Below are 112,396 nucleotides of genomic sequence, written 5' to 3'. Positions count from 1 at the left end.
AGACAACTTGGCCTTCGCGAAACGAGGCATAGTTCCGAGCTTGAGCTGCTGCACCCGAGCGCCCTTTTGGCCAGTCATCTCCAATGTGACGGGCTGGCCACGGATGCCTAACGCCTCCAGCTCCTTCACGAACGCAGTCCTCAGCTCTTCAGTGACGTGGGCGTCGTAGAGCTCGGTCGTCTTGCGCGTCACTGCGGCGGTTCCACAGCTCTTGATGGCCTCACCAAATGCATGTTCACGCCTGTGCCACACGATGGCCTCGGAGACCTTTGGCAGCAGCGGGCCGAGCCGCTCCCTAGCGTCCAAGTCAGCGAGGAGCTTGAGCTTGGCCGCGCGCTCCTCAGGGGTCATCGCCCTCTCGAACGTGTTCGCCTCTGTGGCTCTCGCGTTGACCCACGCCTCTATGGCGGCGAACGGGGCCTCCGGCAGCGCTTCAAGAGGGTCGAGCCTGCGCTCTGGCGTCATCGCCTCTACCCGGGCCTTGCGGGCCTGCAGCGCCTGCGCGAATGCTTTCACCCCAGCCACGAGGTCCGGCTGCGCCTCAGCGAGTTCCTCTAGCAGCGCAGTGTCCGATGGGAAGGTTCCGAAGTTCAGCGCCTTGATGGCCAAGTACAGCCGCCCAGCCGTTTCGCGCTGTTCTTTGAACTTCCGTTGGGCGTCGTTCTCAAGAAACTCGACGAAAGACTTCAACCGCGCAGCAGCCTCGTCACTCAGTGGCTGCTGACAGAGAACGCAGTGCGCTCCGTCTTCCGGCCCGGGGAACGGACTGCCGGGGTACGCTGCTTTGGCCACAAAGTCCATCGCACTGCGCAGCAATACTTCCCAGGGCTCCGAGCCGGTTCCTGCAACTTGTGCTCCGTCAGCCTGCAATTTCTCGGCGGCCAACTTCGAGGCAGCCTCGGCGGCGACCAGCGCAACAAGGGCCTGCCTCAGCTGTTCGATGGCATCGTCCTGCAGAGGGGCCGTGCGTTCGGTGAGCTCGCCTGTCAGAGTGGTCATGCGCGTGAGCAAGCGCCGGATACTGGCCGCCTGCTTGGCAGGGTCCTGGTCACTGAACAGCTTGCGCAGGGCCGCCAACTCTAGGGCTTCTTGCTCCGAGAGCTTCGCCAACGCCTCGAACTCCTGGGGCTTGCTCTGCCGACTGAGCTTGGCAATCTCACGACCCACCACGTGTTCCCCAGCTAAGGTTGCAAGCTGGTTGAGGTCAAAGCGGCCTGCCGCCTGCTCCAGCTCGAGTTGGTCTTGGGTGGTCCTCATCGCCTCGGCCAGGCCATGCATCACCTCAAGGCCGCCTGGGACGAACAGCACCTTGGCTTGGCTATCGACGAACACCCGCGCGCAATGCGCATCGAACACAGAGATTTGAGAAAGTGCCGGCGGCGACGCCTTGTTCGCTGCCCAGCCGTCGGACTTTTCTGTGCCGCCTTCGAGCCAGTCGATAGTTGCGCTCGCCGCGGCGTCCGCTTGGCCCTGCAAATACACGTTGGGAAGAATGTCCTCGACGTTCCGGGCCCGACAGGCTTTCTTAAGCGCTCGCGCGTAGCCGGACTTTCCGACGCCGTTATAGCCATAGACAACGGTGAGCCCATCCGCCACGAAGGTGAGGCTCTGCTGGGAGTCAATGGCGTTGAGGCTCTGCGGGTCCCTTAGCGCACGAAGGCTGACGTCCACACCTTCCTGCGCTGCGGCCGGAATCTGTGCAGGGTCGAGCGGCGCGGGTTGGCGGCCTTTAGGGTCTTTGAAGCCATGGTGCACCTTGACCAGCGCAACCAGGTCTTCCTTGTCGCCTAAGCCCAACGTTCCCTGCTGAAGCAGCCTGCGGGCACAGTCGCTCAGCCACGGGGGCTGTTGTGCGAGCCAACCGCCGATGTCCTGGATGATTTGCATCCTTGAGCTCCCTGATGACGCTCTTCGCGTCTTTCGGAGATATTGCCATATGTAAGCAACGCTCGGCTTGACCAACCGCAGCGATGAATCGCTTCACAACGTGACCGGCGAGAGGTCGTCGTCCTCGGACTTCAGAGCCGCATGCTCGAGGCGCCATTGCATCAGCAGCCTGCCAATTGCGCTAGCGACTGCTTTATGCCAGGCAGCGTGAACTTGACGACTATTCGCCGATGACAGCAATCGCTGCAGAACCGACCTCTGGTACGGCAGTTTTAGGCTGATAGCAGTCCTCAATGTTCAGCCGTTCACTGACTGCATATGTTCATACCGGACACTGGCAACTATCGGGGAACAATTCCATGCCACTGCATCCTCGGCACCTGCGTACAGGCTATCAGGCAGCTAGATATTCCCTCTTCATGGACTGAACCAGGTCGGCAGTAGTCGGTAAGGATGTCACCCCCGACACCGAATGCCCTGCACTCCATAGATCCGACCACCGTTGAATGACTGGTCCTTCAGATCCTCCTCCGAATTTCTTGCGCGCCTCCTGAACGGACACTGTCTCGTCCAACGCTTCCGGGTCGAGCCCCACGCGGACGATGGACGGCTTCAGGAAGTTGGCGGGCAACCCGGTGAAGGCGCGCGTGGCGAGCACATCGTCCATGGAGCTTTCCAGAAGCATCTCTTTGTAGTCCGCAGTCGCCATGCTTTCCTGGGTGGCGATGAATCGCGTGCCCACGCACCCCAGGTCGCAGCCCAGCACCGTGGCTGCGCGCAGCGCCACGCCGTCCGAGAGCCCCCCCGACAGCACGATAGGGCCATCGAACATCTGGCGCACAGCGCGCACGAAGGCGAACGGGTTGGCCCAACCGGTGTGTCCGCCTGCGCCGGACGACAGCAGCACAAGGCCATCGACACCCGCCTCCAGCGCGCGCTCCGCGTGGTGGAGCGAGGCCACATCGGCAAACACGAGGCAGCCGCCGTCACGCAAGGCCGGAATCACCGAAGCGGGCGACCCCACACTGGTGATCACCAGCTCCGCGCCGTGGCGCACGATCAAGTCCACTTCGGCCTTGAGGCGTGCTGGGTCGCGCCGCATGATGAGGTTGGGGCAATAGGGCGCTCGGCCCGGTTGTTCTTCGGCCTCTCGCTGCAGCCGCTGCAGCCAAGCGGAAAAATCGTCCAGAGACGTGCAATTGGCCGTGGGAAACGCACCGATGACACCGGCCGCGCACGCGGCCGAGACCAGCTCGATGCCAGAGACACGCAGCATGGGGGCCGCGATAGCGGGCACCACCAGGCGATCCATGAAAGGCAGTCGGTTCATTCTTGTTCCATTCCGTTCTGTGAATGCGTTGCGTGAAGGGCAGCTATGGCCTGCGCCGCTTCGTCCACCATGCAGTTGACGATGGCCCGCAGCGGCTCGATGCGTTTTGCGAATGCGATGGATGGTCCCAGCGAGACCATGCCATGGCGCCATTCACCCTCGGCGTAGCAGCGGTCGCGCGCAACCGTTCCGCTGATGAGGTCGCCGAACGCAGCGTGTTCCGTGGCACCTGCCTGCTCGATGGCCTGAACTTGGCGCGCGGTGTCGTTCAGCAGCACGCGCCAAGTTGTGCCTAGCGACTGCAGTAGCCGCACCGTGGAGTGCTCGTCGCAGGTCAGCAGATGCTCCTTGTAGCGGGGGTGCGCCTGGATTTCCTCGCACACCAAAAAGCGGCTGCCGATGAGCACGCCGTCCAGCCCCTGGGCAAGCACCGCAGCCAATTGCTTGCCCCGACCGATGCCACCGCCTAGCACCACCGGCACGCTGAACTGACCAAGAGCGAGCGCGCCCATGAGCATCGTAGGCAGCTCGTTCATGCCTGGGTGTCCGCCTTCCTCCATGCCGACCAGGGCAATGGCATCTGCGCCTGCACGCTCTGCAGAAAGCGCGTGGCGGATGCTGGAGGCTTTGTGAATCACGACGGCGTTGGCCTTGTGCAGCGCTTTGATGAGTTCCGCTGGCGCATGTCCTGCTGTCTCGAAGATCTTCACGCCATGCGCCAGGGCGGCATCCATCCAGCGCGGAACCATGGCGTTGGCCTCGGGCCGGTGCGAGAGCGTGAGGTTCACGCCAAACGGTTTGCCGTGGGTCAGCTCCGCACAAAGTGCGAGGGCGACCCGGAAATCCGCTTCGCAGGCATACGACCGGGGCGTGATAAAGCCCATGCAGCCTGCATTTACCAGCGCAGCCACATACCTGGCGTCGGACAGCCACATCAGGCCACCGCCCAGGATGGGGTGATCGATCCCCAGAAGCTGCGTAACGCGCGTGCGCAGAGCGGCGCCCATGGATCAGCCCCCCGCAGAACCCAGGGCGGGCGCTCCAGCCAGGTCGGTGTCGCCCATCCCCTCCATGGCCACGGGGAAGCGTACCCACGGCATGTCATCACCAGTGGCAAACTTGCCTCGCGAGGCGAAGTGCGCTTGGGACGACAGTTCGGCGGGATGCACCACGGGCGCAGCTGGAACGTCATAGCGGCACAGCAATTCGAAGGCTTCCTGCGATTCCAGAAGCTGCATGGCCTGCTCGATACGCAGATTGATCGCATCGGCCACCGCCTTGCGTACCTTGTGCGTTGCGTACTCCGGCCCATCGAAGGGCGCGAGCGGCAGGGCTGTGCACAAGCGCTTCCAGAAATGGTCTTCCAGCGCGGCAATAGACACGTAGCGCCCATCCTTGCACTGGAACGCGCCGTAGGCAGCCTTCACCAGTGTGGCCTCGCGCTGCGCTTGCACTGTGCGTGCACCTGCCGACCGGTAGGCGCCCAGCCGTGGGTTCATCCAGTGCAAGGCGCAATCGGCCAGCGCCACGTCCAGGTACTGCCCGCGGCCAGTGGCTTCGCGCTGGAACAGTGCGGCGAGGGTGGCGGACAGCGCGTACATGGTCCCGCACAGGTCGGCCACTGGTAGCCCAAAGCTCTGCGCGGGAGCACCATTGGGCTGGCCGGAGACGGCCAGCACGCCAGCGGCGGCCAGGTAGTTGATGTCATGCCCCGGCAGATTGGCCCACGGTCCTGTCTGGCCGTAGCCACTGAGGGATACATAGATGAGGCGCGGATAGGCCCGGCAGAGTGCAGCGGCGTCCAGGCCCAGGCGCGCCATCACGCCTGGGCGGTAGGACTCGACCACGATGTCGGCCGAAGCGATCAAATCGCGAACTAGGGCGCGCTGGGTTTCGTCTTTGAGATCCACCAGCAGGCTTTGCTTGCCCCGGTTCACGGCCTCGAAAGCGCCCTGGCCCAGGTGCCGAGCGTTGTCGCCATGCGGCGGGCGTTCGATCTTCATGATGCGGGCGCCCATCTCCGCCAGGTTCTGCGTGAGGAAGGGACCTGGCAGCAGTTCACTGAAATCCACCACCGTGATGCCCTGCAGCGGTGGTCGGGCTGCTGTGCCCATCATGCGGACGCTCCTGCGGAGGTTCTTTCGATGATGACGGCGTCCAGTGGCAGCACACCTTCGCCTTCTGCACCAATCCACACAGGGTTGAGGTCCATTTCCTCAATGCGGCCTGCGTTTTGCGTCACGAAGTCAGAGATGCTCAGCAACAGCGTCTGCAGCGCTGCCAGGTCCGCTGGTGGGCGGCCGCGTGCGCCTTCGAGCAGGGGAAAACACCGCATCTCACGGACCATGGCGGCAGCCTCGCTGGCGCAAAGCGGCAGCATGCGGCGTGTGACGTCGCGCAGGATCTCCACGTAGATGCCTCCCAGGCCGAAAGTCATCACATGGCCGAACACGGGGTCTCGCGTGACGCCGACCATCAACTCCAGGCCACCGCGCGGCGCCATCTTCTCGATCAGCAGACCGTCGATATGTGCGTCGGGCCGGTGGTGCTTCGCCGCCGTCATGATGTCCTCCCAGGCTTGACGCAGTTCGTCGGCGTTTTGCAGCCCTACCACTACGCCGCCGATGTCGGACTTGTGCACGATCTGCTCGCTCGCAATCTTGGCCACCACGGGGTAGCCCATGGCGTTGGCCGCCGCGACGGCCTCCTCCATGGTAGGCGCCAGTGCGTTGGGCAGCAGAGGGATGCCTGCTGCCAGCAACTGGGACTTCGCTTCGGCCTCGGACAGGCTGCGCGTGGCAGTGGCGGGCGCAAGCGCCGCCACAGGGTTCAACGGCGTATGCGTACCGCGAGCGCGTTTCCAGCGGCCGTATTCAATCCAGCGTTGGATCGCCTTGATGGCCTTACCCACCGACCGTGGCGGTGCAAACCCGCCTTTGACCAGCATTCGATAGCCCTCGCCCATCCGGTCACTCATCCAGATGGGAATGATAGGGGTAGCACAACCCTTCTGCGCCGCGATGATGGTGCGCGCCAGCTGGATCGTGGTGTCACCATAGTCCAGCGCGATCGGAACGATCACGCAGCCCAGGTTGGGGTCCACCGCCACTGCGCTCAGCGATTTTTCGATCAGCGCAGCATCGCTCAGCACGGCGGCGGTGGTGTCCACCGGGTTGTCCAGCGCAGCGTAAGCGGGAAGCAGATCTGCAAGGGACTGCCGCGTGTGCGCGGCAAACTGCGCGAGGGTCAGGCCTGCGGTGCCCACGGCATCCGCCGTCAAGGCCGCGGTGCCGCCCGACGAGGTGTAGATGGCCACTCCTTCGCTGGGCGCCGGCTCGCCACGTGCGAACAGCCAGGCTGTATCGACCAGCTCGTCAATGTCATCCACCTCGATCACACCGCACTGCTTGAACACAGCGCTGTTTACCTCGGCCGATCCTGTCAGGGATGCGGTGTGGGACTGCGCCGCCTTCTGCCCGTATTCCGACTTGCCCACCTTGAGTGCGATCACGGGCTTGCCATTGGCAGCCGCACGGTTCACGGCGGCCACGAACTTCGCACCGTCCTTGATGCCCTCTAGCAAGGTCACGATCACCTTGATGTCGGGTGCATCGGCCATGTAGTGGATGAAGTCGGCCACCTGCAAGTCCACCTCGTTGCCTGTGGAGGCCCACAGGCCAATGCCGATGCCCCGGTCCATGGCCTGCATCACGTTGCGCCCCAGGCCGCCACCCTGAGTAGCCAATCCGATGGGACCCTTGACGAGGTCGTGCGGGAAGGAGGGCGAGAACGTCAGGCCCAGGCGGTGGTTGACGTTGGTGAGGCCCGGGCAGTTGGGGCCATACAGGCGCATGCCGCCCGCATCGGCAATCTCCTTGAGCCGCACCTGGGCACGTTCGCCTTCTTCTCCGGCCTCGCCAAAGCCCGACGTCAGCACGATGGCAAACAGCACGCCCCGTGCCGCGCACTCTTCGGCCACGGCCAGTACGCCTGATGCGGGCACCACGATCACCGCCACGTCGGGCGTGGCGGGCAGCGACGCCACACTGGGCCAGCAGCGGTGCCCGCGAATCTCTGCCTTGGTCGGGTTGACGAGATAAATGTCTCCGTCGAACTCGGAATGATCCAGCAGATTGGTCAGCGTGCGCTCGCCAATGCTCTGCGGGCGGTCCGAGGCGCCCACAAGGGCAATTGAGCGCGGGCGGATCAGTCGTGAAAGGTCAGTCAATGTTGTCTCCTGGTCGTTATGGGTGCGGCGATGCCGAGGATCAGACAATCGCCGAGATACCCAGGATTTCGCGCCCGGCAATCAAGGTCTGCACTTCGGTGGTGCCTTCGGGAATCGTCCCGCCGCGCGTGTCGCGGAAGATGCGCTCGATGGGGTAGTCGGTGGCGTAGCCCAGGCCGCCGTGCACCTGCAGTGCCATGCTGGCGACTTCGTGTGCGGCCTCGGTGGCATAGAGCTTGGCAATCGAGCAAGCAGTGCGCGCATCGGCATTGGCGTCCAGTGCGGCGGCGGCGCGCAGGCTCAGTGCCCGGGCGGCCTCCACACGGATCGTCATGTCCACGATGAGCTTTTGCACCAGTTGGAAGCTGCCGATGGGCTTGCCGAACTGGGTGCGGGTTCGGGCGTAGTCAATGGACAGGTCGAGCGCCGCTTGCGCAGCGCCCACGGCACCCATGGCGATGTTGACGCGCGCGCCGTCCAGGCCCATGAGCATCTTCTTGAGCGCATTGCCTTCTTCGCCCAGCAGGTTCTCGCGTGGCACCTTGACATTGTCGAACGCCAGCTCCGCGGTGCCGGTGCTGCGCAACACCATGGTGTCAACATTGCGCACTTCATAAGGAGACACATCACGCTCCACCAGGAAGGTGGACAGCCCCCCCTGGCAATCGGGGCTGAACGTGCGGGCGACCACGATGCCGAAGTCGCCGAAGGCGCCGTTGGTGATCCACAGCTTGCGGCCGTTGAGCACGTAGTGGTCGCCCTGCAGGTCTGCGCGGGTCTGGACCTGGGCAATGTTCGAACCCGTGCCCGGCTCGCTGATGGCGTTGAACACCTTGCGTTCGGATGCCAGCAGGGGCTTCAGGAAGCGTTCGCGCTGTTCCTCGTTGGCCTCTGCGGCCAGCTTGTTGATGGCCGCGTTGGTGATGTTCACCATGGTTCGCAGCGACAGCCAGGTGTAGCCAGCTTCTTCCATGAGCATGGCCCAGGTCATCTGGTCCATGTCCATCCCGCCCAGGGCCTCGGGCAGGCGGCCACCGATGTATCCGAACTGGGACAGCTCTTTGAGGAGTTCGAAGGGGAAGGTCTTGTCGCGGTCGTGCTGGGCCACGCGGGGTGCGACCTCGCTTTTCATGAAGCGGCGCACGCTGTCGCGCAGCATTTCTTGTTCGGAACTCATCGTTGAATACATGGCTATGTCTCCTGGGTTGAATGCATGGGCCCGCCGCTAGGCGGGAGTCGTGTCCTTGGTACCCGCGCCGCGTCGGCCTGATGCCGTGGCGCGCAGCGTGGGAGCGGCGTTCAGGGGGTGGAACACGAGCGCCTGCACTTCTTGCAAGGCCTGCAGGCAGGCATCCTTGGTACGGCGCAGGCGTTCTGTAGGCCCGGCGATCGAAAGCGCGAGGGGTTCATCGCCCAGATACCCTGCCACGGCAATGGCGGCCAGGCCGTCAAAGCCTTCGTTCTCCACCCACATCCAGCCTTGCTCGCGCGCTTGCGCAATCTGCGCCTCCAGCGCTGCGAGGTCGGTGATGGACCCGGGGGCGATCTGCTTGAGCGGCTTGAGTCGCAGCTGCCGTGCAGCCTCTTCGGGGGTGCCGAGCGACAACGTGGCCTTGCCCAAAGCAGACACGTGCAGGGCGATCTTGTTGCCGACGTTCTCTACATAGCGCAGTGGGTGCGTGCCCTCTGCAAACGCCAGGACCTTGACCACGCCGGCCTCCACACGGCCGCACATGCCGGTCTCTCCGGTCTTGTCGCGCAGCAGTTCGCAGGCCTCGGACGCCACGGCATAGAGCGAATCCCCCGCAGCGATGCCTTTGGCAACCGTGAGCAGGCGGGCCGTGGGATAGAAGCGCCGGGTGCGCGCGGTCCGCATTAGGTAACCCAACTCGTGCAGCGTGTGCAAGAGATCAGAACAGCTGCTTTCGGGCAGGTCCATCAGACGCGCGAGGTCGGAGTTGGAGAGCTCACGGCGCTCCCGGGCAAAAACCTCCAGGAGGGCCATGGTTCGAGAGGCAGCGGGGACGATGGTTGGCATAAATTCTCCGGTATTTCGTAGATATCAACGAATCATAGCTTTGCGGGCAAGGCGATTCACTGCGGAAATTGCTCTGAAATTTCGATTTTCTCTATCGGGATGATTTCGAAAACTTCTTGCATGTCTACGAAATATTGAAGTATTCTACGACCAGCCGCAATCATGTGGCAACAAAAAATGGAGACAAGCATGCTTAGAGCCTTCCGAAAACTGGTTGTTTTTGTCATTGCCTCGTTGGCCTTCGGTGTCCTGCACGCTGCAGGAGATGAGTGGCCCAACAAGCCGATCACCTTTGTGGTGCCATTCCCACCCGGAGGCATCACGGACAACACGTCCAGACTGCTGGCCAAACTGCTCAGCGCGCAGTTGGGCCAATCGGTGGTGGTGGACAACCGTCCCGGCGCTGGTGGCTCCATCGGGGTCGAGTCAGCTTCGCGCCAGCCGCCAGATGGCTACACCATCATTTACGGCACACAAGGAACGCATGGCGCCAACCTGGCGCTGTACAAGAACGTACGCTACGACCCAGTCACGGACTTTGTTCCTGTGCATGGCATGTCGGAAACGCCACTCATGCTGGTGATCAACCCAACGCGTCCTTTCAAGACCGTGCCTGAGCTGATCGCCTACGCGAAGGCCAACCCCGGCAAGCTCAATTTCGGCTCTGCCGGGCCCGGCACGGGCACCCATCTGACGGCCGAGCTGTTCCAGACGGCCGCAGGCATCAAGATGACTCACGTGCCTTATCGCGGTAGTGCGCCAGCACTCACCGACCTGATGGCCGGCAGTATTGACCTCATGTTTGACTACCCCGCGGTGGTCCTGCCCCAAGTACAAGCGCAGAAGCTCAAGGCGCTGGCAGTCACCTCCAAGAAGCGGCTGTCCAGTTCCCCCGGCGTGCCGACCGTCGGCGAGCTGGGCGTCCCCGAAGCCGAATCAACGGCCTGGGGCGCGGTTTTCGTGCCTGCCAAGACGCCACCGGACATCGTCAAGCGCCTGGGCGACGAGATCGCCAAGGCCATCGTTCACCCCGAAATGCTGCAGGCCACGGAGAAGTTCGGAAGCGTTCCGTTCGTCGGCCTGCGCGACGCCAAGTTGGGTGCTTTCGTGAAAGCGGAGCTGACCCGGTGGCGTGCGGTAGTTCAGCAGTCGGGCGCCAAGCTCGACTGATGGGTGGCGGGTGCTGCGTGCCCGCCACCCCGCACCTTTCTATTTCACCCCTTCCATCTATGACCGATTCAAAGATTTCCTTGAAGCCGTTGCAGCCGACTCTCTATGAGCTGGCTGAAGACGGCCACTCGCTCAACTTCTTCTTTGCGCAGTGCGGCGCTTGCGGGGGGCTGAGCTTTCCGGCCAACGCGCCGGGGTGCATGCACTGCGGAAGCCCGCTGAGTGAAGCACAACGCGTCACCCGCCCAGGCGGTGGAGAGCTGCTGGAATTCGTGACATTGCACGTGCCACTGCTGCCTGGCATGGCAGCACCCAGCATCGCCGGGGACATTCGCATTGCGCCCGGCATCGTCGAAGAAGGTGTGATGGCTGTGGGAGACGAAACGGCGCTGAGACACGGCATGACGGTTCGCGCCATCGCCGAAATGAAGCCCGAAGAAGGTGTTTACGCCTGCCGCTTTGTGCCCGTGAATGAAGGAGCCGCGCAATGAGCAATGTCCAACAATCCACTTCGAGCAACTGGCTCGATGCTAACGGCGGTGTGTTCATCGCCGGTATCGGTCTGCACCCGTACCAGTTCCCTACCGAAACGCCCTACACCGAACTGGGCCTCACGGCCGTACGCGCTGCGCTGGCCGACTCGGGACTGGCATGGGACCGCGTACAAAGCGCGTACGTGGGCACCACTTCCATTGGGATGGCAACCGGCCGCGTCATGCTGCGCCACCTGGGGTCAACGGGTCTGGCGGTGACGCAGGTGGAAAACGCATCGGCCTCTGGCTCCTTCGCATTCCGCCAGGCGTGCATGGAAGTGGCCACCGGCATGAGTGATGTGGTGCTGGCAGTCGGGGTGGACAAACATGGCGATGGGCGCCGTGCGGCCAACAAGGACGGTCTGGAGAGACTGAGCGAAACCGCCACCATCCCGGCGGCCAAGTTCGCGATGATGGCGCGCACCTATCTGCGCGAGCGCGGTGCATCCGTCGAAGAAATGGCCAACGTGGCCGTAAAGAACCACGGCAATGCAGCGCGCAACCCGTTCGCGCAGTTCCGCAAACCCCGCACGCTGGAGCAGGTGCTCGCATCGCCGCGCGTGGTGGGCGACCTCACCGTGCAGCAATGCTGCCCGCGCGGTGAAGGGGCTGCGGCGGTGATGGTGGTCTCTGGCAACGCCATCCGTAAATTGGGGCTGGATGCCCGGCGCTGCGTGCGCGTCAAGGCGTCGGTCGCAGGTAGTGAGCGGCCCGAAGCGCAGTACGGCGACAGCGCTGTGGAGCTGGTCCGCACCAGCGCGCAGGCCGCGTTTGACCAAGCGGGCATTGCACCCAAGGAGCTCGACCTTCTGGAACTGCACGACGCCTTCTCGGTGGAAGAGTTGCTCTACAGCGAAGCCATCGGAGTGTGCGATTCCGGCGAGGGCGCCCGTTACCTGGCGCGTGGCGATTCGCAGATCGGCGGCCGCTGCGCCATCAACGCATCGGGCGGCCTCATCGGCATGGGGCACCCGCTCGGCCCCACGGGCATCGGCCAGTTGGCCGAAATCACCCGCCAACTGCGGGGCGAGGCGGAAGGCCGCCAGCACCCCAATGCGCGCTGGGGCATGGCCCACATGATCGGGCTCGGCTCGGTCTCCGTCGCCCACGTGCTGTCGGCGTCGGCGTGATGGCCCTGCACATCTCTTACTGAAAGCAATCCAATGACTACACCTGAGATCCAGGACCTGGGCACATTGCTCTATGAGGTGCGCGACCGCGTGGCCGTGGTCACCCTCAACCGGCCCGACCGCATGAACACGCTGGGCAGCACCATGAAGCCGGACCTGGCCCGCGCCTTCTTTGAACTGGCCCGCAACGACGACCAGGTGCGCGCGGTGCTGATCACTGGCAGCGGCGACAAGGCGTTCTGCGCGGGCGCCGACATCAAGGAGCGCGCCACCGATGTGGTGCGTGGCACGGAGTATTTCGTGCGCCAGAAAGCAACCCACGAGCTGTTTCGCAACATCGAAGAATTCGAAAAGCCCGTTATCGCAGCCATCAACGGCGTGGCGCTGGGCGGCGGGCTGGAGATTGCACTGTGCTGCGACCTGCGCATCGCGGCCTCTCATGCGCGCTTCGGTCTACCCGAAATCAAGCTCGGCGTCATCCCGGCAGCCGGTGGCACGCAGCGCCTGCCACGGCTCGTGGGCGAAGCCCGGGCCAAAGAACTAATCCTGACGGCCGATCTGGTGGATGCGGAGACAGCGCTGCGCTATGGCCTAGTTAGCCGCGTGGTACCGCAGGCCGAGCTGATGACGGCTGCGCTGGAATTAAGCCAGCGCATTGCGCAACACCCGCCGCTGGCAGTCAGGTTTGCCAAGCGCGCCATCAACCGGGGCATGCAGACCGACTTGGACTCGGGCCTGGAATACGAGCGCTATGCAGCCGCAATGATCGTGGACAGCGAAGACCGCATCGAGGGCATGCGCGCCTTTGTCGAGAAACGCGAACCCCAATTCAAAGGACGCTAGGGCCTTGCCGCACTGGCGACTTCCTCAGACAACACACACGAAAGGCATCCCAATGGAACTCGGATTGAACGGACAGGTCGCGCTCGTCACAGGCGGCGGGCAAGGCGTAGGCCGGCAGATTTGCATCGAACTCGCAGTCGAGGGCGCACGCGTAGTGGTGAACGATCTGTTTGCCGAGCGCGCCCAGGCGGTGGCGGATGAAATCAACGCCGCAGGCGGGCAGGCCTATGCAGCGCCGGCGGACATCACCCAACTGGAGGCGGTCGATGCCATGGTGGCCAGTGCCGCCGAGCATTTCGGCGCGCCCATTACCGTGCTGGTAAACAACGCCGGCATCATTCCAGAGCGCCGCGAAAAAGGTGGCCGCACACCCGCCTTTGTGGATACCCCCGTGGTGGACTGGGCCAAGATCGTGAACCTCAACGTTTACGGCACCATGCACTGCTGCCGCGCCGTGTTGCCAGGCATGGTCGGGCGCAAGACGGGCCGCATCATCAACATCATCTCGGAAGCGGGCCGCATCGGCGAGGCCAACATGGCGGTGTATTCGGGTGCGAAGGCTGCCATTGCCGGGTTCGCCAAGGCCCTCGCGCGCGAGCACGGCCGCCACGCGGTCACCGTCAATTCCATCGCTCTGGGCGCCGTGTCCCATGAGGGCATCAAGGACGGTCCGTTGAACATCCACGCCACGGTAGAGAACAACGAGCTGCTGGGCAAGATGCTCAATGCGTATCCCATCTCCAAAGGCGTGGGTCGCCTGTCCCGGCCCACCGACGTGTCGGGCATCGTGGCGTTCCTGGCGTCAGACCGCGCGCTGTTCATCACGGGGCAGACCATCGGCGCATCGGGCGGCTTCGCGATGGTTTGATGCAGGAAGGGGCGGCCGGGCAAACCGCCTCTGCGCCGCTCAGTTGCTGACCGTACTGCGTTCTCATGCAGCACGACCGAATACATAAAAAGGAGACAAGACCATGATGAATCGCCGCCATTTCTCGGCATCCATGGGGGCTATGGCACTCTCGCCCTCGGTATTTGCACAGAGCGCTTATCCGCAGCGCCCCATTACGCTCGTCGTGCCCTTCTCGGCGGGCAGCGTGGTGGATGTCCAGGCCCGCTTGATCGCGAAGGCGATGAGCGACAACCTCGGCCAGCCCATCGTCATTGAAAACCGGGTTGGAGTGAGCGGGTCCATCGGCGCCGAGTTTGTGGCGCGTGCTGCGCCCGACGGTTACACCATCCTGCTCGGCACCCAGGGCACACAGGGGACCAATACCGTTCTCTTCAAGAACATTCGCTACGACCCGGTCAAGGACTTCGTGGCCATCCATGGGCTGACAGGTAACGCCAACGTCATGGTCTGCAATCCCAATACGAAGTTCAAAACCGTCGCCGACGTGATCGAGTTCGGCAAGCAACAGCCTGGCAAGCTCAACTTTGGATCAGGTGGAAATGGCACGTCTGCCCACCTGTGTCTGGAGTTGCTGCAAACCCAAACCGGCGCGCGCTTCAATCACATCCCCTACAAGGCCACCACTGCGGCCCTGGTTGATCTGATTGCGGGCAATGTGGATGTGCTGTTCGACTATGTACAGACATCTCGGGCGCACATCCGGGACGGAAAAATCAACGCGCTCGCAGTGACCAGCACCAGCCGCCTTGCCGCGCTGCCCAACGTACCCACCATGACCGAGGCCGGAATCCCCAGCGTGGTGGCGATGAACTGGGGCGGTATCTTTGCACCGGCCAATACGCCTGAGCCCATCGTCAAACGTTTGTCCGATGCAGTGGGGCAGGCACTGAATTCGCCCGAGGTCACGGCGGCGCTGGACGCGGTCTCAAGCGTCAAGATCGGCATGCCACACGAGCAGTTCACGCCTTTCGTGGCCACCGAGGCCGCCAAGTGGGCCGAGGTGATTCGCAAGTCCGGAGCGAGCCTCTGATGTCTGCGCCCAAAGTGGCCGTGGTCACCGGCGCGGGCAGCGGCATCGGCCGTGCACTGGCGTTGGCCTGCGCCAGCGAAGGCATGGTGGTGGTGGCGGCGGATATCGATGCCGAGGCCCTGGCCGCCACGCAGGCGCTGGTGGAGGCGACGGGCGCCGCTTGCCTGGCTCAGCGCTGCGATGTGTCCAACGCCGCAGACGTGGAGCGGCTGGCCGAGGCCAGCTGGAGCCAGTGTGGCGGTGTGGACTGGCTTTTCAACAACGCAGGCGTGGCGGTGCTTGGGGCAGCCTGGGATGCCACTGACGACGACTGGCAGTGGGTGCTGGGAGTGAACCTGATGGGGGTGGTGCATGGCGTGCGCAGTTTTGTGCCGCGCATGCGGGCCCGGGGAATGGCAGCCCACATCGTCAACACCTCATCGGCCGCTGGCCTCGCCACTATCGGCGGTTCATCCGTGTACTGCGCCAGCAAACACGCGGTCGTCGCCTTCTCGGAATGCTTGGCCAAGGACCTGGCGCAGGTGGGCGCTCCCATTGGCGTGTCCGTGCTGTGCCCCTCCTTGGTGGCCACGCGCATCGACCAGTCACAACGCAACCGGCCTGCCGCATTGCCAGCGGCCGGCCCTACGGCTGCCGCCTATGGAGAGCGCGTGCGTGCCGGTATGGCTGCTTCTGACATCAGTGCCGAGGATGTCGCACGCGCTGCGGTCGACGCGATTCATGCGCGCCGCTTCTACATCATTCCCCATGCCCACACTGGCGCGTCCGTGAGAGACCGCAGCCAAAAAATCATGGGCGATTTCCACCATATTCACCAGGAGAGTCTTCAGTGACCGCTGCCCACCCATCCACCGACCTTGCCGCCTTGCATGACCATGTGAGGGCCCTCACAGAACGCGTTGAATGCATGGAGAGCATCGAAGCCATCCGCGCGCTGCGTGCCCGCTATCACGAATTGGTGAATGAGGATGCGGGCAACCGCCTCTACGAACTGTTTGCACACGATGCGCATGTGGCCTACGGTGGGCGCCCCGAAGTGCGGGGCCGCGACAACATCCGTGCGTTCTTCGCATCGTTTCCGGTGCAAACGGCCCGGCAGTTCATCCACAGCCATGTCGTCCAGGTTCAGGGCGACCGAGGCACAGGGTCCAGCTACCTGGACGGCCGGCCCGTGCGGGACGGAAAGAGCTTTTATGTGGTGGGCCGCTTTGACGACGAGTACATCCGCCTGGACGGGCAATGGTTCTTTCAACGCGTCACCTTGAGCGTGCACTACATGATCGAAGCCGCTGAGCGCTGGGACCACCTCATTCCGCTGCAAGGGGCTCACTGATGCCCAGCACAGCCACCATGGCCTCGTTGCCGTCCTTGTTTGATCTGACCGGCCAGCGAGCGCTGGTGACGGGCGCTGCGAGCGGTCTCGGGCTGGCCATTGCAGAAGCCATGCTGGAGGCGGGTGCGGAAGTCGTGCTGTCCGACAGCGATGCCAAGGCACTGGACCACGAGGTACACCGCCTGCGCAAGGCTCACGCGAAGGTACAGCACCGGGTGATTGATGTCAGTGATGGCGCCGACGTGGACCGCAACATCGACGCCATCGCGGCCGAGGGTCCAATCGATTGCGTGTTTGCGAATGCTGGCATGAGCGCCGGACGCGGCTTCCTGGCCGAGCAAGGACGCCTGGAAAACGTGGACCCGGCAGCGTGGGAAAAGGTACTCCAGGTGAACCTGACGGGTGTGCTGGCTACGCTGCGTGCCGCCAGCCGCCACATGAAGCCCCGGCGGCAGGGGCGGATCATCGTGACCTCGTCCATCGCAGGGCTGCGGTCGGAGGCACATTCCGGCTACGCCTACGTGGCCTCCAAGGCTGCGGTGAACAACGTGGTGCGCCAGGCGGCCATCGAACTGGCGCCTTTCAACATCTTGGTGAACGCCATCGCTCCCGGTCCCTTCGCGACCGGCATCAACGGCGGCCGCCTGCGCCTGCCGGAGAGCGCCGAGCGCATGCGCACCTACATCCCGCTCGGCCGCATCGCCCAGCCCCACGAAATCCAGGGGCTGGCGCTGCTGCTGGCCTCACCGGCATCGAGCTACATGACCGGTGCCATCATCCCCATCGACGGCGGCGCCAGCGCGCGTTAGCTTCGGAGACCATCCGTTCAGTTCTTTCCACCCGCAAACACAGAGGAAGTCGCACCATGATCATCGTCACAGGCCATGTGATCGCACGCCAAGATACGGAGGAGGCTGTTGAGCAACTGGCCGTGGAGCATGTCCTGCGCTCCCGGGTAGAGCCAGGGTGCATGTCCCACGAAGTGAGCCGCGATGTGCAGCAGCCGCTACGCTTCGTGTTTGTGGAGCGCTGGGAAAACATGGCCGCACTGCAAGCCCATTTCCGCGTGGAAGCATCGCGCACGTTCGCACAGTCAATGGCAAGCTTGTGTCAGGAGCCACCGCAGATCGATATCTATGAGGCGGCAGCGGTTGCGGCACGCTGACGGCGGTAGTTCAAGCGCGGCAATTGACCCATGTGAGGGGATGACCGGGTCGATTTTTTGCCGAAGAATATTTGTGACCTCAAAGCAGGCCAACGCAACCACTTTTTGTGGAGCGGTGACCGATTCCAGCGCGCTCGGTATGAAAGTCCTTACTTCGGTAACCTCGGTGTCCAAACCGCACAGTGGACCAGTCGTCTTCAGGCTGCAAGCAGCTATGCGTTCCTGTAGTGCTGACGTTCCCCTTTGGCCCAAGAGAATCGCTCATGGGAGATTTCACGGTGCACCAACTGACGCCTCTAGTCCGACGACAGTGAATCGCTCCGGTTTTTGCGACGTATCAACACTCTGAAAGGGCTGGGCAGGACGTATACGAACAAGCTCTTTACGAGGTTCGTGAGCTTGTCGTGAGGATGGTTCAGGAGCGCCGCAGGGGTAGCTGCCACTGTGGGGCGCCATTGAGACCGTCGAACCGGAAAGCGCTGACTTCTCGAACCCGTATTTGAGTGATTGTTGCAGTGCTTTTGGAGGAGTTTACGACTTTAGGTTGACAGCCACTTGGCTGAGCAGGGCGCTAGGCCGCATGGATGCTGGGCAGGGGTTTACGACTTTAATTACCCGGGATAGTCGCGATTCGGAGATGCGGGCAAGAGCAAAGAAGGAAGCCCGTGGGAACCGCCTTCATCCTCGATCCCCGCACCGAATACGCAAAACGCGCAGGGAGAGACAGCTCCTTGCCGAGGCATAGGCGTAGCAACAAAAAGGGCTCCCAGTGGGAGCCCAGTTTGCTTGCCTGACAGTGAGGAAAACACTCCCCATGGCAGCAGCACCCGCGAAGTGCCACCACCATGGGAAGGCCCGCAACTGCGTCAATTACATGGCGCTGAATTCGCCGTGGGGAATCTTGCCGGTGCGCAGGGCTTCGGCTGCCTGGGCACGTACTGCAGCGCGGTCAGCCGTAGAGGTGTATGTCACCACGCGCGAGCCAGCGGGTTCCTGGCTGCGGGTCTGGGCCACCGTGGCGGCTTCCGCTTGCACTTCAGCACGGGTGCGGTTGGTGTCGAATTGGAGCGCAAATTGCGAGCCATCGGCTTCGTCTGCGTGGGCGCCAAAAGAGGCGAAAGCAGCAACAGCGGCGATAGACAGGAAACGGGCGGTCGTGTTCATGGTGCAAATCCTTGGATAAAAAGCGTCTCAAAAAAGCCGGAACAAAGCGCCAAAAGCGGATGCTGAAAACTGCTTCAAACCGGGTTCGGTGAGTCGCCTTGCGGGTTCGGCTCATCGATGGGATGAACTGTACGCCGGTGCTGTTCAGAGAAAAACTATCCAGTCGCAAACTAACTGTTCCAGTATTGGAAACAATTGATCTGCTGCGCCAAGAAGCGCTTCGCAGGGAGGGGGTATGCAGGGATTGGAGGCCCATGGGCGTATTTCTCCCACTAGGTTTCACGGGGAGAAACTCTGGTGCCCGGGCCTGCGAGCCGGGAAAGCGTGGAGCTGTCGAACTGCTCCGCGTCAGTCAGAGCCTGGGCGATGCAGACCACCCGCCGGTGGCGGTGCAGGTGACCTTGCACGGGGCGTCAGCCCTTCGGCAGCCCGTTGTGCGCAGTTGGTGGCCCGGCTTGAGATGTGTGGGGCTAAATTGTCGAAGCGTCTGTTCACGATCTCCGGCTAGATCGTAGACAAGTGCTCAGTGCTGCACGTACGGGAAATGCCTGAAGCGCACGCGCAGCGTTTGCCGCGTCTGGCTACTTTTTCAAGGGGCAGGTGTTGATGCCCAGCAGTGTGTAGGCGGGGCAGAAGCGGAACAGGCCGGTGGCCAAGGGGACGACGCCCAACCAGCCCCACCATCCCACAGTGTTGGTGGCAGCCAAGGCAATCAGCACCAAGCCTGCCACGATGCGCAGCACGCGATCAATGGTTCCAACGTTGACGTTCATGACAATTCCTTTGGGTTACGCATGGGCCCCGGGGGGCGGGACCTTTCTTGCACAGGAGGTGGCGCATGGCTGATGCACCACCGAATCAGTCGAAAGACGGTGGCTCGGGAGACGCCACGGGTTTGCCCGCCGCAGCCCAGGCGTCAAAGCCGCCTGCGATGGACTGCACCAGCAGGTAGCCCATGTCGCGCATGGCGCAGGCTGCCAAGGCGGCCCTCCCGCTGGTCTTGCAGTACACCACCACCTTCAGATCGCGCGAGGTGAGTGCAGGCGTGCTGCTGAGCTTGAACTCCAGAACGCCGCGCGAGGCGTGGATGGCACCGGGTATGTGTCCGGCCTGATACTCATCGGCCTCACGCACGTCGATGAGCACATCTGCCAGTCGGAGGGCTTCATCGGCTTGGTCGATGGGGACTTCATGGACCTGAGCTTTCGCCGCAGCCACGAGATCGTGGGCTGTTTTCATCGGGTGTTTCCTTTAGTAGTGTGACGGTGGATATGCCGTGGTTTCATTTGAGGACGACGTTGTTGGCGTCCAGCACTTTCAGCACGATGGGAATGCCCTGCCCCACGCTCTGGGTTACCGTGCAATAGCTTTCGAACTGGCCCAGCACGCGGTCCAGGTGTTCCAGTTGTGCGGCAGGTACGCCCAGTTGCAAGGTGGCGTCCATGCGCATCACACGCAGGCGTCCCTCTGGGTTGCGGCCCACCTGGGCCACCACGGTGGCGCGCAAGGGTTCCGGTGACTGTTTGAATTTGCGCAGCGCAAACAACAGGGAGTCACTCAGGCAGTTGCCCACCGCTGCGCAAAGCAGCTGCACCGGCGATGGGCCCTTGCCCGAGCCCAACGGGACGGGTTCATCGCCGATCAGGTGGGGGACGGTGCCGCCAAAATGGATGTCAAAGCGGTAGTCCTCTTGCTGGACAAGCTCAACGGTGACTTGTTCGTTGCTCATGGAAATCTCCGGGATCTTCTGAGGGGGCTCGTGGATAGCGTGTCACAGCGCGTTCACGGGAATCTTGAGATAGGTCATGCCGTTGTCTTCTGCCGGGGGCATCGCCCCGGCCCTGATGTTGACCTGCACCGACGGCAGGATGAGAACGGGCATGTCCAGCGTTGAATCGCGCCGGGTGCGCAGTTCGACGAATGCCGCTTCGGTCATGCCGTCGTGCACATGGATGTTGTGGGCGCGCTGATCGGCGACCGTGGTCTGCCAGGCCGGGGCGCGCTCCGCGGGGGGGTAGTCGTGGCACATGAAAAGGCGGGTCTGTGCGGGCAGGCTGAGCAGCTTGCGCACCGACTGGTACAGCGTGTGCGCATTGCCACCCGGGAAGTCGCAGCGCGCGGTGCCGACGTCGGGCATGAACAGGGTGTCGCCCACCAACACGGCGTCTGCGATCTGGTACGCCATGCACGCAGGGGTGTGGCCCGGCACGGCCAGCGCCTTGGCTTCGAGCTGGCCAATAGAAAACACTTCTTCGTCGTGCAGCAGGTGGTCGAACTGACGGCCATCCGCGTGGAACTCTGGCTCCAGGTGGAAGATGGCTTTGAACACCTCTTGCACCTGGGTGATGGCGGCTCCGATGGCGATTTTCCCTCCCAGCTTGCTGCGAAGGTAGTGCGCGGCGGACAGGTGGTCGGCATGGGCATGGGTTTCCAGAATCCATTGCACGGTCAAACCCTTGCTCTGGACGAACGCTACCAGGCGATCCGCAGAATGCGTGCGGGTGCGTCCTGATTTTGCGTCGTAGTCCAGCACCGAATCCACCAGTGCGCAGTGGCCCCCGGGTTCGTCAAACACCACGTAGCTCACGGTCCAGGTCGCGTCGTCAAAGAAGGCTTCTATCTGGGGCTTCACGGGGGTCTCCTGTTGCAGGTTCGATGGACACAATGCTCCGAGTGTGGCGGTGGCAAGCGCGTGATCCCATCAGTCGCGTTCGATGGGACGGCCCAGCTGCAGGGCCACGCTGCTCACACCGCCGCCATTGGACACCTGGCTATAGCCTTGCGTGCGCAACCACTGGACTGCCATGCCCGAGCGAGCGCCCGAAAGGCAGCAAAGCACCATCGGTTGGTCGCGGTGCGGCAGCGCTGCAGCGGCTTGCTGGGCCAGGCTGTCCAGCGGCAGGTTGATGGAGCCAGCCACATGGCCTGCTGCGAATTCGCCGGGCGAACGGACATCGACGACCAGGGGAAGCGTGGGGGCGGGGTGGGGGTTCATGGCGCTGGCGGGGTGAGGGTGTGGGATGAGGGCATGGTTGGAGGCGTTCACGGTGTGGGCGGGGCCAGCATGTGCGCTGTGTCGGTGGCCGCTTGCAACGCGGCCTCGTCGAGCTGGCCCGCCAAAGCCATCAACTGCAGGCGTTCTTGCGCCATGCGGGTCTGGTGCCCCAGCAGGTTGGATTGCGACTGCATCGCGTCATTGTGTGCCTGCAGCAAATCCAGTGTGGTGCGGTCGCCCACCTGGCGACCCAGTTGGGTCGCCTGCAGCCGAACCTGGGCCGACCTGAGCGCCGACTTCAGGGCCTGGGTCTGGGCAGCTCCGGCCTGCAGGTGCAGCCAGCTGGCGCGTACCTGCTGGGCGACGGCGAGCCGGGCGCTGTCGAGGTCGGCCTGGGCCTTGTCCTGAAGGCGCAGCAGTTCCTGCTGGCGCGCATCAAGTTGGCCACCGGTGTACAGCGGCACCTGGATTTGCACACCCACCATGTACTGGCGTGCGGAGTTGCTGGCCGAGCCCCACCGGCCTGATCCTGACAGGTGGTCGCCACCGGCCTGGGCCACCAGGTCCACCTTGGTGCTGGCAAAACGCGCCGCCTTGGTCGCCTCTTGCTCGGCCAGTGCGAGGGCCTGCGCCTGGGTGCGCACCTGGAGGTTGTCCTGCGCGGCGAGATCCAGCCAGTGAGACAGGGGCGCGAGGGGCTTGCCATCGCGCAAGACGGTGGTTTCGTTGCCCGACGAGGCTGGCAGGTGTAGGGGGGGCAGTTGCGCAGGACTCCAGCCTGTGGTCTGGGCCAGAGCCTGGCGCGCAATCTGCATCTCAACATCGGCAGCCTGCACCAGTGCAGCGTTGGCCTGCGCGCGCGCCTCGGCTTCGCGCACATCCGTGACCGGCGAGTCCCCCAATGCAAAGCGGTCCTGCGCCTCTTTGAGAGCCTGATCGGTTGCCTCCTGCTGGCGCAGTAGCAACGCGCGCTGCTGCTGCGCCAGCACGGCCGAGAAGTATTGCTGGGCCGTTCGCAGCATCAGCTGTTCCTGCACCGAGGCGGCCTGCAGTTCTGCCAGATCGGCGGACAGCAGCAGCTGGCGCCCCTGTGCGCTGCGCTCGGGGTTGTACAGCGGCATGCGAGCCTCCACACCCCAGCGTGTACCCGGGCCGCTGCGGACCGAGGTGTCAAAACCCACCCCAGAGGTCTGTGGCGTCCCTGGCATGGAAAACGCGGCCCCCTGGGCAGAGGTCTGTGAGCCCATCGCGCCTGCCGCAGCCTGGGCCGTTACGGATGGGTTCCACAAACGGCTGGCCTGCACGCGGCGGGCCTCGCCTGCGGCGCGTGTGGCCGCCGCTGCTGCCAGGTCCGGGTGTTGCTGCCGTGCGGCCAGCCAAGCCTCGTGCAAATCTGCCGCCTGGGCTGCACCCATGCCGCAGGCCAGCAAGGCAGCGCTCAGGAGGAGTTTGCGCATGGCGTGGTCCTCCTTAGCAGCCTGGGCGCACGCCCAGCTTGCGCAAGATGGTCTCCATCAGGCACCACTTGGTGAGCCCGCTCTGAAGCAGGTTCACGCCCACGAACGCCGTGAAGGCCAGCCACCACTGGCTGGCAAAAACAGGGCTGCCAGGAATGCCCAGCGCCAGAGAAAGCAGGATGAAGGTGCCTGCGACCAAACGAACGATTTGCCAGGTTGTCATGATGAACTCCTTGTTAAGAAACGATAGAAACTGGGCGTGGGTGCGTGGTTACGCGCCGGTCAATGGGGCTTTTGCTCCTGCAGGCGAGTGATGCCCAGGAGCTTGAGCACGTACTTCTCGTAGATGGGCTCGGAATTGCCCGACTTCATCTTGTTCAGGAAGTACTTCTCGAAAGCAATCTTGCCCAGGTGCACCCATTTGCCCTTCTTGAACCAGTTGACGTTGCGCGGCGGCATCTGCGGCAGCGCGACAAACGCCGCGCCGGTGTCCCCCATGTCGGCCAGGCAGATGGCGTTCCAAGTGGCGGTGGCGGTGGCGGGCTGGCCCGCGATGTCAGCGGCAATGTTGTGCACGATGGCCGAGACCATGGTCTCGATCATGTAACCCGTCTTGGGCGCCCCGGTGGGGACGGGTGTTACCTCGACGGGAGGAATCGCAACGCAGACCCCGGCAGAGAAGATGTGGGGGTAGGCCTTGCTGCGCTGGTGCTCGTCGATCAACACGAACCCGCGCGGGTTGCACAGCCCCGGTACAGACGCCACGGCATCGACGCCTTTGAAGGCAGGCAGCATCATCGACAGCTTGAAGTCCAGCTCGTGCTGCTGGTGCACCTGGCCTTTGTCGTCCAGCTGCTCGACAAACATCTTGCCCGCTTCGATCCGCGTGGTGCGCGCGTTGTGAATCCACTTGATGTCCTGGCTGCGCAGCTCGCTCTCCAGCATGCTTTTGCTGTCGCCCACGCCGCCCAGGCCCAGGTGGCCGATATAGGGCTCGCTGGTGACAAAGGTGATCGGCACCTTGTGGCGCAGCTTGCGCTTGCGCAGGTCCGCTGCAACGATGAATGCGAACTCGTAGGCCGGGCCAAAACAGCTCGCGCCTGGCATGGCGCCAATGACGATGGGGCCGGGGGCTTCCAGAAACTTTTGGTAGTCGCGCCAGAAGTGCTCGGCGTGGTCCACGGAGCACACCGAATGTGTGTGCCCGTTCAGAGGGCCAGAACCAGGCACTTCCTCAAACGCCAGCCGGGGGCCGGTGGTGATCACCAGGTAGTCATAGGCCACGGTGCTTCCGTCTTCCAGCATGACGGTTTTGCCCGGAGCATCGATGGATTTCACCGGTTGGGCGATGAAATCAATGCCCTTGCGCTCCAGTAAGGGGCGGATCTGCAGGACGATGTCATCGCGCTTTCGCCAGCCCACGGCGATCCAGGGGTTGGAGGGCACGAACTGGAAGTAGTCCACCGCGCTGATCACTGTGATCCGATCTTCGCGTGGCAGCTTGCTGCGCATTTCGTACGCAGCCGGCATGCCCCCGATACCCGCTCCAATAATCACTACATGTGCCATGGTTGTCTCCTGTGGTTGAAGGATGGTTGCCCGATCGTTCGTTCAGTGCGTTCGGTGCGCTGTTCACTGCGTTCCGTGGTGAACGGAAGCCTCTGAGGGGCTGTTGTCAGGTGGGTTGGCGGGACCGGCACCGTTGGTGCTGCTGCCCGCGCTGCGGTCCCGGTACGCTGCGTAGTACAGGGTGGGAATCACCACGAGCGTGAGCACGGTGGAAACAAAGATGCCGAAGATCAGTGAAATGGCCAGGCCATTGAAAATCGGGTCGTCCAGGATGAAGAACGCGCCGATCATGGCCGCCATCCCCGTCAGCACAATGGGCTGTGCACGGGTGATGGCCGAGTGGACGATGGCCGTCTTCAGGGGTACGCCCTCGCGCACCTGCAGGTTGATGAAGTCCACCAGCAGGATGGAGTTGCGCACGATGATGCCCGCCAGGGCAATCATTCCGATCATGCTGGTGGCCGTGTACTGCGCGCCCAGCAAGGCATGGCCGGGCATCACGCCGATGATGGTCAGCGGGATGGGCGCCATGATGATGAGTGGCGTGAGGTAGGAGCCAAACTGCGCCACCACCAGCAGGTAGATCAGGATCAGGCCCACCGCGTAGGCAGCGCCCATGTCGCGGAAGGTCTCAAACGTGATCTGCCATTCGCCATCCCATTTGATGGCGTAGCCCCGCAGGGCATCCGCAGGCTGGCGCACAAAGTATTCCTGCACCGATCCGCCATCAGGCGCCACGATGCGGGCAATCGCGCTGCGCGCCTGGAACAAGCCGTACAGCGGGCTGTCGACACGGCCCGCCATGTCGGCCACCACAAAATTCACCGGCAACAGGTCCTTGTGATACACGGGCTGTTCGCGCAGGGTGTCGCTCACCGTGACCAGCTCGCGGATGGGGACCAACTGGCCTTGAGAACCCCGGACCGTCAGGCGCAACAGTGCCTCCAGGTCGCCGTGGCTTTCTGCGGGCAATTGCAAAAGCACGGGCGCCGGGTATTTGCTGGTGTCGCGCAGCCAGGTGGTGGCTTCGCCGCTCAGCCCCGCATGCAGCGCGCTCACGATGGCCTGCTGGGGAATGCCCAGCAGGGACGCCTTGCGCCGGTCCACGATGAGCAGCTTGCGAGGGGCGTCGGCAATGCTGCTGTCGTCGGCGTCCACAATGCCTTCGGTAGCGGCCAGCGCGGCGCGCACAGCACGCGCCACTTCGCGCCTGCCATCGGCCTCGGGGCCATACACCTCGGCCACGATGGGCGACAGCACAGGCGGGCCGGGAGGCACTTCCACCACCTTCACATTGGCGCCATGGCGCTTGCCGATCTCTTGCAAGGCGGGGCGCACCCGCATGGCAATGGCGTGGCTTTGGTCCTTGCGGTGTTGCTTGTCCACCAGATTGACCTGGATGTCACCGACCTCGCCCCCCGAGCGCAGGTAGTACTGGCGCACTAGGCCGTTGAAGTTGATGGGGCCAGACAGGCCTGCGTAGGCCTGGTAGTCGGTCACCTCGGGCACGGTCGCAAGGTGTGCGCCCAGCTCATGCAGCACGGCGGCCGTGCGCTCTACCGGGGTGCTCGCAGGCATGTCCACCACCACCTGGAACTCGGACTTGTTGTCGAACGGCAGCATCTTGAGCTGCACCCATCCGAGCACCGGCAAAGCGACCGACAAGGCAATGAGTGCCGCCACGCCCAGCCCCAGCCAGCGGCGATTGCGCCGGCCTTGGGTGTCATCCAGCAAGGGGCTGAAAACCCGCTCGAAGGTGGGCGCGATGCGAGCGCTGAGCCCACTGTGCACCGGGCTGGAATGCCCTGATGGATGGCCAGTGTGCTCCTTCATCCACAGCCGGGCCAGCCAGGGGGTGATGACGAACGCCACGGCCAGCGACAGCAGCATGCCCATGCTGGCGTTGATGGGGATGGGGCTCATGTAGGGGCCCATGAGGCCGCTCACAAACGCCATGGGCAGCAGGGCGGCAATCACGGTGAATGTGGCCAAAATGGTGGGGCCACCCACCTCGTCCACCGCGTGCGGGATGATGTCCTTGAGGCTGCGGCCGGGGTGCAGCAGCTGGTGGCGGTGGATGTTCTCCACCACCACAATGGCGTCGTCCACCAGGATGCCGATCGAGAAAATCAGCGCAAACAGCGATACCCGGTTGAGGGTGAAGCCCCAAGCCCAGGACGCAAACAACGTCACCGTGAGCGTCAGCACCACGGCCACGCCCACGATGGCGGCCTCGCGGCGGCCCAGGGCCAGGAAGACGAGTGCCACCACCGACGCTGTTGCGAACAGCAGCTTCTGGATGAGCTTTTGGGCCTTGTCGTTGGCGGTGGCGCCGTAGTTGCGGGTTTCCGTCACCTCCACGCCGTCGGGAATCACGGTGTTGTGCAGTTGTTCGACCCGCTGCATCACCGCATTGGCGACGTCGATGGCGTTCTCTCCCGCCTTCTTGGTCACCGTGAGGGTCACGGCCGGGTATTCGTCCACGGCGCTCTGCGGGGCTTCGCCGCTGGTACTGGCGGTGCTGGCGGTGCGCCGTGGAACCCCATGCCAGACGTAGCGGCTGGCGGGCAAGGCACCGTCCTGAACATCGGCCACATCTTTCAGGAACACCGGCTTGCCCGAGCGCACGCCCACCATGAGGTCGGCCACCTCATCGGCGCGCGCCAGAACGGGGCCGCTGTCCAGCTGAATGGTTCGGTCGCCGCCCAGCAGCTCGCCCACGGGTAGCCCCATGTTGGCCGACTGCAAGGCGCGGCGCAGGTCGTCCACTGTGGTGCCGGTGGCTGCCATGCGGTTGGTGTCCATGCGCACCAGCACGGCGCGGCCCGGGCCGCCCAGAGTCTGCACTTCGCGGGTGCCGGGCACGCGCTTGATCTCGGCCTCCAGGCTGTGGGCCACTCGCTCCAGCGCAAAGGCACCGGAGGTTTCGTCGCGGCTGTGCAGGGTGAGCGTTACCACGGGCACGTCGTCGATGCCCTTGGGCTTGATGATCGGGTCCATGGCCCCCAGCCCTTTGGGCAGCCAGTCGGCATTGCTGCGCAAGGTGTCGTGCAGGCGCACCAGCGCCTCGGTGCGTGGCACGCCCACCTTGAACTGCACCGTCATCACCGCCACGCCGGGCCGGGACACCGAGGTCACGTGCTCCGTGCCTTGCATCTGCGACAGCACCTGTTCGGTGGGCGTCGCAATCATTTGCTCCACATCTGCCACGGAGGCACCGGGGAACGGCACGATGACATTGGCCATGGTGACGTCGATTTGGGGCTCTTCCTCGCGGGGGGTGACCAGCACGGCAAACACGCCGAGCAAAAACGCCACCACAGCCAGCAAGGGTGTGATTTGCGCGCCCTGAAACAAGGCGGCGATGCGCCCGGAGATTCCGAGCGGAGAAGGATTTTTGGGGGTGCTCATGTCAGCGCACCTTGGCAGCAGCTTGGGGCTTGAGTGCAATGCGGTCGCCTGCGCGAACGCCGCTCAACACCTCCACCATGTCGCCAGCGGGCCGCCCCAGGCGCACCTGCCGCAGCAGCGGTCGGCCCTGGCCGTCCAGCACGTAGACGCCCGTCATTTCCGCGCGCCGCACCACCACACTGGCGGGTACCAGCAGCGGGCCCACGGCAGCGGCTGTCGGTGAGGTAGTGCCCTTGCCAGCGTCCAGCCACAAGCGGGCGAACATGCCGGGTGCCACGCCCACCACGCTGGTTGGCAGCTCTGCGCGCACCTGCACCGTGTGGCTTTGTGCATCCACGGTGGGCAGCACCTGCACTTTGGATGCCGGGACCGCGATGCGCGAAGCGGAGACCCCCGGAATGTCCACCTGCAGCTCGCCAGTGCCTCCATCGCGCAGCGTGGCGGCCTGTTGCTGCCCGACATGGGCGGTAACGCGCATCAGCGAAGGGTCGTACACGGTCAGCAGGGGTTTGCCCGGCATGGCCATGTCGCCCAGGGTGGCGGGCACATGGCCCACCACGCCCGCAAAAGGCGCCTTGATGACGTAGAAGCCCGATTGCGTGGTGGCCGCACCTGCCTGCGCCAGCAGGGCCTGCACCTGCGACTGGCTGGCGCGCCACTGGGCCTCTGCCCGGTCCAGTGCGGCCTGGCTGATGTACTGCTTCTGGAACAGCTGCTTTTGGCGCTCGTATTCCTTGGTCGCGACGTTTTGGGCGGCGCGCGCGGCGTCCACCTGGGCCGCGCTGGCAGCGGCGTTCTGTTGCGCTGCGCGCGCATCAATGCGTGCCAGCTCCTGGCCCGCCGTAACGCGGTCGCCCGCCTTGGCAGAGAGGCTGATCACCGCACCCTGTACCTGGGCGGAGAGGGTGGCGTCCCGCACGGCCTCGACCTGGGCGTCCACACTGCTCGCCAGCTGGGCGGCAGCGGGCTTGACGGTAAAGGTGGCGACCGGCTGCGCAGCGGTATCGCCAGCCGCCCAGGCGCCGGACACGGCCAGGGAAAGCGCTGCGGTCAACAGGGTCAGGGACTTCATGGCGGCTCCAGGGAATCTTTGTAAGATTGATTATTTAACTAATCAGCTAATTAGTCAATAATGTATCATGCGTTCCCAATGCACGGAGATCCCGCGATGAAAGAAATGCCCCCCGAAGCCCTTGAGCAGGTCGCTGCCTACTTCCAGGTTCTTGCCGAACCCACGCGGCTGCGCATCCTCAATTTGCTGCGGGACGGAGAGAAAAACGTGGGAGACCTGGCGCAGCAATGTGGCTACACGGCGGCCAATGTCTCCAGGCATCTGTCGTTGATGACCAAACACGGCCTTGTGGCCCGGGAGGGGCGCGGGACCAGCGTGTACTACCGGCTGACCGATGAGTCGGTCGATGCCTTGTGTGATCTGGTCTGCGGCAATATTGCACGCCAGCTGGAGCGGGACTCGGCGGCGCGTGCCGCGTTTCAGGTGGTGCGCTGAGCCTAGCCCACCAGGTTTCTGGGCGCAGTGGCCCGCCTAAAAAACGCCCAGCGCCAAACCCTGCGCCATCGCTTCGCCCAAGGCTCGGCAGCGTTCCAGTTCATCGCTGCAGATGCTCTTCCTGGCCAGAATCGCTTCTGGCGTCTGCGCGTGGGTGCAGACAATGAGGGGCTCTGCGATGGCCCGCAGGCGCCAGCCGGTCGCAATGCGTTCCATCTGCCGGGCCGCGTTGTGCCCATCGCTGCCCGCGCAGACCAGGCATGCATAGGGGCGGCCATTGACGTGGTCGAGCACGGCGTAGTAGCTGCGGTCAAAAAAATCCTTGAGTTGCCCGCTGATGGCTGCAAGGTTTTCCGGGGTGGCAAAAATGAACCCGTCCGCGCCCAGCACGTCTGCGGCGCCCGCTTGTGCGGCATGCAGCAGTCGCACTTGAACGGCCCCATCCTTGTCGGAGCAAGCACCTGCCCGTGCGGCATCTGCCATCTGGCGCGTGCCATCCGTCATCGAGTGGTAGACGATCAACAAGGTCTTGCGGGGGCTCATGGGTAAAGCATAGCCCCTCGCCCTGTGACCCCTGAAGACCCGCTTGCCGCCATGCAGGGGCGGCCCCATTGACCCGCATTCGAGAAGCGCGTTCAATCCGCCAAGATGCCCGGTTGGTTGCAAATTGTCGCAATTGGCACGAAGCCCAGGGGGCAGTGCTAGAGCGCCGCCGCAACGCAGATTTCTTCCTTGCAGAGGTGACACCATGAGCATTGCCAGACGTCTTCATGCCATTTCCTTCCTGCTGATTGCAGGACTGGCCGGGATCGCCGTACTGGCCTGGATCTATCTGGGTGAGGTCAATCACCAGACCGAACTGGTGGCTCGGGAAGAGGTGCCGCGCCAGCTTCAGGCCAGTGCCATGGAGTTGAACGTCACGCGGGTTTCCTTGCAGGTTCGCCATGCCATCCTGGTCCGCACACCCGAAGACCTGGCCGCCACGCTCGCAGATATCGGCGAGAAAAGGCGCCTGATTGACAAAGACCTTGCGGGCTTCCAGCAAGCAGTAAATTCGGCATCGGAAAAGGCACTGAGTGCCGAATTGACCCAAGGACTGGAAGCTTTCTGGCGGGTTGCCGAACAGAACCTGCAGTTGATCAAGGAAGGAAAGAAGGAGCCAGCGTTTGACTTCCTGGTCGCGTCCACGATACCTACGCGCAATGTGGTGCTGGCAGTTCTTGCCAAGGAGAAGGAACACCAGTCCAAGCTGCTCGATGCCAGCCTTGCCGAGATTGGGCGGGACGTCAAGCTGACCTTGCGTGCGCTGGTGAGCTCCGTTGTGGTGGTGGCTATCGGACTGCTGCTGTTTTCATGGCACATCGGCGCTACCCTCCTGCGCCGGGTTGCCGAGTCACAAGCCGTGGCTGACCGCGTGCGCAATGGCGACCTCACCACGGCGGTGGTGGATGCGTCGCAGGATGAATTCAGCCCCCTGCTGGCAGCGCTGGCCGTGATGCAGGACTCGCTGACCCGCATCGTCAGCCAGGTGCGCAGTGGTTCGGAAACCGTGGCGGCGGCCAGCGCGCAGATATCCATCGGCAACAGCGACCTTTCCGCCCGGACGGAGAACCAGGCCAGTGCGCTGGAGCAGACCGCTGCCGCCATGGAGGAACTCAATTCCACGGTGCAAAACAATGCGCAGAATGCACGCCAGGCCAATGCCCTCGCCCAGAGTGCATCCGCGGTGGCCAAGCAGGGGGGCGATGTGGTGTCGAAAGTGGTGGACACCATGAGCGGCATCAACGAAAGCTCCAAGAAGATTTCCGAAATCATCGGTGTCATTGACGGGATCGCGTTCCAGACCAACATCCTGGCCCTGAATGCGGCCGTGGAGGCTGCCAGGGCGGGTGAGCAGGGACGGGGTTTTGCCGTGGTGGCCTCGGAGGTGCGCAGCCTCGCGGCACGCTCTGCGGAGGCCGCCAAGGAGATCAAAACGCTCATTGCCACGAGTGTCGAGCGGGTTGAGGCTGGCACCGTGCTGGTCGGCACCGCCGGGCAGACCATGAAAGAGGTGGTCTCGTCCATTGAGCGGGTGACGGAGACGGTGGCGCAAATCAGCGCGGCCGGAACCGAGCAAAGCGAAGGGGTGAACCAGGTCAATGTGGCGGTGAACCAGATGGACCAGGCCACCCAGCAAAACGCAGCACTGGTGGAGGAGATGGCCGCAGCAGCCTCCAGCCTGAGCACCCAGTCGAGGAAGTTGGTGGAAACGGTCGCAACGTTCAAGCTCTCCGGCGTTGCCCAGCCACTGGAATCGGGGCAGCATGCGGGCCAGCGCCTGATGCTGGCCTGAACGTCAGCGCCCTGACAACAGGCCCCGGGCGGAGTGCTGCACATCAGGGGCGGCGAGCCGCTCTTTGCGCAGGGCCAGCTTGCGGTACAGCGTCTGGCGGCTGATGCCCAGGGTGCGCGCTGCGTGGCTCATGTTGCCCCGGCAGCTCTCCAGCGCCTGCTGGATGGCCGATTGGGACAGCTCATCCAGGTTTTGCGGAGGGCGCTCCGTGGTGGACTGTGTGGAAAAACGATCCGCGCTTTGCAGTTCTTCCAGAAAGTCATCCGACAGGTGGTGCCATTCCACCATCTCCTCGTGCGCGTCCAGCATGGCGCAGGCGGTGCGCAGCACGCTGGCGCATTGGCGCAGATTGCCCGGCCAACGATATTTTTCCAGCGCTGCCATCAACGAAGGGTCCAGGCGCAGGTGTCGGGCGGGTTCAATGTCCTGGAGCATGCGCTGGCTCAGCGCTTCGAAGTCGGTGCGCTCGCGCAGGGGGGGCAGCTCGACCGCCAGACCGTTGATCCGGTAGTACAGGTCGGTGCGAAACCGTCCCTGCTCCGCCTCTTCGCGCAGCTTGCGGTTGGAGGCACAAATGAGGGCAAAGTCCACGGCCACCGGCTGCGCGCTGCCCAGCGGCACCACCTGCCGCTCCTGCAGCACGCGCAGCAGCCGCGTCTGGAGGGTCAGTGGCATGTCGCCAATCTCATCAAGAAACAGCGTGCCGCCATGGGCTTCGCGCAGCAGGCCCAGGCGCCCCTCGCGCCGGCCGCCGGTGAATGCGCCGGGGCTGTAGCCAAACAGCTCGGACTCGATCAGCGACTCGGGCATTGCGGCGCAGTTGATGGCGATGAAGGGGCCGTCGCGGCGCGGGCCACTTTGGTGTGCACTGCGCGCAAACCACTCCTTGCCAACCCCGGATTCGCCCTGGATGAGCAGGGCGATGGGCTTGCCCAGAATGCGCCGCGTTTTGGCGGCAGCCGTGCGCCAGCGGGCATCGCCGGTGTCCAGCTGGGCCAGCGCATCCTCCGGGGGGCGGGTAGGCGCAGATGGGGGCAGGGTCCGCACTGTGCGCTTGTCGGGCACTGGCAGCCCAAAAAGCGGGGCGCCATCGTGCCGCCGCAAGGACAGCGGCGCGTCGGGTCGGCGGTGGTGGCGCGCCAGAAGCTCTTGCAGGTCCACGTTCAGGATCTGGTCCAGCGAGATGCTGCCCAGCTGCGCCACCGAAATGCGCAGCAGCGCCAGCGCACTGCGGTTGCCGCCCACCACCCAGCCGTCTTCCGACACCAGCGCGATGCCTTCGGCCACGGTGCCAATGCCCTCGGGGTGCGTGTGCAGGTGCAGGCGGACATGGCGCTGGCTGCCCGACACCAGCAGCCGGTTTTCGATCATGTGGGCGGCGGTGCTGACCAGCCCCAGCGTGTGGGGGTTGCCCCGGCTGTGTTCGCTGGAGATGTCCAGAATGCCCAGTATCTGCCCGGTGGCAGACAGGATGGGAGCGGCGGCGCAGGTCAGAAAGCCGTTGCGCTCCAGAAAATGTTCTGCGCCGTGCACTTCCACGGGCGCCATTTCGGCCAGCGCGGTGCCGATGGCGTTGGTGCCGCGCTGCTTTTCGTGCCACGAGGCGCCGCTGGTCAGGGCCACCCGTTCAGCCTTGCCGAGAAAGTAGGCGTCACCACAGGTGTCCACCAGCGTGCCGCAGGGGCTGGCCAGCACCACCACGCTCTGGCTGTCGCGTACCTGCTCAAACAGGTACTCCATCACGGGGCGCGAATGCGCCAGCAGCTCCTGGTGGTGGCCGCGCAACTGCCGCAAGGCCTGATGTTCCAGGTTGTCGGGGTTGCCCAGTCGCCCGGTGGGCAGCAGGCCGCTGTCCAGGCTGCGCTGCCACGACCGTGCCAGGCGCTCGTCCACGAGGCCGATGGGGCATTGGCCTGATTCCAGCAGGTGCTGGCGGGCTTGCCGCAGTGCCACAGATGTGGAAGTGGATCGCATGGTGTTTGTCTCCTGCCCGGGCGTCATGAACGCGCCCTGTTTGAAAGCCAGTATGGCGGTGGCCAGAGGCCAGGGCAATAGCCAGCGCTGAGGGGCCGCTTCAACTGTTCCATTTCGTGACAGGTGTCGCGTTCTGGAGCGGACACCTTAACGGCCGATGGGTTGTGCATTCTTGCGGACGCGCAAACAAAGCCATAAAAATCAAACACTTAGCAGGTGGGGCAGGTTGGCACGGGTTTTGAGTCATGTCCTCTATCTGGCGGCGCGGTGTGCCGACCAGATGTCCACAAATCCACCGGAGACAGACAACATGACCGTTTACGCAGCCCCCGGCGCCGCTGGCGCCAAGATCGCCTACAAGCCCCAGTACAACAACTTCATCGGCGGCCAATTTGTGCCCCCGGTCAAGGGCCAATACTTCGATGTGATCTCGCCCGTCAACGGCAAGATCTACACCCAGGCCGCCCGCTCCACCTTTGATGACATCGAGCTGGCGCTGGACGCCGCCCACGCCGCTGCCGACGCCTGGGGCAAGACCGACGCCGCCACGCGCAGCAATATCCTGCTGAAGATTGCCGACCGCATCGAGCAGAACCTGGAGCTGCTGGCCTATGCGGAAACCGTGGACAACGGCAAGGCCATCCGCGAAACGCTGAACGCCGACATCCCACTCACCGTGGACCACTTCCGCTACTTTGCGGGATGCGTGCGTGCGCAGGAAGGCGCCCTCTCCAACATCGACGAGAACACCGTGGCGTACCACATCCAGGAACCACTGGGCGTGGTGGGCCAGATCATTCCGTGGAACTTCCCCATCCTGATGGCGGCGTGGAAACTGGCGCCTGCCCTGGGCGCGGGCAACTGCGTGGTGCTCAAGCCTGCAGAGTCCACCCCCATTTCCATACTCATCCTGGCCGAGCTGATTGCCGACCTGCTGCCGCCCGGCGTGCTCAACATCGTCAACGGCTATGGCCGTGAGGCGGGCATGCCGCTGGCCACCAGCAAGCGCATTGCCAAGATCGCCTTCACCGGTTCCACCAGCACCGGCCGCGTGATTGCGCAGGCCGCCGCCAACAACCTGATTCCCGCCACGCTGGAGCTGGGCGGCAAGAGCCCCAACGTGTTCTTCGCCGACATCATGGACAAGGACGATGCCTTCCTCGACAAGTGCGTGGAAGGCCTGGTGCTGTTCGCGTTCAACCAGGGCGAGGTCTGCACCTGCCCCAGCCGAGCGCTGATCCAGGAAAGCATTTACGACAAATTCATGGAGCGTGTCTTGAAGCGCGTGGCGGCCATCAAACATGCCAACCCGCTGGACTCCGACAGCATGATGGGCGCGCAGGCTTCCAAGGAGCAGCTCACCAAGATCCTGTCGTACCTGGAACTGGGCAAGGCCGAAGGCGCCGAAGTCCTGGCTGGCGGTGGCCAAGCCCACCTGGGTGGCGACCTGGAAGGCGGCTACTACGTGCAGCCCACGCTGTTCAAGGGCCACAACAAGATGCGCATCTTCCAGGAAGAAATCTTCGGTCCCGTGCTGGCCGTGACCACCTTCAAGGACGAAGCCGAAGCGCTGGCCATTGCCAACGACACGCTGTACGGCCTGGGGGCGGGCGTGTGGAGCCGCAACGGCAATGTGGCCTACCGCATGGGCCGCGCCATCAAGGCCGGGCGGGTGTGGACCAACTGCTACCACGCCTACCCCGCGCACGCGGCGTTTGGCGGCTACAAGGAATCGGGCATTGGGCGCGAAACGCACAAGATGATGCTGGACCATTACCAGCAAACCAAGAATCTTTTGGTTTCGTACTCGGAAAACAAGCTCGGCTTCTTCTGATGGTGGTGGCGGTCCACAGACCGTCCCTGGCGTCGTTGCTCTCCCTTGCCGTAGCGTTGCTACTGTATGCGGGAGAGACGCCTAGCCAGGAACGGCCTGTGAACCGCTGGTGACGCTGCGGCAGAGTCGTTCTGCGGCAGCTTTTTGCGTTGGCCCATCAGGAGATCACCATGGTCGAGAGAGTCATTGCCACCGACGCAGCCCTTGCGCTGATTGCGCGGCTGCAGGCGCAGCATGGCAGCGTCATGTTCCACCAGTCGGGCGGGTGTTGCGACAACAGTGCCGCCAACTGTTACTTGCCCACCGACCTGACCATTGGGGCGGGGGATGTCTTGCTGGGGCATGTGGGCGGCGCGCCGTTCTACATCGGTAAATCGCAGTACGAATACTGGAAGCACACGCAGCTCATTCTGGATGTGATTGACGGGCACGGCGGCACGTTTTCGCTGGAGGGCAGCACCGGCAAGGCTTTCCACACCCGCTCGCGCCTGTTCACGGACGAGGAGTGGGCTGGGATTGAACCGCTGGTCGCCCGCGATCTGGCGTGATGTGAGGCGGTGCTCTCTTCACGCGCCGTCGCCGGCGTTGCCCGTGATCGGCAGCACTGTGCCGGTGATGTAGCTGGAGCAGCACGGCGCTGCAAGAAACACGTAGGCGGGTGAAATCTCCTCGGGCTGCGCCGGGCGGCCCAGGTGGGCCTTTGCACCAAATTTTTCGATGTCGTCTGGCGCCTTGTCCGCTGGGTTGAGCGGGGTCCATACCGGCCCGGGGGCGACAGCGTTCACTCGGATGCCTTGGTCGGCAAGGTTGTGAGCCAGGGCCTTGGTGAACGCATGGATGGCCCCCTTGGTGGCCGAGTAGTCGATCAGTTCCTTGCTGCCGCGCAGCCCGGTGACGGAGCCGGTGTTGATGATCGAGTCACCCCGGTGCAGGTGGGGCAGGGCTGCCTTGGCCATGTGGAAGTAGCCGTAGATATTGGTCTGGAACGTTTCGTCAAAACGCTCGGCCGTCAGTTCTTCCAGGGAGGCCGCATGCTCCTGGAATGCCGCGTTGTTGACCAGCACATTGAGCTTGCCAAAAGCGGTGACCACCTGCCGCACGGCATCGGCGCAGTACGCAGCGTCTTTGACGTCGCCGGGGATCAGAATGCACCGGCCGCCTTCGGCCTCCACCAGCTGGCGAGTCTGCTCGGCATCTTCATGTTCCGCCAGGTACGCAATGGCAACGTCCGCGCCCTCGCGGGCAAACAGCACGGCCACCGCGCGGCCAATGCCCGAGTCACCGCCAGTGACCAGGGTAGAGAACCCTTTGAGTTTGTCGCTGCCCCGGTAGTGGGCTGCCTCGAACTGGGGCTTGAGTTCCATGTCCGCCTCCAGGCCCGGTTTGGTGAGGTGCTGGTCGGGCAGCGGAGGTGCCGGTTCCGCATGACCCGGCCCCGGTGCCGCTGGACTGCCTTTGCCCTGCGTGGGTCGTGCCTTGCTCTTTGGAGGATGGTGTGTGTCGTGGCGGTCCTGCTCGGTCTGGATCCGCCTCTGCTTCTGGACCGTTGCATGGACCGCTGTGTCGGAAGGGGGCGTTTTGGATGTGTTCATGGCAGAGGGTGCTGGCTCAATGAATGAAAGAAAAACGAAGCGCAGGGGTGTGGCGCGCTGAATGAAGGCCGCAACAGAGGCAAAAAGTAAGGCCGCGCTGCTTCCGAGGTGGAGGCAGCGCGGCCCGAGGTCACAAGGCGGACGCCCCACCGCCGGCTTGCGGCTTGGCGTGCGCCCGTTTGGCCTGCATCAGTCTCACGGCAAGGCGCCGCTCGACGGATCAGCGCTGGTTCTGGGGTGTGCGGCGGGAAGAATCGCCATGTTGCTCACGGCTTCCCTGATTGCCGCTGGAGCCCGAAGGGTCGTTCTGCCCCTGCTGGCGGTTGCCAGATGGGTCGTTGCTTTGCTCGGCCTGTCGGCTGCCCTGGTTCTTGCGCTGGGAGTCGTTGTTGTCGGTGTGCTGGTTCTGGCCTTGAGGGTTGTTGCTGGACATTGATATCTCCTGGTGAAAGAAAAGAAAAATTGCACACGGGGAGCCGTGTGTGAGTTCATTCTCAAAATGCACCAGGGCAATTTCTGTAGTCCCTGTCCTATAGGTGGGTCGTCCTTTTTCCATCTGCCGTAAGCAAACGCGCACCAGTCCACTGAAACCGAGAAATCGGCTGTGCGTGAGGGTCTGGCAGGGCCGTCCTCTAGGCGGCGGGCGCAGGCGGGTTGCACACCCGGCGAGCACGGCAACGACGAGGGCGGCCCTGCCAGGCCCTCACCCTTCGGGCCGGGGTGGCAGCAGGCGCATCGCGGCGTTGCGGGCTTTGCCAAGGCGGCCAGCCTTGGCCGCAGCCCGCGCCTTGCGCTGCACCCGCTACCACCTCGGCGCACAGCCGATTTCTCGATTTCAGTGGACTCGGTTTCTGCATCTTGCGAGGCGCGCAAAGGTGCGTGGGATTCTTCTGGATAGTGCAGCGTGGCGCTTTGGCTGTGCTGGCGGGAAGGGCGGGGCGCGTGCGCGAAAGTGCGCCGTTCATTTCTCGCCTGACTATGCGCAACTGCTGCGAGCGTGGTGGATGACTTGAATGCTATAAAAATAATAGCTTTTTGCGCTTATCCATCAAGCGCTAGGGCCCTATTGAACTCAAAATTTGATGCGCAATCCGACCAACCTGGAGGCGCACCACCACCAGCGCACTTCCCGTGCCGCCGGCCTACGGACCGGCGGCGATGTAGCTCAGTAGGTCTCCAGGTGCAACCGTCCTTCGCGCTGGAGTGCGGCGCCCACAGCGTCCCACTCCAGTCCGGCTTCGCTGGCGATGTCGCGCAGGGCCATCACCACGCCTTCTTCCATGCTCTTCAGGCCGCAGACATAGAAGTGGCTGTTGCCGTCGCGCAGCAGCGCAGCCAGGTCAGCGGCGCGCTCGCGCATCAGGTCTTGCACATAGCGCTTGGGCTGCCCGGCGGTGCGGGAGAACGCCAGGTTGATGTCGATGAAATCCTTGGGGAGGTTTTGCAGCGGGCCAAAGTACGGCAGCTCCTGCTGCGTGCGTGCGCCGAAGAACAGCATGAGCTTGCCGCCTTCAAACTTGCCGCTGCTGCGCAGGCGCCGACGCCATTCGGTCATCGCGCGCATGGGGGCGCTGCCGGTGCCGGTGCAGATCATCACGATGTGCGAGCGCGGGTGGTTGGGCATCAGGAAGGAGCTTCCAAACGGCCCCACCACCTGGACCTTGTCGCCCACTTTCAGATCGCACACGAAGTTGGAAGCGATGCCGCGCACGGCGTTGCCGTCGTGGTCGGTGGTCACGCGCTTTACCGTGAGCGCCAGGTTGTTATAGCCGGGCCGCTCGCCATTGCGCGGGCTGGCGATGGAGTACTGGCGCGCGTGGTGCGCCTTGCCCAGCGCATCGGTGCCGGGCGGGATGATGCCGATGGACTGCCCCTCCAGCACCGGGAACGGCATGCTCCCGAAGTCGAGCACCACGTGGTGCGTCTCGCTCTCAAAGCCCGCCTCGGTGCAGTTGAAGTTGCCAACCACGGTGGCGGTGGTGGGGCTCCTCGGGGGGAACAGGTTGGTGTAGGGGTGTGCGGCCGACCAGGGTGGCACCGTGGCGCCGTACTGCGCCGAGCGGAACGTCTGCGTGCCCGGCTCCATGGGCGTGGTCGGTGCAGCCGCTGCGGACGGCAGCTTTGTATCCCCGGCTGAAGTCGCCACGCCCTCGGCAGCCAGTTCATCGGGCGTGAGTTCGGGCGGCAGTTCTTCCCAGGTGAGCTGTTCTTCGATGCTGTAGGCGCGCGCCAGCGGCATGGTGCGCCAGTTGTCGATGGAGCCGGTGGGGCAGGGCGAGATGCAGGCCATGCAGCCGTTGCACACATCGGCGCGCACCACGTAGTTGTTGTCGTCGTGTGTGATGGCACCCACCGGGCAGGTGGCCTCGCAGGTGTTGCAGCGGATGCAGATCTCGGGGTCGATCAGGTGCTGCTTCAGGATGCCGTTGTCGATCAGCGTGGTGGTGGTCATGCCCATATTCTTCTTCCAACAGTTGTTCCGGTGCCATGTCCCTGCGCCATTGCGCGCAGCGGTAACCAGTGGCGCGACCTGATGCCAGTGCCACCACGGAACCGGCTTTGCCGGGCCGCTGGAGGCGTCCCCTTCAAGGGGACGACGCGCAGCGGCTCAGGGGGATCAACCAAACCGCACGTATTCGAAGTCGACGGGCTGGCGGTTGATGCCCATGACCGGCGGCGCGATCCAGCCCGCAAACTTGCCGGGCTCCACCACGCGCCCCATCAGCGAGGCAACGAAGGCAAAGTCCTCGGGCGTGGGCAGCCACTCGGCCTTGCGGGCTGTCCATTCGGTTTCGCTCACCACGCGGCCGTCGGGTGACATCTTGATGCCCGCCAGCGCCCCGATCTGGCGGTTGAAGGCCTTGTGTGGCACGGCCAGGCGCGTGGGGATGCCGGCCTTTTCCAGCACCTTGTTCCAGCGGCCTACGCCCGCCATCGAGTCCTTGATGAAGTCGTCGCGCAGCACCTCGTTCAAGGCGTTGAGCATGGGCACTTCCTTCTCCTGCAACTGGCCGTTGACAACTTCCAGCACCTTGTAGGTCTGGCCCTTGAGGATGTGGTCGTCACTCCGCTTGCCCTCTTCGTAGCGGCCCTTGAGGCCGGAGCTATAGAACGTGGCGGCGTTGCTGGACTGGTCGGCACCGAACAGGTCGATGGTCACGCTGTAGTGGAAGTTGAGGTAACGCTGGATGGTGGGCAGGTCGATGGCGCCGGCCGCACGCACCCGGGCGGGGTCGTCGGTCTTGAGGTCGTTCATCACCTGCGCGGTGCGGCTGAGCACGCGCGAGATGCCGCTTTCGCCCACAAACATGTGGTGCGCCTCTTCGGTCAGCATGAACTTGGTGGTGCGCGCCAGCGGGTCGAAGGCACTCTCGGCCAGCGCTGCCAGCTGGAACTTGCCGTCACGGTCGGTGAAGTAGGTGAACATGAAGAACGCCAGCCAGTCGGGCGTCTTCTCGTTGAACGCGCCCAGGATGCGTGGGTTGTCCACGTCGCCCGAGGTGCGCTGCAGCAGTGCCTCGGCCTCTTCGCGGCCATCGCGGCCAAAGTGCTTGTGCAGCAGGTAGACCATGGCCCACAGGTGGCGGCCTTCTTCCACATTGATCTGGAACAGGTTGCGCAGGTCGTACATGCTGGGCGCCGTCAGGCCCAGGTGGCGCTGCTGCTCGACCGAGGCGGGCTCGGTGTCGCCCTGCGTCACGATGATGCGGCGCAGGTTGGCGCGGTGCTCGCCGGGCACGTCTTGCCAGGCCTTTTCACCCTTGTGGTCGCCAAAGTGGATTTCGCGGTTGGTGTCACCGGGGTTCAAAAAGATGCCCCAGCGGTAGTCGCGCATCTTCACGTGGCCGAACTGCGCCCAGCCGTTGGGGTCCACGCTCACGGCGGTGCGCAGGTACACCTCGTGGTTGGTGGAGCCCTCGGGGCCCACGTCGTCCCACCAGTTGATGAAGTTGGGCTGCCAGCCTTCGAGCGCGCGCTGCAACGTGCGGTCTTCGCCGAGGTTGACGTTGTTGGGGATCTTCTCGCTGTAGTTGATGGTGCTCATGGATGTCTCCTCGTTGGATGGAAAACCGAACGGTCGGGGTTGGGGCTAGACGCGATTCAAGTCGAAACCGGCTTTCTGGCCCGTGCCATAGACCTTGAGCGCGCCTTTGTCGCCCACGGCGTTCGGGCGGTTGAAGATCCAGTTCTGCCAGGCGGTCAGGCGGCCGAAGATGCGGGTGTTCATGTTCTCCTTGCTGGCAAAGCGCAGATTGGCCTCCAGCCCGGTGAGCGAGTCGGGCGACATGGCCGCGCGTTCTTCGATGGCGATGCGGATCTCGTCGTCCCAGTCGATGTCATCTGGGGCGGCGGTGACCAGGCCGAGTGCCAGAGCGGCATCGGCGTCCAGTGGCTTGCCGGCGGCCGAGCGGGCTGCCTCCATGGGCGTGGCTTCTTCGTAAAAGCGGCGTTGCAGGCGGCTCTGGTCGTTCACCATCGGCAGCAGGCCGAAGTTGAATTCGTTGAGCGTGATCTTGGGCGCGCGCTCGGCATCGTCGGGCAGGGCGAGCATGTAGGTGCGGTCGGCCGCAAACGCCAGTTCTGCCAAGGAGCCTGCAAAGGCCGAGCCGGATTCGACCAGCGCAAACAGGCTGCGCGACGACACATCCAGCCGTGCAAAGGTGCGGCGCAGTGCGCCAATGGTTTCGCGCACGAGCCAGTGGTCCTGGTGCGCGATCAGCATGGCATCGCTGGCCAGCACGGCCTGGGCATCACCTTCGGTCTTGAGCAGCCAGGTGCCAATATCGAGCTCGTTGGTGCGCAGGTTCAGGATGGCGTCGTCCAGCTGGCGCGCCAGGGCCAGCGGCCACCAGGCGGCGCCTGCGGCTTCGATGCCAGCGATGTCCGTGGGTTGCGCGCCGGTGGGGGCCTTCAGCGTGAGCGTGGCGGTGCGGCGGGTGCGGTCGATGTCCACGCTGACATGTGCGTAGCGCAGGCTGTCGGTACTTTCTTCACGCTCCACGCGGGTCAGGGGCACGCCCTGTGCGTGGGCAGGGCGGGGGCTGCCTTCGGCCAGGCGTGCGGCGGTTTCATCGACGGCGGCGGCAAACTGCGCGGGCTTGGCGATGCGATCCACCAGGCGCCAGTCCACCGCGCGTTGGCCGCGCACACCTTCCACGCTGGTGCAGAAGATGTCGGCCAGGTCGTGGCGCACATGGCGCTTGTCGGTCACGCGGGTCAGGCCGCCGGTGCCGGGCAGCACGCCGAGCAGCGGCACTTCAGGCAGCGACACGGCCGACGAGCGGTCGTCCACCAGCACGATCTCGTCGCAGGCCAGGGCCAGCTCGTAGCCACCGCCCGCGCATGCGCCATTCACGGCGGCGACGAACTTCAGGCCCGAGTGTTTGGACGAATCCTCGATGCCGTTGCGCGTCTCATTCGTGAACTTGCAGAAGTTCACCTTCCAGGCGTGGCTGGAGACACCCAGCATGAAGATGTTGGCGCCCGAGCAAAAGATGCGGTCCTTGGCGCTGGTGACGATGACTGTGCGCACCCTGGGGTGCTCGAAGCGGATGCGGTTGAGTGCGTCGTGTAGCTCGATGTCCACACCCAGGTCATAGCTGTTGAGCTTGAGCTTGTAGCCGGGGCGGATGCCACCGTCTTCGGCGATGTCGAGCGACAGGCGCGCCACCGGGCCGTCTACGGCCAGCGTCCAGTGGCGGTATTGGGTCGGATCGGTGCGGTAGTCCACGCGGGTGGGGGCGGGTGTGGTCATGGGGTCTCCATCCATCTGCTAACAGGAATAATAATGCATTAAATGCGTCGCTGATGTGCATCATCGTGCATATAAACAGGCAAGTCAATGCATGTCGCTGTTTTCTGCGGATTTTTCTGAAACCACGCGGCGGCAGCCCCGGAGAGCTTCGGGGCTGTGGGCTGGTGGTGGGGAGGAGGTCAGCCTGGCCGGGCGGTCATCAGCTTGCGCACTCCGGTGCGCAATTGCTGCAGGCTGTCTTCCAGGCTGCTCCCGGAGGTGTCGATAGTGAGGTCGGCTTTGGAATAGAAGGCCGCGCGCCCTTCCAGGATGCGGCGCAGGTCGTCCATGGCCTCCTTGCTGGCGGCCATGGGGCGCATATCGCCCTGGGCCAGCACGCGGCCCATGTGTTCCTCGGGCGCGGCGCGCAGCCACACGGTGGTGCAGTGCGCGAGCAGCTCGTTGAAGGTGGCGGGGTCCGAGACGATGCCACCGGGCGTGGCGATAACCACTTCGCTGTGGATCTGCACGGTTTCTTCGAGGGCGCGGCGTTCGTAGCGGCGGTAGGCCGTGGTGCCGTAAAGGTCGTGGATCTCCCGCACGCTGCAGCCCGCCAGGGTTTCGATCTCGCGGCTCAGCTCAATAAAGGGCACGTCCAGGTCGCGCGCCAGCAGGGGGCCCAGGGTGGATTTGCCCGCGCCCCGCAAGCCAATGAGTGCGATGCGCCTATGGCGTGCCGTGTCGCTGCCACCGCCGCTCAACAGTTCGTGCAGCGCCAGCCGCGCACGGCGCAGCTCGGGCTCGCTGCGGTGCTCCAGCAGCTCCCGGATCAGCAGCCATTCCGGCGAGCGTGTGGTGAAGTCGCCCACCAGCTCGGCCAGCGAGCAGTGCAGGGCGCCTGCCACTTGCTGAAGCACCAGGATGGACGCGTTGCCGGTGCCGTATTCGAGGTTGGCCAGGTGCCGCTCGGACACGTCGGCCGCCATCGCCACGGCCTTGCGCGTGAGGCCGCGCTGTGCGCGCAGGTTGCGCACGCGCTCGCCCAGCGCGACCAGCAGGGGGTTCTTGCCCTCTTCCGCAGCCCCCGGCATGTTGTCGGCAGGCGTGGAGAGCGCGGTTTCTGCGTCTTCTTGTTCGGTCATGCCCATCTTTCTTGGAACAGGTTCTTACAGCCCATTGGCGGGTATTGGTGGGTATTGGCAGGTCGAGCGCGCTCAGGAGCGCCTTACCACGGCGCTTCTCCACCCCTTCGGAGAAAACAATTTATGCACTATAGTGCTTGACATTCAGTCATGCATTACCTATCGTTCATGTGCAAGCAAAATACTGCACATCTGAAAAATCCACAAGGATACAGATCAAAAAGGTGTGCGGGCCCCCATTTTCCTAGCCCCCGAGAAGCCATGCTCCACAAAGCCGCATTTCATCAAGCCCTGGTGGATCTGACCGCGCAGATCGCCGGGCGACCTCTGGATTCCGAACTGCAGGACTGGCTCAACCAAACCCACGGGCCTGACAGCGCTGCCTATGCAGGGCTCAAAGCGGCCTGCCTGGTGGGCGTGGAAGAGGGGTGGCTGTGCGACCGCGAAGGTGGCGGCATCCGCTACGGCCGCGTCTTCAAGGCTGACGATGCGCTGCACCGCTTTTCCGTCGATGTGGTGGACATGCAGGACATTGCGGGCCCTCACCACAGCCACCCTCTGGGGGAAATCGATTTGATCCTGCCGCTCACGGCCGGTGCCACCTTCGACGGGCACCCCGCTGGGTGGTGCGTCTATCCACCGGCCAGCGCCCACTGCCCCACGGTGGCCCAGGGGCGTGCGCTGGTGCTCTATCTGCTGCCGGAAGGGCAGATCCTGTTCACGCGTTAAAGCGGTCCCTCCTTTCTGGCGCTTCTCGCCATACCGATCCCTTTTTTTGAAAGACCTGCATGACTGAACTTCTGGCCAACTTTGCCGCTGGCCGCTGGCAAACCGGAAACGGCCCGGGCACCGTGCTCAGCGACCCGGTGTTGGGCGACGCGCTGGTGCGCGTCGATTGCACGGGGCTGGATCTGCCGGAAGCCTTTGCCTTTGCACGGGCTCGCGGCGGCGCCGCCTTGCGCGCCATGACCTACCGTGAGCGGGCCGCGCTACTGGCGGCGGTGGTGAAGGTACTGCAGGCACACCGTGAGAGTTACTACGACATTGCAACCGCCAACTCTGGCACGGTGAAGAACGATTCGGCGGTGGACATCGACGGCGGCATCTTCACCCTGGGCCAGTATGCGCGGTGGGGCGATGCGCTGGGTGATGTGCGGGTGCTGCGCGATGGCGACGCGGTCAAGCTGGGCAAGGAGCCGGTCTTTTTGTCGCAGCACCTGCAGGTGCCCACGCGGGGTGTGGCGCTGTTCATCAACGCCTTCAACTTTCCGGCCTGGGGGCTGTGGGAGAAGGCGGCGCCTGCGCTGCTGTCTGGCGTCCCGGTGATCGTCAAGCCCGCCACCGCCACGGCCTGGCTCACGCAGCGCATGGTCAAGGATGTGATCGATGCGGGTGTGCTGCCCGTGGGCGCGCTGTCGGTCATCGCGGGCAGCTCTGCGGGTTTGATGGACCAGCTGCAGCCTTTCGATGTGGTCTCCTTTACGGGCTCGGCAGAAACTGCGGCTGCCATCCGGTCGCACCCGGCCGTGGCGCACCGCTCGGTGCGGGCCAATATCGAGGCCGACAGCCTGAACTCTGCCCTCCTGCTGCCCGATGCCACCGTGGGCAGCGATGCCTTCAACCTGCTGGTGCGTGAAGTGGTGCGCGAGATGACGGTCAAGTCCGGGCAGAAGTGCACGGCGATCCGCCGCATTTTGGTGCCCGCTGCGGTATACGACGCTGCGGCCGAGGCCATCGGTGCCAAGCTCGCAGGCATCAGCGTGGGCAACCCGCGCAACGAGAGCGTGCGCATGGGCTCCCTGGTCAGCGCCGCGCAATTGCACGCGGTGCGCGAAGGTCTGGCCGCTTTGAGCGCCCACACCGACCTGCTGCACGATGGCCGCGCACGCCCGCTGGTGGATGCCGACCCTGCCGTAGCGGCCTGCATAGGGCCGGTGCTGCTGGGTGCACGCGATGCCGATGCAGCATCTGCGGTGCATGACATGGAAGTATTCGGCCCTGTCGCCACGTTACTGCCCTACCGTGACCTGGACCATGCCCTGGCGCTGGCGCACAGGGGCCAAGGATCGCTGGTGACCTCGCTGTTTGGTGCTGACGAGGCAGCCTTGGCAGCTGCGGCCGTGCAGCTGGCCGCGAGCCACGGGCGTGTGCATGTCGTCACACCCGATGTGGCGCAGGCTCACACAGGGCACGGCAATGTGATGCCCATGTCGCAGCACGGGGGGCCGGGGCGCGCTGGTGGTGGTGCAGAGCTGGGTGGCTTGCGTGCGCTCGACTTTTACCACCAGCGCAGTGCGGTGCAAGCCAGCCCAGGTGTGTTGGCATCGCTCGGTCTATGAGGCCTGCCAAGGCCTGTGAATTGCCCAGAACAATACGGAGACATCCCCATGACCAGCCTGCCAGAGCGATTCAATTTCGCCGAACATCTGTTCGACCTGAACCGGGCGCATACCGAGCGCACGGCCTACATCGACGACCGGGGGCGCCTGAGCTATGGCGATCTGGAAGACCGCGCCCGGCGGCTGGCCAGCGTGCTGGCTGAGGCGGGGGTGCGGCGCGAAGAGCGTGTGCTGCTGCTGATGCACGACACCAGCGACTGGCCCGTGTGCTTTCTGGGCTGCCTGTATGCAGGGGTGGTGCCGGTGGCGGTCAACACCCTGCTGACCGCAGACGACTATGCCTACATGCTGGCGCACAGCCGGGCGCAGGCTGCTCTGGTTTCGGGGGCCTTGCTGCCTGTTTTGTCCGAGGCCATGGCGCGCAGCGCGCACGAAGTGGGCACGCTGCTGGTATCGCTGCCGGTGGGCAAGCTGCATGCGGGCGCCCGCGATCTGGAGGCGGCCTTGAACAGTGCGTCTCCGTTGGCCGCACCAGCGCCCACCGGCGCGGACGACCCGGGCTTCTGGCTTTATTCGTCGGGCTCTACGGGCAAGCCCAAGGGCACGGTGCACACCCACGGCAACCTGTGGTGGACGGCCGAGCTGTATGGCAAGCCGGTGCTCGGCCTCACCCAGCAGGACGTCTGTTTCTCAGCCGCAAAGCTGTACTTCGCCTACGGCCTGGGCAATGCGCTCACCTTCCCGCTGTCCGTGGGCGCCACTGTGGTGCTGATGGCCGAGCGGCCCACGCCCGATGCCACCTTTAAGCGCTGGGTGGACCACCAGCCCACGGTGTTTTTTGGCGCGCCTACAGGCTTCGCGGGCATGCTCGCATCACCCCGGTTGCCAGCGCGTGCGGCGGTGGCGTTGCGCATGTGCTCCTCGGCAGGCGAGGCGCTGCCCGCAGAGATCGCGCAGCGCTTCAAGGCGCACTTTGGCTGCGACATCATCGATGGCATTGGCTCCACCGAGATGCTGCACATTTTTTTGTCCAACCGCCCGGGCGACATCCGTTATGGCACCACCGGCAAGCCCGTGCCGGGCTACGAGGTGGAACTGCGTGGCGAGGACGGCCAGAGCGTGCCCGACGGCGAGGTGGGCGACCTCTACATCCGAGGCCCCAGCGCTGCTTTGATGTACTGGAACAACCGCGAGAAGACGCGCGACACCTTCCAGGGCGGGTGGACCAAAAGCGGCGACAAGTATGTGCGCGACGCGGACGGCTATTACACCTACGCAGGCCGCAGCGACGACATGCTCAAGGTCAGCGGCATCTACGTCTCGCCGTTCGAGGTGGAGGCCACGCTGATGCAGCACACCGCCGTGCTGGAGGCCGCCGTGATCGGCAAGCAGGACGCAGACGGCCTTACCAAGACGAAGGCGTTTGTGGTGCTCAAGGATGGCAAGGCCGCGACGCAGGACGAGCTCAAAGCCTTCGTGAAGGAGAAACTCGCGCCCTACAAGTACCCGCGTTTCATCGAGTTCGTACCGGAGCTGCCCAAGACCGCCACGGGCAAGATCCAGCGTTTCAGGCTGCGCGAGCTGGAGTCCCGGGCGTGAACGGGGGCATACGCGGAGGTACCAGCGGGGGCCGCGAATGGGCCGCCATTGACTGGCGAGGTCGGCCAGTGCGGGTGGAATACCAGTGGATTGCGCCAGAGCGCCGGTCTGCACCTTTGGTGGTGTTCCTGCACGAGGGGCTGGGGTCGCTGGCGATGTGGAAGGACTTCCCGCAGCAGCTGTGTGAGGCGGGAGGCTTTCGGGGTCTGGTGTTCTCGCGGCCGGGGTATGGGCGTTCCACCCCACGGGCGCCCGATGAAGCCTGGGGTGTGGACTTCATGCACCAGCAGGCGCGGGAGGTATTGCCTGCTTTTTTGGAGGCTGTGGGCGTTAACGAGCCGCCCTGGTTTTTTGGCCACAGTGATGGCGCATCCATTGCCTTGCTGTATGCATCGATGTTCCCGCAGCGGGTCAGCGGTCTGGTCGTGTTGGCGCCCCACCTCTTTGTGGAGGATGTGACCATCCAGAACATCGAGCAGGCGCGGGATGCCTACGAGACCACCGACCTGCCCCGCAAGCTGGGCCGTTACCACGACGACCCGGACTCCGCTTTCTGGGGCTGGAACCGCATCTGGCTCGACCCGACATTTCGCGCGTGGAACATCGAAAAAGAGCTGGGCACCGTGTGTGTGCCCGTACTGGCCGTGCAGGGGCTCAATGACGAGTACGGCACGCTGGCACAGATCCACGGCATTGCTGCCCGCGTGCCCGGAACACAGCTGCTGGAACTGTCCGATTGCGCGCATTCACCCCACCGCGATCGTTCCGACGATGTGATCGCTGCGACCTTGGCGTTCGTGATGGCAGCAGGCCGAAATCCGTGAACACCCGATAGGCCTGCACCTGCGCCCATCGAACGCAGCGCCGGCCCTTATTCCACTCTGCGGCGCAGTTCTTCCAGGTTCACCACAGTGATACCGCCGTACTCGATCTGCAGCACACCCTCGGCTTCCAGGCGCTTGAGTGCAGCGTTGCAGCGCTGGCGCGAGACACCGGACAGATTGGCGATTTCCTCCTGCGATACCTGCAGGTGAGGGTCGCTGCCAGGGTGCAGCCAGGGATGGAAAAGACCTGCCAGCGCCCGCGCCACCTGGCTGTCCGTGTCCAGCAGGTGGTGGGCCGTGAAATTGCCCAGAAACCAGTGCATGCGCTCGTTGATCTGGCGCAGCAGAAAGTGGTCAAAACTGCGCTGGGTGGCGTGCAGCCATTCAAAGGTGTCCACGGGTAAAAGCGCAACCCGGCTGGGGCGCAGCGCAATGATGTCCGCCGTGCGCGGCACGCCACGCAGCAGGGTTCCTTCACCAAACCAGCTGCCTGCAGAAAGACCGCCGAGGGTCACCGAGCGCCCGTTGTCCGAGGTCACCGTCCACTTGAGCAGTCCTTCAACGGCACCGTACCAGTGCAGGGGTACGTCGCCGCGCCGGCACAGGGCGCTGCCCTGGGCCACTTCGACTTCACGCAGGTCGTCCAGGACGCGTCGCTGTGCGCTCTCGTCCAGCAAGGGAAACCAGGCTGAGTTTTTCAGGAGATCGGCGACCGTCGGCGGCGCCAGCTTGACCAGCATGGTGTGAGGCTCCAGAGTGAAGGAGAAATGCGTCCTCGTATACCCTGAGTCCAAATGTCATCGCGATGACTGAGTATGCAGACGCTAAAAAAAATAATGGGTGCATTACCATTTTCCACCAGTCCATGTCATGACAAAGCGCAAAGTCATCGTCACCATCGCTCCCACCGGTGGCATGGCCCACAAGTCGCAGAACCCGCACCTGCCCACCCAGCCCGGTGAAATTGCCGACGATGTGCAGCGGTGCTGGAACGCAGGGGCCAGCGTGGTGGCCATCCATGCACGGCGCCCGGATGATGGCGCCACCTGCAACGCAGATATCTACCGCGACATCAACACCCGCATCCGGGCCAAAGGCTGCGACATCGTCATCAACAACTCTACCGGCGGTGGTGTGCATGGCGACATGGTGCGGCCGCTGTCCGGTGACCGCTGGGAGATCGCCTGGGAAGAGCGCATCAAGGGCATGGATGCGGGGGCCGAGATGTGCACCCTGGATGCCACCACGCTCAATCTGAGCTTTGACGGCCGCGAGATCCTCATGGACACCCCGCTCAGCAAAGGGCGCGAACTGGCACTGGGCATGAAGGCACGCGGCATCAAGCCCGAGTGGGAGGTGTTCAGCCCGACACACATCCTGCAGGATGCCACCACCTTGATCGATGAGGGGCACGACGAGGGCCCGCATTTCATCAACCTCGTGATGAACGTGCACCGCAGCTTCCAGAACGCCATGCCGTATTCGCCGCGCTACCTGCAGATGATGGTGGACGCCCTGCCGCGCAACAGCATCTTTTGCGTGAGTGGCATCGGCCCCTCGCAGCTCGAAGGCAATGTGGCAGCGCTGCTGCTGGGTGGGCATGCCCGCGTGGGGCTGGAGGACAACCTGTATTTCCGCCAGGGCGAACTGGCCACCAATGTGCAGCTGACGGAGCGCATCGTGCGCATCATTCGGGAGCTGGACATGGAGCCCGCCTCGCCAGCAGAGGCCCGCGCCCTCATGGGTCTGCCCCGCGCAGGTGGCGTTCGCCCCACCTTTGCGATCGATTGAGTTGTTGCGATTTCACCCACCAAGAAAGAGGAGACAGATGATGCAGACACGCCGCCAATTCATGAACCACCTGGGCTATGCAACCGCGCTGGGGGCACTGACTCCCTGGAGCGCGATGGCCCAGACGCTGGAGCAGGTGAAGATTTTCTACGGTTTCCCGGCGGGCAGCGCGGGTGACAGCGTGGCGCGCCGGGTGGGTGAGAAGCTGGCGGGTTCGTCCTATACCCGCAATGCCGCCGTGGTGGAGAACAAGCCCGGTGCCGGCGGGCGCATTGCGCTGGAGGCGCTCAAGGGCGCCCCCACCGATGGCAGCGTGCTCACGCTGTCGCCGTTTTCCTGCACGTCCATCTATCCGCACATCTACAGCAAACTCAGTTACGACCCCACGAAAGACTTCGTGCCGGTGTCCATCGCCGCCGTTATGCACCATGGGCTGGCCGTGGGGCCGCTGGTGCCAGCCTCGGTGAAGAACGTGAAAGACTTCCTGGCCTGGGCCAAGGCGAACCCGGGGCAGGCCAACTACGGCTCGCCAGCGGCGGGCTCCACCCCCCATTTCATCGGTGCGCTGCTGGGGCTGAACAACGGCGTGGACCTCAAGCATGTGCCCTACCGGGGATCCATTCCCGGTGTGACCGATGTGGTGGGTGGGCAGATTGCCTCCATGGTGACGCCCAGCGGCGACTTCATTCCCAACCACAAGGCGGGCAAGCTGCGGTTGATCGCCACCTCTGGCCAGGCGCGTTCGCCGTTTTCGCCCGAGGTGCCCACCTTTGCGGAGCAGGGCTTCCCCGAGCTGACGACCGAGGAATGGTTTGGCTTCTACGCACCCGCCAAGACACCGGCCAGCGTGGTTGCAGCCGCCAACGCTGCCATCAACACGGCGATCAAGGAAAAGTCGGTGATCGACAGCCTGGCTGTGGTGGGCCTGATTGCCAAGGGCTCCACCGCCGCAGAGATGGCCGCATCGCAACAGGCGGAGGCAGATCGCTGGGGGCCTCTGGTCAAGAAGATCGGCTTCACGGCCGAGTCCTGAAGGGCACGGACATGGATGTTTCCGTGAACCGGGTGGCGGTGGTCGCCACTGGCGTCATTGGTGCAAGCTGGGCTGCGTATTTTCTCGCCCGGGGGCTGAACGTGGATGCCACAGATCCTTCTCCGGGGGCCGAGCAGCGCCTGCACGATGCCGTGGCACAGCACTGGCCGGTGCTCCAACGGCAAGGGCTTGCGCCGGGCGCCAGCACGGCAAGGCTGCACTTTCATGCTCGGCTGGAGGACGCCGTGGGGCAGGCGGACTTCGTGCAGGAAAACGGGCCGGAGCGGCTGGACTTCAAGGTGGATCTGCTGCGCCGCATAGACGAAGCCGCCCCGTCGCATGCCATCCTGGCTTCCAGCTCTTCAGGGCTGTCTGTTACGGCCATGCAGGCCCAGTGCAAACACCCGGAGCGCGTGGTGCTGGGCCATCCGTTCAACCCCCCGCACATGATCCCGCTGGTGGAGGTGGGAGGAGGCGAAAAGACATCGGCCCAGGCGATCACTACCGCGATGGATTTCTACACCGCCATCGGTAAGCGCCCCATCCATGTTCGGCGCGAAATCAAGGGGCACATTGCCAACCGCCTGCAGGCGGCGCTGTGGCGGGAGGCGTTTCATCTGGTCCACGAGGGGGTTGCCAGTGTGAGCGACATCGACACCGCCATTGCCCATGGCCCGGGGCTGCGCTGGGCGCTGATGGGGCCTTTCATGAACTTGCACCTTTCCGGCGGCGAAGGTGGAATCGCCCATTTGCTCGCGCACCTCGGCGGCCCCATCGAAGACTGGTGGCAGGACCTGGGGGCTCCGCAGATGACGCCAGCGCTGCAAAGCCGTGTCGCTGACGGCGTTACGCAGGCGCTTGGAGGGAGAACCAGTGCGGAGCTGGTGGCTGCACGCGACGCCTTGCTGGTAGACCTTCTGCGTGCCAAGCAAGACGCCCGCGTCCTGGACTGAGAGCGGCTAACAGAACCCTTCTGGCGTTGTTGCCGCGTCTTGCCGTACTACCCGTACTGCCTGCGACGCAGCGCCCGGCCAGAACCGCTTCGCTGAGTTTTGTTCGCCGGTCTGAATCCGCTATTGCACCGTGCGGTCCTGCCGCATGGGTTTATTCGACGGGTTCAACCAAGCGCTTCCAGCAGTGGTGCTGCGCACCGCCGCGCCGCTGGTTAGCGCTGTGTTGCCCATTTTTGTTGCTGCCCCAAGAACACGAGAGATCACCCACACCATGCACCCCGAATTTCTTGGCGATGAAAACCAAATCGCACCGCCCGCCACGGTGTTGGTCCATCAGGACGACGGCTCGTTCGTATTGCGTTCCCCTGTGGCGCTGGGCGCGTATGCGCGCTGCATCGGTGAATGGGTGGAGCAGTGGGCGCGCGAGACACCCCACGCGCTGGCCTTGGCGGAGCGTGACGAGACGGCCGAGCACTGGCGCACCCTGACCTATGGCGAGCTGCGCCAGGCCGTGGGCGCCGTTGCGCAGTCATTGCTGGACCTGAAGCTGCCGGCGGGCCGCCCCATCGCCATTCTTTCCGACAACGCGGTGGACCACGCGGTGCTCATGCTGGCGGCGATGCATGTGGGCATCACGCCCTGTTCCTTGTCGAGCGCCTATGCACGATCCCGTGACCCGGGCCGCCTGCACAGCATGCTTGCGGTGCTGGAGCCTTCGCTGGTTTATGCATCGGACGCCTCGGTCTACGCGCCCGCCCTGGCGGGCTATGCGTCCGATGCCGTCAAGGTCTTCAGTCGCCATGCCGAGGCCGTGCCTGGCGCCTTGCCTTTTGCTCAACTGCTCGCGGGCGTGGAAAGCCCGGCCGTGTCGCAGGCGTTTGAGGCCATCCAGCCCGACGACCCTGCCAAGTACCTGCTGACGTCGGGCTCCACGGGCCATCCCAAGGTGGTCATCAACACCCACCGCATGCTGTGCGCCAACCAGCAGATGATGGCCCAGACCTGGCGGTTCCTGGCTAACGAAAAGCCTGTGCTGGTGGACTGGCTGCCGTGGAGCCACACCTTTGGCGGCAACCACAACCTCAACATGGTGCTGTGCCATGGGGGCGCGCTCTACATCGATGAAGGGCGGCCCGTGCCAGGGCTTATCGAGAAGACGGTGCGCAACCTGCGCGATGTGAAGCCGACGATGCTCTTCAATGTTCCGCGTGGTTTCGACATGCTGTTGCCGTTTCTGGAGGCAGACGCCGCGCTGGCCGCTGAAATCCTCTCGCGCATGCGCCTGGCGTTCTATGCCGCGGCAGCGCTGGCCCCTTCCACCTGGCAGCGGCTGGAGGCCGTGGCAGCACGCGTGCGGCCCGCGTCGCCGCTGTGGCTGACCACGTCCTGGGGATCCACGGAGACATCGCCCGCAGTGACCAGCGCCCACTGGCGCATGGACGGCGCTGGCTGTATCGGTGCGCCGTTGCCCGGGCTTGAACTCAAGCTGGTGCCCAACGGCAGCAAGCTCGAAATGCGGGTCAAGGGTGTATCGGTGTTTCCGGGCTACCGCAATGCACCCTCCGAGACGGCCGCCGCATTTGACAGCGATGGCTTCTACCGCATCGGTGACGCGGGATACCTGGTGGACCCTGTGCGGCCGGAGTGTGGCGTGGTCTTCAACGGCCGGGTGGCTGAGGATTTCAAGCTCTCCAGTGGGAGCTGGGTGTCGGTGGGCACGCTGCGGGTGGAGCTGGTGTCCGAGTTGGCACCCCTGGTGCAGGACCTCGTGCTTACGGGCCACAACCGGGACGAAGTGGGCATGCTGGTGTTTCCCTCTGTCGCCGGTGCAGCGGACCGCGCGCGGCTGGACGACGCCCTGCGTGGTGTCATGCAGGCCCGCCGCACTGCTGGCGCGGGTTCATCGCAGTGCCCTGCGCGTGCACTGGTGATGGCGACGCCGCCCGACCCCGATGCTGGAGAAATCACTGACAAGGGCTACATCAACCAGGGCGCTGTGCTCTCGCGCCGTGCTGCACAGGTCGAGCTGCTGCATGCCAGGCCTGCTGCCCCCAACGTGATCTCAATCTGACGGGGTGCCGTGGCAGCGCCTTCTGCGGCTTTTCGAATCCACCCGTAAAAAAGGACCCGCTGCCTTGGGCAACGGGTCCTTTTTTGCGGAGAAGGAATGATGGGGCATCACCCCGTCACGCCCTTCGCAACGGCTGAGATCAGACCGTGGCGTCCTTGAGCTTCTTCAGCGCGCGGGTCTTGATCTTCACGGCTGCAGGCTTGGCGGGGAACCAGCGCTCTTCACCGGTGAAGGGGTCTTTGCCGAAGCGCTTCTTCTTGGCGGGGATTTGCTGCAGGCCGATTTTCATGAGGCCGGGCAGCGTGAATTCGCCAGAGCCCTTCTTGTGCACCGAACCCAGGATGGTGGCTTCGAGTGCGGCCAGCACGGCCTTGGTGGCCTTGGGTTCCACACCAGCCTGCTCGGCCAGGTGGGCGATCAGCGTGGTCTTGTTGAAGGCGGTCTTGATCGGCTTGATGCCTGCAGCAACAGGCTTGGCCACTGGTGCGGCGGCCTTCTTCGCTGCGGGGGCTGCAGCCTTCTTGGCGGCAGGTGCCGCCTTCTTTGCAGCAGCAGGTGCTGCCGCCTTGACGGCCTTCTTCGCGGGCGCTGGAGTCTTTTTTGCAGTTGCCATGATGGTGATTCTTCTTTGTTCAGAGTTGAATATGCCTCCCCCCAATGAAGGGAAGGTGCGCAATTTTAGGTGCGACTGCGGCATACCGTGCAAAAACGAAGACCCGCCAGCATTAGAGGCTTCTGAGAAGGGCTGTAGAAAGACGCTGCGAGTGAGGGGTCGTGCGCAGTTGGCGTCTGCTGAAGGCCGTGTGTGCTGCGTGCGCTCGCATACATGCATGCATGCATGCACGCATGTGTCCGGTCTTGCTGCTGCGTCAGCGGTGCGCAGGGGTCTCGTGGCGTTGGCGCCACTGGTGGTAGCGCTGGCGCTGCAGCGCCAGCAACTCCACCAGACCCCAGGCCAGCGCACAACCGAGGGTGCCGCACAGCAGGGCGATGCGGTGCACCTCAGTCCTGCGCTGCGGCTGCGTCTTCATAGTGGGTCCATCCGTCGGGGCTGGGCAAATCGAAGCTGGGCCAGCCCGGGGCATCAAAGAGTTCATCCAGCAGCCGCTGCAGTCCTAGCAATCTCCAGAGCATGATCATGTGCCTCTTCGAAGGGTTGTGTCTGCGGGCAAGTTAACGCGCTTGTGTGACAGTTCCGAGTCGTTTCGCCGAATTCACACAGAGGCGTCATGGCGCTGTTGGCGCGTGCGGGCCGGGGCTATGCTTGCTGCCTATCGCCTTGCTGCACGGCCCCACGCCGCCATCGCCATCCACCATGAACACGCTGCCCGAGTTGCTGGCGCTCGAAAAAATCATCGAGCTGGGGGCACCCCATCTGCAGGTGCAGGTGGTTCGGCAGGTGCAGCTGGCGTCGGGCCACAGCTTTCCGATCCATGCCATCGGCGTGGGCAACCCGTCGCTGGACGTGCCTGCCATCGGCTTTTTCGGAGGCGTGCATGGGCTGGAGCGCATCGGCGCCGAGGTGGTCATCGCCTACTTGCAGAACGTGGTCATGCGGCTGCAGTGGGACACCACGCTGCACCGCCAGCTGGAGCAGATGCGCCTGGTTTTCATGCCCGTGGTCAACCCGGGTGGCATGTGGGCCGCCACACGCGCCAATCCGCGCGGGGTGGACCTTATGCGCAATGCACCGGTCGATGCCACGGACCGCGTGCCGCCCTGGATCGGCGGGCAACGCATCAGCGCGGGGCTGCCTTGGTACCGGGGGCGCGCGGGCGATGCCATGGAGGCCGAAAGCCAGGCGCTGTGCGAGGTGGTGGCCCAGGACTTGCTGGCGCGGCCGTTCAGCATGGCCATCGACTGCCATTCGGGGTTTGGCGTGCGTGACCGCCTGTGGTTTCCGTTTGCCCACACGCGCAAGCCCATTGCGCACCTGGCCGAGTTGCATGCGCTGCAGGAGATCTTTCTGCAGGCCCACAGCCACCACCAGTACGTCATCGAGCCGCAAAGCGCCCAGTACCTGGCGCACGGCGACCTGTGGGACCACCTGTACCTGCAGGCCTGCCGCGAGGCGCCCACACACACCTTCCTGCCGCTCACGCTGGAGATGGGGTCGTGGCTGTGGATTAAGAAGAACCCGCGCCAGCTGTTTTCGCGCAACGGCATCTTCAACCCACTCATCAACCACCGCCAGCAGCGGGTGCTGCGGCGCCATCTGTCACTGCTCGATTTTCTGGCCCGCGCGGCCTGTAGCCACGAGCGCTGGGTGCCAGCTCCCGAAGCGCGGGCGCAGCGCAGGGCGGATGCCTTGGCCGCGTGGTACTGAAGAGGTGTTCCCCATGCACCATCCATGGATTCTGCTCAGAGGCCTCACGCGCGAGGCCGCGCACTGGGGCTCGTTTGTCGAAGCGTTCGAGCACGCCCTGCCGGGTGCCCGCGTTGTGGTGCAAGACTTGCCTGGCAATGGCCTGCTGCACCGGGCCGTGTCGCCCGCCACGGTGCGGGGCATGGTGGACGCCTGCCGTGCCCAGCTGGCCGCGCAAGGTGTGCGGCCACCTTTTCGGGTGCTGGCCATGTCGCTGGGCGCCATGGTGGCGACCGAGTGGGCGCGGGTGGCGCCTGAGGAGCTGGTGGGCTGTGTGTTGATCAACACCAGCCTGCGGCCTTTTAGCCCCTTCTACCAACGGCTGCGGCCACGCAATTACGCCGCATTGCTGCGCCTCGCTTTCGGAGGGAGTCCGTCGGAACAGGTGGAGCAGGAGGTCTTGCGCCTGACCAGCAACCGCGCGCTGCACCGACAGCAGGTGGTGCCAGGCTGGGTTGCGATACGCAGGCAGCGCCCGGTGTCGGTTGCCAACACATTGCGCCAGTTAGCGGCTGCGGCCCGCTACCGCGCTCCAAAGAAGCCCCCCTTGGCCAACATGCTGCTGCTGGCAAGCCGCGAGGATGGGTTGGTGCATGGCCGGTGCTCGCAAGCCATCGCCAATGCCTGGCATGTGCCCGTGGCGGTCCATCCTTGGGCCGGGCATGATCTGCCGCTGGACGACCCTGGCTGGGTGATTGAAAAGATCCTGGGCTGGGTGGCAGCAGACTCCAGGAGTTGATGAAGGCAGGGCCGCGCGCCCCTATGCACCCGAGAGGGGGCCGCTCAGTCCATCAAGCCTGGCGAGAACTGCGAAGTCTCCAGCCCGCAACGCCGACCAATGCTGCAAGAACCACCATCGCCCATGGGTTGTTGACGGGAATGGACGACGCGGCACCGCCTGTTCCGTCCAGGGAATACGTAACCGGGCCGCAGTTCACCCCGGGGGCATTGGCCACGCCAGAAAGAACCATGGTCATGGCGGTGTTCGCCGGGACCGAGAAGGTTTGGTCAAAGGCCTGCGAAGAGCCGAAGGACCACTGATACCCGCTACAGATGCTGGATGGATTGAAGGCGCCGACGTGGAACGTTACAAAAACGCCTGTGCCGCAGGTTTGCGGATCGACGATGGCCCGCAATGAACCGCTGCCATTGGTCTGGAAGGGAACCGTCGTGTATTGAAAGTTACCTGAACTGAACGTTGAGCAGGCATCACCCGGCGTACCTGAGCGGAAAAAACGGGGTGACATGGTGGATTCTCCGCCTGTCAGGGACAGGGAGCCCGCGCTGATGGCCGCTGCGACCATAGGGCTCGGCATGGACACGCTTCCGCCGGATGCGATCCCCCCCACATCGTCGACCTGTGCGCCAGCCACCATGATCGGTGCCAAAACCCCTACTGCCAACACTTTGGAAAGCGACTTCGCGAAAGACATGCGTGACCCCTGATTTGGAATGTGAAGATAACTTGTTGTTACATATGTTATGTGTTTCCTATCGAATGGAACAGCGAATTTTTACCAATCAGGCGCTGCGCGAAGAGGGGTGCAGGCACTGCGGAGCCGCTACCTCCAAAGAGCTAAAGGTACGAGGTACCCATCTCATTGCTTGAAAACCACAGCTTCCAGCGCCATCGCCCGGATCGACGCGGCCGCAGCCTCTGCCTTCGCCCGGTTTTCATAGGGCCCCACGCGCACGCGGATGCGGCGGCCCTTGGCGTTGTTCAGCTCTTGGCGAAAGGCGGGTAGCCCTTCGTTGAGCAGGCGGGCCTGGGCCTTGCGGGCGTTGGCTTCGTCGGCAAACAGCCCCACGTTGATGTAGTAGCCCGCCGCCGTGCCCACGGTGGGGAGAGGGGCTGAGGATGCTGGCGCAGCGGCCGAAGCGGAGGCTTTGGGCGTTTTGGCCTTGGCTGCCGAGGCCGCGCGGCTGGCGGGCTCGGCGGGGGGCGTTGTCTTTGCAGAGGGCTTGGGGGCAGCCGTGGCGGGCGCTGAAGAGGGCGTTTTGGACACCGTGGAGGCTGCAGAGGCCGCAGCCGGAGTGGGGCGGTTGGCCTCCGAGGATCGCGCTGGCGTGCTGGCTGGTGCTGCGGCCTTTGGCGCTGGGTTTGCCGGGGCCGCAGACTTGGCGGTGGGCGGGGCCGCTGCCGGTTTCGCTGGGTCAGGAGCCGAGGCGGTGGTGGCGGGAAGGGCGGGGGTAGGGGGCTCTTGTGCAGGAACCGGAACAGGTACGGGTGCTGGTGCTGGTGAAGGCGCCGCCGCAATGGCAGCGGCTGGTGCAGAAGCCGCTGCGCTGGGCCGGGACGCCGCCGCCGTGGCTTGCGCCACCGTTACGGCGGGCTCCAGGGCCAGCGGCTTGGTGTCTGAAGGGGCCCATACCAGGTATGCCAGCGCGGCTGCGGCCACCAGCACCAGGTTGGCCAGCACCAGTGCCTGCAGCCGCTTGCGTGAGCTGGCCTGCTTCTCCAGCAGCACACAGGCCTCGGGCAGCGTGCGTGAGGCCGCCAGCGCGCGGGCCACCCGCTTGCGGATGTCGGCATACAGGATGGCGTTGCCATACAGGCCCGGCACCGCAAAGGCCAGCATTGCAAAGGCGCCGAGCACGCCCAGTTCCACGCCCGGCGGCCATTGCAGGAAGGTCCGGCCGATGCCATACACGATGAGCGCCAGCCCTTCGGCCGCTGCCAGGTAGACCAGCGCGGGGGTCCACAACTGCCGGAACAGCATCCAGTTGAGCGTGGCAAGGCAGGCCGCCCAGTTCCAGGTGGTGGTGGTGCGGCCCGTGTTGTCAAAGCGCTCGAAAACGGCCATGTAGTAGGCCGTGTTCACGGGCCCCAGTGCCAGCCGGGACAGCGCCGTCATGGCGTTGTCGGACGGTGAGTCGAGCGACATGGCCGGGATGATGGAGGCGACAGGGTCCGTGTGGTCGAGCATGGGCCGATTCTGTCATGGGCCGATGTTTGCGCCACCTGGTTTGCGCGCGGGTCAGCGCGGGCGCAACGCTCTGGCCTGATTGCGTTTGGCCCACGCGGGCCTCGCCACTGGACTTTGATTAAAAATGGCCTCTGGCGCTTATCTGTTAAGCGCTAGTAGCTATTAATAATATAGCGTTTGCCGCAGTGGCTGTGGCGTGTCAGGCACCGCGCACCATCGCCATGATCTTCCCCGCGTCCAGCGTGGCGGCCTTTTGCTGGATCTGCGGCAGGTACTGCGACTGCATCTGCTTGGCGGGGCCCAGCAGGTTCTGGAAGGTATCGCGCAGGATGGCCGTGCTCATGACCCGACCCCCGGCGTAGTAGCGCTTGGCCACCTGCCCCAGCGCGTAGGTGGTGGCAAACGAAAACGCCATGCCGGTGGCGGCGCTGCCCAGTCCGCCGATGGTCCGGCCCGCCGCCTTGCCCAGCAGGCCGCCCAGCAGCTTGCGGCCAAACTGCTCCAGGTACTGGGACGTCATGCCCACGCCCGCAGCGGCGATGAATTCCTTGATGTGGCCCTGGTCCAGCTCTACGCCATGGGCCTTGCCAATGCCGTACACCATCTTCACTTGCATGGGGATGATGGCCATTGACGCCCAGGACTGCGGCAGCAGCTCCAGCGCACCGTTGAGCAGCGCGTAGTTGAGGATGGATTTGTCCAGCTCGGCATCCAAAGCACTGCTGGGGGCTGCGGCGGCTGTTGCCGTTGCGGCGGCGGCTGCCCCTGGGAACGCGATAGGCGCGGACACAGGCACGGATAAAGGCACGGCCTTTTCGGCCACATCCACGATCGCATCGGCTTCCCGGTCAAACGCGTCGGTCTGCGGTGCGCCCAGCTGCAGCGCCGTCTTCAGGCCGTTCAGAAACTCGCGTTCTGTCGCCGTCTGGCGACCATCCACGTCGCACACACACACGGCCATTTCGTAGGCCAGCTGGCGGTGCATGGGGTCGCTTAGGGCCTGCACCGCCGCCTGCACGCTGGTGCGCCGGAGCAGCACGTCCTGGTAGATGCGTGGAAGGTCCGCCATGCCTGCGTCGCCCGCGAGCGACTGGGCAATGCGGCGGATCTCTTCGCGCTCGGCGTCGTCCTTGTTGCCGTCCGCAAACGCGGCCAGGAGGGCGATGGTGAGAATGGATTTTTGCTGGTCCAGGTTCATGGGGTGTTGCCTGCAAGGCGTTGGGTAAAAACGGTGGTGCGCTCGCCTGGGGGGCGGTCGCGCGCATGGGATCAGATGCAGTCTAGGCAACGGGGTTTCAACGCCACAGCCTGTGGGGATTTGGGCGCGCGTGGTAACCGGGTGTTTCGGGGGCGGGCCGGGTTATCCCTTGGGTATTTTGGCGACTGTGCGCCAGCGCCCGGCGTGCCTACAGTGCCAACAGGTCTCCACGGCTGTGGAGGCGGCCGACCCTGAAAAATCCCGTTGTTGTGGAGTGCACACTATGAACATCGCCCACCTGCTGCGCCGCAGTGCTTTGCTGCATGCCCACCAGCCCGCTGTACTCCAGGGGAGTGACGTGCTGTGGTCCTACGGCGACCTGGGCGCACGCGCTGCCGCCTTGGCCGCCTATCTGCACACGCAATGCGGCGTTGCCCCCGGTGACCGAGTGGCCATCTACGCCGCCAATGCGCCCGAGTACCTGGAGGCCCTGCACGCCATCGTGTGGGCCGGGGCCGTGTCGCTGCCGGTCAACTACAAGCTGCATGCCAAAGAACTGGCCTACGTGCTGGCCGACTCCGGCGCGCGTGTGGTGCTGGCATCGCAGGCGTTGGCACCGGCCGCGCGCGAGGCCGGGGCGGCGGATGCCGGTCTGCTGGTGTTCGGCTCCGAAGCGTACCGCGCCGCCGTCACGCGCGCGCCCATGGACGTTTGCGATCGCGCACCCGAGGATGTCGCCTCACTGTTCTACACCTCCGGCACCACTGGCCGCCCGAAGGGGGTGATGCAGACCCACCGCAATCTGCTGGCCATGACGGCCTGCTACTTCACCGACGTGGACGATGTGCTGCCCGGCGATGCCATGGTCTACGCCGCGCCCATGTCGCACGGAGCGGGCCTCTACAACTATGCCCAGGTGTTGCGCGGCGGGCGGCATGTGGTGCCGCTGTCGGGTGGCTTTGAGTCTGCGGAGCTGGTGCAGCTTGCGGCCAGCGTGGGCCAGCTCACGTTGTTTGCTGCGCCCACCATGGTGCACCGCCTGGTGGACCATGTGCGCGCCACGGGTGCCGACGTGAGCGGCTTCAAGACCATCGTCTACGGTGGCGGTCCCATGTATGCCGACGACCTGCGCAACGCGCTGGCCGTGATCGGCAACCGCTTCGTGCAGATCTACGGCCAGGGCGAAAGCCCCATGACGATCACCGCCCTGTCGCGCGCCCAGCTGGCCGACCGCAACCAGTCGCGCTGGGCCGAGCGCATGGTATCGGTCGGCGTGGCGCAGTCGCTGGTGGAGGTGCGTGTGGTCGATGCTGCAGGCCAGCCGATGCCCGCAGGCGAGACCGGGGAGGTGGTGGTGCGCGGCGACACCGTCATGCCCGGCTACTGGAACAACCCCGAAGCCACGGCGCAGACGCTGCGCGATGGCTGGCTCTACACCGGCGACATGGGCGCGCTGGATGCCGATGGTTTCCTCACCCTCAAGGACCGCTCCAAGGACGTGATCATCTCTGGCGGCTCCAACATCTACCCGCGTGAGGTGGAGGAGGTGCTTCTGCTGCACCCCCAGGTGCGCGAGGTGGCCGTGGTGGGGCAGCTCGATGCGGAATGGGGCGAGGTGCCTGTGGCTTTTGTGGTGGCGGAGGAGGGCGTGAGCCCGGATGCACTGGACGCGCTGTGCCTGGCCCATATAGCCCGTTTCAAGCGCCCTCGGCTGTACCGCTTTGTGCAGGCTTTGCCCAAGAACAGCTATGGCAAAGTGCCAAAGACAGCACTTCGAGAGATGCTCTCGGCGGATCGAACGGGTTAGCGCGGGTGTTCGGCGTCTTTGTCAGTTTGCGCAGCAGAGAACGCACGGGCGCTGCGTCAACGAAATTTTTCAGCGGTGCGAATCCGTGGTCAAGCTTCCCAGCACCATTCCGCCCCATTCCTGCAGCTGCTTTTGTTTCTCGTCATCCGTCAACTGGTTCGCATCCTGCTGCCGTTTCAATTGCTTCAGCAAGGGCAGCAAATCTGTCTGCTTTGACTGCACATGAGCTGGCTCTGCCGTGTTCTCGGTGATCTTGTTGTTTTCCACCTTGAGGACGTGCAGCGATTGCGAGGCGGCCTGCGTGATCAGTGCGCGCACAGGCTCATCCTTCTCGTAGCCTAGCTCTACCTGCGTGCTGCTGCTGTCTTCCACCTTTTCGTAGGAATAGTTCTGGGTTGCAGAGTCTGATGTCAACTTTGGTGCTGCTCTTGAGTGCAGCGATTGGTGATAGGCAGCAGAAAGCTTGGCGGACTGGGTCTGGGTGAAGCCGCGGTTGCTGGGGGATGAGCCGGAGATCTGAGTGGACTGTTTGAGTGTGTATTCGAAGGTGTCAACCTCTTTGGTGCGGCGCGGATTGGACGCACGGCGGGTTGCGGTAATCGATGCATCAAAGTCCGCCAGGCCGGTGAGCAGGCTCTTGTCGCCTTCACTGAAGGCGTTGGCGTCGCGCGTCAGATCGACCGGGTCGCCAATGCTGATACTGGCGCTGCCTGACCTCCCAGGGGAGTTTGCCGATTCATAGCCGCCGTTCAGGGCGGCGAAGCTGGACTTGAACAGGTCAACCAAGCCGCTGTCTGCATGCCCGCGCTCTGCTGCCTTGTCGATGCGGCTGAGGTACTGTCGCACGGCGTAGGCCTTCTGGTCTGCGGTGCCCCATAGCGCGGGCTGCCGCAAATCGGTTTTCATTCTTACGGTGCCTTCAGGGCTCTTGAGTTCAATCTCGCGGGTTTTGGCGTCTGCGCTGATGTTGGCACCGAGCTTCAGGATGCGGACGCCATCCTGGTCCACCCCATAGATATCCACCTTGAATTCCAGCTTGGTGAAGAGCTTGCTATCGAACTTCAGCAGACCGTCCAGCCGCAGCACAGGGGATTCAGCCGTCAAGCCCTCGATAGCAAGATCGAAACCTTCTGCCAGAGATTGGAGTGCGTCCTTTTCCTGCTGCGTAAGGTTGCCATCCACCTCGATCTGCACAGCGATGCCAGAGCCTGTGGCGCGTTGCTCCCGCTGGTCGGCTATGGAGATCCGCACCGTGGCGCCAGATTGAGTGGTGATGGCAAATGTCGCACTGGCGCTGGGGCTGGATTGAATGCCCCACATAGCGCCAGTAGCCTTGCCTTGAATTTTGTCGGGCGAACTCACTGCACCCAGGTTCACCACCGTCTGACGGTAGCTCGAGCCGGTGCGGGCGGCCTGCTCTATCAGGGCGGACCCCAAACCGGCAAACCGCGCCTTTTCCGTCGTGGCGCTCGCGTTTCGGCCGATGATCTGATCCACAGCGGTCGTTGGTGTCTGCTCCCATACCTGCATTTGCCGGCTGCTGGTCTGCGATGGGGCGATTGCTTCGTAGGTGACGTCGATCGACTCCATCGCCGAGGGCCACTGGGTAACGTGCAGAAACCGGGTGTCACCCATCGTCGAAGGCACGGCTTCCGGGATGGCAGATGGAGTGAAGTTTGTGACGCTGTTGCGGGTCACGTCCGGCGATACGGCGCTCGCTATCGGTACGCGTGAAGAAGCCTGCGCAGAGGCCGTCACCGATGCTTGGGTGGAATTTCCTGACGGGCTCCAGCTTGTGGAAAGAGGGGAGAGGCTGATCGCACTCATTCAGGATATTTCATAGCTGTCTGACGGATATCGGCAGAAACGAGGAGGACTGAAGCCTGGCGTTCTGCGCTAGCGTGCAACGCCACACTAGAGAACACTGGGGCAGGAAGCGGGCGCTTCAGGGGCACAAAAGCGCCCTCCTGCGAAGGCCAATGCATTGGTCTACCATCCAGCTCTGATTTTTTGAGCTTGCCATGACTACCAAAACCCTCAAGATCGATTTCGTCTCCGATGTCTCCTGCCCCTGGTGCATCATCGGCCTCAAGGCGCTGGAGCAGGCGGCCGATCGCCTGAAGGGCGAAGTGGCCCTTGATATGCACTTTCAGCCTTTCGAGCTGAACCCGCAGATGGGCCCCGAGGGCCAGGACATCAACGAGCATCTGCAGGAAAAGTATGGCTCCACGCCCGAGCAGCTCGAACGCAACCGCGAGGCCATTGCCGCGCGTGGCGCAGACCTGGGATTCACCTTTGGCAAAGGCAAACGCAGCCGCGTCTACAACACTTTTGACGCGCACCGCCTGCTGCACTGGGCTGAAGAGAAGGGCCTGCAGCCGCAGCTCAAGCATGCGCTGTTCAAAGCCTATTTCACCGATGGGCAAGACCCCAGCAACCACGAAGTGCTGGTGCGCGTGGCCGGTGAGGTGGGGCTGAATGCGGACGAGGCGCGTGAACTATTGGCGTCTGATCGTTTTGCCGAAGAGGTGCGCGAGCGTGAGCAGTTGTATTTGCAGAATGGCATCCACTCGGTGCCCGCCATCATCATCAACGAGCGCCACCTGATCCAGGGCGGGCAGCCGGTGGAGGTGTTTGAGCAGGCGCTGCGGCAGATTGCCAGCCAGGCTTGATGAATACTATTGTTTTGATAGCTGCTGGCGCTTGATAGATAAGCGCTAGGGGCTGATTTTATATAAAAAGCAGAAAGGGGCCATGGCCCCTTTCTGCTTTCTGTTGTGTACGGCCTTGCCCGCTTATTTGCGCAGCGGGATGGCCATGGCCCGGTCCACCGGCACGGCGGTCACGCTGTTTTGCGGTGATCCCTCGATGAGCTTTTCGGAGTACGTCAGGTACACCAGCGTGTTGCGGGCTGGGTCCACCATGCGCACGATGCGCAGGCGTTTGAACAGGATGGACATGCGTTCGCTGAACACTTCTTCCTGCTTCTTGAGTGGCTCGGGAAAACTTATGGGCCCCACCTGGCGGCAGGCAATCGAGGCTTCGGCGCGGTCTTCGGCCAGGCCCAGGGTGCCCTTGATGCCGCCCACACGGGCGCGCGAGACGTAGCAGGTCACACCCAACACGCCGGGGTCGTCATAGGCTTCCACGAGGATGTCGTGGTCGCGGCCGATCCACTGGAAGGCGGTGTCTACGGTGCCGATCTTCTCGCTGGCAGCGTTGGCCGCTCCGGCCAGGGTGAGCGCCGATGCGATGGCAAGCACCGCACGGGTCCACAACGTGGTGGCTGCGTTCATGCAGTGGCTCCGGTTTCGGTGCATCGCTGGGCCAAGTGCGCCAATGCTTCTTCGACCTGGTCCACCAGCACCAGGCACAGGTCGCCCGGTTGCAGGCGCGCCAGGGCGGCGTCGATGGCGATGAACTCACCGCGAATCTCTTCGACGTGTGTGGTGCGCGATGCGCCCGCCAGGCCCTCACGCAGCAGGGCCATCACCTCGCCATCGGCGCGGCCGCGCTGGGCAGCGTCCTGGTACAGGATCACGTCGTCAAATGCGGCGCCCAGGATCACGGTCTGGTCGCGGATATCTTCGTCGCGGCGGTCGCCCGCACCGCTGATCACCACGCTGCGGCGCTTGGCGGGCAGGGCGTCCACGGCACCCACCAGGGCGCGCATGGCGTCGGGATTGTGGCCGTAGTCGGCAATCACGGTGGCGCCCCGGTAGTCCATGATGTTGAAGCGGCCGGGCGCGTTGTCGCTGTCGTTCACAAAGCCTGACAGGCCCCGGCGGATGGTCTGCCAGGGCATGCCCACACCCCAGGCGGCGGCCACGGCCGCCATGACGTTCTCGACCTGAAAACCGATCTTGCCGTTGCGTGTGATGGGTACGTCGCGCAGGTGGATGGTCTCGCGCCACGAGCCTTCCGAAGCTACGATGGAGTCGCCATCCACATACACCGTGCGGTGGCCCTGAGCGCGGTGCGTGGCCATCACGGGATGGTGGCGGTCGCTCGCAAAGAAGATGATCTTGCCAGGGCAGGCGGGCGCCATGGCGGCCACGATGGGGTCGGCCGCGTTGAGCACGCCGTAGCCTGTGATGGCCACGTTCTGCACGATCACGCGCTTGAGTACGGCCAGGTCTTCCACCGTGGTGATGTAGTTCAGGCCCAGGTGGTCGCCCGCGCCGATGTTGGTCACCACGGCCACCTGGCAGCGGTCAAACCCCAGGCCTTCGCGCAGGATGCCGCCACGGGCGGTCTCGAACACGGCTGCATCCACCTCGGGGTGCAGCAGCACGTTGCGCGCGCTTTTTGGGCCGCTGCAGTCGCCGCTATCGATCTGGCGGCCGTTCACGTACACGCCGTCGGTGTTGGTCATGCCCACGCGCAGGCCCTGGGCGGTGAACAGGTGGGCGATGAGGCGGGCCGTGGTGGTCTTGCCGTTGGTGCCGGTGACGGCCACCACCGGGATGCGCCCATCGTCGCCATGGGCGTAGAGCTTGTCCACCATGGCCTGACCCACGTTGCGGGGCTTGCCGTAGCTGGGCGCGAGATGCATGCGCAGGCCGGGGGCGGCGTTCACTTCCACAAAGCCGCCGCCTTGTTCTTCGAGCGGGCGCAGCACGGTCTCGGCCACCATGTCGACGCCGCAGATGTGCAGGCCCACCATCTGGGCGGCGGCCACAGCGCGTGCGGCAACCTCGGGGTGCACATCATCGGTCACGTCGGTGGCGGTGCCACCCGTGGACAGGTTGGCGTTGTTGCGCAGGACGACGCGCTGGCCCTTGGCGGGCACCGAGTCGGGCGTCAGGTCTTGCATGGCCAGGCGGGCCACGGCAATGTCGTCGAGCCGGATCTTGGTGAGCGAGGTGGCATGGCCCTCGCCCCGGCGCGGGTCGAGGTTGACCTGGTTGACCAGCTCGCGCACCGTGTGCTGGCCGTCGCCCAGCACCTGGGGCGGTTCGCGGCGTGCAGCGGCCACCAGTTGGTCGCCGACCACCAGCAGGCGGAAGTCATGGCCCGGCAAAAAGCGCTCGACCATCACGGTGCCGTATTCGGCGGCGTTCTTGTAGGCTTCTTCGAGCTGGGCGCGGTCGGTGATGTTGACGGTCACACCCTTGCCCTGGTTGCCATCCTGCGGCTTGACCACCACGGGCAGGCCGACCTTCAAGGCCACTTCCCAGGCTTCGTCCACGCTCTCGACCGGCTTGCCCAGCGGCACGGGCACGCCAGCGGCATGCAGCAGGCGTTTGGTCAGGTCCTTGTCCTGGCCGATGGATTCGGCCACGGCGCTGGTCGAATCCACCTCGGCCGCCTGGATACGGCGCTGCTTGGAGCCCCAGCCAAACTGCACGAGGCTGCCACGCGTGAGGCGGCGGTAGGGGATGCCGCGCGCCACGGCGGCGTCCACGATGGAGCCGGTGCTGGGGCCCAGGCGCTCGTCTTCGTCGAGTTCGCGCAGCTCGGCAATCACGGTGTCGGCATCAAAATTGCCTTCGCCTTGCGCTGCCTTGATGAGTTGCTGCGCATACTCAAAGGCTTTGCGGCCCACGGCCTCTTCGCTGTATTCCACGACCACCTGGTACACACCCGCATCCGTGGTAGCGGTGGTGCGCGCAAAGGTGACAGGGCAACCTGCCTGCGCCTGCAATGCCAGGGCGGCAGTCTGCAGCACATGGGCCAGCGAGACATCGCCGCCCCCGGTTTCGGGGTGCAGCGCGCCGATGGCGGGAAACAGGGCCCGCAGGCGGGCTTCGAACCCGGCCATCTGGCCCACGGCGCGCTCGTTTTCGGCGCAGGTCACCACGGCCTCGATGGCCATGTGGCGGCTCCAGAGGTTGGGGCCGCGCAGGGCCCGGGTGCGGGATACATCCATGGAAGTCTCTTTCAGTGGTCCATCAGGGCGCTGAGGCCCTGTTCAGGTCGTGGGATGCGAGGTCAAACAACAAACTAAAGCTAATGCGCGAGGTGCCATCACGACCGCAGTGCGGCGGTGGGGACCAGCTCGGGCTCAAAGGTCTTGATGCCCGCACCGATCAGGTCGGGGGCAATGTTCAGCGCCCAGGCCGTGCCGATGGCCGCCAGCAGCGCGTCGGTGTCGGGCGCCACGGCATTGCGCCCAAAGGTCAGGTCTGCCAGCGAGCCCAGCACGTGCTCGGCACTGCCCGTGGCCAGCACCACGCGGCCGTTCTTCACGATCACGGCGCGGCCGTTGTCGGTGGCGCGGTGTTCCACGATCACGGGCAGGGTCGCATCTTGCGCATACAGCACCACGGCACCGTCCGACAGCGGCGCCAGGTCGGCCACCTGCGGGATGGCGGCGTTGAGCACCGCTGCGCCTTCGGACAGCACCACGTCCACCTGGGTGCGCATCACCTTGGTCATCTGGTCCTGTTCGTGCACATCGAATTCGGCCAGCGTTTCCACGCCGTCCATATCGGTCACCACACCCACCTGGCAGCGGTCGTAGGCCAGGCCATCCCGCAGGATAGTGCGCGCGTCGCTTTCGATCACGGCGGCCTGCACGGTCTTGTTCATCAGCAGGCGGTGGGCGGCCTCCCAATGCGCGCAATCGGTCGATTCGACGCAGCGGCGGTCCAGGAACAGCCCTTCGCGGCATGCCAAGCCGGTGTGGTGCCCGCTCAGGTGCAGCAGCCAGGCCACGACCCGCGCGATGGTTGAGGTGCCGCGCGTGCCCGCCACGCCCACCAGCGGAATACGGCCTGCCTGGCCCGCATCGTCTTCCGACGGGAACAGATGCTCTGCAATGGCCTGGCCCACAGGGCGCGGGGCACCCACGGCGGGCTTCAGGTGCATCAGCAGGCCTGGGCCTGCGTTGACTTCGACAATCGCGCCGCCCTGGGCGTGCAGGGGCTTGGAGATGTCCTTGGCCACCATGTCGATACCGGCGATGTCCAGTCCCACCACCTTGGCGGCGAGCTGGGCGATGTAGGCCACCTCGGGGTGCACGTCGTCCGTGCAGTCCACCGCCACGTTGCCGTTGCGCTGCACCACCACCTGGCGGCCTGCTGCGGGCACCGAGTCGGCGTCCAGGTCCTGGCGCTTGAGTTCGAGTTGCACCTTGGTGTCAGTGGCCAGGTCGATGATTTCGAGCGGGTACTCTTCTTCGTAGCCCCGGCGCGGGTCGGAGTTGAGCTGGGTGTCGACCAGCTCCTTGACGGTGGAGCGGCCGTTGCCGGTGATGGTGACCACCTCACCACGTGCCGCTGCGACCACTTTGCCGCCCACCACCAGCAGGCGGTGCTCGTCGCCGGGGATGAAGCTCTCGACCATGACGTCGCTACCCTCGGGGTAGGCCACGTGGTAGGCGCCCTCGATGTCTGCCTGCTTGTGCAGATCCAGCGTCACACCCCGGCCATGGTTGCCGTCAGAGGGCTTGACCACCACGGGCAGGCCGATGTCCTGCGCGGCTGCCCAGGCTTCTTCGGGGCTGTTGACCACTTGGCCTTCGGGGATGGGCACGCCGCAGGACTTGAGCAGGCTCTTGGTCAGGTCCTTGTCGCTGGCAATGCCTTCGGCGATGGCGCTGGTGAACTCGGTTTCGGCCGTCCAGATGCGGCGCTGGCTGGCGCCATAGCCCAGCTGCACCAGGTTGCCGTCGTTCAGGCGGATGTGGGGAATGCCCCGGTCGGTGGCGGCGGTGACGATGCAGGCCGTGCTGGGGCCAAGGTACTGGTCGTCCACCTCGGTGCGCACACGCGCTACGGCGGCCTGCACGTCAAAAGGCTGGTCGTTGATGGCCGCCATGATGAGTGCATGGCCCTGGGCCAGCGCCACGCGCGCCACGCTCTCATCGCGCGCCCGGAACACCATGCGGTACACGCCGCGTTGGCTGGTGCTGCGCGTCTGGCCAAAGCCGGTGGGCATACCCGCCAGGTTCAAGAGCTCGATCACGATGTGCTCCAGCACATGGCCACACCAGGTGCCTTCCTGCAGGCGCTGCAGGAAACCGCCGCGCTCGCCCACGCCGCAGTGGTGTTCGATCAGTGCGGGCAGCCAGGCGGTAAGGCGGTCGTTGAAGCCGGGCAGCAGGTTGGAGGGGTAGTCCTCCAGATCGCCCAGGTCCAGCCAGACTTCCAGTACAGGCCGGTAGGTCCAGATATTGGGGCCGCGCAGGTAGTTGATGCGAAGCAGTTGGATGTCGTTGAGTTTCGCCATGGATTGCAGCGGGTGTGTTGGTCCGGCCGGGTAAGGGCTATATGGGCTATGCGGGAGAGGAGGAAACTTGGAAAGGGAACTTTTGTGGACGAGGATTGTGCTCCAGTCCTGGGGCTGCGTGCAGTGTCAGCCAAATGAGCGCCAGAGGCGTTAAATGAGGATGCCGTCGCACCGTGGCATGCAGTATCGGGGAGAATTCGCGCTTTCGCGAGATCGGTCACCGCAGGCAGCCGGGGGCGGAAAAACCAACCAAAAATGCAACATCACCATTCTGTGGACGCCTCGGGTGTCTTTTCTGGCTCTCTGGGGGCCGATCTGCGGGCCATGCTCGCTCCCAAAGAAAACGTACTGGCAGCGCTTCAGGTTGACCTGAGCACGGTGCTGCGCTTTGCGGCAGGCTGGGTGGTGGTGACGTCTGAACGGCTGCTGGCCTGCGATGCGGGCACCACGGCCTGGCGCAGCTGGCCCCTGGGCGATGGCCTGGCGCTCAAGCTGCACGACCATGGCGGTGTGGGCTCGCTGGAGCTGCACAGCCCCCGCGAGCGCTTGGCGCTGTGGCGCTTTACCCTGGCGCACCACGCCCAGGCCCTGCGTCTGCTGCAGCGTTTTGACCAGCAAAGCGCCCGGGGTGACAACGGCGCCGAGGACGAGGCTGACGAACCCGCCTGCCCCACCTGCCACACGCCCCTCCCGCCCGACACCGAAGAGTGCCCCGCCTGCGCCCGCGCCCAGCCGCCCCAAACTTCCACCTGGGTGCTGCTGCGCCTGTGGCGCTTTGCCCGGCCCTACCGCAAGCAACTGGCCGCCGGTTTTGCGCTGACCCTGGCGTCCACGGCGGCCACCCTGGTGCCGCCGTATCTGACCATCCCGCTGATGGATGACATCCTGATCCCGTTCCAGAACGGCAAGCAGATCGAGCCAGGCCTGGTGCTGCTGTACCTGAGCGGCCTGCTGTTGTCGGCCCTGGCGGCCTGGGGCCTCTCCTGGGCGCGCACTTATATATTGGCGCTGGTGTCCGAACGCATCGGCGCCGACCTGCGCACCACCACCTACGAGCACCTGCTGCGCCTGTCGCTGGACTACTTTGGCGGCAAGCGCACGGGCGATCTGATGGCGCGGATTGGCTCCGAGACGGACCGCATCAACGTTTTCCTGTCCCTCCACGCCCTGGATTTTGTGACCGACGTGCTCATGATCATGATGACGGCGGCCATTCTGTTCTCCATCAACCCATGGCTGGCGCTGGTCACGCTGGTGCCGCTGCCCTTCATCGGCTGGATGATCCACACCGTGCGCGACCGCTTGCGCACCGGGTTTGAAAAGATCGACCGCGTGTGGTCCGAAGTGACCAACGTGCTGGCCGACACCATCCCCGGCATCCGCGTGGTCAAGGCCTTTGCCCAGGAAAAGCGCGAGGCCCAGCGTTTTCGCGACGCCAACCAGCACAACCTGGAAGTCAACGACAAGCTCAACAAGACCTGGAGCCTGTTCACGCCCACCGTCTCGCTGCTCACTGAAATTGGCTTGCTGGTGGTGTGGGGCTTCGGCATTTGGCTGGTGTCGCGCAACCAGATCACGGTGGGTGTGCTCACGGCCTTCATCGCCTACATCGGCCGGTTCTACGGGCGGCTGGATTCGATGAGCCGCATAGTGTCGGTCACGCAAAAGGCTGCCGCCGGTGCCAAGCGCATCTTCGACATCCTTGACCATGTGAGCAACGTGCCCGACCCGGCCCAACCCGTGAAGGTGGACAAGGTCAAGGGCGCGATCACCATGCAGGGCGTGGGCTTTCGGTATGGCAGCCGCGCCGTCATCAAGGGGCTGGATCTGGAGATTCGCCCTGGCGAGATGATTGGCCTTGTGGGCCACAGCGGCTCGGGCAAGAGCACGCTGGTCAACCTGATCAGCCGTTTTTATGACGTGAGCGACGGCTCCATCCAGGTCGACGGCATCGACATCCGCCGTTTTGCTGTGGCCGACTATCGCCGCCACATTGGCCTGGTGCTGCAGGAACCGTTCCTGTTCTTCGGCACCATCGCCGAGAACATTGCCTACGGCAAGCCCGACGCCACGCGCGAAGAGATCGTGGCGGCGGCCCGCGCCGCCCACGCGCACGAATTCATCCTGCGCCTGCCGCACGGCTACGACTCGCTGGTGGGCGAGCGCGGCCAGGGCCTGTCGGGCGGCGAGCGCCAGCGCATTTCCATTGCCCGCGCATTGCTGATCGACCCGCGCATCCTGATCCTGGACGAGGCCACCTCGGCCGTGGACACCGAGACCGAGAAGGAAATCCAGAAGGCGCTCGACAACCTGGTGCAGGGCCGTACCACGATTGCCATCGCCCACCGCCTGTCCACCCTGCGCAAGGCCGACCGCTTGGTAGTGATGGACCGGGGCGAGGTCGTGGAGGTCGGGCCGCACGACGAACTCATGGAGAAGCAGGGTGCCTACTGGCGGCTCTACGAAGCCCAGGCGCGCCGTGCCGAAGAAGACGCCCAGGCGGCCGGCGTCATCATCGACAGCAGCCTGCTGCACCCCGCCCACCCTGCGGGCAACCCGTGATGACTGCACTGCAGGAAAACGCCATGAACACCCCTTCCTTCCCGCAATCGCCGTCCACCGCCTCCGCCACGTTCACCTTGGCGCGCAATCCACACGGTCGGCTGGTTCTGACCCTGGCCGACGGCACGGCCCACGAGGGCGTCACGCCTGTGCGGGCCTTCCCCATCGCGGCACCCGCCGAAGGGCTCTCGCTGATCGGATCTGACGGCCACGAACTGCTGTGGATCGACCGGCTGGACCAGCTGCCAGCCCCCGCCCGCCAGCTCATCGAAGAAGAGTTGGAAGTGCGAGAGTTTGTGCCCACTATCGAAAGAATCATTGCAGTATCGAGCTTCTCCACCCCCAGCACCTGGCAGGTGGAGACGGACCGGGGCCCTGCCAGCCTCGTCCTCAAGGCCGAGGAGGACATCCGCCGCTTGGGCGGACGCACCCGCCTGCTGATTGCCGGGGGCGACGGCGTGCAGTTCCGCGTCAAAGACACCACGGCGCTGGACCGGCATTCGCGCCGGTTGCTGGAACGCTTTCTCTGATCTGACCCTGTACGGGGTCCTCCCGGTGTCTCCACCGGCAAGGCACAACGGCAGTGCCAAGCCCTGCCGTGCCCGCTCCCCCCACAAGCCAGTAGCTCCAGACCCGGTGCGGGAATGAGTGCAATCGGTCGGCTGTGAGCCGATCCGGCCCCCGCATGCTCCCAAAAGGGTGACAAAGATTAGGGAAAACCCTAAATTTGAGCCAATCGGTGAAAAAGACCTAAATTCCCCCTTCTTTTTGCCGTAATAGATTACGAAGACGGCGAAAAAGCCTCTGCACTTCGAGCATATCTATTCATCAACCATTGGGGCCACTGCCATGCAAATGCCACCTGTCGACCGATCGCCGAGTTGGCGTCCTCAGGGCGCTGATTTGTATTCCACTGGCGCCTCTGGCGCGCCGCCGGTGCGGCCCATCAATGCATCCAATCCCGTCGAATCCATGGACCGGCTGGGTGAGGGCGCCATCGTGCGCGAGCCCGACAAGCCCTCGGCGCCCGACGTAGCAAACCGGGACTGGACCGAGGTCAAGAAAAAAGACACCGTGGAAGAACCGCCCGAGCCCCCCAAGGAGCCGATCTACAAACAACTGCTGGAACTGATCCAGTCGATGTGGCGGGCCAGTGGCAGTGCGGTGGAGGTGGCGCAGGACATCAACAAGATGACCCTGCAGGAGCGCATGGCCCAGCAGGTCAAGAACGAGCCGCTGACCTACTCCGACCCCAAGATCAAGCGCACTGGTGGCTTGTGAGGGTTTTGCTCCTAAAGTTATAGCTTCTTGCGCATAACTGATAAGCGCTGGGGCCTCATTTCATTCAATTTTTGCCCCATCCTGGCCTCAAGGCCGGGGCGATGAAGCGGGAGCCGCTGCCTGGGCCGCCCGCTGCTGATCCCGCTCCGCGCGGTACTTGGCGGCAAAGGCCCGCACTTCCTCGTACGACACATAGCCATCCTTGTCTGTATCCGCATCGTCGAACGCGGCGGCCAGGCGGGGAAAGAGCTTGACCTCGGTGCGGCTGAGCTTGCCGTCCCCATTGAAGTCCAGCATCTTGAACTCGCGCATGGCCTTGATCTCGCCTTGGGTCAGGGCTGCCTGGGATTCCGCGGGGGTGCTGCTAGCAGCGGGTGCAGGCGGTGCCGACGCAGTTGCAGGGGGCATGGCCAGCGCAGTGGTGCCCAAGGCTGTCGCCAGGGTGCTCATCACGCAGGCGGCCAGGGAAAATCTGATGTGCAAAACAGGCTCCTTCTGTGGACTGGCAACGATGTTGGCACAGCTGGGCGTGCGTGGGCGGAATGCAACCCAAGGCTTGCAGCTTTCACCGGGAGTTGCAGGGGATTGCAAAACTTTTCGAAGGAACGCGGGTCCGTGCCCGGCCCCGGGTTAATCGCCAGCAGGGCGCAGGGGGTTGGAGATACCGCTGTTCACATGGCCGGCTGGCACATGACGGGCGGCTGAGGTCACATGGCCTGTCTGGTCGTCGAAGAAAAAGTCGGGTTCGAATTCGCGCAGGAATTCGCCCTTGGGTAGGCCACCCAGGAACATGGCTTCGTCCACATCGATGTTCCAGTCCATCAGCGTGCGGATAGCGCGTTCGTGCGCCGGGGCGCTGCGCGCCGTGACCAGTGCGGTGCGGATGCGCATGCCGGTGGTGCCGCCGGCCTCTCCGGCGGATTGCAGCCGGTGTAGCGCCGCCAACAGGGGCTTGAACGGGCCATCGGGCAGAGGCAGGGCGGCCTTGTCGGTTTCGTGCTGCTGGAAGGCGGCCAGGCCTTCGGCCTGGTACACGCGCTCGGCCTCATCGGAGAACAGCACGGCGTCGCCGTCAAAGGCAATGCGCACTTCCTGCGGGTTGGCGTCGCCTGCCTGTACCGATTCGGTGATCACCCGCGCGGCCGGGTAGCCCAGGTGCAGCGCCTCGCGCACATCGGCCTCGTTGGCAGACAGGAACAGGTGTGCGCCCAGCGGTCGCAGGTAGCGAAACGGGTCACGCCCCTGGGTGAACACGCCGCGCTGGATGGTGGGCAGGCCATGGGCGTTGCAGGAGCGGAAGACGCGCATCCCACTGACCGGGTCATTGCGCGAGAGAAGCACCACCTCCACCCGCTGGTGCTCCGAGGTGTTGAAGGCGAGCAGCTTGCGCACCAGCGAGAACGCCACGCCGGGTGCGGCGGGCACGTCCAGGCGCTGGCGCTGCAGGTCCACATAGGCGCGGTCATCCCTCTCGTGCTCGAAGACGCGGTTTTCCTCCTCGAAGTTGAACAGCGCCCGCGATGAGATCGCCACCACCAGCTTGTCGTCTAGGGTCACGGCCATAAAGTCACTTCACGAACTGATTCAGTTGGATGATCGGCAGCAGCACGGCCAGCACGATGAGCATCACGATCAAGCCCATGCCGACGATGAGCAAAGGCTCCAGGATGGTTGCCAGCGCCATGGCGCGGCGCTGGACCTCAGTGGAAAGCTGCCTGGCGGCGCGCTGCAGCATCACCGGCAGTTGCCCCGTCTGCTCGCCCAGGCGCGCAAACATGGACAGTAGGCCGGGGAAGCGCTTTTTCTGCGCCAGCGCCGAGGCCAGGGGCGCACCTTCGCGCACCAGCACCAGCGCTTCGAGTGCATCGGCGCGCAGGGCGCGGTTGTTCAGCGTTTCGGCGGCGGCCTGCAGCGCCTTGAGGATGGGTACGCCCGCACCCGCCAGCATGGCCAAGGTGGCCGCAAAACGCGCCGCGTTGTAGCCGCGCGCCAGTTTGCCCACCAGCGGCAGGTTGAGCCAGGCGGCATCGAATTTTTCGCGAACATGCCCGATGGTCAGCGCCCAGCGTGTGCTAAAAGCTATCAAAACAGAAGCAATCAGCATCATCCAGCCATAGCTGCGTACAAAAGCGCTGATGCCCAGCATGGCCACGGTCAGAAACGGCAGCGCCCGCTTGGTGCCCGCAAACACGCTGGCCACCTGGGGCACCACGTAGCCCACGAGGAAGAGCACGATCACGATGGCGACGATGGTCACGATGGCGGGGTAGAGCGCTGCGCCCACCAGTTTTGCCTTGAGCGCCTGGCGTTCTTCCAGGTCGTCGGCCAGGCGTTCCAGCACCAGGCCCAGGTTGCCGCTGTGCTCGCCCGCGCCGATCACCGCGCAGTAGATGTCGGAAAACTCGCGCGGGTGCTGCGACAGGGCGCGCGCAAACGTGGCTCCGGCATTGACCTCAGCGCGCAGTGCGGCCACCAGGTGGCGCTGGCGTTCGTCGTCGGCTTCTTCAGACAGTGCCGTGAGGGCGCGCTCCAGCGGCAGGCCGGAAGACACCAGCCCGGCAATCTGCCGCGTCCAGATCGAAAGGCCCGTGGCGCTGAACACGGGCCGTGTGAACAGGCGCTGGCCCAGGCTGGCCGAGCTGCCATCCAGCGACTGGCCGGTCTGCACCAGCTCTACCGCCAGGGGCACCAGGGCCTGGGCTCGCAGCAGGCTGCGCGCGGCCTTGGCGGTGTCGGCCTCCATGAGGCCCTTGCGGGTCTGGCCCTGGGCGTCCAGGGCTTCAAAGGAAAATGCAGGCATGCGGGTGCGGGCGGTATGGCGGTGGCGTGGAAATCAGGCGGTCACACAACAGGCTGATGCGGGCGAAAACCTTGCAGCCCCTGATGGTAGCCGGTACCCAAGGCCCATGGCTGTGGGCCAGTACCCTTGCCAGCGGGATGACCCAGGTCAAGGCGCTGACGCATTGGGCGCGCAGAATGAAAAGCGATCTGTGGCATCGGGTTGCAGGTGTTCTGAATGAACAAGGAGTCTTTCATGCTGAAGAACAAGGTTGCGTTGGTCACCGGGGCATCGTCGGGCATTGGGCGTGCCATTGCGCTGGTGTGGGCGCGCGAAGGCGCCAAGGTGGTGGTGTCGGATGTGAATGTGCAGGCGGGTGAGGAAACGGCGGCGCTGGTACGCGCAGCCGGGGGCGATGCCATTTTTGTGGCTGCCGATGTGGGCAAGCCTGAGGACTGCGAAGCGCTGGTGAACCGCACCGTGGCCCACTACGGCCGGCTGGACATCGCCTGCAACAACGCGGGCATCGGCGGCCCGCAGGCGGCCACGGCCGATTACCCCCTGGATGGCTGGGCCCAGGTCATCAACATCAACCTCTCCGGCGTGTTTTACGGCATGAAATACCAGATCGCAGCCATGCTCAAGAATGGCGGCGGCTCCATCATCAACATGGCATCCATCCTGGGATCGGTGGGTTTTGCCACCGCCCCGGCCTATACCGCGGCCAAACATGGTGTGGTGGGGCTGACCAAGGCGGCTGCGATTGAATACAGCGCCCATGGCGTGCGCATCAATGCCGTCGGGCCTGCCTTTATCCACACGCCCATGATCAGCGGGCTGGAGCAGGATGCTGGCATCAACGCGATGCTGGTGGGCGCCCACCCCATCGGCCGCCTGGGGCAACCTGAAGAGGTGGCCGAGCTGGTGACCTGGCTGGCGTCCAGCAAGGCGTCGTTTGTGACCGGGGCGTATTACCCGGTGGATGGCGGCTACCTGGCGCGATAAAACACCGGCGCGGCGTTGGAGCCATGGAAACTGGATGGCTGGAAAGGGTGGCTGCCTCTGATGAAGTTCTCCTCGAACCCGATGTGGCGTGGGTGAGACGGCCCGCCACCGGATGCCATTTTGCCCTGTGCCGCTTGCGGTGCCTGCGCTTAAGATGCGGCAGTTGGGGCCGCGCCATGGCGCAGCCCCCCAGATTTGACTCACAAAGGAGAAGAAAGTGAATAAGACGACTGCCCTGGGAGGACTGGTTGCCGCTTTGGTGTTATCTGCTTGCGGCGGAGGCGGGGATGATGTGGCGCCACCTGCGCCAAAGCCTCCTGCGACCGTGGTCACCGGCGTGGAAGGCCTGTGGACCGGGGCGACCACCGACCCTCTGAATGTGCAGGGTGTGGTGCTGGAGAACGGCGAATCCTGGAGCATCCTGACCGATGCAGTGGGCGCCGTGGTGGGCATATCGCAAGGCGCCGTTCAGACGTCGGGCCCAGATGTTGTCTCTGGCACCGGGCGCTATCTCAATGTGGTGGATGAGGCAAACCTTGCCAGCCGGACGACGGTGGCGGTCAGCTATAGCGGCAAGTACGCGGTGCGGGATTCGGTGCAGGTCACGGATTCCAAGGGCGTGAAGTTCACCGGTACCTATGGCGTGCTCTACGAGCAGCCTGCTGTCGTGAGCGAGTTGCTGGGTACGTATTCCGGCACTGGCATTGGCAATCAGGTGCGAGAGCCCCTGGTGTCGGTTTCCATTTCCACAGGTGGATTGGTGTCTATTCCCTCCTACCCGGGCTGCTCCGTTCGCGGCACCGTGGTGCCCCGCGCCAGCGGCCGGAACGTGTTTGATCTGCCGCTCACCTTCAGCGGAGCCACCTGCCCCGTGGGCGATGGCGTGGTTGTTCAACACGTTGTTCTGTACAACGACACCACCCAAGCGATCGTGATCATGGGGCAGAGTGCGAGCAAGGCAGAAACTTTCGTCTACACCGGGCAAAAGAGCTAAGCCCTCCCCCGGCCCTCCTCAAGGGGCTTGGCAGGTTTCCCACGCTTCGGCGTGGGCCTGTGCCGCAATATCCAGCGAGCGCAGGCGCAGTGCTGGGTCGTAGACATCGCTCACCAGCATCAGCTCATTGGCCCCGGTGGCTTCGGTGAGCTGTGCAAGGCCCGCGCGCACCGTGTCGGGCCCGCCGATCACGGCAGCGGCCAGAAAGTCGCCAATTGCGGCGCGCTCCTGGGGCTGCAGCTGCGCGGCGTAGTTCTCAACGGGCGGCAGCAGGCGGCGCCGGTCGCCGGTCAGAATGCCCAGCACCCGCTGGTAGGTGCTGCTGGCCAGAAACTCCGCTTCTTCATCCGTGGGCGCTGCAATCAGCGGCACCCCAATCACCACATAGGGCTGGGGCCAGGCGGCGGACGGCCGGTACAGGTTGCGGTACAGGTCAATGGCCTGGTGCAGCAGGCGCGGTGCAAAGTGCGAGGCAAAGGCATACGGCAGCCCGCGCTCCGCCGCCAGTTGCGCCGAAAACAGGCTGGAGCCCAGTAGCCAGATCGGCACGTTGGTACCCGCACCGGGCATGGCAATCAGGCGCTGGCCTGGTTCGGCCGGGGCCAGCAGGCGCTGCAACTCTGCGACGTCCTGCGGAAAATCATCGGCTGTCTCCACCCGGCTGCGGCGCAGTGCGCGCATGGTGGTGGGGTCCGTGCCCGGCGCGCGGCCCAGTCCCAGGTCGATGCGGCCCGGGTACAGCTCGGCCAGGGTGCCAAAGGCCTCGGCCACCACCAGAGGCGCGTGGTTGGGCAGCATCACGCCGCCAGAACCCACACGGATGCGCGAGGTACCACCGGCAATGTGGCCCACCAGCACGGCGGTGGCTGAGCTGGCAATGCCCGCCATGTTGTGGTGCTCTGCCAGCCAGTAACGGGCAAAACCCAGCTTTTCAGCATGTTGCGCGGTGCGCAGGGCAATCTGCAGCGCATCGGCTACGGTCCCGCCCTCCCGGACGGCGACGAGGTCGAGCATGGACAGGGCGGGGCGTTGAGCAGTGGGAGTCATCCGTGCATTGTCTGGCCCTGGCCACATTGCTGCTGGCTACAGGGGCAGAGCTGGCAGGGACAGAAGGGTTGACGCGCACGGTTTTTACCAAGAGGTCATTTTTTGGTAGCCAAAACCGCGCGCGCCCCACAGAATGTTTCAAGGCATTTCCGGCAGGACCATTCCTGGTGCTGGCGGACGGGGTGCCTCCACAGGGACCAAGCATGGGTTTTTTCAGTCGTCTGTTCAAGATCCGGGAGCAAGATCCCACCAGCCCTGACACCACCTGGGCCATGGAAGACAACGGCAGCGAATTGGTGCTGGACGCCGAGTACGCCTCCATGCTCATGACCGAAATCGATATCGACGCGGCCATTGCCAGCCATGAGCGCTGGCGCCTGCAGCTGCAGGACATGGTCAATGGCCGCTCGCAGGAAGTGATGCGGCCCGAACGCATCTGCCAGGACGACCGCTGCGACCTGGGCCGATGGCTCTATGGCACGGGGCGCGTGCGGCTGGGGCATTACCCCGCGTTCGACATGCTGGTGGCCCGGCACAAATACTTTCACCAGCAGGCGGCCGATGTGGTGACTGCGTTCCAGGCGGGCGAGCAGCAAAAGGCCGTGCAACTGCTCAACAGCAGCTGCCGCCATGCGTCCAACCAGGTGCTGTTGCTGCTCAAGGAACTCAAGCGGGGCCTGGGGCGCTGATACCTTGGGGCGCGGTGTACACAGGCACGGCCAGGGCCACTCGGCGCTGTGTGAATGGTAGCTCTGTTTTTGATAGCTTAAAACGCTTTATACACAAGCGCCAAGGCCATTTTTATCTGAATTCAGCGAACATTTCCGGCGCCGCAACCTCGCCCAGTCCCCACCGTTTCGGCCCGCACGCCAGCATCGGCACACAGTTCTTACATCTGAAGACACGGCCGCCAGCGAGAAACGCCGTTGGCGTGGCTATCCTTCGGCGCGCGCCAACCATTGCTTGCAGTTGGTTGCGCAAAAACACAATCGACCCATCGATTCAAGACCAATCAAGAAGCTGACCACGTCAGAGAGGGAACCCCATGGACCGCCGTAAATTGTTGACGCTCGTAACCCTGGCTTCCGGCGTGAGCGCCGTATCGCCCGTGTGGGCGCAGTTTGACCTGGGCAAGATGCTGGATGCAGGCAAGGACCTGGCCAAGTCCGAGAGCCTGTCGGACGAGGAACTCAAGAGCACGTTCGACCAGATGTCCGCCGAGATGGACAGCCAGAACCAGGTGGCTCCGGCAGGCAACCCCTATGCCAAGCGTTTGGCCAAACTTACCTCGGGCCTGGGCACCCACGACGGCCTCAAGATGAACTTCAAGGTCTACCTCACGCCCGAGATCAACGCCTTTGCCATGGCCAACGGCACCATCCGGGTGTATTCGGGTTTGATGGACAAGTTCACCGACGATGAAGTGCGCTATGTGATCGGCCACGAGATCGGCCACGTCAAGGCCGGCCACACCAAGGCCCGCATCCAGACCGCCCTGCGCACCAGCGCGCTGCGCAATGCCGTGGCGTCGAGCAACGGCAAGGCCGGTGCCATTGCCAGCTCGCAGCTGGGCGACCTGTTCGAGAAAGTGGTGCGTGCCCAGCACTCGCAAAGCAACGAGCGCGAGGCTGACGACTACGCCATGGGCTTCATGAAGGCCAAGCGCTACCAGCCCGCCGCTTGCGTCACTGCGCTGGAAAAACTCGCCGCCATGTCGGGCGGGGATTCGACCAGCTTTTTGTCTACCCATCCGTCACCCAAGGAGCGGGCGGACCGGATGAAGACGCAGGTGGTCTGACCTTTCGCTGTTGCTAAAGCCTGGTGGGGCAGTACCGCGTCTTCAGGCGCGGTATTTTTTTGTCCGCACATTTCGACATCCCCGCGGCCGTGGGCGCCCATCCGCGCGGCGGTGCTTTGGCTCGCCTGGGGTCAGTAACTCCGCCCACCCTTGTACATCGCATGCTGGCGCCGGTTCAGCGTGGCGGCTTCGCCCAGCCGCCCCATGGCAGCACCCGCATGCGCATGTGTGATGGCCATGCCCAGGCCATCGGCCGCGTCGGTGCCTGGCACGCCGGGCAGGCTGAGCAGGCGCCGCACCATCTCCTGCACCTGGCTCTTGGCGGCGCGGCCGTGGCCGACCACGGCTTTTTTCATCTGCAGCGCGGTGTATTCGGCCACCGGCAAATTGCTCGCCACCAGGGCCGTGATGCAGGCGCCCCGTGCCTGGCCCAGCAGCAGGGTGGACTGGGGGTTGACGTTGACGAACACGATCTCGACCGATGCCACATCGGGTTCATAGCGGGCCGCCACTTCGGTGATGCCGTCGAACAGGATCTTCAGGCGCCCGGGCAGATCGCCCAGCGCCAGCGTGGTGGTGCGGATGGTGCCGCTGGCCACGTAGCTGAGCTTGTGGCCGTCCATGTCTACCACGCCAAATCCGGTGGTCTGCAGGCCGGGGTCGATGCCTAAGATGCGCATTTGCTCACTATTTGATAGCTGCTATCGCTTGTTGGTAAAGCGCTAGATGTCAATTTTCTTGAAAACTTCTGGGCCGGTTCATTTACAGACCGAAGTACCAGCGCACCGAATGGAAAAACACCGGCGCAGCAAAACACAGCGCGTCCACCCGGTCGAGCAGGCCACCCGCACCGGTGACCGACATGCCCTGCATGCCCCAGCTGGTGATCCCGCGGTCGCGCTTCAGGGCCTTCATCACCAGGTGCCCCAGGCTGCCCGCCACGCAAGCCAGCAGCGCCATACCGAGCGCCTGGCCTGGCTTGAACGGGGTGATGAATGTGAGCAGCCCGCCGGCCAGCCCCCCGGCCGCCACACCGGCCAGCCAGCTCGTCCACTGAAAACTCTGGCTCACCTGCGGCGCCACGGGCTTGTGCGGAAAGCGCCGCCCCAGCAGGTGCTGCACCAGCATGCAGGTCTGCACCACAAACACCAGGAAAAACACCAGAAACGCGCCCTTGTCGCGGTAGCCCGGAAAGTCCAGCAGCAGCAGCGCGGGCACGTGGCTCATGCCGTACACGCACACCATGATGCCCCACTGCAGTTTGGCGTTGCGCTCCAGAAAACGCTGCGGGTCATTGGCCAGCGCACTCACCACAGGCAAGGCCAGGAACACGTAGACGGGGATGAACACCGTGAACAGGTCAAAGTGCTTGCTGCCCACGATCCAGAACTGCAGCGGCAGCACCACAAAAAACGCCAGCACCAGGCTGCGGTGGTCGCCACGCCGTGTGGGCGACAGCGTGATGAACTCGCGCAGCGCAAAAAACCCCACGATGGCAAACAGCACGGTGGCTACCGTGTCGCCCAGCACCCAGCCAATCCAGAAGACGGAAGCCATCATCCAGGATGTTTTGAGCAGCCCCCAGAAACGCTTGGCTTCGAGAATGCGGGCTTCGGACTCAGGGTCGTCGCTGGCGTGTTCGCGCAGATTGCGTACGAAGGCCCAGATGGTGACGACGGACAGGATGCCAAACATCACCAGGAACAGGGCACCGACCTGCTGGGTGGCAGTCAAATTGCGGAGGAAGTTGTTCATATTCAGACTTCCCTGAGCGCGATGACTGCACGGCGTGCCCGGTCGAGGAACGGGCGACGCTCTTCACCTGCCTCCAGCTGCACAGGCTCTCCAAAAGTCACCGAGCACAGGATGGGCACTGGCACCACTTCGCCCTTGGGCATTACGCGCTGCACGTTGTTGATCCAGGCGGGCACCAGCACCACCTGCGGGAACATTTGCGCCAGCTTGAACAGGCCTGACTTGAACGGCTGCGGCTCGTCGCCATGGCCGCGCGTACCTTCGGGAAAGATCACGATGGAGTCTCCGCTCTCCAGCGCACGCACCAGAGGGGCCAGCGGGTCGGACTCGGGCAGGGCTGCGCGCAGTTCCTCGGGGGTGGGCGCGCGGGGCGGGGCTTCGGGCGACGGATCGGGGCCGCCCGCCATGGCGGTGTCCGCGTCGCTGGCGGCGGTGGCAAGGGCCTCCAGCACGCCCACCGGCTCCACCGCCTGGGGAGCCGGGGGCCGCGCAGGCGTGGCCTGACGGTCTACATACACGGCGTTGAATACGGCGGTGGTGATCCACTGGCGGAACGGCGTCTTGGTCCAGTAATCCTTGGCGGCAATGGGCCGCGTGATGCTGCGCAGCTCCTCGGGCAGGGCCGCCCAGATCAGCACCATGTCGGCGTGGCTCTGGTGATTGGCGAAATAAATGCGCTGCTCGGCCTTGGGCGGGCAGCCGTACCAGCGGGCCTGGGAACCGGTCAGAAACCGCACGATCCCCAGCAGAAGGAAACTCATCAACTTGGCAAGCATGGCGGGGATGATACGTGGCGGGTGTGCCCTGCCGGGCGTGTACTGTGGCGGGCCGCAGCCGGGCGGCTGCAGCTACCCAGGCCACTACACCCAGATGCGATATGCCCAGAACGCCTCGTCGCCGTAGATGCCGTCGTACAGCGCCTGTGGGGCATAGCCGGTAATGCGCCGCGTGACGCGGCACAGGTGCGACTGGTCCGAGAAGCCCGCGCCTGCCGCCACATCGGCCCATTTCACGGTGCCCTTCGCGGCGTCCGAAGCGATGGTGTCGAAAAACGCCTGCTCGGCCTTGCCAAAGCCGCGCAGCTCGCGCAGCGGCAGTCCGGCCCAGCGCTTGATGCGGCGCTCCAGCTGGCGCAGGCTGCGGCCGGGAGCCGACACGGCGGCGCGTTGTGCCAGGTGCATGGCCCAGTCGCCGTAGCGCTGCACCTGCAGCGCCTGCGCGGGACGGCAGGCTTGCCAGCGGGGTTCCAGAAACGCCTCCAGGCAGTCCATGCGGGCGGCATCGCCCGGCTGGTGCTGCACGGCTTCGCACATCGCGATCCAGTCGGGTGGCAGCACGGTTTGCGCATCCACGAAACGGTCAGTCAGCGCCTCAGGCTCCAGGCCGGTGAGCTGGTGCAGCGCGTCGGGCATGAACATCACCATCATGGCGTGGGTGGGCGCTGCGCAATAGCTGGCGCTGGGCCGGGTCTGGGGGCCCGCCAGCACCCAGCGGCCGGGATACGCCTCGCGCGGGCTGTGCAGGCCGGGCAGGGTGTCGGGGCGGTCTGCCACCAGGGCTTCGCTGCGGCCTTCAAACCACCAGCTCAGGCTGCAAAGGGGCGTGGCCGGAAAGCGGTTGATGCGTTGCGCATCCGTGAGCGTGTAGCCGAGTGTGCTGCGCACCATGGTGCCGCGCAGGCAGGCCGACAGGCTGGCGCGCGGCAGCCACAGCTGGCCCGAGGGGATCAGCCCCTGCGGATGCCGTGCGGAAGGTGGGACCAGGGTTGCCATGGGGCGCGAGTGTAGGCCAGGGGCGATGTCGAATTCGTTCAATACCTGCCCGCTGCTGCACCGCACCATCCGCACCATGAACCACGCCATCACCACTGCCCCATCGAAGCCCGCAACACCTTCCCCCTCTGCGCAGCTTGCGCCAGCCCGGCTCCCCGAGCCCGGTGGCCCGCCCAGCCGCTGGTGGGGCCTGCCCTTGCTGTGGGAGATGCGGGCCGATTACCTCGGTTTCGTCACCCGTCTGCAGCGTGACCATGGCGACCTGACTCGCATGCGCCTGGGTAATGAAGATGCCTGGGACCTCCTGTCGCCCGACCTCGTGCGCGAGGCGCTGGTTACCCACGCAGACCACCTGATCCGCTGGGAGCGCGGCATCGCCGTGTTCGAGCAGGTGTTCGGCCAGAGCGTGCTGGTGACCGAGGGCGACACCTGGCAGCGCCAGCGCCGCATGTTGATGCCTGCTTTTACCCCCAAACGCGTGGCGGGCTACGCGCAGCTCATGACCGATGCCGCCCGCAGCGCGCTCGATGCTGCCGTGCCCGCAGGCCAGTCCGAAGCGCTGGTGGCCATGGACACGCTCTGGACCGATGTGGCCATGGACGTGATCCTGCGCACGCTGTTCAGCGAATCGGCCCAGGCCGACGCGCGCGATGCCGCCTGGGCCACGCAGACGCTGTCGGAGACAGCCTTCCGAGAAATGTTCATGCCCTTCACGCTGCCCGACTGGCTGCCCCTGCCCGGCAAGGCCGCCAAGCGGCGCGCGCTCAAGGCACTCAAGGGGCTGGTGCAGCGCCACATCGGTGCGCGCAGCCGGGATGCGGCAGATTCAGCAGGCGCCCCGCCACGCACTGACCTGCTGCACATGCTGCTGGCGCTGCGCGACGAATCCACCGGCGAGCCGCTGTCGCCGCAGGAAGTGTTCGACCAGTGCATGGTCAGCTTCCAGGCCGGGCACGAGACCAGCGCCACCACGCTGCTGTGGTGGAGCCGCCTGATGGCCGAACACCCCGAGGCCGCGCAACGCGCACAGGCCGAGGTGGACAGCGTGCTGCCCCCGGGCCAGACGCCCGGCCCCGAGCACCTTGCCCGGTTGCCCTTTCTGGCCGCAACCCTCAAGGAGGCGCTGCGCCTGTACCCGCCCATTGCCGCGCTGATGACCCGGCGCACCACCGCACCCATCACGCTGGGCGGCGTGGAGGTGCCCCAGGGCGCCATGCTGCGCATCACGCCCTGGGTGCTGCACCGGGATGAACGCTGGTTTGCCCAGGCCGACCGCTTTGTGCCGGAGCGTTTTCTGGATGACGCCCCGGCCATCCCCAGAGGCGCGTGGATACCGTTTGGAGTGGGGCCACGCGTCTGTATTGGGCAGCACTTTGCGATGCTGGAGATGACGCTGCTGGCGGCGATGTTGCTGCAGCGGTACCGGCTGCGGTTGCCGGAGGGGGTGGCGGTGTGTGTGCCGAAGTTGCAGGTGACTTTACGGCCGGAGGAACCAGTAACGCTGCTGCTAGCGCGAAGGGGGTAGACGCTTTTAGCTTGGCAATTTGCTCCCCAGACTGATGCCGAGGTACTGCTACGGAGAGGAGCGTCGCCGATTTCTCAAAAACCGATAGATGGAGATGTAGGCCCACCATTGCGGCCCGCAGAGGGTGATCCACACCAGTTGCTTGAAGGCAATGAATGCGGTGAAGTCCTGACCATGGAGAGCTTTCGCGGCAAGTGCGGAGGGCAACCACGAAGGGAAGTTCAGTGTTGCCAGCACGGCCTCGACATAGCTCGGAACGCCACAGCATGCTGAGAGTGGAATCTCGCCATAGGCGACCCCGAGGCTCCAGGCGCTAAAGACAACAACCAGTGCGATGTTTGCGGCGGCCACCCAACGCTCGGCTCGCGTGAATATCATCAGCAAATCCTTCCGTTGAGCACTGGATCCTTCACGGCAGCTCCGCACTCCCCATCCGACCCAAAATCGTCCGCGTCCTTCCCGCCAGATACGCCGACCCCGGTGTCTTCTCAAACCGCTTGGGTGCAGGCAGCATTACCGCCAGCCGCGCGGCTTCCGTGGCGCTCAGGCGCGAGGCGCTTTTGCGGAAGTAGTGCTGCGCGGCCGCCTCGGCGCCGAACACGCCTTCGCCCCATTCCACGCTGTTCAGATAAATCTCCAGGATGCGCTGCTTGCTCAGCAGCTGCTCCAGCAGCAGCGTGAGTACAAATTCCTGCCCCTTGCGCAGCAGCGTGCGTTCGCCGGAGAGCAGCAGGTTCTTGGCCAGTTGCTGCGTGATGGTGGAGCCGCCACGGATCTTGGGGGCGCGCACGGGGCGGTCGGGGGCTCGGGCCTGGGCTTTGTTGGCCAGGGCCTCGGCCTTTGCGTTGCGCTCCCAGGCTTTTTCGATGGCATTCCAGTCCACGCCGTCGTGGCTCACAAAGCCATCGTCTTCCGAGGCGATCACGGCGCGCTTGAGCTGGTCGGAGATGCTGGCGTAGGGCATCCACTGCTGGCGCCAGGGGACGCTGCCTTTGGTGGTGAGCAGCGTCCAGGCCTCGGAGCGCTGAAAGCTGGTGGATTCGGGGTCGATGACCACCATGGCAGCGATACGGACCACAAAGAACAGCTGCAGCGCCACGAAGGCGAGCACCACCAGTCCCAGCCAGCGCAGCACGGCTTTCATCGCGGTGTGTCTCCTCGTGTGGGGTTTTGTTATTTAGATGAGTTGGCCTGCTGCATTTCCTGCAGCACCTGGGCCGACGGCGGGCGCACGCCGCGCCACAGCAAGAAGGCTTCGGCGGCTTGCTCGACCAGCATGCCCAGGCCGTCGCGCGGAACGGCGCCGTGCTGGCGGGCCCAATCCAGAAAACCCTGCGCGGCGGGGCCATACATCATGTCGTAGGCCAGGCAACCGGGGCGCAGCACGCTGGCGGATACCGGCACTTCGGCACCGGCCAGGCTGCTGGCCGTGGCATTGATAATGACATCAAAATTGGCCTCTAGCGCTTGTGGAGTAAGCGCAATAAGCTCTGATTTTTGTAGCAATGCAAGCGCACTGTGCGACTGCACCAGGGCCTGCGCCCTGGCCAGCGTGCGGTTGGCCACCGTGATGTGGCGGGCTCCTGCCAGCAACAACGGGCCCAGCACGCCCGCAGCGGCGCCACCGGCGCCCACCAGCAGCACATCGCGCCCCGCCAGCGACACACCCGCGTTGCGCGTGATGTCGGCCACCAGGCCCAGGCCGTCGGTGTTGTCGGCATAGATGCTGCCGTCGGCGCGGAAGGTGAGGGTGTTGGCCGCACCGGCCAGCTGCACGCGCTCGCTGCATTCGGTGGCGAGAAGTGGTGCGTCGGTTTTGAACGGCACCGTCACGTTGCAACCGCGCCCACCCTGGGCCACAAAGTCGCGCACGCCCTGGGCAAAACCATCCATGGGCACCAGGCGGCGTTCGTAGGCGATGTGCTCACCCGTCAGTTCGGCAAAGCGGGCGTGGATGGCGGGGGAGCGGCTGTGCGCCACCGGATTGCCCATCACGCAGTACAGGTCGGCGGCTTGGCTCATGGGTAAGAAATCGTGCGGTATGAAAAAAGGCGGGTTGGCAGGGCCGCTGCGGGCAGGGCCTGGTGGCGACTAGCGGACGCTGGTCTCCAGCGTCTGATCGCGCGTGAACTTGAAGCGCGCCACCATGGCGATCTGGTCGGCCTTCTTGCGCATGTCGGCGCCAAACGCGCCAAACGGGCCGGCAGCCCGGGCAATCGCCTCGGCGCGCCGGTCCAGCGTGGGGTTGCCCGAGCCTTGCACCACCTCGGTGTCGAGCACGCGGCCGTCGTGGTTGACGGTGACGATCATGGTCAGCTCGCCATACAGCTTCTTGCCGCCCTGTTCGGGGAAGTTTTCGGTGCCCTTGTCTTCCACCTTGCGGCGCAGGCCGTCGTAATAGATGGCGTAGGCCTCCTCGCGCGTGGCGGGGCTGATGTAGCGCTTCTTGGGGCGCGAGTTTTCTTCATTGATGCGCTTTTCGATCTCGGCGAGCAGCTTGACGAGCTGGCGGCGCTTTTCCTGCTCGTTGGCCTGCTCGGCGCTCTGGCTAGCCTGGCGCGGATCGGGCTCGGGCATGGTGGCCAACTGCTTGCGCAACTGGGCCAGCAATTGCGCCTGCTGCTCCTGCATCGCATCCATCTTGCGCTGGGCTTCTTCGTAGTCGTCGCCCACCGTGGTCAGCGCGGTGTAGGGCAGGGGGCTGGTGGCGCGGCCCTTCTCGGCATCGCCGCCGCCAGCCAGGTTGGCCTGGGCAATCGCCTGGGCCTTGTCGGGGCGTTCGTTGGACTTGGCGTTGACCAGGATGACTTCGAGCGGCGTGTCCTGGAACACGCGGTTGAAGCCCTCGGGGTCAATGAAACGCACCGAGATGAGCGCGGCATGCACGGCCACCGAGATGCCCAACGCGAGCTGCAGCGTGCTGAAGGTGCGGAGGAAGGCAGGGAGTTTCATCGCCAGCAATTATCAGGGGCTGTCAGAGGGAATCAGGCGGCCGGTGCTGCTGCAGCGGCTTCGGCGGGTGCCTCGCTCACGTCCACTGCAATGGCAATCGGTCCGGCCACGGTATCGTCGTCCTCGGCATCGTCCACCGGGCCGTCGTCGCTGGTGTCGGCCGGGTCATCCAAGCGCTCGATCACGGTGCCATGGATATCGAGGGTGATCTCGTCCACCTCGCCCAGCTTGACCTTCAGGCGCGCGCCGCGCGGCAGGTTCTGCGCGCCCAGCACGGGGAAGACCAGCGGAATATCGTCTGCACGAACGAGGAAGCTGCCGCCCGGGCCTTCCTTGAAGACGGTGACGTTGAGCTCAGTGATGCCGTTCTGCTCTACATATTTGAGCGTCCAGAACCGTTCCATGCCCGCCTGGTAGCCGTTGTAGGCGCTGTAGGCGCCGTCAAAGCTGCTGATGATGGAGAACAGGTCGGCATCCTTGGGCTTGAAAGGCGCGGCCAGCGCAGCGGTCTTGCCGTGGCGGGCGCAGGCAATGATTTGCCACTGGTTGACCAGGTCGGTGTAGCGGCGCAGGGGCGACGTGGCCCACGAATACGCTTTGACGCCGATGCCCGCATGCGGCAGCGCCTTGGTGCCCATCCGCACCTTCACGCCCGGCGCCATGCTGGCCTGGCTGCGGTAGATGCCGGGCACTCCCAGCTCGGCCATCCAGCTGCCCCAGGTGCTGTTGGCCACGATCATGGCCTCGGCCACGATCAGGTCGAGCGGCGCGCCGCGCTGGCGTACGCTGATCTGCACTCGTTCATCGCCCGTGGGCTCGGCACCGTTGTTGCCGACCAGGCGGAAGTTGTAGTCCGGCCGGTTGAAGTTCTCGGGCTTGCCACGCACCACTTCGCGGCGGGCTTTGAGGTCCTTGGCAAGGCGGTGCAAAAATGATAGCTGGGGGCGCAGGTCAGACAAGCGCTGGGGGTCGTTTTGATGCTCGAACGCCGGGTTGGAGAGCCATTCTTCGGTCACCACGCTGTCGAGCTGGTCGTGGCGCAGGTTGGCGACCACGTGCACGCGCTCCAGTTTGGTTTCGGAACTCTTGAATTCCAGCGTGGCTTCGTCGATGGTCACGTACAGCGACACGGCCGGGTTGGCGCGACCTTCGTCCAGCGTGTACGTCTGCACCACGTCGTCGGGCAGCATGGTGATCTTGTAGCCCGGCATGTACACCGTGGACAGGCGCGCGCGGCCGAGCTGGTCGATGGCGCTGCCCGGCTGGATGGCCAGGCCCGGCGCGGCGATGTGGATGCCCAGCACCACGGTGCCCGTGCCCAGGCCCTGCACCGACAGCGCATCGTCGATTTCAGTGGTCTGCGAGTCGTCGATGGAGTACGCCCGCGCGGTGGACAGCGGCAGCTCGTCGGCAATGACGGGCGCGGTGACGGCCGGAAAGCCCGTGCCCTTGGGGAAGTTCTCGAACAAGAAGCGCTTCCAGTGGAACTGGTAGGCCGAGTCGATGGCGCCGGCCTTTTGCAGCAGGTCGAGCGGCGCGGTGTGCGTGGCGCGGCTGGCGTCCACCACGGCCTTGTACTCGGGCGCGTTCTTGTCGGGCTTGAACAGGATCTTGTAAAGCTGGTCGCGGATGGGCTGCGGGCATTCGCCCCGTCCCAGCGCGGCGGCCCATTCGTCGATCTGCGCGAGGATGGCCTTTTTCTTCTCGATGGCGGCCAGCGCCTGCTGCAGGATCTCGGCCGATGCCTTCTTGAACCGGCCCTTGCCCGCACGGCGGAAATAGTGGGGCGCGTCGTACAGGCGGAACAGTGCGCCGGCCTGCTGGGCCAGGGTGGCGTTTTCAGAGAAATAGTCCCGCGCCAGGTCGGCAAAGCCGAACTCGTCTTCGGGCGCGAACTCCCAGGCCAGGTCCAGCTCAATGGTTTCGGCCACGGCCTGGGCCTGGGCGATCAAGTCGGCAGGCGAGGGTTTCTCGAATTTCAGGAGGATGTTGGCGGCCTTGACCTTGACCCGCTTGCCCGAGTCGAGCTCAACCTGGGCGGATGTATCGGCTTCGGACAGGATACGACCGGCCATGAACTTGCCGGCTTCTTCAAACAATGCGTGCATGGGCGGCATTGTCCCATGGGTGCCGCGCCGGTCCGACGGCCCCGGGCCTGCCCCTATGATCCAGGGCTTTGCACGATGGCCCGGTTCTTTCGACATGTTTTTTGATGCCATTGCCGTTCCGCTGGCCTTGCTCGCAGTGGCTTTGCCGTTTCTGTTCGCCGTCACTGACTCCCCAATCGCCAACTTCTGGCCGCTGATCGCGTCCTGGGTGTGTGGGGCGGTGCTTTTGCTGCTGGCAGCCGGGTGGGCACGCGCCGGGGTCGCGCAGCGCAGGGGGCCTGCGGGCTGGGGTTGGCTGCTGGCGGGTGGGCTGGGGCTGGCCGCGCTGGTGGCCAGCGTCATCGGGCTGGTGCAGTACCTTGCTGGCGATGTCGGCCTAGGGCCCTGGATTCACGCTTCGGTGCCGGGCCAGGCGGTGGGCAACCTGCGCCAGCGCAACCAGCAGGCCACCCTGCTCAGCCTGGGCGCGTGGGCCTGGCTGTGGTGGACGCTGCATGCCCGTCCACAAGGCAACGCGGACTTTGCCGGGGCGGCCAGCCCAGGCCGCGCACCTTCCTCCGGCGTGTGGGGCGTGCTGACCGCCGTGGCGCTGATGTGGATCGCCGTGGGCGGGGCCGCCACAGCGTCGCGGACCGTGGTGGTGCAGTGGCTGCTTGTCCTGGTGCTTCTGGTCGTGTGGCGTGGCGCGGGCCGTGGCGAGGCGCTGCGCCTGGGTATCGCAGGGTTTGCGGTTTTTCTGGTGGCCGCCTGGGTGCTGCCCGAGGCGCTCTGGAAGTTCCAGGGCGTGCGCGCAGATGCCTTGTTCCACCGATTTACGGACGGATCGCACACCTGCACCAGTCGGCGGGTGCTGTGGTCCAACGTGCTCACCCTGATTGCGCAGAAACCGTGGCTGGGCTGGGGCTGGGGCGAACTGGACTACGCACACTACATCACGCTGTTCCCGGGCGAGCGCTTTTGTGTGCTGCTGGACAACGCGCACAACCTGCCCCTGCACCTGGCCGTAGAGCTGGGCCTGCCCGCTGCCGTGGTGTTGTGCGGAGTCGTCGTGGCAGGGTGCCTGTGGGCCCGGCCTTGGAGCGAAACCGAGCCCGTGCGCCAACTGGCCTGGGGCGTGCTGGCGATCATCGGACTGCACAGCATGCTGGAATACCCGCTGTGGTACGGGCCGTTCCAGGTGGTGGCCTTGCTCTCGGTGGCGATCCTGGTCTTGCCCCGGCGCGACGAAGCATCGGATGGGCGCGCGTGGCCTGCGGGGGCTGCTGCGCTGGTGGCCGCCTTGGCAGTCCTGGGTGCCTGCGGCCTTGCCGCCTGGGACTACCACCGCGTGAGCCAGCTTTACAAGCCGGGGGCGCAGCGGGCTGCCGCGTACCGTGAGGACACGCAGGCCAAGGTGTCCCATTCGCTGCTGTTTTCGGGCCCGCTGGACTTTGCGCGCCTGACCACCACGGGGCTGACCCGCGACAACGCAGCGCGCATGAACGCCCTGGCCCAGGAACTGCTGCATTACTCCCCCGAGCCCCGCGTCATTGAAGTGCTGGTTGAAAGCGCCGTGATGCTGGGCAAGGACGACGAAGCGGCTTTCCACATGAAGCGCTACCGTGCAGCCTACCCGGACGACTATGCCCGCTGGATGGGGGCGGGTGGAACCCGGGCATCCCAGGCACGTTGAAGAGGTTCTGATGCGCTGGTGCCCCTGGCGCCCGGTTGATGTCAGGCCAGAGCCAGGAACTCCGTCACCTGGGGCAGGTAGTCGCTGAAATTGGCGAGGGCGTGTTGTCCCCCCTCCTGCACCACCAGCCGTGCCTGCGGGTAGCGCGCCACCATTTCACGCCAGTCCAGCACCTCGTCGCCCTTGGCAATGATGGCCATCTCGGGCGCTGCGGGCGGCTGGCCTGCGGTGTCCAGCGCGCGCAGCTCGTCAATGTATTCAGGCTGGAAGTAAAACCGCTCAGCTGGGTCGTGCCAGGTGGTCTGCTCGCCGATGTACCGCGCAAGGTCACGCGCCGGGTGCACGGCCGGATTGAGCATCACGCTGGGGCAGCCCTTGTGCTGCGCCACCCAGCTGGCGTAAAAGCCACCGAGCGAGGAGCCGATCACCGCCATTGCTGCTCCGGGCCACAGGGCAATGCCCTGCGCGACCAGTTCCATCGCCGCTTTGGGGGAGGGCGGCAGCTGGGGGCACCAGAAGGTGACACCCGGGTGGTGCTGCGCCACATGCGCGGCCATCTGCCGCGCCTTGGCAGACTGGGGCGAAGAGCGAAAGCCGTGCAGGTACAGAAGGTGGGTGGTGGTCATGGAGGGGGAAAACGACAGGGCAGGGGAATCACTGCTGCGAAAGGGGTGGCCGAGACATAAGATGCATGGCATGGGCACCACGCGGTGGGCCCGCTGCCTTGATCCCCACCATGACTGATTTTGCCCCGCTTTCCACCGCCAAACGCTGGGCTTTGGGATCCACCGACAAGCCTCCCACGTCGCTGGGCCGCTTTGAACTGAAAAAGCTGCTGGGCCGGGGCGCCCAGGCCACCGTGTGGCTGGCGCTGGACCCGCGCCTGCAGCGCGAGGTGGCCATCAAGCTCATGCGCCCCGTGGAGGACCAGGACCCGTCGGTGCTGGAGCACTGGCTGCGCGAAGCCCGGCATGTGGGGCGCCTGGCGCACCCCTTCATCGTTCCGGTGTTTGAGGCCGATGTGCAGGGCCGCCAGCCCTACATCGTGTTCGAGTACGTTCCAGGCAAGACGCTGGCCGAGCATCTGGCGCAGCAGGGGCGCTGCACGCCGCACGACGCAGTGGCGCTGATGGTGGATGTGCTGGATGGCCTGCAGGCCGCACACCAGGCCGGCATCGTGCACCGCGACCTCAAGCCTTCCAACATCATGATCGACACCCAGCGCCACGCGCGGGTGATGGACTTCGGCATGGCGGCACCGGTGCAGGCTGTGCCGGATTCGCAACTGGCCAGTGGCACCCCGGCGTACCTCGCGCCCGAGGCGGCGGACGGGGCGGCCCCTGCACCGGCCATGGATGTGTATTCGGCCGCCCTGGTGCTGGTGGAGCTTCTCACGGGCCGGCGACTGATCCACCAGAAGGACGCCTGGCAGGCGCTGTACCGCGTTGCCAACGAAACCCTGGTGCTGCCGGAAGACCTGGGGCCGGGCGTGGACGACGCCCTGCGGGCCATTTTGCAACGTGCGATGGCGCGCGAGCCGGGCCAGCGCTATCCGTCGGCGGCGGAGTTTCGCGATGCCTTGCGTGCCTGGGCCGCTCCGGCCAGCGCGCCCACGGCCGCCAGCAATGCCACGCTCGACTTCCTGCTGCGGCGCATGCGCCACAAAAGCGACTTTCCGGCGCTGTCGGACTCGGTGGCGCGCATCCAGCGCGTGGCCAACTCCGAGGACGACAGCATCAGCGATCTCACACACGAGATCCTCAAGGATGTGGCTCTCACCAACAAGTTGCTGCGCTTGGTCAACAGCGTGCATTTCGCGCATGCGGGCCGGGGCACCATCAGCACCGTGTCGCGGGCCGTGAGCCTGGTGGGCTTCAACGCCGTGCGCAACATGGCACTCAGCCTGGTGCTGCTGGACCACATGCAGGACAAGGCCCATGCAAGCCAGATGCGCGAGGAGTTTTTGCGCGCCATGATGGCTGGCTCGGTGGCGGCGGAGCTGTGCGAGCCCGGCCAGGCGGCTGAAGAGGCCTTCATTGGCGCGATGTTCCAGAACCTGGGCCGCATGTTGTGCGAGTTCTACTTTCCGGATGAGGCGCGCCAGGTGCGCGCCCTGATGGAGACTGGCCGCGTGGAGGGGGGCGAAGAGTCGGCCGCGCTGCAGGTGCTGGGCCTGGGCTTCGAGGACCTGGGGGTTGGCGTGGCCCGCGTCTGGGGGCTGCCCGAGAGCCTGCAGCGCTGCATGCGCAAGCCCCTGGGCTCGCCCATGCAACGCGCGCCGGAGCAGGGGGTGGAGCGCCTGCGCTGGGTGGCGATGGCTGCCAATGAGGTGGCCAGCACCCTGCTGGCGAGCGATGCCGCGTCGCTGGAAGCCCGCCTGGCCCAGATCGGCACCCGCTATTCCCGTACGCTGGCGCTGTCTCCCGCAGCGATTTCGGAGGGCACTTTGCGCGCCCGCCACAAGCTCGTGGCGCTGGCCGAGGCGCTGGACCTGCGCGTAGCCCCCGGCACGCCTGCGGCGCGGCTGCTGCAGCTGCCCCCGGCGGCCGGTGCCGGGCCCGCGCAGGATGACGCCCTGGGCTCGCACGAGCTGCGGGCCAGCGAAACCCAGCCCTTGCCAGCGGTGCTGGAGTCGCAGGCCAGCGGCGCCGTGTCGGTCGCGCAGGTCAACGAAGTGCTGGCAGCGGGCATCCAGGACATCACCAATGCCATGGTCGAGAGTTTTCAGCTCAACGACGTGTTGCGCATGATCCTGGAGACCATGTTCCGCGCGCTGGGGTTTCGGCGCATGGTGTTTTGCCTGCGTGAGGCACGCACCGATTTGCTGACCGGCCGCTTTGGCCTGGGCGAGGGCAGCGATGCCGCCGTGCGTGCCATGAAAGTCCCGCTCAAGGCGCCGGGCGACCTGTTTGCCGCCGTCTGCCTGCGCGGTGCCGATACGCTCATCAACGACGCGACGGAGCCCAAGATGCAGGCCCGCCTGCCCGAGTGGTACCGCGCGGGGCTCAATGCCCCCTCGTTCCTGCTGCTTCCGCTGCAGATCAAGGGGCAGACGTTTGCGCTTATCTATGCCGACCAGTCCACGGCAGGGGGCATCGTGGTGGACGACAAGGCCCTGGGCCTGCTGCGCACCCTGCGCAACCAGGCGGTGATGGCCTTCCGCCAGGCGGGGTGACGGTGGCGCGGCCCCAAGGGCCGCGATAATCCCGCGATGGCCGTTGTTTTTGAAAAGCCCTCGCTCGCCCAGCGTTTTCTTCCCCTGTTTCGCGGGTTTGACCTGCCGCTCATGCTGGTGGTGGCGTTGCTCGCCTGCGCCGGGCTGGTGGCCATGTATTCATCGGGCTACGACCACGGCACACGATTTTCGGACCATGGGCGCAACATGCTCATTGCGGGTGCCATTTTGTTCATGGTGGCCCAGGTGCCGCCCCAGAAAATCATGCTGTTCGCTGTGCCGCTGTATGCGGCCGGCGTGGCGCTGCTCTTGGCGGTGGCGCTGTTTGGCATCACCAAAAAAGGGGCGACGCGCTGGATCAATGTGGGCATCGTCATCCAGCCCAGCGAGATCCTGAAAATTGCCATGCCCCTGATGCTGGCCTGGTGGTTCCAGAAACGCGAGGGCACCTTGCGCCCGCTCGACTTTGCGGCGGCAGGGCTGCTGCTGGCCGTTCCGGTGGGGCTGATCATGAAGCAGCCCGATCTGGGTACGTCGCTACTGGTTCTGGCAGCTGGCCTGTCCGTGATCTTCTTTGCCGGGCTCTCCTGGAAACTGGTGCTGCCGCCGGTGGTGCTGGGGGGCGTGGGCATCCTGGCCCTGGTGTTGCTGGGGGACCAGTTGTGCGCGGACGGCGTGCGCTGGTCGGTGCTGCACGACTACCAGCAGCAGCGCATCTGCACCCTGCTCGACCCCACACGCGACCCGTTGGGCAAGGGGTTCCACATCATCCAGGGCATGATCGCCATCGGCTCGGGGGGCATGTGGGGCAAGGGTTTCATGGCGGGTACGCAGACGCATCTGGAGTTCATCCCCGAGCGCACCACCGACTTCATCTTTGCCGCGTTTTCCGAGGAGTTCGGGCTGGCAGGCAACCTGTTTCTGCTGGTCTGCTTTTTGATGCTGGTCTGGCGCGGCCTGGCCATCGCCGCAGGGGCCACCAGCCTGTTCGGACGCCTGATGGCCGGGGCGGTCTCGATGATCTTTTTCACCTATGCCTTTGTGAACATGGGTATGGTCAGCGGCATCCTGCCCGTGGTGGGCGTGCCGCTGCCTTTCATCAGCTATGGCGGCACCGCCATGGTCACCCTGGGCCTGGCGCTGGGCATCCTGATGTCGGTGGCCCGGGCCCAGAAGCAGGACCCCAAGGACGCTCGGCCTGCCCTATAGCCATAGGCTCCGCTGGGAGATCAGGAACACCTTCCAGGGTCTTTACCCAGGCGTTGCGTGCAGGGCGGCAAGAGGGTACAAACCGGCAGGCCAACTGTGCCTTGGCCTATGCAACCGGAGGGATTCCCTATGGCGGCGAAGTTCGAGCTGAAGAAGTCGAAGAACGATAAATTTGTCTTCAACCTGTTGGCCTCCAATGGCCAGATCATCCTCACCAGCGAGATGTATGAATCACGGGCCAGTGCACTGAACGGCATCGAATCCGTGCGCAAGAACGCTCCCGATGATGGCCGCTTCGGTCGCCTGAGTGCCAAGGATGGATCGCCCTATTTCACGCTCAAGGCGGGTAATGGCCAGGTGATCGGCCAAAGCCAGATGTATTCCGGTGCCAAGGCGCGCGATGCGGGCATCGAGTCGGTGCAGACCCATGCGCCCCAGGCCGTCCTGGACGATCAGACGGCAGTTTGATGCTCTGGGCAGGTGCGTTGTGGCAGGGGGCATGTGCCCCCTTGTCCGGTAAGGTGGGGCTGCGCGCCTAAAATGCCCTGATGACTTCCCGCTCCACCACTGCCGCGCCCCAGCGTGCGGCCACCAGCCAGCGCATCGATGTCGCTCGCGAATTGTTGCTGACCCCTTTCGGGCTTGACGAAAGCCATCTGGCACGAGCACTGGCCGAGATCCGTACCCACAAGGTGGACGATGCCGACCTGTACTTCCAGTACACCCGCAGCGAGGGCTGGAGCCTCGAAGAGGGCATCGTCAAGACCGGTTCCTTCAGCATCGACCAGGGTGTGGGTGTGCGCGCGGTGAGCGGCGAGAAGACGGCGTTTGCCTATTCGGACGACATCTCCGAGGCGTCCTTGTTGGACGCAGCCCGAACTGTAAGGTCTATTTCGACCGCAGCGCAGGCGGGTAAAGCGCGAGTAGCTCCTAAAAAAGTAGCGGCAGGCCGCAGCCTGTACCCCGGCGTGGACCCCATTGCCTCGCTCGACAGCACCGCCAAGGTGGCCTTGCTGGAAAAGCTGGAGCAGCGCGCCCGCGCCAAGGACCCGCGCGTGGCGCAGGTCATGGCCGGGCTGGCGAGCGAATACGACGTGGTGCTGGTGGCCCGTGCCGACGGCACCCTGGCGGCCGATGTGCGCCCGCTGGTGCGCCTGTCGGTCACGGTGATCGCCGAGCAGAATGGCCGCCGCGAAATGGGTTCGGCGGGCGGCGGTGGTCGTTTCGGCCTGGCCTATTTTGACGACGAGCAGATGGGCAAGTACGTGGACGAGGCCGTGAATGCGGCCCTGGTCAACCTCGAATCGCGCCCCGCCCCTGCGGGCGAGATGACGGTGGTGCTGGGGTCGGGCTGGCCCGGCATCCTGCTGCATGAAGCCATTGGCCACGGGCTGGAAGGCGACTTCAACCGCAAGGGCTCGAGCGCATTCAGCGGCCGCATCGGCCAACGCGTGGCGGCCAAGGGCGTGACGGTGCTGGACGACGGCACCATCGCCGACCGCCGTGGATCGCTCAACGTGGACGACGAGGGCCACGCCAGCCAGCGCAATGTGCTGATCGAGGATGGCATCTTGAAGGGCTACATCCAGGATTCGCTCAACGCGCGCCTGATGGGTGTGGCACCCACCGGCAACGGCCGCCGCGAGAGCTATGCCCACATCCCCATGCCGCGCATGACCAACACCTACATGCTGGGCGGCGACAAGGACCCGCAGGAAATCATCGCCAGCATCAAGAAGGGCCTGTACGCCAGCAACTTCGGCGGCGGACAGGTGGACATTACCTCGGGCAAGTTCGTGTTCTCGGCCAGCGAAGCCTACTGGGTGGAAAACGGCAAGATCCAATACCCCGTGAAAGGCGCGACCATCATCGGCAGCGGCCCCGAGTCGCTCAAGAAGGTCACCATGATCGGCAACGACATGCGCCTTGACAGCGGCGTAGGCACCTGCGGCAAGGAAGGCCAGAGCGTACCCGTGGGCGTGGGCCAGCCTACGCTGCGTATCGAGGGGTTGACGGTGGGTGGGACGGCCTGACGATCGGCGACAGCGTTCCTGCTTCGGCTCGACACGCTGACTGTTGCTCGCTTCCACCATCTTTGGCCTTGTGCGGTGCACAAAGCGCGTGGTGCATGCCCTGGCAGCGCAAAATGGCGCATGCCCGCGACGCGCCCCAGTCAGCTACTGACCCTTCAGTCATTTGGCGACATCAGCCGCTTTCTGCGTGAAGGCGTGGCCGATGAGGAATCTCGCCAACTGCGCGATAGCTTGAGCGCGCTCTCAACGCAGATCGACGAGGCGGTGCGGATCCGCCGCACCAGCACCGATACCACAGCCATCACCCGGCGTGTGTTGACTTTGTCGCATTGCGCCCGCGAGCACCAGCTGTTCCTGACGGGCCTGGGATCGGCCTGGCACGCGTTGTACGAGTTCGGGGCCTATGAACGTGCGCTGAGGGAGTTGCGCAATGCGATCGCGGACTGGCAGCAGATGCTGGAGCGGCGCAGCCCGAAGGAAAGTGCAAGCTTCGACCAGTTTGAGCTACTGGCCTGGCGCACGCTGGGCGAGGCGCTGCTGCTCATCGACATGTATGAGCACCAGAGCGATCCACCCAGTGACCTGCAGGATCGGGCGCCGCCGCGCAAGTTGTCAGTCCTGCAGCGTGCGAGCGCTTGGTTTCGTCGCTGGAGGCGTTGAATCAGGGGGTTGGAAGTGGGGCCTGGTAGGCATCCGGATTACCATTGCTGTCGCGCAATCGCAACAATCCGGGGGTGCTGCACTGCCGCACTCCTGTGCTACATTGGCTGCCATGCAAGTTCGCAGCGCGTTTTATTTTTGGTTTTTTATCTCGGTCCCCGGCGGATGAGAGGAAAACGCGCAAGCAAACACAACCTTCCCATACCAACCGCCGACGCTGCAAAGCCCGGCGGTTTTTGTTTTTCTGCCCTCCCGTTTTTTCATCCCTCCCACTACTTTTACTCCACGAGGAAGCAACCATGACGGCCACCACCACCCCGACCAGCGATGCCTGGTACCGCAGCGTCGAGAAAACCAGCCAGACCGACGACGAACGTATCAAGGACATTACCGTGTTGCCTCCTCCCGAGCATCTGATCCGCTTTTTCCCGATCCGTGGAACGCCGGTCGAGACGCTGATCACCCAGACCCGCAAGAACATCCACAACATCATGGCCGGCAAGGATGACCGCCTGCTGGTGGTGATCGGCCCATGCTCCATCCACGATCCGGCTGCCGCTGTTGAGTACGCGCGCCGCCTCATGGCCGCGCGCACGCAGTACGCCGACACCCTGGAAATCGTGATGCGGGTGTACTTTGAGAAGCCACGCACCACGGTGGGCTGGAAGGGCCTCATCAACGACCCGTACCTCGACGAAAGCTACCGCATCGACGAAGGCCTGCGCATTGCGCGCCAGCTGCTGATCGAAATTAACCGCCTTGGCATGCCCGCCGGCAGCGAGTTCCTGGATGTGATTTCGCCCCAGTACATCGGCGACCTCATCAGCTGGGGCGCCATTGGCGCCCGCACCACAGAAAGCCAAGTGCACCGCGAGCTGGCCTCCGGCATCTCGGCGCCTATCGGCTTCAAGAACGGCACGGATGGCAACATCCGCATTGCCACCGACGCGATCCAGTCGGCCAGCCGGGGCCACCACTTCCTGTCGGTGCATAAAAACGGCCAGGTGGCCATCGTCAACACCAAGGGCAACAAGGATTGCCACGTGATCCTGCGCGGCGGCAAGACGCCCAACTACGACGCTGCCAGCGTGGCCGCTGCCTGCAAGGACCTCGAAGCCGCCAAGCTGCCCGCCACCCTGATGGTGGACTGCAGCCATGCCAACAGCAGCAAGCAACATGAAAAGCAGCTCGACGTGGCGCGCGACATCGCCGCTCAGCTCGCCGGTGGCTCGCGCAGTGTGTTCGGCCTCATGATCGAGAGCCACCTCACCGCCGGTGCCCAGAAGTTCTCACCGGGCAAGGACCAGCCCGGCGCGCTGGAGTATGGCAAGAGCATCACGGACGCCTGCTTGGGCTGGGACGATTCGCTGACGGCGCTGGCTGAGCTGTCTGACGCCGTGAAGGCGCGCCGCGCGCGGTGATCTGCGCCGCTGGCCGAAGGCCCTAAACTGGAAGCCCGTGGCGGGCCGTGCAAGGGAGCACGGCAGTCGCTGCCACGGTTTCAGTAGATAGAAAGGCAAACCATCATGCACAGCGAAGTGTCGGTCCGTCTGGCCGGAAACCAGGAATTCCGTTTTGATCTGGAGGGCGCCGAGCCCATGGGCCACGAGGCTGGCAGGCGCTGGCTGGATGATCAGTTCACCGCGCTCGATTGCGAACCCCTGCGCGCCAGCGGCAAGGTGCTGCTGGCGGACAAGGTTCTCACAGTGGCCCGCGCTGCGGGGGCTTCGTTGCTGGCCGACCCGGCATGGTCCCGTGACTTTGCGCGCGCTGCCAGCGCGGCGCTCGCCAAGCCCGTGGTGCGCGTGGACGTCCCGGGCATGGCGGTATCGTTCTGATTTTTGAAGTAAATCAGGCCCCGGCGCTTGCCTGGTAAGTGTTGGCAGCTATTTATTTTGTAGCGATTCCAGCAGTTTGGCGTGGATGCCGCCAAATCCCCCGTTGCTCATGCATACGATGTGATCCCCGGGGCGGGCTGCCGCTGTGACCTGTTTTACCAGGGTGTTGATGTCGGCAGCGGTTTGCGCCCGCAGGCCTGGGCCCACGCCCAGGGGGGCTAGGGCCTGCGCCGCGTCCCAGTCCAGCCCGGCCGTGTGGCAGAACGCGAGGTCGGCAGGCTCCAGCGCCCACGGCAGTTGGGCCTTCATGGCGCCCAGTTTCATGGTGTTGCTGCGGGGCTCGAACACCGCCAGGATGCGCGCACCCTGGCCCAGGCTGCGGCGCAGGCCGTCCAGCGTGGTTCTCAGGGCGGTGGGGTGGTGGGCAAAGTCGTCATACACCGCAACGCCATTCACGGTGCCGCGCAGTTCCATGCGCCGCTTCACGTTCTGAAAGGTGGCCAGTGCCGTAGCGGCCTGCTCGGGGCTCACGCCCACATGGTGGGCGGCGGCAATGGCCGCCAGTGCGTTGAGCTGGTTGTGCACGCCGGTCAGCGCCCACTCCACCCGGGCGGCCTTGCGCCCCTGGTGCAGCACGTCGAATGCCTGGGGGTCGCCTTGTGCCGAAAAGTCGCTGACGGCTTCGCCGAAGCTGGCCACTTCGCTCCAGCAGCCCGTGTGCAACACGCGGGTGAGGCTTTCTTCGAGACCGTTGACCACCACACGGCCCGATGGCGGCACCGTGCGCACGAGGTGGTGAAACTGCCGCTCGATGGCGGCCAGGTTGTCAAAGATGTCTGCGTGGTCGAACTCCAGGTTGTTCAGCACCGCAGTGCGAGGGCGGTAGTGCACAAACTTGCTGCGCTTGTCGAAGAAGGCGGTGTCGTATTCGTCAGCCTCGATCGCGAACAGCGGCGCGGCCCCCAGCGGCGCACTGCCGGGTGATGGTCGCCGGGGCGCCCCCAGGCGGGCGGACACGCCGAAATTCAACGGTACTCCGCCAATCAGAAAACCTGGCTGCTGCCCGGCGCTTTCCAGAATCCAGGCCAGCATTGAGGTGGTGGTTGTCTTGCCATGGGTGCCAGCAACCGCCAGCACATGGCGGCCTTGTAGTACATGCTCGGCCAGCCACTGCGGGCCGCTGGTGTAGGGCAGGCCTGCGTCCAGGATGGCTTCCATCAACGGAAACTTGGGCGAGCCGTCAGGCAGGCGGACGCGGCTGACCACGTTGCCGATGACAAACATGTCGGGCTGCAGGGCCAGTTGGTCGGCGCCAAAACCTTCGATCAGATCGATGCCCAGGGCCCGCAATTGGTCGCTCATCGGCGGGTAAACGCCAGCGTCGCAACCCGTCACCTTGTGGCCTGCCTCGCGCGCGAGCGCGGCCAGGCCGCCCATGAACGTGCCGCAGATGCCCAGTATGTGTATATGCATGGGCGCAGATTCTAAGGTTCAATAAAAAACAAGCCCCCAGCGCTTGGTGGATAAGCGCGAGAAGCTATGAAAAATATAGTGACCCTGGGCATATCTAGGGGTAACCCGTAGTCCAGGCAGGTGCTTCGGGCCACAATGCGGTTTCTTTTCCTGCCACCACCATCCCCTACCGCCATGCACACACCTTTGAGCGACGAAATCGCCCACACCACGGCCCGGCTGGTGGTGGAAGAGGGCCTGGAATGGGGCCCGGCCAAGCGCCGTGCGCTGCGCCAGATGGGCTTGCCTGCCCGCACGCCCCTGCCGAGCAACGACCAGGTCGAGGCCGCCGTACGGGAGTACATCCAGCTCTTTTGTGCCGATACGCAGCCGCACGAGCTGCGGGCGCTGCGCCAGCTGGCCCTCGTGTGGATGGAGCGCATGGCGGCCTTCCGTCCCCATCTGGCGGGGGCTGTATGGCATGGTACAGCCACGCGGCTGTCCGACATTTACCTGCAGTTGTTCTGCGATGACTCCAAATCTGCAGAAATAGCGCTCATCGATCACCATGTGGACTACGAGCCACGCACGGTCACCGGTTTTCATGGTGAGTCGGTCGAAGCGCTGAGCCTGGGCAGCAAGTCGCCCGAACTCAATGAGATGATCGGGGTGCACTTGATGATCTATGACCTCGATGACCTGCGCGGCGCTTTGCGCCCGGATGCCCAAGGGCGTGTGCCGCGCGGTGACATGACCGCCGTTCGGCGCCTGCTCCAGGAAACCCCTGCCCCATGACAAGCCCTTCCGATCGCCCTGAGTCCATCCCCGCCACCAGCGATGCGCAACCGTCGGCCGCACGTAGGCGACTGCTGTACGCCGGGGTGGCAGGCACAGCAGCGTTGGGTGGTGCCGGCCTGGCATGGTGGAAGTTCCAGCCCCATGCCATGGAGCAGGGGGTGGAAGAAGCGCTCTGGGCGATGGAGTTTGAAAAGCCTGAAGGGGGCGTAGTGGCGCTGAAGTCTCTGGCTGGCAAGCCGCTGCTGCTGAACTTCTGGGCCACCTGGTGCCCGCCCTGTGTGGAAGAGCTGCCCATGCTCAATGCTTTCTATCGCCAACAGGCGCCGAACGGATGGCAAGTTCTGGGATTGGCCATCGACCAGCCCTCTGCCGTGCGCAAGTTTCTGCAGCGTATTCCGCTGGAGTTCCCCGTGGGTCTTGCCGGATTGGGCGGTACCGACCTGGGGCGATCACTGGGCAACCTTACCGGTGGCCTGCCGTTTACCGTGGTGCTCGGGGGCAACGGGCGTGTCCTGCACCGTAAAATGGGGCAAATCACCCCGCAAGACCTCCAGCTGTGGGCGCCTCTGCGCTGATCAACCAAGCCTTCTGTTCGGCATTTTTGTGGGCCCGGGCTGGGTATCGGCATGATGTAGTTCATCAAAAATACCTGTGGAAGACGGAGATAGGCTGAAATTGGAGTAAATTCGCGCCCTATTCAGTCATGACTTGCGCAAAGCAGGGCTCAGGCAAGCGGCTCGCCCAACGCGAGGCGGCTGTTGCGTCCCGATTGGCGTGAGTCCTATCAGTTTTATAGCCGTTGGAGCTCCCATGGATCTGCGAAAACTCAAAACCCTCATCGATCTCGTGTCCGAGTCGAACGTATCTGAACTCGAAATCACGGAAGCCGAGGGCAAAGTCCGCATCGTCAAGAGCGTGGGTGGTGTCGTTCAGCAGTACGTCCCCGCCCCGATGCAAGCGCCTGCGCCCCCTGCGTCTGCCGCCGCCCAAGTTGCCGAGTTGCCTGCGCCCTCGGCCCCTGCAGTCCCTGCTGGCCACATCGTCAAGTCACCCATGGTGGGTACGTTCTACCGTTCGTCCAGCCCGGGCGCCAAGGCTTTTGTTGAAGTCGGCAGCCAGGTCAAGGAAGGCGAAACCATCTGCATCATCGAAGCGATGAAGATCCTCAACGAAATCGAGGCTGACAAGTCTGGCACCGTCACCCGCATCCTGGGTGAAAACGGTCAGGCCGTGGAATACGGCCAACCTTTGTTCGTCATCGAATAAGGCGCGCATGTTCAAGAAAATCCTGGTCGCAAACAGAGGGGAGATCGCCCTTCGTATCCAGCGCGCCTGCCATGAGTTGGGTGTCAAGGCCGTGATGGTCTACTCCGAGGCCGACCGCGACGCCAAATACGTCAAGCTCGCCGAAGAAGCGGTGTGCATCGGCCCAGCGCCCTCGCCGTTGTCCTACCTGAACATGCCAGCCATCATCTCGGCCGCCGAGGTGACCGACGCCGAGGCCATTCACCCCGGCTATGGCTTCCTGTCTGAGAACGCAGATTTCGCCGAGCGCGTGGAAAAGAGTGGCTTCCAGTTCATCGGCCCCACGCCCGAGTCGATCCGCATCATGGGCGACAAGGTGTCGGCCAAGCAGGCCATGATCCGCGCAGGCGTGCCCTGCGTGCCGGGCTCCGAGGGCGAACTGCCCGATGACCCGGTGCAGATCCGCCGCATCGCCAAGGCCGTGGGCTACCCGGTGATCATCAAGGCCGCAGGCGGCGGTGGTGGCCGTGGCATGCGCGTGGTGCACACCGAAGCTGCCTTGGTCAATGCGGTGCAGATGACCAAGGCCGAAGCGGGCGCTGCGTTTGGCAATCCTGCGGTGTACATGGAGAAGTTCCTCCAGAACCCGCGCCACATCGAAATCCAGATCCTGGCCGACAAGCACCGCAATGCGGTGTATTTGGGCGAGCGCGATTGCTCCATGCAGCGCCGCCATCAGAAGGTCATCGAAGAGGCTCCAGCCCCCGGCATCCCCCGCAAACTGATCGAGAAGATCGGCGAGCGCTGCGTGGCCGCGTGCAAGAAGATCGGCTACCGTGGTGCGGGCACGTTCGAGTTCCTGTACGAAAACGGCGAGTTCTACTTCATCGAGATGAACACCCGTGTGCAAGTGGAACACCCCGTCACCGAGTGGATCACCGGCGTGGACATCGTGAAGACGCAGATCATGGTCGCGGCGGGCGAGAAGCTGCCGTTCACCCAGCGCCAGATCGAGATCCGGGGCCATGCCATCGAGTGCCGGATCAATGCGGAAGACCCTTACAAGTTCATTCCGTCGCCCGGGCGTATCACAACGTGGCATCCACCAGGCGGCCCCGGCGTGCGTGTGGATTCGCATGCGTACACCAACTACTTTGTGCCGCCTAACTACGACTCGATGATCGGCAAGATCATCGTGCACGGCGACACGCGCGAGCAGGCCCTGGCCCGCATGCGCACGGCGCTGTCCGAGACGGTGATCGAAGGCATCAACACCAACGTGCCGCTGCACCGCGAGCTGATGGTGGACGCCAAGTTCATGGCCGGTGGCACCAACATCCATTACCTGGAAGAGTGGCTGTCGCAGCACAAGCGCTGAAATCGTATTGCGCAGTCATTCACATGCTGGCTCCTGGCAACGGGTGCCAGCATTTCACTTTTTCTGAGAGGCTTCTATGTTTGAGCTGAGTCTGATGTGTCCCGAGGATCGGATCGAGGCGGTCAGCGATGCGCTGGATGCGCTGGATGCGCTGAGCGTTTCGGTGGAGGACGCTGATGCCCAGACCGACGCCGAGCAGGCCTTGTTTGGCGAGCCTGGCATGCCGCCGCCCAAGGATGGCTGGCAGCGCAGCAGGGTGGTGGCGCTCTTTCCTTCGGAGGTGGCAGCCCGGGAGGCCCAGCAACTGCTGGTGGTGCAGGATTTTTTTGCGGGCTGCCAGGTGCTGGGGGTTGCCCACGTGCCCGAGCAGGACTGGGTGCGGCTCACGCAATCGCAATTTGCGCCTGTGGACATCACGCCGGATTTTTGGATAGTTCCTACCTGGCACGAACTTCCCGCCGAGGCAAAGCGCAGCATCCGGCTGGATCCGGGCCTGGCGTTTGGCACCGGCACCCACCCCACGACGCGCATGTGTCTGCGCTGGATTGCCCGTAACGGTGCCACCGAGTCGTCCATGGGCAATCCGCTGGGCCGGGTTCTGGACTATGGCTGTGGCTCTGGCATCCTCGCCATTGGTGCGGCCAAGTTTGGTGCCACGGACATCGATGCGGTCGATATTGATCCTGCGGCGGTCGAGTCCACCGCGCTGAATGCACAGGCCAATGACGTGCGGCTCAACGCGGGTCTGCCCGACAAGGCACGGGGTGAATACCAGACGGTGCTGGCAAACATTCTTGCCACCCCCTTGCGCGTGCTGGCGCCCCTCTTGTGCAGCCACGTCGCGCCTGGCGGGAATCTGGTGCTGGCAGGCATTTTGGAACGCCAGGCTGAGGAGTTGAAAGAGGCATATGCTCCCTGGCTTCAGCTCGATGTGGCGGATACAGAAGATGGCTGGATCTTGATGACCGCCCGTCGCTAAGACGGGGCCGAAGCCCGCTTCGCCGGGGTCGCACGCGCCTCTACAATCCATCGCTGATGAGCCAGATCACTCGCTGCCCGTCCTGCTCTACCTCGTTCAAGGTGGTGGCGGACCAATTGCGCATCTCGCAAGGGTGGGTGCGTTGTGGTCAATGCAAAGAGGTGTTTGACGCTTCGGCGCACCTGCTTCCAGCGGCTCCACCAGCGTTGTTGCCCGATGTCTCGTTGACCGACATACGTCCGCCATCCATGCCGGTGGCGCGCAAGGCAGAGACGGGGCGGTCATGGGGTGAGCCGCCTTCTTCGCCACCGGTTGCCCCATCTGCGGAGGCGCTATCGCCAGCCTCCGAAAAACCAGCGTTTTCGCTGTTCCCCACAGGTGCTTCCGACGTAATGGCGGGGTTGCCGGATGCACAGGCCCAGGTGGTGGCTCCGGTTCTAGAGGTTCCTCAGCCTGCGGTGCCCGCGTTTCTGTCTGCGGCAGCCGGGACGGTGGCACCGGGTGCCGATGCGGGAATCGGCCCCTTCACTCCATTTGCCTGGCGCCCGGACTCCGTGCGCAATGTGCCAACAACGGGCGGGGATGTTGCAGGGATGCGGAGCGATGCCGTCGCCTTACCTCCTTTGGCCTTTCCCGAGGTGGCTGCTGATGGGTCATCTTCTTTGCCCAAGGGGGATCACCCCACTGCCTCGTTGTCAGCCGCGTTGCCCGGTGCAGGCGATGGAACATCACTCCCTGCAGGGTATGAGTTACCTGCTGCTGCTCTTCGAGATGGCGAAGAGGTGGCATCTGATCCAGCTGCACCCGTGGCGTTGACCCCGATGGGATACCCTGCGCTGGAGTTGCCTACCAAGACGGCGTTGCCGGTGGAAGATGCGGAGTCGAAAGAGCGGGCTGAAGAGCAGCCCGTGCCGCCGGTGGGTTTTGCGCAGCCTGTGACGCCGGAAATCGCGCCAGAGGCACTTGCGCTGGTGGAAGACCATTCGCCCGCAGCCGTGTTGCAGGCATCGACTCGCAAGCGATCCTCGGTCCGAAAGGCGTCGGATGCCGTTGACGAGGACGATGACCCAGAGGCCGGACAGGAAGTCAGCTTTGTAGTCGCTGCCCGGCGCAAGGCGTTCTGGCGCAGGCCGATGGTGCGCACGGTGCTTGGAGTGCTGCTTTTGATGTCTGTGGCGGTGCTTGCGCTGCAGGTCGCTGTTCAGGAGCGTGACCGCCTTGCCGCGATGGATGCGCGTGCCAGGCCATGGTTGATGGCGTTGTGCGCTCCCTTGCACTGCGAGATCGCGCCGCCGCGCCAGATTGCGGATGTGGTCATCGACAGCTCTTCGTTCAACAAGGCCCGAGGTGATAGCTACCAACTCGCGCTGACCATGAAGAGCAAGGCCTCGATACCTCTGGCCATGCCCGCTGTCGAGTTGACGTTGACCGATGCGCAGGACCAGCCAGTGCTGCGGCGTGTGCTCTTGCCCACTGACATGGGGGCTCCCATGGAGTTGTCTGCAGGGGGCGAGTGGAGTGCGTCCGTGTCAGTGATTGTGACCACCGGCGGAGCGCGTGTTGCTGGCTATCGGTTGCTGGCGTTTTATCCCTGATTTTTTACCAACCTACTTCTTTGATATGGCTGCCCTCATTTGTGGTTCTCTGGCGTTCGACACCATCATGACCTTCGAGGGCCGTTTTGCCGAGCAGATACTGCCCGACCAGCTGCACATCCTGAACGTCTCTTTCCTGGTGCCTTCGTTGCGGCGCGACTTTGGTGGCTGTGCGGGCAACATTGCGTATAGCCTCAAGTTGCTGGGCGGTGAGCCATTGCCAATGGCCATGCTGGGCAGCGATGGCGCAGACTATCTGCAGCGCCTGGAATTGCTGGGTATCAGTGCGCGCCATGTGGGGCAGGTCCAGGACACCTACACCGCACAAGCCATGATCATGACGGACCGTGACAACAACCAGATCACCGCCTTCCACCCTGGGGCGATGATGCAGGCACATGTGAACCGCATCGGGGCAGATGTGGGGGTGAGCGTGGGGATCATCGCGCCGGATGGTCGTGACGCCATGCTTGAACACGCGGCCCAGTTTGTGGCGGCCGGTATTCCTTTTGTATTTGACCCGGGCCAGGGCTTGCCCATGTTCAATGGCGAAGAGCTGGCGAGGTTCGTGGACCAGGCTTCCTGGGTGACGGTCAATGACTACGAGGGGAAAATGCTTTGCGACCGCACGGGCTGGACGCTTGCAGAGATTTCGCGCAAGGTAAAGGGGCTTGTGGTGACGCTGGGCGCGGAGGGCTGCGAGGTCTGGGTGGATGGTCAGAAAACCCATGTACCCGCCGTGGTGCCTGCCCAAGTGGTGGATCCTACGGGGTGTGGTGATGCTTGGCGGGGCGCGTTGTTGTTCGGCCTGGAAAAGGGCTGGCCGCTGGTGCGTTGCTCCGAGCTGGGCAACCGGGTAGGAGCCCTCAAGATTGCACAGCGGGGCCCGCAAAACTACACACTGGATTTCATCCCCGCGTAATAGGGCCAGCTTTCCATGAAGTCACGGGGCGCCATTGCTGCCGGCTTCTTGTGTCGCACGGCGTGTGGTGTGCAACACGAACAGGCACAAAAAAACCCGGTGCGCAGGCACCGGGTTGAGCGTGTGATACGCCAGGATTAAGGCTTGTTGCCCGTAGGGAAGGGCCAGGCTGCCTGAGGATTCAGGGTGGTCTGTGCTGCTGGAGCTGCTGCCGCAGGGGCAGGCGCCTTGGGGGCCTTCTTGGCCGGTGCAGCTTTTTTTGCAGGAGCCTTGGCGGGAGCGGCCTTCTTGGCAGCCGTTGCCTTCTTGGCGGGAGCCGCCTTCTTGGCTGGGGCGGCAGGCTTCTTCGCTGCTACTGCCTTCTTGGCGGGAGCGGCTTTCTTTGCCGGTGCTGCTGCCTTCTTGGCAGGTGCGGCCTTCTTCGCTGCTACTGCCTTCTTGGCGGGAGCGGCTTTCTTTGCCGGTGCTG

At 64.5% G+C, this 112,396-nt stretch carries 101 protein-coding genes and 1 pseudogene (1 of these 102 cut by a window edge); 49 read left to right on the top strand and 53 right to left on the bottom strand.

All coding sequences use genetic code 11. The annotated features are described in order from the left end of the window. The 7 genes from ACODS0_RS20360 to ACODS0_RS20330 form a co-directional block, all read right to left on the bottom strand. Window positions 1-1,887: the 5' portion of an AAA family ATPase gene (locus ACODS0_RS20360; protein WP_488836800.1), read on the bottom strand. It extends 750 nt beyond the left edge of the window; 1,887 of the gene's 2,637 nt are visible here — the first part of the coding sequence; its start codon is at window positions 1,885-1,887; the stop codon falls past the left edge of the window. Window positions 1,888-2,281: 394 nt separating this feature from the next. After that, the gene (locus tag ACODS0_RS20355; protein ID WP_228895820.1) at window positions 2,282-3,217 is read right to left on the bottom strand and encodes an NAD(P)H-dependent flavin oxidoreductase; all 936 of its coding nucleotides are present in this window, start codon (window positions 3,215-3,217) and stop codon (window positions 2,282-2,284) included. After that, window positions 3,214-4,224, bottom strand: coding sequence for an NAD(P)H-dependent flavin oxidoreductase (locus ACODS0_RS20350; protein WP_228895818.1), 1,011 nt, complete (start codon window positions 4,222-4,224; stop codon window positions 3,214-3,216). The genes ACODS0_RS20355 and ACODS0_RS20350 overlap by 4 nt, the downstream gene beginning before the upstream one ends. Window positions 4,225-4,227: 3 nt before the next feature. Beyond that, entirely contained in the window at window positions 4,228-5,334 is a 1,107-nt protein-coding gene (locus ACODS0_RS20345; protein WP_488836797.1) for a CaiB/BaiF CoA transferase family protein, read from the bottom strand. Further along, window positions 5,331-7,445, bottom strand: coding sequence for an acetate--CoA ligase family protein (locus ACODS0_RS20340; RefSeq protein WP_436131878.1), 2,115 nt, complete (start codon window positions 7,443-7,445; stop codon window positions 5,331-5,333). Before ACODS0_RS20340 ends, ACODS0_RS20345 begins: the two co-directional genes overlap by 4 nt. Before the next feature lie 40 nt (window positions 7,446-7,485). Continuing rightward, window positions 7,486-8,634, bottom strand: a complete 1,149-nt coding sequence (locus tag ACODS0_RS20335) for an acyl-CoA dehydrogenase family protein (protein WP_228895812.1) — start codon at window positions 8,632-8,634, stop codon at window positions 7,486-7,488. 36 nt (window positions 8,635-8,670) lie between these two features. After that, window positions 8,671-9,483 carry an IclR family transcriptional regulator gene (locus ACODS0_RS20330; RefSeq protein ID WP_228895810.1) on the bottom strand — a complete coding sequence of 271 codons (813 nt, stop codon included), beginning with the start codon at window positions 9,481-9,483 and terminating at the stop codon, window positions 8,671-8,673. A gap of 189 nt (window positions 9,484-9,672) precedes the next feature. On the opposite strand from ACODS0_RS20330, the gene ACODS0_RS20325 reads away from it, so the two are divergent. The 10 genes from ACODS0_RS20325 to ACODS0_RS20280 all read left to right on the top strand — a co-directional run bounded on the left by ACODS0_RS20325 (window position 9,673) and on the right by ACODS0_RS20280 (window position 17,597). Continuing rightward, window positions 9,673-10,653, top strand: a complete 981-nt coding sequence (locus ACODS0_RS20325) for a Bug family tripartite tricarboxylate transporter substrate binding protein (RefSeq protein ID WP_228895807.1) — start codon at window positions 9,673-9,675, stop codon at window positions 10,651-10,653. Window positions 10,654-10,712: 59 nt separating this feature from the next. Beyond that, complete coding sequence (locus tag ACODS0_RS20320; RefSeq protein WP_436131879.1) at window positions 10,713-11,144, top strand: Zn-ribbon domain-containing OB-fold protein; 432 nt, start codon at window positions 10,713-10,715, stop codon at window positions 11,142-11,144. Continuing rightward, window positions 11,141-12,316: a thiolase family protein gene (locus ACODS0_RS20315; RefSeq protein WP_488836793.1), complete on the top strand. Its 1,176-nt coding sequence runs from the start codon at window positions 11,141-11,143 to the stop codon at window positions 12,314-12,316. Before ACODS0_RS20320 ends, ACODS0_RS20315 begins: the two co-directional genes overlap by 4 nt. Before the next feature lie 33 nt (window positions 12,317-12,349). Next, a complete protein-coding gene (locus ACODS0_RS20310; protein WP_228895801.1) occupies window positions 12,350-13,159 on the top strand; it encodes an enoyl-CoA hydratase/isomerase family protein in 810 nt (269 codons plus the stop codon). A 52-nt stretch (window positions 13,160-13,211) separates the two neighbouring features. Next, complete coding sequence (locus tag ACODS0_RS20305; protein WP_488836791.1) at window positions 13,212-14,027, top strand: SDR family NAD(P)-dependent oxidoreductase; 816 nt, start codon at window positions 13,212-13,214, stop codon at window positions 14,025-14,027. Between the two features lie 103 nt (window positions 14,028-14,130). Next, window positions 14,131-15,099 carry a Bug family tripartite tricarboxylate transporter substrate binding protein gene (locus tag ACODS0_RS20300; protein ID WP_228895797.1) on the top strand — a complete coding sequence of 323 codons (969 nt, stop codon included), beginning with the start codon at window positions 14,131-14,133 and terminating at the stop codon, window positions 15,097-15,099. Further along, window positions 15,099-15,932 (top strand): SDR family NAD(P)-dependent oxidoreductase, encoded by an 834-nt coding sequence (locus ACODS0_RS20295; protein ID WP_228895796.1) that lies wholly within the window; start codon window positions 15,099-15,101, stop codon window positions 15,930-15,932. Before ACODS0_RS20300 ends, ACODS0_RS20295 begins: the two co-directional genes overlap by 1 nt. Beyond that, window positions 15,929-16,432 (top strand): nuclear transport factor 2 family protein, encoded by a 504-nt coding sequence (locus tag ACODS0_RS20290; protein WP_228895795.1) that lies wholly within the window; start codon window positions 15,929-15,931, stop codon window positions 16,430-16,432. The genes ACODS0_RS20295 and ACODS0_RS20290 overlap by 4 nt, the downstream gene beginning before the upstream one ends. Beyond that, a complete protein-coding gene (locus tag ACODS0_RS20285; protein WP_228895794.1) occupies window positions 16,432-17,241 on the top strand; it encodes an SDR family NAD(P)-dependent oxidoreductase in 810 nt (269 codons plus the stop codon). The genes ACODS0_RS20290 and ACODS0_RS20285 overlap by 1 nt, the downstream gene beginning before the upstream one ends. Before the next feature lie 56 nt (window positions 17,242-17,297). Next, a complete protein-coding gene (locus ACODS0_RS20280; protein ID WP_488836789.1) occupies window positions 17,298-17,597 on the top strand; it encodes a putative quinol monooxygenase in 300 nt (99 codons plus the stop codon). 870 nt (window positions 17,598-18,467) lie between these two features. On the opposite strand, the gene ACODS0_RS20275 is transcribed toward ACODS0_RS20280, so the two are convergent. From ACODS0_RS20275 to ACODS0_RS20225, 11 genes are all read right to left on the bottom strand, one after another. Next, window positions 18,468-18,761 carry a DUF4148 domain-containing protein gene (locus ACODS0_RS20275; protein ID WP_121508544.1) on the bottom strand — a complete coding sequence of 98 codons (294 nt, stop codon included), beginning with the start codon at window positions 18,759-18,761 and terminating at the stop codon, window positions 18,468-18,470. Between the two features lie 581 nt (window positions 18,762-19,342). After that, complete coding sequence (locus tag ACODS0_RS20270; protein ID WP_121421177.1) at window positions 19,343-19,534, bottom strand: YgaP family membrane protein; 192 nt, start codon at window positions 19,532-19,534, stop codon at window positions 19,343-19,345. 85 nt (window positions 19,535-19,619) lie between these two features. Then, window positions 19,620-20,000 carry a rhodanese-like domain-containing protein gene (locus tag ACODS0_RS20265; RefSeq protein WP_488836786.1) on the bottom strand — a complete coding sequence of 127 codons (381 nt, stop codon included), beginning with the start codon at window positions 19,998-20,000 and terminating at the stop codon, window positions 19,620-19,622. 43 nt (window positions 20,001-20,043) lie between these two features. Then, window positions 20,044-20,490: an OsmC family protein gene (locus ACODS0_RS20260; RefSeq protein ID WP_488836784.1), complete on the bottom strand. Its 447-nt coding sequence runs from the start codon at window positions 20,488-20,490 to the stop codon at window positions 20,044-20,046. A 42-nt stretch (window positions 20,491-20,532) separates the two neighbouring features. Continuing rightward, complete coding sequence (locus tag ACODS0_RS20255; protein WP_488836782.1) at window positions 20,533-21,393, bottom strand: MBL fold metallo-hydrolase; 861 nt, start codon at window positions 21,391-21,393, stop codon at window positions 20,533-20,535. Window positions 21,394-21,462: 69 nt separating this feature from the next. Then, window positions 21,463-21,807 (bottom strand): rhodanese-like domain-containing protein, encoded by a 345-nt coding sequence (locus ACODS0_RS20250; protein ID WP_233559562.1) that lies wholly within the window; start codon window positions 21,805-21,807, stop codon window positions 21,463-21,465. Continuing rightward, window positions 21,804-23,213: a TolC family protein gene (locus tag ACODS0_RS20245; RefSeq protein ID WP_488836779.1), complete on the bottom strand. Its 1,410-nt coding sequence runs from the start codon at window positions 23,211-23,213 to the stop codon at window positions 21,804-21,806. The genes ACODS0_RS20250 and ACODS0_RS20245 overlap by 4 nt, the downstream gene beginning before the upstream one ends. Before the next feature lie 13 nt (window positions 23,214-23,226). Continuing rightward, window positions 23,227-23,436 (bottom strand): YgaP family membrane protein, encoded by a 210-nt coding sequence (locus tag ACODS0_RS20240; protein ID WP_055395335.1) that lies wholly within the window; start codon window positions 23,434-23,436, stop codon window positions 23,227-23,229. Between the two features lie 59 nt (window positions 23,437-23,495). Further along, window positions 23,496-24,782, bottom strand: coding sequence for an NAD(P)/FAD-dependent oxidoreductase (locus ACODS0_RS20235; RefSeq protein ID WP_488836777.1), 1,287 nt, complete (start codon window positions 24,780-24,782; stop codon window positions 23,496-23,498). A gap of 63 nt (window positions 24,783-24,845) precedes the next feature. Further along, on the bottom strand, window positions 24,846-28,193 hold the full coding sequence (locus ACODS0_RS20230; RefSeq protein WP_488836775.1) for an efflux RND transporter permease subunit: 3,348 nt from the start codon (window positions 28,191-28,193) through the stop codon (window positions 24,846-24,848). Window position 28,194: 1 nt separating this feature from the next. Continuing rightward, entirely contained in the window at window positions 28,195-29,265 is a 1,071-nt protein-coding gene (locus ACODS0_RS20225; RefSeq protein WP_488836772.1) for an efflux RND transporter periplasmic adaptor subunit, read from the bottom strand. Between the two features lie 96 nt (window positions 29,266-29,361). Here ACODS0_RS20225 and ACODS0_RS20220 point away from each other — a divergent pair, with 96 nt between their 5' ends. After that, entirely contained in the window at window positions 29,362-29,700 is a 339-nt protein-coding gene (locus ACODS0_RS20220; RefSeq protein WP_055395322.1) for an ArsR/SmtB family transcription factor, read from the top strand. Window positions 29,701-29,736: 36 nt separating this feature from the next. Here the strand turns inward: ACODS0_RS20220 and ACODS0_RS20215 are convergent, their stop codons facing one another. Continuing rightward, a complete protein-coding gene (locus ACODS0_RS20215; protein ID WP_228896163.1) occupies window positions 29,737-30,243 on the bottom strand; it encodes a flavodoxin family protein in 507 nt (168 codons plus the stop codon). 205 nt (window positions 30,244-30,448) lie between these two features. Between ACODS0_RS20215 and ACODS0_RS20210 the strand changes: the two genes are divergently transcribed. Beyond that, a complete protein-coding gene (locus tag ACODS0_RS20210) occupies window positions 30,449-32,035 on the top strand; it encodes a methyl-accepting chemotaxis protein (RefSeq protein ID WP_488836769.1) in 1,587 nt (528 codons plus the stop codon). 3 nt (window positions 32,036-32,038) lie between these two features. Here ACODS0_RS20210 and ACODS0_RS20205 read toward each other — a convergent pair whose 3' ends face one another. After that, complete coding sequence (locus ACODS0_RS20205; RefSeq protein WP_488836768.1) at window positions 32,039-34,009, bottom strand: sigma-54-dependent Fis family transcriptional regulator; 1,971 nt, start codon at window positions 34,007-34,009, stop codon at window positions 32,039-32,041. Between the two features lie 310 nt (window positions 34,010-34,319). Here ACODS0_RS20205 and exaC point away from each other — a divergent pair, with 310 nt between their 5' ends. Together exaC and ACODS0_RS20195 are read left to right on the top strand one after the other, a co-directional pair. Further along, the gene (gene exaC / locus ACODS0_RS20200; protein WP_488836766.1) at window positions 34,320-35,843 is read left to right on the top strand and encodes an acetaldehyde dehydrogenase ExaC; all 1,524 of its coding nucleotides are present in this window, start codon (window positions 34,320-34,322) and stop codon (window positions 35,841-35,843) included. Window positions 35,844-36,013: 170 nt separating this feature from the next. Then, window positions 36,014-36,391: a DUF779 domain-containing protein gene (locus ACODS0_RS20195; RefSeq protein ID WP_488836764.1), complete on the top strand. Its 378-nt coding sequence runs from the start codon at window positions 36,014-36,016 to the stop codon at window positions 36,389-36,391. A gap of 18 nt (window positions 36,392-36,409) precedes the next feature. Here ACODS0_RS20195 and ACODS0_RS20190 read toward each other — a convergent pair whose 3' ends face one another. From ACODS0_RS20190 to ACODS0_RS20165, 6 genes are all read right to left on the bottom strand, one after another. Beyond that, complete coding sequence (locus ACODS0_RS20190) at window positions 36,410-37,435, bottom strand: SDR family oxidoreductase (RefSeq protein ID WP_488836762.1); 1,026 nt, start codon at window positions 37,433-37,435, stop codon at window positions 36,410-36,412. Between the two features lie 220 nt (window positions 37,436-37,655). After that, window positions 37,656-37,868 (bottom strand): hypothetical protein, encoded by a 213-nt coding sequence (locus ACODS0_RS20185; RefSeq protein WP_055395311.1) that lies wholly within the window; start codon window positions 37,866-37,868, stop codon window positions 37,656-37,658. A 732-nt stretch (window positions 37,869-38,600) separates the two neighbouring features. Beyond that, window positions 38,601-39,887 (bottom strand): benzoyl-CoA 2,3-epoxidase subunit BoxA, encoded by a 1,287-nt coding sequence (boxA, locus tag ACODS0_RS20180; RefSeq protein ID WP_121508972.1) that lies wholly within the window; start codon window positions 39,885-39,887, stop codon window positions 38,601-38,603. A 165-nt stretch (window positions 39,888-40,052) separates the two neighbouring features. Continuing rightward, window positions 40,053-41,480 (bottom strand): benzoyl-CoA 2,3-epoxidase subunit BoxB, encoded by a 1,428-nt coding sequence (gene boxB / locus ACODS0_RS20175; protein ID WP_121421163.1) that lies wholly within the window; start codon window positions 41,478-41,480, stop codon window positions 40,053-40,055. 45 nt (window positions 41,481-41,525) lie between these two features. Further along, entirely contained in the window at window positions 41,526-43,190 is a 1,665-nt protein-coding gene (gene boxC, locus ACODS0_RS20170; RefSeq protein WP_488836759.1) for a 2,3-epoxybenzoyl-CoA dihydrolase, read from the bottom strand. 179 nt (window positions 43,191-43,369) lie between these two features. Then, window positions 43,370-44,311 carry a helix-turn-helix transcriptional regulator gene (locus ACODS0_RS20165; protein WP_488836757.1) on the bottom strand — a complete coding sequence of 314 codons (942 nt, stop codon included), beginning with the start codon at window positions 44,309-44,311 and terminating at the stop codon, window positions 43,370-43,372. A gap of 261 nt (window positions 44,312-44,572) precedes the next feature. Here ACODS0_RS20165 and ACODS0_RS20160 point away from each other — a divergent pair, with 261 nt between their 5' ends. From ACODS0_RS20160 to ACODS0_RS20145, 4 genes are read left to right on the top strand one after another with little or no spacing between them, the layout of a single operon-like run. Continuing rightward, window positions 44,573-45,040, top strand: a complete 468-nt coding sequence (locus ACODS0_RS20160) for a 4-hydroxylaminobenzoate lyase (protein WP_488836755.1) — start codon at window positions 44,573-44,575, stop codon at window positions 45,038-45,040. Between the two features lie 59 nt (window positions 45,041-45,099). After that, on the top strand, window positions 45,100-46,650 hold the full coding sequence (locus ACODS0_RS20155) for a 3,4-dehydroadipyl-CoA semialdehyde dehydrogenase (protein WP_488836753.1): 1,551 nt from the start codon (window positions 45,100-45,102) through the stop codon (window positions 46,648-46,650). A 48-nt stretch (window positions 46,651-46,698) separates the two neighbouring features. Then, a complete protein-coding gene (locus ACODS0_RS20150) occupies window positions 46,699-48,249 on the top strand; it encodes a benzoate-CoA ligase family protein (protein ID WP_488836751.1) in 1,551 nt (516 codons plus the stop codon). Next, a complete protein-coding gene (locus tag ACODS0_RS20145) occupies window positions 48,246-49,073 on the top strand; it encodes an alpha/beta fold hydrolase (protein ID WP_488836749.1) in 828 nt (275 codons plus the stop codon). The genes ACODS0_RS20150 and ACODS0_RS20145 overlap by 4 nt, the downstream gene beginning before the upstream one ends. Window positions 49,074-49,120: 47 nt before the next feature. Here ACODS0_RS20145 and ACODS0_RS20140 read toward each other — a convergent pair whose 3' ends face one another. Next, a complete protein-coding gene (locus tag ACODS0_RS20140; RefSeq protein ID WP_055393318.1) occupies window positions 49,121-49,813 on the bottom strand; it encodes a Crp/Fnr family transcriptional regulator in 693 nt (230 codons plus the stop codon). A 130-nt stretch (window positions 49,814-49,943) separates the two neighbouring features. On the opposite strand from ACODS0_RS20140, the gene ACODS0_RS20135 reads away from it, so the two are divergent. The 4 genes from ACODS0_RS20135 (at window position 49,944) to ACODS0_RS20120 (ending at window position 54,921) form a co-directional block, all read left to right on the top strand. Further along, window positions 49,944-50,864 (top strand): beta-keto acid cleavage family enzyme, encoded by a 921-nt coding sequence (locus ACODS0_RS20135; RefSeq protein ID WP_488836747.1) that lies wholly within the window; start codon window positions 49,944-49,946, stop codon window positions 50,862-50,864. Between the two features lie 40 nt (window positions 50,865-50,904). Then, window positions 50,905-51,897 carry a Bug family tripartite tricarboxylate transporter substrate binding protein gene (locus tag ACODS0_RS20130; protein WP_487257348.1) on the top strand — a complete coding sequence of 331 codons (993 nt, stop codon included), beginning with the start codon at window positions 50,905-50,907 and terminating at the stop codon, window positions 51,895-51,897. 11 nt (window positions 51,898-51,908) lie between these two features. Continuing rightward, window positions 51,909-52,850, top strand: a complete 942-nt coding sequence (locus tag ACODS0_RS20125; protein WP_488836745.1) for a 3-hydroxyacyl-CoA dehydrogenase NAD-binding domain-containing protein — start codon at window positions 51,909-51,911, stop codon at window positions 52,848-52,850. A gap of 271 nt (window positions 52,851-53,121) precedes the next feature. Continuing rightward, window positions 53,122-54,921: a feruloyl-CoA synthase gene (locus ACODS0_RS20120; protein WP_488836743.1), complete on the top strand. Its 1,800-nt coding sequence runs from the start codon at window positions 53,122-53,124 to the stop codon at window positions 54,919-54,921. A gap of 139 nt (window positions 54,922-55,060) precedes the next feature. On the opposite strand, the gene ACODS0_RS20115 is transcribed toward ACODS0_RS20120, so the two are convergent. From ACODS0_RS20115 to ACODS0_RS20105, 3 genes are all read right to left on the bottom strand, one after another. After that, a complete protein-coding gene (locus ACODS0_RS20115) occupies window positions 55,061-55,534 on the bottom strand; it encodes an HU family DNA-binding protein (RefSeq protein ID WP_121421155.1) in 474 nt (157 codons plus the stop codon). 256 nt (window positions 55,535-55,790) lie between these two features. After that, window positions 55,791-55,952, bottom strand: coding sequence for a hypothetical protein (locus tag ACODS0_RS20110; protein ID WP_176887027.1), 162 nt, complete (start codon window positions 55,950-55,952; stop codon window positions 55,791-55,793). Further along, on the bottom strand, window positions 55,924-56,055 hold the full coding sequence (locus tag ACODS0_RS20105) for a hypothetical protein (RefSeq protein ID WP_255354175.1): 132 nt from the start codon (window positions 56,053-56,055) through the stop codon (window positions 55,924-55,926). Before ACODS0_RS20105 ends, ACODS0_RS20110 begins: the two co-directional genes overlap by 29 nt. Window positions 56,056-56,236: 181 nt before the next feature. Here ACODS0_RS20105 and ACODS0_RS20100 point away from each other — a divergent pair, with 181 nt between their 5' ends. Further along, entirely contained in the window at window positions 56,237-57,247 is a 1,011-nt protein-coding gene (locus ACODS0_RS20100) for a M14 family zinc carboxypeptidase (protein ID WP_487261022.1), read from the top strand. Between the two features lie 13 nt (window positions 57,248-57,260). Then, window positions 57,261-58,025, top strand: a complete 765-nt coding sequence (locus ACODS0_RS20095) for an alpha/beta fold hydrolase (RefSeq protein WP_488836740.1) — start codon at window positions 57,261-57,263, stop codon at window positions 58,023-58,025. 52 nt (window positions 58,026-58,077) lie between these two features. On the opposite strand, the gene ACODS0_RS20090 is transcribed toward ACODS0_RS20095, so the two are convergent. The 3 genes from ACODS0_RS20090 to ACODS0_RS20080 all read right to left on the bottom strand — a co-directional run bounded on the left by ACODS0_RS20090 (window position 58,078) and on the right by ACODS0_RS20080 (window position 61,411). Continuing rightward, complete coding sequence (locus ACODS0_RS20090) at window positions 58,078-58,719, bottom strand: hypothetical protein (protein WP_147433264.1); 642 nt, start codon at window positions 58,717-58,719, stop codon at window positions 58,078-58,080. 165 nt (window positions 58,720-58,884) lie between these two features. After that, a complete protein-coding gene (locus ACODS0_RS20085) occupies window positions 58,885-60,213 on the bottom strand; it encodes an SPOR domain-containing protein (RefSeq protein ID WP_488836739.1) in 1,329 nt (442 codons plus the stop codon). A 199-nt stretch (window positions 60,214-60,412) separates the two neighbouring features. Beyond that, window positions 60,413-61,411, bottom strand: a complete 999-nt coding sequence (locus ACODS0_RS20080) for a YcjF family protein (protein WP_488836738.1) — start codon at window positions 61,409-61,411, stop codon at window positions 60,413-60,415. A 283-nt stretch (window positions 61,412-61,694) separates the two neighbouring features. Between ACODS0_RS20080 and ACODS0_RS20075 the strand changes: the two genes are divergently transcribed. Then, a complete protein-coding gene (locus ACODS0_RS20075; RefSeq protein WP_488836737.1) occupies window positions 61,695-63,218 on the top strand; it encodes an AMP-binding protein in 1,524 nt (507 codons plus the stop codon). A gap of 69 nt (window positions 63,219-63,287) precedes the next feature. Here the strand turns inward: ACODS0_RS20075 and ACODS0_RS20070 are convergent, their stop codons facing one another. Further along, window positions 63,288-65,045, bottom strand: a complete 1,758-nt coding sequence (locus ACODS0_RS20070; protein WP_228896200.1) for a hypothetical protein — start codon at window positions 65,043-65,045, stop codon at window positions 63,288-63,290. A gap of 194 nt (window positions 65,046-65,239) precedes the next feature. Here ACODS0_RS20070 and ACODS0_RS20065 point away from each other — a divergent pair, with 194 nt between their 5' ends. Further along, entirely contained in the window at window positions 65,240-65,890 is a 651-nt protein-coding gene (locus tag ACODS0_RS20065; RefSeq protein WP_488836736.1) for a DsbA family oxidoreductase, read from the top strand. Between the two features lie 123 nt (window positions 65,891-66,013). On the opposite strand, the gene ACODS0_RS20060 is transcribed toward ACODS0_RS20065, so the two are convergent. From ACODS0_RS20060 to ACODS0_RS20050, 3 genes are all read right to left on the bottom strand, one after another. Beyond that, a complete protein-coding gene (locus tag ACODS0_RS20060) occupies window positions 66,014-66,514 on the bottom strand; it encodes a CreA family protein (RefSeq protein WP_488836735.1) in 501 nt (166 codons plus the stop codon). Continuing rightward, on the bottom strand, window positions 66,511-69,090 hold the full coding sequence (gene cphA, locus ACODS0_RS20055) for a cyanophycin synthetase (RefSeq protein WP_488836733.1): 2,580 nt from the start codon (window positions 69,088-69,090) through the stop codon (window positions 66,511-66,513). The genes ACODS0_RS20060 and cphA overlap by 4 nt, the downstream gene beginning before the upstream one ends. Window positions 69,091-69,188: 98 nt before the next feature. Further along, complete coding sequence (locus tag ACODS0_RS20050) at window positions 69,189-71,393, bottom strand: cyanophycin synthetase (protein WP_488836731.1); 2,205 nt, start codon at window positions 71,391-71,393, stop codon at window positions 69,189-69,191. Window positions 71,394-71,648: 255 nt separating this feature from the next. On the opposite strand from ACODS0_RS20050, the gene ACODS0_RS20045 reads away from it, so the two are divergent. The 3 genes from ACODS0_RS20045 to ACODS0_RS20035 all read left to right on the top strand — a co-directional run bounded on the left by ACODS0_RS20045 (window position 71,649) and on the right by ACODS0_RS20035 (window position 75,236). After that, on the top strand, window positions 71,649-73,955 hold the full coding sequence (locus ACODS0_RS20045) for a cyanophycin metabolism-associated ABC transporter (RefSeq protein ID WP_488836729.1): 2,307 nt from the start codon (window positions 71,649-71,651) through the stop codon (window positions 73,953-73,955). A gap of 23 nt (window positions 73,956-73,978) precedes the next feature. Next, window positions 73,979-74,485, top strand: coding sequence for a cyanophycin metabolism-associated DUF1854 family protein (locus ACODS0_RS20040; RefSeq protein WP_176887015.1), 507 nt, complete (start codon window positions 73,979-73,981; stop codon window positions 74,483-74,485). 319 nt (window positions 74,486-74,804) lie between these two features. Next, the gene (locus ACODS0_RS20035; protein ID WP_029414343.1) at window positions 74,805-75,236 is read left to right on the top strand and encodes a hypothetical protein; all 432 of its coding nucleotides are present in this window, start codon (window positions 74,805-74,807) and stop codon (window positions 75,234-75,236) included. Window positions 75,237-75,323: 87 nt separating this feature from the next. Here the strand turns inward: ACODS0_RS20035 and ACODS0_RS20030 are convergent, their stop codons facing one another. The 3 genes from ACODS0_RS20030 to gspF form a co-directional block, all read right to left on the bottom strand. Continuing rightward, on the bottom strand, window positions 75,324-75,686 hold the full coding sequence (locus tag ACODS0_RS20030; RefSeq protein WP_488836810.1) for an EF-hand domain-containing protein: 363 nt from the start codon (window positions 75,684-75,686) through the stop codon (window positions 75,324-75,326). 180 nt (window positions 75,687-75,866) lie between these two features. After that, complete coding sequence (locus ACODS0_RS20025) at window positions 75,867-76,799, bottom strand: 5'-nucleotidase (protein WP_121421141.1); 933 nt, start codon at window positions 76,797-76,799, stop codon at window positions 75,867-75,869. A gap of 4 nt (window positions 76,800-76,803) precedes the next feature. Next, entirely contained in the window at window positions 76,804-78,036 is a 1,233-nt protein-coding gene (gene gspF, locus ACODS0_RS20020) for a type II secretion system inner membrane protein GspF (RefSeq protein ID WP_488836725.1), read from the bottom strand. A gap of 234 nt (window positions 78,037-78,270) precedes the next feature. Here gspF and ACODS0_RS20015 point away from each other — a divergent pair, with 234 nt between their 5' ends. Both ACODS0_RS20015 and ACODS0_RS20010 read left to right on the top strand, forming a co-directional pair. Then, window positions 78,271-79,020 (top strand): SDR family NAD(P)-dependent oxidoreductase, encoded by a 750-nt coding sequence (locus ACODS0_RS20015; protein WP_055395971.1) that lies wholly within the window; start codon window positions 78,271-78,273, stop codon window positions 79,018-79,020. A 217-nt stretch (window positions 79,021-79,237) separates the two neighbouring features. Next, complete coding sequence (locus ACODS0_RS20010) at window positions 79,238-80,014, top strand: hypothetical protein (RefSeq protein WP_488836723.1); 777 nt, start codon at window positions 79,238-79,240, stop codon at window positions 80,012-80,014. A gap of 18 nt (window positions 80,015-80,032) precedes the next feature. Here ACODS0_RS20010 and ACODS0_RS20005 read toward each other — a convergent pair whose 3' ends face one another. After that, complete coding sequence (locus tag ACODS0_RS20005; protein ID WP_488836721.1) at window positions 80,033-81,061, bottom strand: LLM class flavin-dependent oxidoreductase; 1,029 nt, start codon at window positions 81,059-81,061, stop codon at window positions 80,033-80,035. Window positions 81,062-81,264: 203 nt separating this feature from the next. Here ACODS0_RS20005 and ACODS0_RS20000 point away from each other — a divergent pair, with 203 nt between their 5' ends. Then, window positions 81,265-81,750, top strand: coding sequence for a CZB domain-containing protein (locus ACODS0_RS20000; RefSeq protein WP_055395973.1), 486 nt, complete (start codon window positions 81,265-81,267; stop codon window positions 81,748-81,750). A gap of 356 nt (window positions 81,751-82,106) precedes the next feature. Then, window positions 82,107-82,859 (top strand): M48 family metallopeptidase, encoded by a 753-nt coding sequence (locus ACODS0_RS19995; protein ID WP_488836718.1) that lies wholly within the window; start codon window positions 82,107-82,109, stop codon window positions 82,857-82,859. Window positions 82,860-82,990: 131 nt separating this feature from the next. Here the strand turns inward: ACODS0_RS19995 and ruvC are convergent, their stop codons facing one another. The 4 genes from ruvC to ACODS0_RS19975 all read right to left on the bottom strand — a co-directional run bounded on the left by ruvC (window position 82,991) and on the right by ACODS0_RS19975 (window position 86,386). Then, window positions 82,991-83,539, bottom strand: a complete 549-nt coding sequence (gene ruvC / locus ACODS0_RS19990) for a crossover junction endodeoxyribonuclease RuvC (RefSeq protein ID WP_055395965.1) — start codon at window positions 83,537-83,539, stop codon at window positions 82,991-82,993. Window positions 83,540-83,621: 82 nt separating this feature from the next. Continuing rightward, window positions 83,622-84,614, bottom strand: coding sequence for a phosphatidate cytidylyltransferase (locus ACODS0_RS19985; RefSeq protein WP_055395967.1), 993 nt, complete (start codon window positions 84,612-84,614; stop codon window positions 83,622-83,624). 2 nt (window positions 84,615-84,616) lie between these two features. Then, on the bottom strand, window positions 84,617-85,390 hold the full coding sequence (locus tag ACODS0_RS19980) for a lysophospholipid acyltransferase family protein (protein ID WP_488836716.1): 774 nt from the start codon (window positions 85,388-85,390) through the stop codon (window positions 84,617-84,619). Window positions 85,391-85,474: 84 nt separating this feature from the next. Then, entirely contained in the window at window positions 85,475-86,386 is a 912-nt protein-coding gene (locus ACODS0_RS19975) for an AraC family transcriptional regulator (RefSeq protein ID WP_228896224.1), read from the bottom strand. Window positions 86,387-86,411: 25 nt separating this feature from the next. On the opposite strand from ACODS0_RS19975, the gene ACODS0_RS19970 reads away from it, so the two are divergent. After that, window positions 86,412-87,911, top strand: a complete 1,500-nt coding sequence (locus tag ACODS0_RS19970) for a cytochrome P450 (protein ID WP_488836713.1) — start codon at window positions 86,412-86,414, stop codon at window positions 87,909-87,911. 48 nt (window positions 87,912-87,959) lie between these two features. On the opposite strand, the gene ACODS0_RS19965 is transcribed toward ACODS0_RS19970, so the two are convergent. From ACODS0_RS19965 to ACODS0_RS19945, 5 genes are all read right to left on the bottom strand, one after another. Next, a complete protein-coding gene (locus ACODS0_RS19965) occupies window positions 87,960-88,289 on the bottom strand; it encodes a hypothetical protein (RefSeq protein ID WP_488836711.1) in 330 nt (109 codons plus the stop codon). 31 nt (window positions 88,290-88,320) lie between these two features. Further along, on the bottom strand, window positions 88,321-89,055 hold the full coding sequence (gene mtgA, locus ACODS0_RS19960) for a monofunctional biosynthetic peptidoglycan transglycosylase (RefSeq protein WP_488836710.1): 735 nt from the start codon (window positions 89,053-89,055) through the stop codon (window positions 88,321-88,323). Between the two features lie 29 nt (window positions 89,056-89,084). Beyond that, complete coding sequence (aroE, locus tag ACODS0_RS19955) at window positions 89,085-89,933, bottom strand: shikimate dehydrogenase (RefSeq protein ID WP_488836709.1); 849 nt, start codon at window positions 89,931-89,933, stop codon at window positions 89,085-89,087. Window positions 89,934-90,002: 69 nt separating this feature from the next. Beyond that, complete coding sequence (locus ACODS0_RS19950) at window positions 90,003-90,863, bottom strand: energy transducer TonB (protein ID WP_055394913.1); 861 nt, start codon at window positions 90,861-90,863, stop codon at window positions 90,003-90,005. A gap of 32 nt (window positions 90,864-90,895) precedes the next feature. Beyond that, window positions 90,896-92,971, bottom strand: coding sequence for a ribonuclease catalytic domain-containing protein (locus tag ACODS0_RS19945; RefSeq protein WP_488836707.1), 2,076 nt, complete (start codon window positions 92,969-92,971; stop codon window positions 90,896-90,898). Window positions 92,972-93,065: 94 nt separating this feature from the next. Between ACODS0_RS19945 and ACODS0_RS19940 the strand changes: the two genes are divergently transcribed. After that, window positions 93,066-94,643: a Wzy polymerase domain-containing protein gene (locus tag ACODS0_RS19940; RefSeq protein WP_488836705.1), complete on the top strand. Its 1,578-nt coding sequence runs from the start codon at window positions 93,066-93,068 to the stop codon at window positions 94,641-94,643. A gap of 41 nt (window positions 94,644-94,684) precedes the next feature. Here ACODS0_RS19940 and ACODS0_RS19935 read toward each other — a convergent pair whose 3' ends face one another. Then, window positions 94,685-95,269: a YqiA/YcfP family alpha/beta fold hydrolase gene (locus tag ACODS0_RS19935; protein ID WP_488836704.1), complete on the bottom strand. Its 585-nt coding sequence runs from the start codon at window positions 95,267-95,269 to the stop codon at window positions 94,685-94,687. A 110-nt stretch (window positions 95,270-95,379) separates the two neighbouring features. Here ACODS0_RS19935 and ACODS0_RS19930 point away from each other — a divergent pair, with 110 nt between their 5' ends. The 7 genes from ACODS0_RS19930 to ACODS0_RS19900 all read left to right on the top strand — a co-directional run bounded on the left by ACODS0_RS19930 (window position 95,380) and on the right by ACODS0_RS19900 (window position 103,558). Beyond that, window positions 95,380-97,818 (top strand): protein kinase domain-containing protein, encoded by a 2,439-nt coding sequence (locus ACODS0_RS19930; protein WP_488836702.1) that lies wholly within the window; start codon window positions 95,380-95,382, stop codon window positions 97,816-97,818. A gap of 36 nt (window positions 97,819-97,854) precedes the next feature. Beyond that, the gene (gene rodA / locus ACODS0_RS19925) at window positions 97,855-99,027 is read left to right on the top strand and encodes a rod shape-determining protein RodA (protein WP_055394909.1); all 1,173 of its coding nucleotides are present in this window, start codon (window positions 97,855-97,857) and stop codon (window positions 99,025-99,027) included. Window positions 99,028-99,156: 129 nt separating this feature from the next. Next, window positions 99,157-99,495: a YegP family protein gene (locus tag ACODS0_RS19920; RefSeq protein ID WP_176886998.1), complete on the top strand. Its 339-nt coding sequence runs from the start codon at window positions 99,157-99,159 to the stop codon at window positions 99,493-99,495. Window positions 99,496-99,575: 80 nt separating this feature from the next. Then, window positions 99,576-101,060 (top strand): metalloprotease TldD, encoded by a 1,485-nt coding sequence (gene tldD / locus ACODS0_RS19915; protein ID WP_488836699.1) that lies wholly within the window; start codon window positions 99,576-99,578, stop codon window positions 101,058-101,060. A gap of 120 nt (window positions 101,061-101,180) precedes the next feature. Next, on the top strand, window positions 101,181-101,720 hold the full coding sequence (locus tag ACODS0_RS19910) for a hypothetical protein (RefSeq protein ID WP_121421129.1): 540 nt from the start codon (window positions 101,181-101,183) through the stop codon (window positions 101,718-101,720). Between the two features lie 299 nt (window positions 101,721-102,019). Then, window positions 102,020-103,141, top strand: coding sequence for a 3-deoxy-7-phosphoheptulonate synthase (locus ACODS0_RS19905; RefSeq protein WP_121508589.1), 1,122 nt, complete (start codon window positions 102,020-102,022; stop codon window positions 103,139-103,141). A gap of 105 nt (window positions 103,142-103,246) precedes the next feature. Beyond that, window positions 103,247-103,558 carry a hypothetical protein gene (locus ACODS0_RS19900; protein ID WP_055395047.1) on the top strand — a complete coding sequence of 104 codons (312 nt, stop codon included), beginning with the start codon at window positions 103,247-103,249 and terminating at the stop codon, window positions 103,556-103,558. A 48-nt stretch (window positions 103,559-103,606) separates the two neighbouring features. Here the strand turns inward: ACODS0_RS19900 and mpl are convergent, their stop codons facing one another. Next, window positions 103,607-105,031 (bottom strand): UDP-N-acetylmuramate:L-alanyl-gamma-D-glutamyl-meso-diaminopimelate ligase, encoded by a 1,425-nt coding sequence (mpl, locus tag ACODS0_RS19895; protein WP_488836696.1) that lies wholly within the window; start codon window positions 105,029-105,031, stop codon window positions 103,607-103,609. Window positions 105,032-105,205: 174 nt separating this feature from the next. On the opposite strand from mpl, the gene ACODS0_RS19890 reads away from it, so the two are divergent. The 7 genes from ACODS0_RS19890 to ACODS0_RS19860 all read left to right on the top strand — a co-directional run bounded on the left by ACODS0_RS19890 (window position 105,206) and on the right by ACODS0_RS19860 (window position 111,927). After that, on the top strand, window positions 105,206-105,805 hold the full coding sequence (locus ACODS0_RS19890) for a hypothetical protein (protein ID WP_121421126.1): 600 nt from the start codon (window positions 105,206-105,208) through the stop codon (window positions 105,803-105,805). Continuing rightward, entirely contained in the window at window positions 105,802-106,383 is a 582-nt protein-coding gene (locus tag ACODS0_RS19885) for a TlpA family protein disulfide reductase (protein WP_488836694.1), read from the top strand. Before ACODS0_RS19890 ends, ACODS0_RS19885 begins: the two co-directional genes overlap by 4 nt. Before the next feature lie 235 nt (window positions 106,384-106,618). Further along, window positions 106,619-107,074 (top strand): acetyl-CoA carboxylase biotin carboxyl carrier protein, encoded by a 456-nt coding sequence (gene accB, locus ACODS0_RS19880; RefSeq protein WP_121421124.1) that lies wholly within the window; start codon window positions 106,619-106,621, stop codon window positions 107,072-107,074. Between the two features lie 7 nt (window positions 107,075-107,081). Next, window positions 107,082-108,431: an acetyl-CoA carboxylase biotin carboxylase subunit gene (accC, locus tag ACODS0_RS19875; RefSeq protein WP_055395037.1), complete on the top strand. Its 1,350-nt coding sequence runs from the start codon at window positions 107,082-107,084 to the stop codon at window positions 108,429-108,431. Between the two features lie 76 nt (window positions 108,432-108,507). Beyond that, the gene (prmA, locus tag ACODS0_RS19870; RefSeq protein ID WP_121508593.1) at window positions 108,508-109,410 is read left to right on the top strand and encodes a 50S ribosomal protein L11 methyltransferase; all 903 of its coding nucleotides are present in this window, start codon (window positions 108,508-108,510) and stop codon (window positions 109,408-109,410) included. 56 nt (window positions 109,411-109,466) lie between these two features. After that, the gene (locus ACODS0_RS19865; protein ID WP_488836691.1) at window positions 109,467-111,005 is read left to right on the top strand and encodes a zinc-ribbon and DUF3426 domain-containing protein; all 1,539 of its coding nucleotides are present in this window, start codon (window positions 109,467-109,469) and stop codon (window positions 111,003-111,005) included. A gap of 25 nt (window positions 111,006-111,030) precedes the next feature. Further along, window positions 111,031-111,927, top strand: a complete 897-nt coding sequence (locus ACODS0_RS19860; RefSeq protein WP_488836689.1) for a carbohydrate kinase family protein — start codon at window positions 111,031-111,033, stop codon at window positions 111,925-111,927. A 137-nt stretch (window positions 111,928-112,064) separates the two neighbouring features. On the opposite strand, the pseudogene ACODS0_RS19855 reads toward ACODS0_RS19860, so the two are convergent. Further along, window positions 112,065-112,396 (bottom strand): annotated as a pseudogene (locus ACODS0_RS19855) (histone); the annotation flags it as partial.

The organism is Acidovorax sp. FG60, from assembly GCF_057808995.1.
This window is presented reverse-complemented; position numbering and strand designations above follow the sequence as displayed.

What these genes read in the sequence shown, in the direction of transcription:
- ACODS0_RS20050 (WP_488836731.1), bottom strand. Translation starts at nt 71,393, where the DNA reads ATGGCGAAACTCAACGACATCCAACTGCTTCGCATCAACTACCTGCGC.
- ACODS0_RS20070 (WP_228896200.1), bottom strand. Translation starts at nt 65,045, where the DNA reads ATGAGTGCGATCAGCCTCTCCCCTCTTTCCACAAGCTGGAGCCCGTCA.
- ACODS0_RS19860 (WP_488836689.1), top strand. Translation starts at nt 111,031, where the DNA reads ATGGCTGCCCTCATTTGTGGTTCTCTGGCGTTCGACACCATCATGACC.
- ACODS0_RS20355 (WP_228895820.1), bottom strand. Translation starts at nt 3,217, where the DNA reads ATGAACCGACTGCCTTTCATGGATCGCCTGGTGGTGCCCGCTATCGCG.
- mpl (WP_488836696.1), bottom strand. Translation starts at nt 105,031, where the DNA reads ATGCATATACACATACTGGGCATCTGCGGCACGTTCATGGGCGGCCTG.
- ACODS0_RS20205 (WP_488836768.1), bottom strand. Translation starts at nt 34,009, where the DNA reads ATGCGATCCACTTCCACATCTGTGGCACTGCGGCAAGCCCGCCAGCAC.
- ACODS0_RS20135 (WP_488836747.1), top strand. Translation starts at nt 49,944, where the DNA reads ATGACAAAGCGCAAAGTCATCGTCACCATCGCTCCCACCGGTGGCATG.
- ACODS0_RS20265 (WP_488836786.1), bottom strand. Translation starts at nt 20,000, where the DNA reads ATGAAAACAGCCCACGATCTCGTGGCTGCGGCGAAAGCTCAGGTCCAT.
- ACODS0_RS20235 (WP_488836777.1), bottom strand. Translation starts at nt 24,782, where the DNA reads ATGGCACATGTAGTGATTATTGGAGCGGGTATCGGGGGCATGCCGGCT.
- ACODS0_RS20225 (WP_488836772.1), bottom strand. Translation starts at nt 29,265, where the DNA reads ATGAAGTCCCTGACCCTGTTGACCGCAGCGCTTTCCCTGGCCGTGTCC.
- ACODS0_RS20065 (WP_488836736.1), top strand. Translation starts at nt 65,240, where the DNA reads ATGACTACCAAAACCCTCAAGATCGATTTCGTCTCCGATGTCTCCTGC.
- ACODS0_RS20345 (WP_488836797.1), bottom strand. Translation starts at nt 5,334, where the DNA reads ATGATGGGCACAGCAGCCCGACCACCGCTGCAGGGCATCACGGTGGTG.
- tldD (WP_488836699.1), top strand. Translation starts at nt 99,576, where the DNA reads ATGACTTCCCGCTCCACCACTGCCGCGCCCCAGCGTGCGGCCACCAGC.
- ACODS0_RS19885 (WP_488836694.1), top strand. Translation starts at nt 105,802, where the DNA reads ATGACAAGCCCTTCCGATCGCCCTGAGTCCATCCCCGCCACCAGCGAT.
- ACODS0_RS19930 (WP_488836702.1), top strand. Translation starts at nt 95,380, where the DNA reads ATGACTGATTTTGCCCCGCTTTCCACCGCCAAACGCTGGGCTTTGGGA.
- ACODS0_RS20160 (WP_488836755.1), top strand. Translation starts at nt 44,573, where the DNA reads ATGCTCCACAAAGCCGCATTTCATCAAGCCCTGGTGGATCTGACCGCG.
- ACODS0_RS20165 (WP_488836757.1), bottom strand. Translation starts at nt 44,311, where the DNA reads ATGACCGAACAAGAAGACGCAGAAACCGCGCTCTCCACGCCTGCCGAC.
- ACODS0_RS19910 (WP_121421129.1), top strand. Translation starts at nt 101,181, where the DNA reads ATGCCCGCGACGCGCCCCAGTCAGCTACTGACCCTTCAGTCATTTGGC.
- aroE (WP_488836709.1), bottom strand. Translation starts at nt 89,933, where the DNA reads ATGAGCCAAGCCGCCGACCTGTACTGCGTGATGGGCAATCCGGTGGCG.
- ACODS0_RS20190 (WP_488836762.1), bottom strand. Translation starts at nt 37,435, where the DNA reads ATGAACACATCCAAAACGCCCCCTTCCGACACAGCGGTCCATGCAACG.
- ACODS0_RS20115 (WP_121421155.1), bottom strand. Translation starts at nt 55,534, where the DNA reads ATGGCAACTGCAAAAAAGACTCCAGCGCCCGCGAAGAAGGCCGTCAAG.
- boxC (WP_488836759.1), bottom strand. Translation starts at nt 43,190, where the DNA reads ATGACCACACCCGCCCCCACCCGCGTGGACTACCGCACCGATCCGACC.
- ACODS0_RS20110 (WP_176887027.1), bottom strand. Translation starts at nt 55,952, where the DNA reads ATGAAGACGCAGCCGCAGCGCAGGACTGAGGTGCACCGCATCGCCCTG.
- ACODS0_RS20270 (WP_121421177.1), bottom strand. Translation starts at nt 19,534, where the DNA reads ATGAACGTCAACGTTGGAACCATTGATCGCGTGCTGCGCATCGTGGCA.
- ACODS0_RS20015 (WP_055395971.1), top strand. Translation starts at nt 78,271, where the DNA reads ATGCTGAAGAACAAGGTTGCGTTGGTCACCGGGGCATCGTCGGGCATT.
- ACODS0_RS20045 (WP_488836729.1), top strand. Translation starts at nt 71,649, where the DNA reads ATGCAACATCACCATTCTGTGGACGCCTCGGGTGTCTTTTCTGGCTCT.
- accC (WP_055395037.1), top strand. Translation starts at nt 107,082, where the DNA reads ATGTTCAAGAAAATCCTGGTCGCAAACAGAGGGGAGATCGCCCTTCGT.
- ACODS0_RS20095 (WP_488836740.1), top strand. Translation starts at nt 57,261, where the DNA reads ATGCACCATCCATGGATTCTGCTCAGAGGCCTCACGCGCGAGGCCGCG.
- prmA (WP_121508593.1), top strand. Translation starts at nt 108,508, where the DNA reads ATGTTTGAGCTGAGTCTGATGTGTCCCGAGGATCGGATCGAGGCGGTC.
- ACODS0_RS19865 (WP_488836691.1), top strand. Translation starts at nt 109,467, where the DNA reads ATGAGCCAGATCACTCGCTGCCCGTCCTGCTCTACCTCGTTCAAGGTG.
- ACODS0_RS20185 (WP_055395311.1), bottom strand. Translation starts at nt 37,868, where the DNA reads ATGTCCAGCAACAACCCTCAAGGCCAGAACCAGCACACCGACAACAAC.
- ACODS0_RS20230 (WP_488836775.1), bottom strand. Translation starts at nt 28,193, where the DNA reads ATGAGCACCCCCAAAAATCCTTCTCCGCTCGGAATCTCCGGGCGCATC.
- ACODS0_RS20150 (WP_488836751.1), top strand. Translation starts at nt 46,699, where the DNA reads ATGACCAGCCTGCCAGAGCGATTCAATTTCGCCGAACATCTGTTCGAC.
- ACODS0_RS20330 (WP_228895810.1), bottom strand. Translation starts at nt 9,483, where the DNA reads ATGCCAACCATCGTCCCCGCTGCCTCTCGAACCATGGCCCTCCTGGAG.
- ACODS0_RS20295 (WP_228895796.1), top strand. Translation starts at nt 15,099, where the DNA reads ATGTCTGCGCCCAAAGTGGCCGTGGTCACCGGCGCGGGCAGCGGCATC.
- ACODS0_RS20155 (WP_488836753.1), top strand. Translation starts at nt 45,100, where the DNA reads ATGACTGAACTTCTGGCCAACTTTGCCGCTGGCCGCTGGCAAACCGGA.
- ACODS0_RS20300 (WP_228895797.1), top strand. Translation starts at nt 14,131, where the DNA reads ATGATGAATCGCCGCCATTTCTCGGCATCCATGGGGGCTATGGCACTC.
- ACODS0_RS20035 (WP_029414343.1), top strand. Translation starts at nt 74,805, where the DNA reads ATGCAAATGCCACCTGTCGACCGATCGCCGAGTTGGCGTCCTCAGGGC.
- ACODS0_RS20085 (WP_488836739.1), bottom strand. Translation starts at nt 60,213, where the DNA reads ATGCTCGACCACACGGACCCTGTCGCCTCCATCATCCCGGCCATGTCG.
- rodA (WP_055394909.1), top strand. Translation starts at nt 97,855, where the DNA reads ATGGCCGTTGTTTTTGAAAAGCCCTCGCTCGCCCAGCGTTTTCTTCCC.
- ACODS0_RS20245 (WP_488836779.1), bottom strand. Translation starts at nt 23,213, where the DNA reads ATGCGCAAACTCCTCCTGAGCGCTGCCTTGCTGGCCTGCGGCATGGGT.
- ACODS0_RS19940 (WP_488836705.1), top strand. Translation starts at nt 93,066, where the DNA reads ATGTTTTTTGATGCCATTGCCGTTCCGCTGGCCTTGCTCGCAGTGGCT.
- ACODS0_RS20220 (WP_055395322.1), top strand. Translation starts at nt 29,362, where the DNA reads ATGAAAGAAATGCCCCCCGAAGCCCTTGAGCAGGTCGCTGCCTACTTC.
- ACODS0_RS20130 (WP_487257348.1), top strand. Translation starts at nt 50,905, where the DNA reads ATGCAGACACGCCGCCAATTCATGAACCACCTGGGCTATGCAACCGCG.
- ACODS0_RS20195 (WP_488836764.1), top strand. Translation starts at nt 36,014, where the DNA reads ATGGTCGAGAGAGTCATTGCCACCGACGCAGCCCTTGCGCTGATTGCG.
- ACODS0_RS19945 (WP_488836707.1), bottom strand. Translation starts at nt 92,971, where the DNA reads ATGCACGCATTGTTTGAAGAAGCCGGCAAGTTCATGGCCGGTCGTATC.
- mtgA (WP_488836710.1), bottom strand. Translation starts at nt 89,055, where the DNA reads ATGAAAGCCGTGCTGCGCTGGCTGGGACTGGTGGTGCTCGCCTTCGTG.
- ACODS0_RS19965 (WP_488836711.1), bottom strand. Translation starts at nt 88,289, where the DNA reads ATGATATTCACGCGAGCCGAGCGTTGGGTGGCCGCCGCAAACATCGCA.
- ACODS0_RS20310 (WP_228895801.1), top strand. Translation starts at nt 12,350, where the DNA reads ATGACTACACCTGAGATCCAGGACCTGGGCACATTGCTCTATGAGGTG.
- gspF (WP_488836725.1), bottom strand. Translation starts at nt 78,036, where the DNA reads ATGCCTGCATTTTCCTTTGAAGCCCTGGACGCCCAGGGCCAGACCCGC.
- ACODS0_RS20275 (WP_121508544.1), bottom strand. Translation starts at nt 18,761, where the DNA reads ATGAACACGACCGCCCGTTTCCTGTCTATCGCCGCTGTTGCTGCTTTC.
- ACODS0_RS19920 (WP_176886998.1), top strand. Translation starts at nt 99,157, where the DNA reads ATGGCGGCGAAGTTCGAGCTGAAGAAGTCGAAGAACGATAAATTTGTC.
- ACODS0_RS20285 (WP_228895794.1), top strand. Translation starts at nt 16,432, where the DNA reads ATGCCCAGCACAGCCACCATGGCCTCGTTGCCGTCCTTGTTTGATCTG.
- ACODS0_RS20305 (WP_488836791.1), top strand. Translation starts at nt 13,212, where the DNA reads ATGGAACTCGGATTGAACGGACAGGTCGCGCTCGTCACAGGCGGCGGG.
- ACODS0_RS20025 (WP_121421141.1), bottom strand. Translation starts at nt 76,799, where the DNA reads ATGGCCGTGACCCTAGACGACAAGCTGGTGGTGGCGATCTCATCGCGG.
- ACODS0_RS19980 (WP_488836716.1), bottom strand. Translation starts at nt 85,390, where the DNA reads ATGCTTGCCAAGTTGATGAGTTTCCTTCTGCTGGGGATCGTGCGGTTT.
- boxA (WP_121508972.1), bottom strand. Translation starts at nt 39,887, where the DNA reads ATGACCACCACCACGCTGATCGACAACGGCATCCTGAAGCAGCACCTG.
- ACODS0_RS20030 (WP_488836810.1), bottom strand. Translation starts at nt 75,686, where the DNA reads ATGAGCACCCTGGCGACAGCCTTGGGCACCACTGCGCTGGCCATGCCC.
- ACODS0_RS20100 (WP_487261022.1), top strand. Translation starts at nt 56,237, where the DNA reads ATGAACACGCTGCCCGAGTTGCTGGCGCTCGAAAAAATCATCGAGCTG.
- ACODS0_RS20090 (WP_147433264.1), bottom strand. Translation starts at nt 58,719, where the DNA reads ATGTCTTTCGCGAAGTCGCTTTCCAAAGTGTTGGCAGTAGGGGTTTTG.
- ACODS0_RS20105 (WP_255354175.1), bottom strand. Translation starts at nt 56,055, where the DNA reads ATGCTCTGGAGATTGCTAGGACTGCAGCGGCTGCTGGATGAACTCTTT.
- ACODS0_RS20320 (WP_436131879.1), top strand. Translation starts at nt 10,713, where the DNA reads ATGACCGATTCAAAGATTTCCTTGAAGCCGTTGCAGCCGACTCTCTAT.
- ACODS0_RS19900 (WP_055395047.1), top strand. Translation starts at nt 103,247, where the DNA reads ATGCACAGCGAAGTGTCGGTCCGTCTGGCCGGAAACCAGGAATTCCGT.
- exaC (WP_488836766.1), top strand. Translation starts at nt 34,320, where the DNA reads ATGACCGTTTACGCAGCCCCCGGCGCCGCTGGCGCCAAGATCGCCTAC.
- accB (WP_121421124.1), top strand. Translation starts at nt 106,619, where the DNA reads ATGGATCTGCGAAAACTCAAAACCCTCATCGATCTCGTGTCCGAGTCG.
- ACODS0_RS20215 (WP_228896163.1), bottom strand. Translation starts at nt 30,243, where the DNA reads ATGAGCCCCCGCAAGACCTTGTTGATCGTCTACCACTCGATGACGGAT.
- ACODS0_RS19975 (WP_228896224.1), bottom strand. Translation starts at nt 86,386, where the DNA reads ATGGCAACCCTGGTCCCACCTTCCGCACGGCATCCGCAGGGGCTGATC.
- ACODS0_RS20280 (WP_488836789.1), top strand. Translation starts at nt 17,298, where the DNA reads ATGATCATCGTCACAGGCCATGTGATCGCACGCCAAGATACGGAGGAG.
- ACODS0_RS20080 (WP_488836738.1), bottom strand. Translation starts at nt 61,411, where the DNA reads ATGAACCTGGACCAGCAAAAATCCATTCTCACCATCGCCCTCCTGGCC.
- ACODS0_RS20260 (WP_488836784.1), bottom strand. Translation starts at nt 20,490, where the DNA reads ATGAGCAACGAACAAGTCACCGTTGAGCTTGTCCAGCAAGAGGACTAC.
- cphA (WP_488836733.1), bottom strand. Translation starts at nt 69,090, where the DNA reads ATGGATGTATCCCGCACCCGGGCCCTGCGCGGCCCCAACCTCTGGAGC.
- ACODS0_RS20210 (WP_488836769.1), top strand. Translation starts at nt 30,449, where the DNA reads ATGAGCATTGCCAGACGTCTTCATGCCATTTCCTTCCTGCTGATTGCA.
- ACODS0_RS19890 (WP_121421126.1), top strand. Translation starts at nt 105,206, where the DNA reads ATGCACACACCTTTGAGCGACGAAATCGCCCACACCACGGCCCGGCTG.
- ACODS0_RS20125 (WP_488836745.1), top strand. Translation starts at nt 51,909, where the DNA reads ATGGATGTTTCCGTGAACCGGGTGGCGGTGGTCGCCACTGGCGTCATT.
- ACODS0_RS20350 (WP_228895818.1), bottom strand. Translation starts at nt 4,224, where the DNA reads ATGGGCGCCGCTCTGCGCACGCGCGTTACGCAGCTTCTGGGGATCGAT.
- ACODS0_RS20060 (WP_488836735.1), bottom strand. Translation starts at nt 66,514, where the DNA reads ATGAACGCAGCCACCACGTTGTGGACCCGTGCGGTGCTTGCCATCGCA.
- ACODS0_RS19985 (WP_055395967.1), bottom strand. Translation starts at nt 84,614, where the DNA reads ATGAACAACTTCCTCCGCAATTTGACTGCCACCCAGCAGGTCGGTGCC.
- ACODS0_RS20315 (WP_488836793.1), top strand. Translation starts at nt 11,141, where the DNA reads ATGAGCAATGTCCAACAATCCACTTCGAGCAACTGGCTCGATGCTAAC.
- ACODS0_RS20120 (WP_488836743.1), top strand. Translation starts at nt 53,122, where the DNA reads ATGCACCCCGAATTTCTTGGCGATGAAAACCAAATCGCACCGCCCGCC.
- ruvC (WP_055395965.1), bottom strand. Translation starts at nt 83,539, where the DNA reads ATGCGCATCTTAGGCATCGACCCCGGCCTGCAGACCACCGGATTTGGC.
- ACODS0_RS20240 (WP_055395335.1), bottom strand. Translation starts at nt 23,436, where the DNA reads ATGACAACCTGGCAAATCGTTCGTTTGGTCGCAGGCACCTTCATCCTG.
- ACODS0_RS20000 (WP_055395973.1), top strand. Translation starts at nt 81,265, where the DNA reads ATGGGTTTTTTCAGTCGTCTGTTCAAGATCCGGGAGCAAGATCCCACC.
- ACODS0_RS19935 (WP_488836704.1), bottom strand. Translation starts at nt 95,269, where the DNA reads ATGACCACCACCCACCTTCTGTACCTGCACGGCTTTCGCTCTTCGCCC.
- ACODS0_RS20075 (WP_488836737.1), top strand. Translation starts at nt 61,695, where the DNA reads ATGAACATCGCCCACCTGCTGCGCCGCAGTGCTTTGCTGCATGCCCAC.
- ACODS0_RS19905 (WP_121508589.1), top strand. Translation starts at nt 102,020, where the DNA reads ATGACGGCCACCACCACCCCGACCAGCGATGCCTGGTACCGCAGCGTC.
- ACODS0_RS20140 (WP_055393318.1), bottom strand. Translation starts at nt 49,813, where the DNA reads ATGCTGGTCAAGCTGGCGCCGCCGACGGTCGCCGATCTCCTGAAAAAC.
- ACODS0_RS19970 (WP_488836713.1), top strand. Translation starts at nt 86,412, where the DNA reads ATGTCGAATTCGTTCAATACCTGCCCGCTGCTGCACCGCACCATCCGC.
- ACODS0_RS19995 (WP_488836718.1), top strand. Translation starts at nt 82,107, where the DNA reads ATGGACCGCCGTAAATTGTTGACGCTCGTAACCCTGGCTTCCGGCGTG.
- ACODS0_RS20335 (WP_228895812.1), bottom strand. Translation starts at nt 8,634, where the DNA reads ATGTATTCAACGATGAGTTCCGAACAAGAAATGCTGCGCGACAGCGTG.
- boxB (WP_121421163.1), bottom strand. Translation starts at nt 41,480, where the DNA reads ATGAGCACCATCAACTACAGCGAGAAGATCCCCAACAACGTCAACCTC.
- ACODS0_RS20325 (WP_228895807.1), top strand. Translation starts at nt 9,673, where the DNA reads ATGCTTAGAGCCTTCCGAAAACTGGTTGTTTTTGTCATTGCCTCGTTG.
- ACODS0_RS19950 (WP_055394913.1), bottom strand. Translation starts at nt 90,863, where the DNA reads ATGAAACTCCCTGCCTTCCTCCGCACCTTCAGCACGCTGCAGCTCGCG.
- ACODS0_RS20040 (WP_176887015.1), top strand. Translation starts at nt 73,979, where the DNA reads ATGAACACCCCTTCCTTCCCGCAATCGCCGTCCACCGCCTCCGCCACG.
- ACODS0_RS20005 (WP_488836721.1), bottom strand. Translation starts at nt 81,061, where the DNA reads ATGACTCCCACTGCTCAACGCCCCGCCCTGTCCATGCTCGACCTCGTC.